The following is an 87,606-nucleotide window of genomic DNA, read 5'->3' as shown; positions in this document are numbered from 1 at the left end:
GCGGCGCGCTAACCAACTGCGCCACAGGGCCATATTTATTTTTCCTTTAAAAGGCGCTTCCCAAAAGAGGAAGCCGTACTCCCAACGGGATTCGAACCCGTGTTGCCGCCGTGAAAGGGCGGAGTCCTAGGCCCCTAGACGATGGGAGCGTGCCACGTTGTGCAGCGCTTAACACAATACGTGACAACTCCGTCCTAACAAAATCGCGCCCTGAACTGCTCCTTTGTAAGCGAAAACCAGTTGTCTTCCGCGCGCACATACCCAAGCTTCTCCCCCACGCGCAGCGACGCAGTATTCTCCGGGTACACAAGTCGACGCGCCTCCTGTCCCCCCAGTTGGTCAAAATAGACCCTCAGAAGGCATCTCGCAGCCGCAAACCCAATTCCTCGCCCCTGGTACCGACGCCCCAGCCACGAACCACTCACAGCCACTTTGCGCTCCCCCCACTCGCTCGCCCCGATACCAACAACTCCTACTGGTTGCTTATCGACGATCACCGCACACTCGAGCCTCCACTCCTCCGGCCCGCACGTCGTCCGCACCCCTCGCTGGTACTCAATGACGTTGCCCCGCACCGTCTCTGCGTCCCCCTTCGCCCACCCAAAGGCATACGACGGATACGGCTGCGGAAAGATCCCCTCCGCCGCCAACTCCGCCAACTCCCCCAAAAGCTCATCATCAATCCACGTCAACGTAACAATCCCCTCGGTGTGGATGATTCCTTTTTCCGGCCATCTACCATTCAACTGCATCGTCACAGCATATACCGCAATTTGGTCGGAGCCGAGTTGCCCACTACGATAGGTACCACGGTTATTCCGTGTGGGCCTCTAGCTCATCGGGTAGAGCAACGGACTTTTAATCCGTGGGTGGAGGGTTCGAGACCCTCGGGGCCTACCGATAGGAAACCGGAGTTCACGTGCTGCGAACTCCGGTTTTTCCATTTCTAACAGAAAAGTGCAGGTCAGACACGATTTCTTGTTTATCGTGTCTGACCTGCGTTTATGTGGCCCTTGTGGACGTTACTTCTTCATCGTCTTGGTCTCGAGGAAGCGCTCGTGGAAGCTGAGGGCGGTACTCAGATCGTGCGGTTCGTGGGCGGTCTTGCCACACTTGGACACGGCGCGATCGAAGTACTCTTCGAGCAGCGGACGGTAGTCCGGGTGCGCGATGGCGATCATCTTCTTGGCGCGCTGCTTCGGGGAGAGGCCGCGGAGATCGGCGTAGCCGTACTCGGTGATGACGACCATGGCATCGTGCTCGGTGTGGTCGACGTGGGAGCAGAACGGAACGATGGCGGAGATGTCGCCGCCCTTGGCCGTAGACGGGGAGATGAAGGTGGACAGGCCGGCGTTGCGGGTGAAGTCACCGGAACCCCCGATGCCGTTCATCATGCGGGAGCCACAGACGTTGGTGGAGTTAATGTGGCCGTAGATGTCGGCCTCGATCATGCCGTTGGAGGCGACGAGGGCGGTGCGGCGGATGACCTCAGGGTGGTTGGAGATCTGCTGCGGGCGCAGGACGATTTCCTTGGCGTACTTGCCTGCTTCCTTGTTCATCTTGGCGGCGTACTCAGGCGAGAGGGAGAAGGCCGTTGCGGAGGCAACGGTCATCTTGCCGGCGTCGATGAGGTCAATCATGCCGTCCTGGATGACCTCGGTGTAGGACTTGATGTTTTCAAACTTGGAGTCCAAAAGGCCTGCCATCACGGCGTTCGGGACGTTGCCCACGCCGGACTGCATGATGAACTTGTCGTAGGAGAGACGGCCAGCCTTCACCTCAGACTCGAGGAGGTCGAGGAAGTAGCCGGCGATCTTCTTGGAGGTCTCGTCGAGAGGCTTGAACGGGGCGTTACGATCCTCGTGGTTGGTCTCGACAACGGCGACCACCTTGTCGATGTCGATGTCGATGTAGGTGGTGCCAATGCGGTCACCCGGGTCCGTGATCGGAATGGCGATGCGGTTGGGGGCCATCGGCATGCGCCAGATGTCGGCCATGCCGTTGAGCTCCTCAGACTGCCACTCGTTGACCTCGATGATGATCCGGTCGGCGGAGTCGAGGTATTCCACGCTGTTACCCACGGACGAGGAGGGCACGATGTGCCCCTCGGAGTCGATCGAGCAGGCCTCGACGATGGCAACATCCAGGTTGCCGAAGAAGCCGGCCTGGATCTGCTGTGCAGAGTGGGACAGGTGAACGTCCACGTACTGCATCTCATCGTTGTTGATGGCCTTACGCATCGTCGGATCCGACTGGTACGGGGAGCGCAGGTTGAGGGCACCTGCCTCAGCCAGCACGCCGTCGCAATCCGGAGCGGTGGATGCGCCGGTGAAAAGGGAAATCTTGTACTCGTTGCCCTTCTCGCGCTCCGCCTTGGACTTCTCAGCGATGGCGGTCGGCATGGCCTTGGGGTATCCCGAGCCCGTGAAGCCAGAGACACCCACACGGTCACCGTTATGAATGAACTGGGTGGCCTCTTCAGCAGTCATCACTTTCGACTTCAAGACAGCATGGTGGATACGTTCTGACATTTTTCCTCCTCGGTGGTGAATCGGCCCATCCTCTTTGCAAAGGACGGGTTTCATTTTCTTAACCCCACAATAGTTGGAAACCTTCGCCTATGTCCTTACTTTTACCTTTTGAAGTGACCTTTAGCATCACGAAATCCCACACTCTCCCCATTTCTTGCGCTTTATCCCACGTCAATGCAACAATCTTCCCCGTGGCTGTCAGAATCGGAAACATCGAACTCACCTCCCCCGTCGTCCTCGCCCCCATGGCCGGCGTCACCAACGTTGCCTTCCGGCTCCTCTGCCGTGAGCAGGAGCTAGAGAAAGCGGGCAGCGTTTCGGGGCTGTACGTCTGTGAGATGGTCACCGCCCGCGCATTGGTGGAAAGAAACGAAAAGACCCTGCACATGGCCGCATTCTCCTCGGTGGAGGAGCCGCGTAGCCTGCAGCTGTACACAACGGACCCCGAGTACACCTACAAGGCGGCCAAGATGATCGCCGAAGAGAATCTGGCGGATCACGTGGACCTGAACTTTGGCTGCCCGGTGCCGAAGGTGACGCGCAAGGGGGGTGGCGCTGCCCTTCCCTATAAGCGGGAGTTATTTAAGCGTATTGTCGACGCCACCGTCCGCGGGGTGTCCGGAACGGATATCCCTGTGACCGTGAAGTTTCGTATCGGAATTGATGCGGATCACGAGACGATGCTCGATGCGGGTCGCATTGCGCAGGAGGAGGGTGCTGCGGCAGTGACGCTGCATGCCCGCACCGCTGCGGAGCGTTATTCGGGGCAGGCCCACTGGGAGCGCATCGCCGAGCTGAAGCAGGCTCTCGATGTCCCGGTGTTTGGCAATGGCGATGTTTTTTCCGCTGCTGACGGCCTGGCTATGTTTGAGCAGACGGGATGTGACGGTATTGAGATTGGTCGGGGCTGTCTCGGTCGCCCGTGGCTGTTTTCCGATCTTGCGTTGGCGCTGTCGGGGCGTCCCGTACCGCCTCCCCCGACGCTCGGGGAGGTGTGCACAATTCTCCGCCGCCACGCCGAGCTTTTGGCCATTCACCAGGGCGAGGATCACGCGTGCCGGGATATCCGCAAGCACGTCGGCTGGTATTTCCGTGGCTACCCCGTCGGTGGTGCCTTCCGCGCCTCCCTGTCCTCGGTGACGTCTCTCACGCTTCTCGACGCCCTCCTGGAACCGTTCCGGGACTCTCCCGCTCTCCCCAACGATGCCGACGGCCCCCGTGGCCGCCAGGGCTCGGCCAAGAAGGTTGCGCTTCCCGACGGATGGCTCGATGACACGGGCGATCTCCCCCTCGTTCACGACTCCTAGGTTTCGGAACAAACTTGCCGTGCGGAGTGAGTAAAACCGGGCTAAGGTATCGGTATGCGTACGGTGTATCGGCAACTTTTAGACACGTTCTCCCACGACCTCATCCTCTATTGCGACCTCGCGGATAAGGCTATGACCATGGCCTCTACAGCCCTGACCAAGGCCGAGCTGCAACCGGCAGAAGATGTGTTAGGCCTCAGCGACCACGCCGAGGAACTCCGGCAGCGGTGCGAGGATCGGGCCGTTGATCTCCTTGCGCTAGAAAACCCCATGGCTCGCGACCTGCGCCAGGTTGTCAGCTCGATTTACATCGTCCAGGACTTCGACCGGATGTTCAAGTTGTCCTGCCACATCGCGAAGCTCGCCCGCCGTCGCCACCCTAACCGAGCAGTTCCGGCCGATGTGCAGGGGTTTTTCGATGAGATGGCGCGGCTGTGTGCGCATATGCTCAGCGAGGTGCGCGACATTCTCGTGGTGCCGGACGAGGATAAGGCCATCACCATGGATGCCGAGGACGATGCCGTCGACGATATCAATGCACACCTCAATTCCCTCGTCACCAACCGAACGTGGGAGCACGGCACCAGGTCCGCCGTCGAGGTGGCGCTTCTGTCTCGCTACTACGAGCGCTACGCCGACCACTGCGTCAATGTGGCCACACAGGTGGTTTACCTGGTCACCGGCCTCCGCTCCGAGGAATACCTCGAGCGACGCAAGGAAGAGCAGGCCGAGGCGGAGGTTGCAGCCAAATTCCAAGAGCTCGAAAGACGCTTCCGGGGTTAAAACAGGAAAAGAGCCGTGACCTGGGGTCACGGCTCATTTTTTGGGCTTATCTTGGGTTAGCCGAAGCGACCGGAGATGTAATCCTCGGTCTCCTTCTCATCCGGGTTCTCGAAGATCTTCTTCGTCGGCCCGACTTCCACAAGGCGTCCCGGCTTGCCGGTTGCCTCGAGGGAGTAGAAAGCGGTCTGATCGGACACACGGGCTGCCTGCTGCATGTTGTGGGTCACGATCACGATGGTGAATTCTTCCTTCAGCTCGTGAATGAGATCCTCCACGGCGAGCGTCGAGATCGGGTCCAGAGCAGAGCACGGCTCGTCCATGAGGAGCACCTCGGGCTCGACGGCGATGGCGCGGGCGATGCACAGACGCTGCTGCTGACCACCAGAGAGGCCGCCACCCGGCTTATCCAGGCGGTCCTTGACCTCGTCCCACAGGTTCGCGCCACGAAGGGACTTCTCGGCGACTTCCTTCAGCTTCTTCTTGTTCTTCTCACCTGACAGCTTGAGGCCGGCCACGACGTTGTCCTCGATAGACATCGTCGGGAAGGGGTTAGCCTGCTGGAACACCATGCCGATGGTGTTACGCACGGCGACAGGATCGACCTTCGGGCCGTAGATATCCTCACCGTCGAGAAGCACCTCACCCTTGCAGTATGCACCGGGGGTGACCTCGTGCATGCGGTTGAGGGTGCGCAGCACCGTGGACTTACCGCAGCCGGAGGGCCCGATGAAAGCCGTCACCGAGCGCGGCGGAACGTGAAGGTTGACGTTTTGCACGGCGTGGAAATCGCCGTAGTAAATGTTGAGATCTTTCAGATCGAGTTGTTTAGCCATTTTCGGGATTTTCTTTTACTTCTTGACCGAGTAGCGGGCGGAGATGAAACGTGCCAGCAGGTACAGCACACCGATGAGGATGATCAGTGTGAGAGCTGCGCCCCACATGCGGTCCATCATCGGACCGGAGGAGCCGGACTTGTACATTTCCAGCATGAACAGAGGCAGTGAGGACTGGTTGCCATCGAAGGCGTTCCAGTTCACCGACGATGTCATACCCACCAAGATGAGCACCGGAGCAGACTCACCCATGACGCGGGCGATAGCCAGCATGACACCGGTGACGATGCCGGACAGAGCCGTCGGTAGCACGATCTTCGCGATGGTCTTCCACTTGGGAACACCGAGCGCGTACGACGCCTCGCGCAGCCCCTGCGGAACAACGCGGAGCATTTCTTCCGTGTTGCGGATGATCACCGGAACCATGAGGATGACCAGCGCCAGGGACACTGCCATACCGGAACGGTCGAACCCGAACAGGACGACCCAGAAAGAGTAGATGAACAGAGCGGCGACGATGGAGGGAACACCGGTCAGGATATCGACCATGAAGGTGGTAACCCGGCCAAGTCGTCCACCCTGGGAGTATTCCACAAGGTAGATGGCGGTAAAGATACCAATCGGGATGGACAGAGCGGACGTAATCGCCACCTGAACGAACGTACCGATGATAGCGTGCTTTGCACCGCCACCGGGGAGGATGGCCATGGCCTGCGACATGTCCTTCGTCCACCAATCTGCCTGCGTAATGACGGGAAAACCGTAGCGGAAGACGTCGAAAAGCACCCAAATAAGCGGGATCATGGCGAGCGCCATGGCGAGGGTGATGATCACCGTGGCCGCGTGGTTAGCAACCTTGCGACCACCCGAAATCGGGGTAAACGCCGAGGTTGCGGGAATTTTCTGCTGCGTAGCTGTGTTAGTCATGTCAGTCACTCCCACTTACTTCTTCTTGTTCACGATCGCGCGGGCCGCCGCGTTGACCACGAACGTGAGGAGGAACAGAATCAGACCAGCGGCGATGTACGCACCAGCCTTGATGTCATCGTTGAACTCCGGGGCGGCGTTGGCGATGGCCGTAGCAAACGTCGTGCCGCCGTCGAAAAGCGAACCGCGGAACGCCGAAGAGGGCGAGACAACAAGGTAGAGTGCCATCGTCTCACCGAGTGCACGGCCGAGACCGAGCATGGCGCCGGAGACGTAGCCGGAAAGTCCGAACGGAATAACCGTCATCTTCACCACTTCCCAGCGGGTCGCGCCGAGAGCCAGGGCGGCCTCGACGTGCCCCTTCGGGGTCTGGACGAAGACCTCTCGGGCCGTGGCGGCGATGACCGGGAGGATCATGATGGCCAGGACGATGCCACCGGTGAGCATGTTGCGAGAGGTGGCAAACGACGGGGAGTTTTCGTACACCTTGAACAGGAAAAAGTTCCCCAGGAAAGAATTAGCGATCTTTTCGTAGAGGGGGCCGATCGTCGGTCCGAGAACGGTGACGCCCCACAGACCGTAGACGATAGACGGAACGGCAGCCAGCAGATCCACGAGGAATCCAAGGGGCTTAACCAGTTTCTTCGGTGCGTAGTTGGAAAGGAAGATTGCGACACCCAAAGCCACAGGCATCGCCAGCACCAGGGCGACGAGCGAAATGAGAACCGTTGAGAAGAACAGGTTCGGAATACCGAAGTACATTGCCTCGGTGTCCGCCGTGTTCCAGTCGCCGGCGTAGGTGAAGAATCCACCCAGTCCCTCTGCGTTCCGCATGAGCGCGGGAATTGCGCGCCACAGGAGGAAGAGGCCGATGGCCGCAATAATCACGGTGATGGTTGCTGCCGAAACGGTGGAAAGTGTTTCAAAGACGCGGTCGCCGACTCGCTTAACGGAGCCACCCCGGGCTTGGATCTGAACATCCTTATTTTCGTCAGGGGTTGTCGCTGATTCAGCCGCAGCATTCTGTGTGTGGTTGTCCGTCCCCTGTGAGTCGGGCGTATATCGGGTTGCGACGCCGGTTGCGCCACCGCTACCCGGCGCGCCGCCGTCTACCAGCGGTTTATTGCTAACCATAGGCTTGTTCCTTCAGTAGTATGTACGAGGTTTTGGTTATTCAGTCCCACACACGTGTGGCCCCCAGAGCACCCGGGTTGAGAAATCCGAGCCTGAAGGGGCCGCAGTGTAACCGTGACTGGGAAGGAAAGTGCCACAGTGTGGCACCACCGTCACTTACTGGATGGCGTTCACAGCCTCTTCGAGAGCTGCCTTGTACTCACCATCGACCGGAACATAGCCGATCTTCTCCAGGTTCTCATCCTGATTGTTCAGAGCGACCGTGAGGAAGTCCTTCACGCGGGCGCTGGTCTCAGCGTCGTAACCGGCGGAGCAGACGATCTCGTAGGTGGTCAGAACCAGCGGGTATGCGCCCGCCTCGTTGATCTGGAAGAGGCTCTCAGCGTCGACAACGAGGTCGTGGCCCTCGCCGGCGAAGTCGATGTTAGCCAGAGCCTTGTTGACGGACTCCTTATTGAGCTCGACCGGGCCGTTGCCGAAGTCGATCTTGGCAATGCCGAGGTTCTCGTTCTTAGCGAAGCCGGACTCAACGTAGGTGATAGCACCGTCGGTCTTCTTTACCTCACCAACAACACCGGTGGAGGAGTTAGCGCCAGAGCCAACCTTGGACGGGAAGGCCTTACCGGTGGTGTCCCACTCGGCAGGAGCGGTGGCCTTGAGGAACTTCTGGAAGTTATCGGACGTGCCGGACTCCTCAGAACGGAAGATGACCTTGATGTCCTTGTCCGGGAGAGCGGTGCCGCCGTTGAGCTCGGCGATAGCCGGGTCATTCCAGTTGGTGATCTTGCCGTTGAAGATCTTGGCGATGACCTCAGGGGACAGCGTGACATCGTCAGCGCCCTGCAGGTTGTAGGCAACAGCAACCGGGCCGATAACGAGCGGCAGGTGCCATGCATCGTTGCCACCGCAACGCTCCTTGGCGGGCTCAATCTGGTCGTCCTTCAGCGGCGAGTCAGAGCCACCGAAATCAACCTGGCCAGCGATGAACTGCTTCTGGCCAGAGCCGGAGCCGGAAGCCGTGTAGTTCAGGTTTGCGCCATCAACAGCGTTGGCGTACTGCACCTTGAAGTACTCCATCGCGTTCTGCTGCGAGGATGCGCCCTCGCCGTTGAGGGTGCCGGACTGGCCGCTCAGGCCCTGGATGCTTTCCTTCGCATCCTGGGCTGCAGACGATGCGGCGGTGGAAACGTCAGATGCTGCATCCGATGCGGAATCAGACGAGCAACCGACGAGTCCGAGGGTGCCTACTGCTGCGACGCCGAACACGGCGAGGGAGCGCATAATAGTGCTTTTCACGGGTATAAACCTCCGGTAGTTTTAATTCATGCTGTAGCAACGATCGACGTGCTACTCGCACATCAACTCGCTTCGCGTGCAAACAATAACGGCTCGACATGTCCAACAATAAGAATTCAGGTGAACAGAAGGTTAATTCCGAAGTTTTCCCAAATTTTTTCCCAGCTCCAACGAAACTTCACACCCTTACCTGCACAATTTAGGTTTGGCTAAGTTTTTTCGTCGATGGCGCGCCACCGGCGACAGCACCACCCCCACCAGCTACCCCATCTGACGATGCCAGCGCCCCCAAACCGCCAGCATCGCAACCGTCGCCGGCCTATGAGTGTTCTACTTGTCGCCCGCTGGTACCTCATACACGACGTGACGCTCCTCTTCGGTGAAGCCAAGGGCGGAATACATTCCAACGGCGGCATCGTTATCCCCCTCCACGTACAGGATTATGCGCTTATCCTCGGCCATCGCGTTCAAACCGGCCGTCAACAGGGGTCGCCCCAAGCCACGCCCCCGGTACCCATCGCCGAGACCGATGACGTACACCTCCCCCACACCGTCAACCCGCTTCGTCCAATGGAACCCCGCCAGGTGGTCACCCTCGTAGAGGAAGAAGACTCCTGTCGGGTCGTACCACGATGTCGCCCGCGCCTCACGAAGCTTGTCGACGTTCCATCCCCCCTGCTCCGGATGCCACGAAAACGCCTCATTATTTACACGAACCCACTGCTCATCTTCGCATTCCTCGGCAGCGGTCACGATTCGAAAGCCCGCGGGAAGCGTGACTGGTTGCGGCTCGTAGTCACCCCTCCCCATCACCAAGAGGATTCGGGTCGCGACCAGGCCAAAGTGCTGAGAAAAGGCACGGGCTGCGGGGAGGTCCCCGTGTGCCCACACCGGAGGTTTGCCGGCCTCTTCAAATAACCGTGAGCCGAGACCTCTGCGTCGAAAAGCGGGATCAACGACGAGCTCCGCCGTCGAACCGTCGGTAGCGATAAGGGCGACTACCTGGCCGTTTTCCTCAATTTTGTGGTGGGTATGGCCCATGTTCTCCGTGAGACCGCGAACGAATTGCTCACTCAGCGGCTCCACGCCGTCAACTTCAAATGCACGCGAAAGGATATCCATACGCTACAAATATAGTGTGGCTAAGTTCGTCCCTGTTTTCATCGGAGCCGCCGTGGTGGCGGGTACTTTCCTCTTCGTGGATGGAGTCGTTGCCACCAACACCGAACGCAACGTCTCCGCAGAACTCCAACGCCTCGAAGGGCTCGACATCAAACCGGCGGTGACAATGAGTGGCACTCCGTTTATTGTTTCTGCCCTGGGTGGTTCTATTGATTCCATCCGCACAGAGATGATCGATGTGCAGGAGGAGGGCTTCGGACTCGTTAATAAGAAATCAGAAGCTTTCGATGTGGAGGTTCCGCCCGCCCAGATTTTGAGCGGAAACCTGCAGGATATGACGGCAAAGCGCTTGGTGTATACGGTGCGCCTCGACGGCGTCGCCCTCGGCGCCCAGCTCGGCATGACGGACCTGGATATCGCCAACCCGGATGACATTTCTCCCTCCGCTTCGCCGTCGGCGGAGGCGCTGTTGACTGGGACCCCGCCGGGTGCGTCGGAGAAGCAGCAGGAGTTGGTGAAGCTGCGGATTGTCGACGGCGTGGTTCGCTTTCAACCTGTTTCAGGCAATGATGCGTTTAGCTGGGAGATTAGTTCAGAAAAGCTGCCGTTGACGGGGAGAGCATCGCACGTGTTTTGTGGGGGTGGCTCTATTTATATTGAGTCGGAGTTGCGGGATGTGCGGTTCGACACGGAGGACTTTTCGACAGACCTGTAGACATTCACCCGCGCGCGTTCGCCCGCGTTCGCCCGCGCGTGTTGTGGAATGCCCATACGTGTAAGCTCGATGGGCATGAGTGAGTCTGCATCGTTGGATGGAAATGAAGCTATCGGCAGGGCTGCGGAGGCAGCGAAGTCGACGTCGACAAAGAATATCTTGGATACGGCTGATATCGCCGATCTGGATGCGACCCCGCACCCGGTTGACACAGCTAACCTCCGGGAGGGGCCCAATCTTCACGACGGCCTCCTCGCCCTCCTCCCCCTCGTGGGCGTCTGGCGCGGCGAGGGCCAGGCCGCCACAGATGAGGGCCAGTTCGCGTTCGGGCAGGAGCTTGTGATCGCCCACAACGGCGAGAACTACCTGAGCTACCATTCGCGCACGTGGAAGCTCGATTCTGAGGGTAAATACTCAGGTCCCGATACGAATGCGTATGGGTTCTGGCGGGTCAATGACAAGGATGAGATCGAGCTCATCAGCGTCCGCGCCGATGGCGTAGTGGAGATCTTCTACGGCGAGCCGTACAACGAGCGTTCGTGGTCGCTGCAGTCCGCCTCAACAATGGTGACGGAGACCGGCCCACAGGCACTCGGCCCGGGCAAGCGGATGTACGGTCTCATGCCGAACAATCACCTGGGCTGGGTGGATGAGCGAGCCGAGGAACAGCGGTCCGCGGAGCTCACCCGCGTCGTCGGCTAGCTAAACATCGCCTCAGCGAGCAGGCGGGCGATATCATCGGGGGTGTCGCGGCGGAGCTTGTGCCCATCGATAGACCGCACGGGCACTGCCCCCCGCACCGAGGAAACGAGCCACACGCCGTCGGCTTCTTTTAGCTTGTCGACGCTCAGTGCTTTCTCTTTGCACGCATAGCCCGCCTGGCTCAACGTCTCAAACACAGCCTGCTGCGTCGTCCCAGATAGCACGTCAGTTCCGCTGGGTGGGGTGCGGACCTTCTTCCCCTTAATGGAAATCACCGTACTCGTCGCCCCCTCGAGTATCCGGTCGCCATCAACCCAGATCACATCGTCCATCCCCTCCGCCTTCGCAGCCCGCAGCGCCGCCATCGTCGCCGAGTACCCGAGGGATTTCGCCCCCGAGGCAATCCACGGTGCCTTCTCCGGGTGCAGGGTGATCCCCTTCTCACACAGCTTCACCTTCACCCCTTTTTCCCGCAGCTTGGCGTTGCCCTCGGGCACATCCGTCACGGTCATCCACACCGAGGGGATGCCTGTCGACGCCCGGCCGCGGGTGAACGTCCACACGAGCTTGCCGTCAACCGGCTCCTCCCCGCACTGCTCAACCCACCCCTCAACGGCCTCCGCCGTCGCCTTCAGCACCAAGTCCCGCCCCAGCTCCGGCAGCTGCAGCTTCTTCGCCCCCGCAAGGAAGCGATCCACATGTCGCTCTACGTTGCACGCCCGCCCCTCGTGCACAAGAAGGGATTCGAAAATGCCGTCGGCACGCGTAAGCCCCAAATCATCCCAAAAAATATGGGGAAGCTGCGGGCTCTGCCTACGCGACGACCCACCGAACGGCTCAACAACAACGATCACTGGCGCATGTCCCATACATCCGATTATGCCACCACTACGATGGCGTACATGTCTACTTACGCTTCGCCACTGCTTTCCGCGCACGGCGCGCAACCCGCGCCCGCCGACCACCTCGCCCCGCACACCGCCGGCGTCCCCTGGCACTACGGCAACCCCTTCGGCGAGCAACGCGCCCCCCTCTCGCTTGTCGACCGCTCCAACCGCGTCATCCTCTCCGTCACCGGCGACGACCGCGAAGCCTTCCTCACCAACCTCCTCAGCAAAATCATCGCCCCTGGGGCCACCATGGCGCTCGATCTCGACGCCAACGGCCGCATCCAGCACGAAATGGACGTGGCCGTCACGGAGGACGAGGTGTTCCTCATCGTCTCCCCCCACGAAGCGGAAACACTGCGTGACTACCTGGTTGCCATGATTTTCTGGTCCAAGGTAGAGATCACCATTTCCCCGCTACAGCTCGTCACCGTCTTCGGCAAGCACACCCCGCTCGACGCCGCCTTCGCCCGCACGATCCCCGGCACCCCGCTGCGTACCGACTACGGTGTGCGCGATGTGGAGGCCGCAGCCGACGCAATTCTGCAACAAAACGGCCAGCTCGCGGGCCTGATGTCCTTTGAGGCCTACCGCATTGCCCGGGGCGAACCCGACCACCCCGTCGACTGCGACGAGAAGACCATCCCCCACGAGGTGGGCCTGTGGCTCGCCGAGGCCGTCGACCTGGACAAGGGCTGCTACCGCGGCCAGGAAACCGTCGCCAGGGTGGAGAACCTGGGTCGCGCACCCCGGGCGCTCGTCGTCACGCTTCTCGACGGCTCCGTCCCCCAGCTTCCCGCCCCCCAAACTCCCGTCACACTCGCAGGTCGCACGGTAGGAACGCTGGGTAGTGTGGTGCACCACCACGAACTCGGTCCCATCGCGCTGGCCACGATCAAGGCGAGCGCACTCCAACGCTCGGGCGAGTTTATGGCAGGGGACTGTGCGATGAGCGTCGACAAGCACAGCCTGCCGCGCCCATCATCGGGAGCCGGAAGAGACGCGATCAACCAGCTACGCGGGGACAAACCCCGAGCCTAGGGGGTAAATACAGCAATTTGCGCGCAAACCCGCTAAAGTGTACACAGGTATTTATATTTAGTAACTGCACGATAATGGGGCACCAAAAATACCCGGGTGTCTCTTGGAACTCCAAGGGGGTCAGGCCATGGGTCGCGGCCGTGCCAAGGCTAAGCAAACGAAAGTCGCACGTCGGCTGAAGTACAACTCACCGGAAATGGACTTGGAATCGCTCCAGCGCGAACTGTCAGGACAAATCGATGATAAGCGCCGTGAGGAGGAGGACGATCCATACGCTGCATGGATTGACTACGATCCCGACGAGGACAAATAACTAAACAAAAAAATGGGGAGCCCCACTTGCGAGGCTCCCCATTTTTCACGCCCTATTCCGCGTACTCACCCTCAAGCACAACGCGATCAGCACCGGCAGACTCCTCCACCGTGCCCAACTCCCACGCATCCACGTGGCGGGCGGCAAGTATCGCCAGGACGCGCTCCTTCTCCGCAGCAGGCACAACGGCGACCATGCCGACGCCCATGTTGAAAGTTTTCTCCATCTCGGAGCGCTCCACCTTCCCCACCGACTGGATATAGCGGAAGACCTGCGACGGCTTCCACGTTCCGCGAGACAGCCGGGCGATGAGACCGTCGGGGATGACGCGCGCCAGGTTGCCCGCCAGACCGCCACCGGTGACGTGACAGAAGGTGTGGATCTCGCACTCGTTAATGAGCTCCAGGCAGTCGAGGGCGTAGATGCGCGTCGGCTCGAGAAGTTCCTCACCGAGCGTGCGACCAAGCTCGTCGATGTGCGTATCGAGCGGCAGCTGAGCCTGCTCCAAGAGCACGTAGCGGGCCAGGGAGTACCCGTTGGAGTGCAGGCCAGAGGAGGCCATACCGATGACCACATCGCCCCCGCGGACACGCTGCGGCCCCAGCACCTCGTCCTCCTCCACGACACCGACGGCTGTTGCCGAGATGTCGTACTCGTCCTCCGGCATCACACCGGGGTGCTCCGCCGTCTCACCGCCGAGGAGGGCACACCCTGCTCGCACACAGCCCTCGGCAATGCCCTCCACAATCTGGGCGACATGCTCCGGCACAACCTTGCCGATAGCGATGTAATCCTGCAGGAACAGTGGCTCCGCACCGCACACCACCAAGTCATCCACGCACATGGCGACAAGGTCAATGCCGATCGTGTTGTGGATCCCCAGCTTCTGGGCAATCACCAGCTTCGTTCCCACACCGTCAGAACCTGCGGCAAGCAGCGGCTTCTTGTACTTCCCCAGCGCGAACAGACCGGCGAAACCACCCAGCCCCCCGCGCACCTCCGGCCGAGACGCCCTCTTGGCGTGCGGCGCGAACAGTTCCACAGCCTTATCCCCAGCCTCGATATCAACGCCGGCGGCGGCATACGTGTTGTCAGTCATGGTCATCCTTTGCAGAAAAATTAGTGGGCTGAATCGTAGTCACTGCCAACGAGCGGCAGTGGGTACGTACCGGCCTTCATCGCACGCACCAAATCGGCATTATTATTTCCTTCCGGCAGGCCAAGCGGGTAATCGCCATCAAAGCATGCGCAGCACATCGTGGTCGCATCCTGCTCCGTCGCCTCCACCATCGCGTCCACTGAAATGTAGGCCAGGGAATCCGCGCCGATGGCCTGGCACACGGCCTCCACCATCTGCTCCGGCCGCGATGAATCCACCGCATTAGCGATGAGCTCACCCGGCGACGCGAAATCGATGCCGTAGAAGCAGGGCCATTTCACCGGCGGGCTGGCGATGCGGACGTGGACTTCGGCGGCCCCCGCCTCACGGAGCATTCTAATGAGCGCACGCTGGGTGTTTCCCCGCACAATCGAATCGTCGACAACAACCAGACGCTTGCCCCGAATCTGATCCTTCAACGGGTTCAGCTTCAACCGGATACCCAACTGTCGCAGCATCTGCGTCGGTTGAATAAACGTCCGCCCCACATAGGCGTTTTTCACCAGGCCGGTCCCGTACGGTAGCCCCGAACCTTGCGCATAGCCGACGGCCGCCGGCGTTCCGGAATCCGGGACGGGAATGACAAGGTCACCGTCTGCTGGGGCTTCTTTTGCTAGTCGACGCCCAATTTCCACGCGTGTCGTATTAACCGACCGTCCCCGCAGGTCAGAGTCCGGACGCGCCAGGTACACGTACTCGAAGATGCAGCCCTTACGCTCCGGCTCCGCAAAACGCATCGACGACACACCGGAATCGTTGATCACCACCAACTCGCCCGGGTCGATCTCGCGCACAAACGACGCACCAACGATGTCCAAAGCACACGTCTCCGAAGAGACAACCCAGCCGCGATCCAGGCGGCCAAGGCACAGCGGACGCACGCCGTTGCGGTCGCGGGCGGCGTAGATGTTGTGGCCATCCGTAAACACCAAGCAGAATGCGCCCTCTAGCGTGGGTAATAAGTCCAAAGCGGACTGGAGGACGGTGGTGTCGGAGGTGGCACCGTCGGCAAGCAAAGCACAGGTGACCTCAGAGTCCGAGGGGTAACCGTCCGCAGGAACAACCCCCCTCTCGCGGGCCAGCTTCATGAGCTGCAAATGGTTAATCAGATTGCCGTTATGGGCAAGGGCAACATCCGTATCCGCCGGCGTTGTGCGGAAAATCGGCTGCGAATTCTCCCACTTCACACCCCCCGCCGTGGAGTAACGGGTATGGCCAATCGCCAAATGCCCCTGGAGAGCCTGCAAAGACTGTTCATCGAAAACCTGGCTGACCAGGCCCAAGTCTTTGAAAACGACGACCTGCTCACCATCCCCCACAGCAATACCGGCAGCTTCCTGGCCACGGTGCTGGAGGGCGAACAAACCATAGTACGTAATTTTTGCTACATCCTCGCCCGGAGCCCACACGCCGAAGACACCGCATTCGTCGTGGGCCTGATCGTCGAGAATTGGGTTATTCGATACCACGACCCCCAGAGTAGTAGCTACAAGGCCACCTCACCAAAGAGATAACCCAGTCCGTAGGTAATAGACATCGCCAACGCACCCCCCACAATGAGGCGCACAACCGACCGCGTCGCCGACCCCTCCGACAACGCCGCCGAAATCCCACCCGTCACCATGAGGGCAAGGACGGTGGACACAAGGGTGATGCCGCCGCGCCAGCCGGCTGGAGCAAGCACCACCGCCACCAAGGGGAATACGCTGCCAAGCAGGAACGATACTGCAGAACTGAATGCCGCAATCCAGGGGTTGGTGAGCTCCGTGGAATCAACATTGTGGTGCACCATGAGATGCGCGTGCAAAAGATCCCCCGCAGCAAGCTCATCCGCCGCCACGCGTGCGGTCTCCGGGTGGAGGCCACGCTTCTGCAACGTCGACACGATGTCCGCCTTCAGATCGTGCGGGGTCTCGCGGACTTCCTCCGCGTGTTGGGCGATCATGGCGCGCTCGGTGTCGCGCTGGGCGGACACGGACACATACTCACCGAGAGCCATAGACACGGCACCTGCGGTTACGGCTGCCATTCCGGCGGTGGCGATCTCACCGAGGGCAGCGCCGGTGGCGGCGACGCCCATGACGACGCCGGCTGTGGAGATGATGCCGTCGTTCGCGCCAAGCACCCCGGCGCGCAGCCAGTTCAGCTTGGCGGCAATTGATTGTTCTTCACCCATGGGCGCAACATTAACGCAGCTCACAGACTTTTTCACGCTAGGTTAAGCTAACCTAGCGCTGAATTGGGAGATGCATACCTACTTCAGCGGCCCGGTTGCCGGAGGCGGAAATCTCCCCCGTGGCGAGGCCGTCGGCAAAGGTTTGCAGGCCAAGGGCACACCGCAGCCACACCAGGGGGGACATCTCCACCACGTTGGGCGGTGTGCCCCGCGTGTGACGGGGTCCCTCGATGCACTGCACGGCGGCATATGGGGGCACCCGCAGTTCCACGGAGTGGCCGGGGGCACGGACACCGACCTCCCCTACCGAGAGCTTTACGGCCTCCTTGAGGAGTTTCCGCTCGGGTTTGGGGGTGGTGTCGGGGTGCTCGGCGTAGGAGCGGACCCGTTCGAGGGCGGCGCGTGCGTTGTCAAGGGATGACTCGGTCATTCCTTCAGTTTAGGTTCTCCCCCATTTTGAAATTGTTTCTCCTGTTCATCCCCGTTTTCGGCGTTAAGGATCCGGCGGGCGATGGCGTTGCCGGAGTAGTCGGTGGCAGGCAGCTGGTTGTATAGGGTTGCGCCGCCCTCCGGGGGAATCCAGCCAGCGTGGCCGTTGTCGTCACGGATGTGGCGGCCGTTTTTCACCTTGTCAGGATCGTCGTCGTTTTGCCGGTTGTGGTTCACACACGTGCCGATGATCTCGACTGCGTTCGTCTTGCCGCCGTCCTTGTAGGAAATGGTGTGGTGCATCTCGAAATGGGAGGCCAGTTGGGTGCATCCCGGGTGCGCGCAGAAGATCTGATCAATGGTGATCGCTTGGCGCAGCATCAGGGAGGCAAACCGGTCGTTTTCCAGCTCGTAGCACTCCCCGATATGGTTCGTGCCGTCGTAGATAACGACCCAGCCATATGGGGACAGCCGGGTTTGGGCTGCCTCCTTTCCGATGATGATCTCCCCGTCAGTTGTCGCATACTTGCCGTCGCCGATGTACTTCGTGCCGGGAATCGCCAGAATAAAGGCAGGCCCCAGCGTCCGCTCGAAGGAACCGGAAACATCGGGGAGACCGGACGACGGGGCGTCGATAAGCTGCTCCAAACCGGAACCCAACACCACCGACTCGTCCGCACCCGGCGGCGCCACGCTGAGCTGCTTCATGCGGGCGATGAACTTCTCCATGACCGGCGGTTTCAACCGCACGTGGGCGTGCTTCATGCCCTGCCCGTCGGCCACCTTCGACACCGTCACCGAGGAGCTTGTCGACGGCTGCCGCATCTCCTTCGCCAGTTGCGCCGCCCTCGCCTTCAGCTCCTGCCAGGTCACACCACCCGCAATCGACACCAACCGGGCGCGCAACCCCTCCCGCTCATCCTTCGCCACATTGTTCATTGCCTTAGAGATCAACACCAACTTCGCCACCGACAGCTTCTCCGCCTCGACCAGCACATCCGGGTCAGAAAACGTGCCCCAATTCTTTGACGCATGCATCCACTCCCGGACCATCTCCTCAGACAGCCCGTACAGGCGGGACCACTCGCGGGCCAAATCCGGATGAGTCTTGCGGGCCCGCCACACCTCACGGAGAAGTTCCGGGCCCTGAAATGCAGATACAATCTTGTTTATTCGCTTCATACCCCGGACGATAAAGTCGAAAAACCCCGCGCAACAGGCACACAACCAGAACTGTGGATAACTGTCAAAGATCAGAAAAATCGCCCCGAAAGTTATTCACAACCACCTACCGACACCTATCGACGACGCAACGCCACCCGCGCCACATCCCGCACATCCACATAACAATTCGTCACCGCAAGACCCACCGCCGGCAAGTCCGCCACCTCCCCATAACACAACCACCACTTCTCATGTGACGGCTGGAATTTACGCTTAAACGCAGCTAGAGAACGAAAACCGTACCAAGGCTCCAACAGGGCACCCAGCCGATCCAACAAACTATCCACCGCCGACGACTCCCCCGGTGCCGAATGCGCCAACGGGGCACCCGACAAACTAATCCAGGACAGGCCATCCGCATGGGCGCGGCGGGCGGTCTCGGCGATGAGGAACTCCACCACCGGGCGGAAACCCTCCGTATCCCGGCGCATGAGGTCCAAAACCCAGCCACCGGGAGCCGGCAGCCAACTGGTCACACCGTGGACCCGGCCCGCGTCGTCAAGCGCCACCATAAGCCGGACACGAGGATCGGCGAGGGTCTCCACCCCACCGAGGGTGAAACCCATCTCCGGCAGCGACTTCTCCGACACCCACTCCTCCGAGAGGGCGCGGATGCGCTGGTGGGTCAGCGGATCGAAATCGTCCCACCTCCCCCACACGGAGCGGATATGCTCCTTGACCGCGCGGTTTGTCGCAGTTCTGACATCCTGGAACTTCTTGCCTCGGAAAGATACGTCCGACACATCAATGATCGATTCCTCGGCAACCTGGACACGGGCGCCGGGGCGAGTTTCGGCGAAGGCAGTGGGCACCGAGTACCAGGCACATTTGAGGCCCTGGCTGCGACAATAGTCCTCAAACTCGTCGGCAAGCTGCGGCGGATTGGACGAAACCGGACTACCAACAGTCACCGCAACCAGATTGTGCACCTGGTACGCAACGTAGCCAGAATCCGTGAAAAAGAACTGATTACCCGGCCACAACGTCATATGCGACAAGTGATCGCCGAGGCCCGCATCCAAAAACGCCAGCGCACGGGCCCGATCATCATCACCTTCCCGACGCGGCGGACAGCGCAACACCCACCACAGGCCGACGGCGAAAATAATCCAAAACACCGAGGACGCAAGCACAAACCGCCACGACGGGGCCGTCCCCAAGATGATCTCGCGGAGCATCGGCGGGAGGAAGACGAGGGGGAGGGACGGCCAACCCCCCACCCCACCCGCAAGAAACCAGAGGAGACCAGCCACGATGGCGTCGAAAAGCACGATGCGAGCGAAGAGTAACTCACCACCCTTGACACGGAACAGGCGCGCGGTGGCGAAGAGGACGACGAGGCCGAGGATCCAGGGAACGGCAACCGACGTCACACTCACCGAGAAGAACCACGCCGGGTCCTGCGGCAATGCGTGGAAAAAGCTTGCCTCCATGACGACGATGGGGAGGGTAAACAGAAACGTGAGGACGGTACCCCACCACGCGAGGCGGCGGCCACGGAATAACCCGAAAACGAGGATGACCACGATGATTGCCGGCAAAACTGCCATGGCTGCGTTGTTGACGGACTCCTCGGAGACACAGCCCTCCACCGATTCGCACTGCGCGTACGCCTCGGCGAGATCTGCCAGCTTGCCAAGCCCCGACAGAAGCCCCGCAGAATACGGGCTGAGCGCTGCGATAAGTGGCCCCAATCCGATACCGGCAACCATGAGGGCGACGAGGACGCGCGCCTCCGAGAGCGAGCACGAGGGGCGAGAAAGGCGAAGTGGCCGATTCCAGAGCAGAATCCCCAGGCCAAGCCCAACAAACGTGGCAACGGCAACACACAGTTGAGTGAAGGTGCCGGAGTACAGGACAACCGTGATCACCGGGGCGACAATGAGCATGCGCACACGGCGGCGCCACAACACGGGAAAGCGGGCCGATCCCATCGCTGAGGCGCCGACGATCCACATGAGCGGGCTGAGGAGTTCCTGGCCACGCAGCTCCATGCCCCACGGGGTCAGCGGGTTCACGACAGCCCACGCGATGAAGGCACCCGCCACCCCACCCACCACCTGGATGAGCAAAATTACAGCGACATACCAGCTAGAGCCCACTTTCCTCTCCGTGTAGGTGGCGCCGGTCAACGCGAGAGCGGTGGCGACGATGCCGGCGGGGAGCGTCGCAAAGGTGAGGCCCGAGGTGAGGATGTCTGTGACGTTCATCGGGTCGCCCAGGCTCAGCGAGCTCAATGAATCCGTGCGCGAACAAACGGCAAACAGGATCCAACCCAGCGCGACGAGTGTCCAGGTGACCGGGGCACCGCTGGCTGCGTGGGCAAGGCTTGTGACAACGAAACGTACTCTACGCATGGTCGATGCCTCCGATTGTGGCGATGAAATCCAGGGAATCGATGAGGCCTTCCCGCCAGACGCGGAAATCGTGGCCCCCGGGCAGGACGGTGAGCGTAGCGTTCATGCCCGCTTGCTGTGCCAAGCCGTACAGCTCCTCGATGCCGGGGCGGTAGTCCCGGTCGTCTTCGCCGACGATGAAGCGGACGGGGATGCCGACGTATTTTCTGGTGTCGCCAAGCAGGTCACGGGGGTTATTCTCTCGGTAGGTTTGGGGGTCACCGCCGAAGTACTTATCGACGGTTTCTTGCTTCGTTCCTGCGAGAGGCTCGCGTTGGCCCGACATATCGATGTAGCCGCCGTAGGCGTCGGGAGCGGTCGTTGCGATCTGGAGGGCGCATGTGCCTCCGTAGCTGAGGCCGCCGAGGACCCAGTGGCTGCGGTCCTCATCCACCCGGAAGAATTGGGTGATGGCCTGGGGTAATTCGTCGGAAATGTAGTCGTGGGCCCAGCCGACGCAGAGGGGGTTACCAGTAAAGGAGCCGGTGGCGTCGACGGAGACGACGACGGGGGCCATGCCGGAATGGGCGGCCTGGAACTCGTCGAAAAGCTGTGGTGCCTGGCCCTCGTCCATCCACATGGAGGGTGAGCCGGGATTGCCGTGCATGAGGACGAGGACGGGCGGGCGTTTGCCTTCGAAATAGGCGGGTGGGAGGTAAACCTCGGCGGGGCGGCCACGGCCGAGGACGAGACTCGTGCGGACGCTCTGGCCGGGACGGACGCTGGCGAGGTCTCTGTAGGGGACGTAATCCACCCAGTTGGTGATCGCGCCAACGGTGGGGACCATTTGGAACTGGGTGTTGATGATGCCGATCGAGCCGACGACGGCGACGGCGACGAAGAGGGCGTGCACGGGGCGCCGGCAAGCAGAAAGGAGAAGCAGCAGAAGCCCGCCGCCAACGGCGAGCGCCGGGGGCGCGTGGAGAGCCCAAGCAACGGCAACGACAATCCCAATAATGAGAACGGATGCCATGGTCAGGCGGCACTTCTGCCGGGTGAGGAGGAAGAGAGCCGGCACGACGAGCGCAGCCCAAAAAAGGACCGACTGTGTGGGGCCGGTCAACTCTACTGACTCAAGCATGTAGTGAATATACGCACGGCTGCGGGCGGGAGGGAAGCGGGAAAGCGGGTTCCGGGCAAACTCGTGTGGAACTTGTGGCGTTACTCCCCATTACCCACAGGGTTTTGACACGTTTTTGTGGGTTGACGTGCACGGAGTGTGTGGGTTTTGGAGATTTTTCGGTGTCGACAAACTGTTGGACTGCTACCGAGGGGATACAACTAATGGATGATGCGCAGTGTCCGTCGGGCGCGGGCACGAGTCAAGGAGCATTATAGCGTCGGCAACAGTGACGGCCAGATTCTGCAACCTTCCCGCAGATAAGCGTGAGCACATCACGACTGCGGCGACAACGGAATTTGCGCGGCACGGCTACGAGCAGGCCAACACGAACCGAATTGCCAAGGAGGCCGATATTTCCGTCGGCGTACTTTTCAAGTATTTCCCCACAAAGGCGGACCTATTCCTCTACGTGGCGAGAAAGGGGCGGAGATCATCGAGACGAAGACTACCCCCGGTTTTGAAATCGGATGCGGGGTGCTGGAGATCGTCGGCAAGCTTGTGGATGTCATCGGAAATACGAGCGCAAGTGAGCGGGAAGCAGTCCAGACGTACCAAGCAATGACCGCGCTCGGCGATCGCGCCTTTGCCAAGGAAACTGCAGCTGAGCTGGAGCGATATACACTGAAACAGTACCTGGCAATGCTCGAGCGAGGGCAGGAATGCGGTGAGGTACGCACTGACATCCCCGCAGAGCTCCTCTCCTTATTTGTGGACAACCAGTTCATTTCGTTGCAGTACACGCTGGCGACGGCGTATCACGAGGAACGTCGCCACATGTACGTGGGAGAAATGCCCACTGAGCAGGTGCTGAGCGCGACTAAGCAGCTTCTGCGGGTGCCGCTGGCACCAACCAGCTAATTTTCGCACTCCTGTTCCCATAATTACCTCCGCTTCCACCCCCGCTGGACCAAAAGGCCGGTATACAGGGGCTACCCGACCGTAGAATGAGGGCTACAAAATACCCCACGCAAAGGAAGTGCCCCGTGATCAGCGAAGCTCTTAAAAAACTGGTAATTAAGGAAGACCTCACCTATGACGAGGCGTATGCCGTCATGGATGAGATCATGAGTGGGGAGTCCACCCCTACCCAGAACGCCGCCTACCTTGCAGCGCTGTCCACGAAGTCTTCCAATGCGGAGACCATCGACGAGATCATGGGCTCCGCCGAGGCTATGCGCAACCACGCAACGCAAGTGGAGCACCCCGGCATCGAGGTGCTGGAGATTGTCGGCACGGGTGGCGACAATGCCCATACCTTCAACATTTCCACCACCTCCGCGATGGTCGCCGCTGCCGGCGGCGTGACAGTGTGCAAGCACGGCAACGCCGCGGCGACGAGTAGGTCCGGCGCCTCCGACGTGTTGCAGGCCCTCGGCGTGAACATCCACCAGGACCCGGAGCTCGTCAACAAGCTTCTCAAGGAAGTCAACATCGCCTTCCTGTACGCCCAGCAGTACCACCAGTCCATGAAGCACGTTGCCGGCCTGCGCAAGGAGCTCGGCTTCCGCACCGTTTTCAACATCCTCGGACCCCTGACGAGCCCGGCCAAGCCCGAACGCTTCGTTCTCGGCGTGTACTCGGAGTACCTCGTTGAGCCACTGGCCAAGGTCCTCTCCCACCAGGGTGTACGCCGTGGCCTCGTCGTGTTCGGCCAGGACGTCATGGACGAGATTTCCGCGTCCGCCCCGTCGACAATCTGCGAAATCCGCGACGGCTACTTCCGCACCTCCGTGATCAAGCCCGAGGACTTCGGTCTTGAGCGCTGCGAGAAGAAGGATCTCGTCGGTGGCGATCCGCAGGAGAATGCCGAGATCACCCGCGATGTTCTTGCCGGTAAGGATCGCGGCCCCCACCGCACCGCTGTCCTCATGAACGCTGGTGCCGCCCTCTTCACGGGCGACAAGACCGAAACGCTTGCCGACGGCATCGCCCTCGCCGCTGAGCTCATCGATTCTGGCAAGGCCCTCCAGAAGCTAGAGGACTTTATCAAGGCCTCCAACGAGCTGGCATAGGAAAAACACGAAACCGGCGGTGACCTGCACGGTCACCGCCATTTTTATTCACCCTCCCGTTCAGCTATCGCAGCGCTCCCCCCTAACAGTTTCCTCACCGCCTTCTTTTAATCATTTAGCAGGTTATGGTTCGATATAGGAAGAGGATGAGCGAGGTTCAGCACAATGATCGATGGTGATACCACGGTCGGCTCACACCCCTCTGGACTTTGCTGAAGGTCCAAAAACTAAAAGGTCACGCACTGTGAAAACAAAACCATCACTGCCCGTTCTTGCTACCGCGACAGCAATTGCCCTATCCACCATGATGGCTCCCCAGGCAACGGCAGCAGCAACCGCCAGCGATTTCACCACAAGCTACGACATCGTTTCAGGTAACTGTACAGTCAATTACAGCAGGAATGCCCAGAGAAACATCATGTCGGGCTACAAGGACATGGGGCGCAAACTCGCTGATGTGCGCGGGATGTCAAACACAAAAAACCAAGAGTCTATTACAGCATTGGCTACAGGCTTCCAACTTGCTGCCGTTTCAGAACCAACCGTTTACAAGCCTGAGCAATACAACGCTCGCAACGCATTTGACGATGATCCCTTCTACATTCCCGGGGTCAGCTAGGAAGTGCAAATCGCGGTGAGGCAAACCGCTTTCCGCTCCTACCCGTACCAAAAAGCCCGCGAATTGGAGAACCAGGCTTTCGCGGAGTGCCGGAATGGCAAACTCGGGGTTATAATCCCGTCAGTCGTTGTCCCAATTGTTGCGGTGATTCTTGCAGCCCTCGCGTGGCCGGCGATCAAGCAGGCAGTCCCCGCCTTGCAGGGACTCCCCTTCTAGACCAGGCCCCCAAAACAAGAAATCCTCCCTTAGCGGTTTTCTCTATTTTAGAATCAAACCGGCAACGTACCACGGCAGCGCCAGGCCGACGAGCACCACGTACGTAATGATCGTCCCAAGTCCCACGGAGGTAGTGAGGGCGACAATGGGCAGGGCCGCCAACCCCAGGGCTGCAAGGAGGGTCCGCGGCAAGTCACGCATCGCATCCAATACCGCACCTTTGAGGCTGCACTTGGGATAAAACCGCACCGTGATGATGGTGAGGATAATAAGCCCCGACCAGATGCCCGACTCCAAAACGAGGGCCGCCATGGGACTGATGAGGCCCTCGCCCGCCCCACGGATGACGTAAATCTCGTAGATTCCTAGCACTGCGATGCAGGTAGAACCCACAAAGTAGCCCGTGGGGGGGAGGAAGGATGCACGAAATGCCTTCCAAAACGTGGCAAACGGCCGGGAACCCTCGTCGCGGGCGAGTTGCCGTGTGACGTAGGCCCCGGCCTTCGTCGCGGCTCCTGCGGTGATGATCGGGAGTGACGCAATCACCATGCAGAAATTGACGATGACCAGGTCCGCTGCGAGGGAAAACGCGGCGTAGAACCTGGAATCGGGTGAGAACATTTAGCCCTTCACCGCGCCGGCGGCGACACCTTCGATGATGTGCTTCTGCGTGGCGACGTAGAAGATGACGATGGGGATGATGGCGAGGACGAGCATGGCCATCATGGCGCCCATGTCGCGGTTACCATTGGAGCCCACGAAGGATTGCACCACCACGGGGATGGTCTTGTACTTGGTGGATAGGCCAATGACAAGGTAGGGCAGGAGGTAATCGTTCCATACCCACATGGCGTTCAAGATGGCCACGGTGACAGCCGTGGGCTTGAGCATGGGCAGCACCACGCGGAAGTAGTTTTCCAGGGGGCTGCAGCCGTCGATCATGGCGGCTTCCTCGATGTCGAGGGGGATGGATTTCACAAACCCTGCGAACATGAACACCGACAGGCCGGAGCCGAAGCCCAGGTAGAGCACGACGATCCCGATGGGATTGTTGAGGTGCAGCATGTCTGCGATCTTGACCGTGGGGAACATGACCATCTGGAAGGGGATAACCATGCTGAACACGAACAGGTAGTACAGCGCCGAGGTCCACCACGTTTTCACGCGGGTGATGTAGTAGGCGGTGAGGGCCGAGAAGAAGACGATTGCCGCCACCGAGAGGATGGTGATGACGAACGACCAGAGGATCGCCCACAGGAATCCCTCCTTCATGAGGCCGACGGCGTAGTTTTCCAGCCCGACCCACATCTCATCCAGCGGCAGTGCGAAGGGGCTGTCGGCAATGGCGAGCTTGTTCTTGAAGGAGTTGAGGATGATGAAGAAGATCGGCCCGAGGAACACGACGGTCAGGAAGACGAGGACCGTGTACAGGGCCACTTTTGCTCCTGTCCCGACCTTTGCTTCGTCGCTTTTCGACGGCTTGTTGGTCACTGTTTTCGTCGACATTACGCTTCAACCTCCCGGGAACGCGTGGCGCGGAGTTGGAACATGGCGATGACAACAACCACCACCACGAAGATTACGGCCTTGGCCTGGCCAACTCCCTCAGAACCGACGCGGTTGAACATCGTGTTCACGATGTTTAGCGCGACCATTTCTGTTTGACTTCGTGGCGCGCCGTTGGTGAGAGCCAAGTTCTGGTCGAACAGTTTGAACGTGTTGGACAGGGTGAGGAACAGGCAGATGGTGATCGACGGCATGACCATGGGGATGGTCACGTGCCGCAGGATTTCCCCGCGGCCGGCGCCGTCGATCTCTGCGGCCTCGATGAGCTCCGGTGGAACGTTTTGCAGCCCAGCGATGTAAATGATCATCATGTAGCCCACGAGCTGCCAGTTGATGAGCATGATGAGGCCCAGGTACCCGTACTTCCAATCGGCAACAATCGTGGTCCCGTACTTGGCCAGCACGGCATTGATCATCGATTGCCACGTGTAGCCGAGGACGATGCCGCCGATGAGGTTCGGCATGAAGAACACCGTGCGGAAGAAGTTCGTTCCCTTGAGCTTGCGGGTCAGCGTCCAGGCGATGGCGAACGCCGCAATGTTCACGGTGATGATGGAGACGATGACCACCAGCACGGTGAAGACGAACGAGTCAATGAACCCTTCGCGGGCGGTGAACGCCTGCTTGTAGTTGTCGATGCCAACAAACGTCGCGTCGGTGATCGTGGTGAAGTCCGCAAACGACAGGAAGAAGCCGATGACGAAGGGGACGAGGAACGCGATGAGGAACGCGAGCAGCGTGGGCAGAACAAAGATGGGGAAATACTTTTTCAGGCTAGTTTGCATGAGCGTGTGCCACCTTGACCGAAGTCCCCACCACGGGGGTGGGGACTACAGCGTCTAGTTACTTCTTCCAGTTTGCTTCTTTTTCGGCGGCCCAGTTTTCCTGGAACGCCTTGACCACTTCGTCCCACTCCAGGTTGCCGGCGGCGTACTGGGCTAGATCAGCGCCAAAGTCGTCCTTGAACTGCTGAGACGGCATGTATTGGAACGTCCAGGGGTACGTCTTCAGTGAGGAATCCTGGATCGCCTTAGCGACCTGCTTGCCCAGCGGGTCGTCCGGGGTGCCGAGATCCTTGAAGCCCTTGAACGGGGCGATGAAGCCGAGGTCATCGACAACATACTGCATGCCGTCGCCGGCGTAGAGCCAGTTAGCAAAGTCGATGGAGGCCTTCTGGTCTTCCTCGCTCGCCTTGGAGTTAACGGCAAGGTAGCTTTCCGTGCCCACGGAGATGCCGCGGCTTGATTCGTCGGGAAGCCCCATGTACATCGGGATGAACTTGATCTTGTCTTCCTTCACCACGTTGCCGTCAACATCGGAAATCTGGCTCCAGGCCCAGTTGCCGTTTTGCACCATGGCGGCCTTGCCGAGCGCGAAGTCGGCCATGGAGTCGCTCACGGCTTTGGATGGGGTGAGCGACGGGGCGACGGTGGAATCCTCGAGGTACAGGTCAAAGAGGTTCTTGAACTCCTTGTTGTACGTGAACTGCATGTTGTCCATGTCCGTCACGCCGGCATCCTTGAACTCCTGGTCCATCGGGGTGTTGAGGAGGTGCGTCTGGTAACGCCACTCCTCGCCGGAGGAGAGAGAGGCGGCCGCGAAGGCGCCATCGATGCCGAGGTCCGCCTTGCGGGCCTGCATATCGTCGGAAACCTCCTTCAGCTTGTCAAAGGAGTTGATCTCCTTCAGCGAGGTGGCCGTGGCGCCGGGGAGGGCGAAGTATTTATCAAAGATCTCCTCGTTGACGATGATGCCGTAGCCCTCGACGGCGAACGGAACGCCGATGATCTGGCCCTGGTCGTTTTTCAGCGGCGGGGTATCTTCGTTGAGCTGCTTGGCGAACTCCGCGTCCGAGAGATCCGCCATGTAGGACTCCCAGCGCAGCTGCCCGGCGGGCCCGTTGATCTGGAAGAGCGTGGGCGCATCCTTCTTGCCCACCTCCGCCTTCATCGTCTGCTCGTACGTGCCGGAGGCGGCGGTGACAACCTTGACCTCTACGCCGGTCTCCTCGGTGTACTTCTTGGCGATCTCCTGGTACGCCGCGTCCTGCTCAGGCTTGGCGTTCATGAAGTAAACGCTGGGGCCGTCCGCCGAGCTACTCGAGTCCGAGCACCCCGCCAAACCTGCGGCTGCGACTGCTGCAGCGGTCACCACTGCGGCGAAACGTGTCATCTTTTTCACGTTATAACCTTTCAGATTCTTGGTTGGTCTTTCAAACCTCTATCACAGCTAGCGTACAGGCGAAGTACCGTTAAAAAGGCAAATATCTGACCTTTAAGAGCCCGGTTTCGACCAAAAACGGCCCTACGGTGGGAAAAGACACACCTTTTTGGTACATGAGATTTAGGTTACATTCCCACTTTTAGGGGAGGTTCACCCCAGAAGCGTCTCCTCGTCGCGGTGCTCGGGAAGAATCGATTGGATATAGGACTCCGTCGCCTCCGCAAGCGACACGTCCCCACCCCGTTCCTCGGCCATGTACCACCGGTGTTCCATCACCTCGTGGAAGATCTGTGCGGGCTCCAGCTTCTTCGCCAGCTCCGGTGGGACCGAGCGAACGGTCGGGAGGAAGACGTCGAGAAGCCACGTGTGCGCAACCTGTTCGAGGGGGAGCTCGGGGAGCTCGAGCGCCCGGTAGGTATGGATCGAGTTGAGCATCCGCTGCGCCTGCTTTTCCTGAACATCGAGCCCGGTCAGGCGCATAAGTGCCCGGTTGTGGTGGCCGGAGTCCACCACCCGTGGGCGAATCGTCACCGTCTGACCCGAATCGTCCTTTTCCACCTTCAGCTCACCCACATCGAACCCCAGCTCATTGAGCCGGCGGATACGGTCGCTCACCCGCCACGTCTCGTCCGCAGCGATCGCCTCCTCTCCGGTCAGCTCGTCCCACAGCTGCCCGTAGCGCTGGGTTATTCGGCCACCGATGTCGATGGGATCCATCGACTCATCCATGAGGCCCCCGGCCTCGAGATCCATGAGCTCGCCGATGATGTTGACGCGCGCCACGTCGACATCGTACATCCTCCGTGTATCCGATAGGCACCCCGGCAGTTCCCCGGTCTCCGCGTCGACGAGGTAGCCACTGAAAGTGTCGGCATCGCGGCGGAACAGGGTGTTGGACAGGCTGACGTCGCCCCAATAAAACCCGACGAGGTGCAAGCGCACGAGCAGGACGGCGAGCGAATCAATGAGCTTCCCGGCCACCTCTGGTCGCAGTTTTTGAGAGAAAACTGCCCGGTAGGGAAGGGAAAACGATAAATGGTCGGTGACCAGACACGCGGTCAGTTCCTCCCCTTCCGTCGAGCGCCTACCCGTAATCACAGCCAGGGGTCGCACCGATGGCGCGCCGATCCGGTTGAGCTCCCGCAGCATGTGGTACTCGTGGTGGGCAACCTTCTCGCCAATCTCCTTCACGGCGATGACCCTCGTCCCCTCCCCATCGCCGAGTGTGACAAAACGCACTGTATGGCGGCTAATTCCTCTGGGTAGGGTGGTGATGACCCTCTCCGGCCACTGCTCCAACGGCAGCTCCCACGGCAGTTGCAACAGCGCCGGCGCCAGGGCAGTGCCGGAGATATCCATCCTCTCCGGCATCTCGACTACTCCTCGATCCGCTTCCCCGTCGTCGCGGAGAAGGCGTGCAGCATCCCCGGCCTGATCGTCAGCCGCACGGTGTCCCCGGGCTTCGGCGCCGTGTGGGGCGCGGTGCGCACGACAATATTGTTGCTTGTCGACGCATCGGGGTTGCTGTCGGTGCCACTGGACAGGTTTCCTCCGCCGACGAGTGTCCCGTACAGGTAGGAATCACTGCCGAGCTCCTCGACGAAGTCCACCTTCACGGGGATCTGCCCGTTCGGGTCCACGTCCAGGGCCTCCGGGCGGAAGCCGAGGACGACATCCGGGCCGTCGAGCGCCGCGACAACGGCGTCGGGAAGCTCCACCGTCGCCTCGCCGAGGCGAGCCGTGCGCCCCTCCACCCTAAACGTGCCGAGGTTCATCGCCGGGGAACCAATGAAGCCCGCGACGAACTCGTTTTGCGGGTGCTCATACAGGTCGCGGGGCGTGCCCACCTGCTGCAGCACACCCTTATTCAGCACGGCAATACGGTCACCCATGGTCAGCGCCTCCGTCTGATCGTGGGTCACATACAGCGTGGTCACGCCGAGTTCGCGCTGCATCGACGCGATCTGCGTACGGGTTTGCACACGCAGCTTCGCATCCAAGTTACTCAGTGGCTCATCCATGAGGAACACCTGCGGCTTGCGCACAATCGCACGCCCCATCGCCACACGCTGACGCTGGCCGCCGGACAGCGCCTTCGGCTTACGATCCAAAAACTCCGTCAGATCCAGCGTCCGCGCCGCGGCCTCCACGCGCTCGTTGATCTGCGCCTTATCCACACCGGCGATCTTCAGCGCGAAGCCCATGTTCTCCCGCACCGTCATGTGCGGGTACAGGGCGTAGTTCTGGAACACCATCGCAATATCGCGATCCTTCGGCGGCACATTCGTCACATCCCGGTCCCCGATGAACACCTGCCCGGAGTTGACATCCTCCAGGCCTGCAAGCATGCGCAGGGTTGTGGATTTGCCGCAGCCCGACGGGCCGACGAGGACGAGGAACTCCCCATCCGCGATGTCCAGATTGATGCTGTCCACGCTGGGGGTGGTGGCACCGGGGTAGATACGTGTCGCATTCACGAAGCGAACTTCAGCCATGACCTTACTGTTTCCTTTACTTTCATTGGCAGGTACGTGCCAAACGATCCGAGTGAAAGAGGAGGGGCCATAAGCGACCCCACTCAGTAACCCAGGCTAGCCCGACAGCCCGGTCATAACCACAAAACGCCGTGTGATGTTTCTTACAGCGGCAGCAGCGGATCAATCGCATCCGCCGCCTCATCGATATCATCGAAACGCCCGGCGAGCTCACCTTTTGTGTCCAGAATTGCGCACGGGGAGCCGTCGAGAAGCGAAAAGTGTGCATCCTCAGACGCCTTCACAGCGAAGAACCCCCGCGGGGTGAACTCCTCGATGAGTTCTTCAAACTCATCGTCCGAATAGACCATCACAACATGCTCTGCATACTGAGGGAACAGCATCATTACACCTCCACGTAGGTACTTGGCTTTGCCCCCAACTCTAGCGCCACCGCCACCGCCGCCGCGACATCTTTGGCCACCTTCGTCTTCACGAGGTTCCGCGCCGAGACACTCAGCCGGATCACGCCGCCCCGGCGCGCCGTCCTCTCGACGGAGCGGGTGATGGTGGAGCGCCACCAGCGGGAGGCGCCATACCCCTCCCCCACGGAGAGGTTTCGTGCCTGGACCAGGGTGTTTGTGTTCAGAATGTGGATGCCTTTGGTGGACAGTGCGCGGGTGAAGCCGAGCTCGGGGAGGACGGCGAGGGTGCCCTCCGAGAGGCGCCAGCGAGGTGGGGCGAAGATGGGCGTCGAAAAGCCGAGGCGCTCCATCTGGGCGACGGCACCGGTGAGGCGCAGGCGGGCCTCGTGGGCGCGGAGGGTGGCGAACTCCGCGCGGCGACCCTGGACGGCCTGGTCGAACCCGTTGAGAACAAAAGCGTCCCCAGCTGCGATTTTGCGCTCAAAAAAGCGCCGCGTGTCTGCGTCCTTGGCCAGGTGCCAGTTGCCGTCGATGTGCGGGGCGATGAGGAGGCTGACGGGAACACCCCACGCCTCCAGCTCGCGCATGAACTGCGCCGCCGGCGTGCGGGTCTCCGTGAAGACGGAGGAAATAGATACCAAAAGGGTTGCGCTCACGTTCCTCAGTATCACACCGATTGTTCCGGCGCGCAGCGCATGCGCTAGCGCGCACGTTATTTTGTGAGGCCCGTGATCTGATTGACAAGCCAGGCGGCGTCCTCACGGGAGCGTCGAATAGCGTCGTAGCGGCCCGACACCCCACCGTGACCTGCGACCATCTCCGTGCGCAACAGGAACTCACCCGCCGTAGCCACCTCCCGCAACTTCGCAATCCACTTCGCCGGCTCCACATACAACACACGCGTGTCATTCAAGGACGTCGTCGCCAAAATATTCGGGTACGGCTTCGCCTCAACATTCTCATACGGGGCGTAACTTGCCATGTAGTCGTACACATCTGCCTCGTGGTAGGGGTCGCCCCACTCATCCCACTCCGTCACCGTCAGTGGCAACTCCGGCTTCAACATCGACGTCAACGGATCCACAAACGGCACATCCGCACGAATCGCCTTAAACCGATCCCCGCCCATGTTCGCCACAGCGCCCATGAGGAGACCGCCGGCACTGCCCCCCGAAGCACCCAACATCGCGGGGGTGGTGTAGCCATGGTCAATCAGGTAATCCGCCACCGTGATGAAATCCTCAAACGTGTGCTTCTTGTTCAGGCCCTTGCCGTTGTCGTACCAGAGGCGGCCCATCTCGCCGCCGCCGCGAACATGCACCTCCACGAAGCGGATTCCCCGGTCTAGCAGGGACACTCGCGCAGAACTGAACGCCGGGCCGGAACTCACCTCGTACGCGCCGTAGCCCGTCATATGGGTCGGGTGCGGAACATCGGGGTCGAGATCGCGGCGCTGCACAATGGACACGGGAATCTTTTTGCCATCCGGGGTGGGCACCCACAGGCGACGCGATTCATACTGGCTGGGGTCGTACCCCCCACGCACCTTTTCCTGCTTGAGCAGGGTCTTCTCGTCAGTTTTCACGTCGACGGCGTAGATCGCCGGCGTGTTTGTGTACGTGGTGTAGTAGGCACGGAACACCGGTGCCTCCCACAGACTGCCACCGGAAATCGACGTGGAGGACAACTCCTCATCACCGATATGGAGAAGCTCCCAGTCTCCCTCGCCGCGCTTGACGTAGCTCTTCGCCAACCCATTTTCCATCCGGCCGAGAAGCAAAAAGTCACGGTAGGCTGCAGCCCCCGTGATCCGCGCCTCGTCCGAGTGGGCCATCAACTCCTCCCCCAGATCAAGAGGCTTGCCGACGGGCGACAGGCCACACGAGTAGTTCGGGCTCAGCTTGTTGTGGGTCACGATCCACATGTCCTCCCCACCGACAACGGCATGCGTCAGGTCGTAATCAACGCCCTCCTCCCGCTCCCGGATGAGACGAAACTCGCCCTCCGGATCGTCGGCAGGCAAGTAGTAATACTCACTCGTCACCTTCGACGAGCACCCGATGAGCAGATACTTATCCGACACACTCAAGCCGACGCCGACCCAGAACCTCTCATCCGGCTCATGGAACACACGCACATCCTCACTGCGCGGGGTCCCCACCCGGTGGCGCCACACGGAATCCGGCCGCCACGCATCATCCACCGTCTCGTAGAAGATGTACTCCTCCCCTACCCAGGTACACCCAGAGGAGATGTTTTCCAACACATCGTCGAGGTCCTCACCCGTGGACAAATCGCGGATGCGCAACGTGTAACGCTCGTTGCCCTCCACGTCGAGGGAGTAGGCGAGGTAGCGGCCTGAATCGGTCACCGCCGCCGCACCGAGAGAAAAGAACTCCTGACCTTCGGATTCCTTCTCCAAATCGAAGATAACCTGTTCTCCCGGAAGCGCGAAATCACGCTGCACCTGCGGAGGAATCCAGCCCTCGCCTGCGGGAACCCTGCAGATTCTGCCGTAGTTCTCCCCCTTTTCGATGCGGAAGAAGTACCAGTATCCCCGCCCCCTGCTCGGCAGCGACATATCCGTCTCGTGGATGCGGCTCAACACCTCGTCGTAAAGATTCTGGGAAAGGGTGCCCAGGTGGGCCATCGATTCCTCTGCGTGGGTGTTGGAGGCGTTTAAGAACTCCAGCGCCTTGTCCTTGTCCCGCATCCACTCGTAGTCGTCGACAAACTCGCGGCCGTGGAAGGAGCGGATAGTGGGAATTTTGGGGGCACGTGGTGCGGATGGCTTTGTCATGACCTCTTACTCTACACGGGGAGGAAAGAGCGCCTGAACAGGGGTTTTCCAAAATTTAGAAAAACCCCCTGGTCAGGAGGTAAATCCGTTTCCAGGGGGTGTGAGGTGCGGTTTTTAGGCGCAGTGGCCGATCCAGTCTTTGAACTTGGTGCCGGTGATGCGCTCGTAGGCTTCGATGTAGCGCTCGCGGGTCGCCTCGACAACGGAGCCGGGGAGGCTCGGCGGGTTGTCGCCGGAGGCGCGGTCCCAGCCGGAGTCGGGGCCGGTGAGCCAGTTGCGGAGGTACTGCTTGTCAAAGCTGGGCTGAACCTTGCCCTCGACGTAGGTGTCGGCGTCCCAGTAGCGGGAGGAATCGGGGGTGAGGACCTCGTCGGCAAGCGTGAGGGTCCCGTTCTCGTCGAGGCCGAACTCGAACTTCGTGTCGGCGACGATGACACCCTTGGCGATGGCAATCTCGGCACCCTGGGTGTAGAGGTCGAGGGTAGCGTCGCGGAGCTGGGTGGCAAGCTTCTCACCGAGCTTTTCGACGACCGCCTCGAAGCTGACGTTCTCGTCGTGCTCACCGTAGTCGGCCTTCGTGGCCGGGGTGAAGATGGGTTCCGGGAGACGCGACGCCTCCTTCAAGCCGTCGGGAAGCTCAATCCCACAAACCGAACCCTTTTCCTGATACTCAACTAGTGCCGAGCCCGTGAGGTAACCACGGGCGACGCACTCGAACGGCAACATGTTCAGCTTGTGGCACACCATCGCGCGGCCGAGGACCTCCTCGGGGATCCGCTCGTCATCGATCGGGCCCGCCAGATGATTGGGAAAATCGAGGTGCTCAAAAAAGTAGTTGCTCATCGCAGTGAGCACGCGACCCTTATCGGGAATCTCCGAATCAAGGATGTAGTCGTATGCCGAGATGCGGTCACTCGTAACAAGCAGGAGAGTCTCGTCATCTACCTCGTAGATTTCACGCACCTTACCTGCAGAAAAATGCTCATATGCGGATAGTTCTGGTCGCATGACCTATTACTCTAGACCCATCAAAACCAATTCGCCACGTAGCCACCCGCCCCATGAGTGATACCGCACGCCCCACACCACCCCGTGCGACTAACGGTCTACCCCACCCAGGCCCGCGCGGTAGCGTAAAAGACATGAAGCTCATCGCCCTCACGCTAGCGGCCACGCTCCCCATCAACTACACCGTCACCTTCACCCCCGACACGAACGAACCACTCGCCGGACAACCCCAAGCCTGGATGTGCACCATCACCCCAGAACCCCCCACCGGCAAAGAGTTCTTTACCGAACTACAGCGGGCCCGCACCGAGCTACGCACCAACCTCCTCCACCGCTACCACGACCACGCCGAGGACATCACCGCCCTCGACCACCGGATCGCCTACGCCAACAAGTTCGGCCAATCAGAAGCAGCCGATAAAATCCTCGACCACGACGTAGCGACCATGGCCCGCATCCTCACCGCCGACGGCTTCAAAGCCTCCGAACTGGACTTCCTTTTCTCGAGTATCCCCGCAGCTAGTACAGACATTCCTCTCGGTGTGGTGGAGGATACCGCCGTTGGCGCCACCTACACCCGGGAGGCGGCCGCACGGACATCGGCGGATGAGCTCGCCGCCGAGCTGGAAGCGGCGCTTTCCCAGGATTCTCTCCTCGTGCCGTCAGACGCGTCGGAACCGTTGCAGGAGGAAGCGAGGCGCGTCGACAAGCGAGTGCGGGAGGAAGCGGCGAGAGTGAGGTTTGATGCCCCCTCCTACCACGAAGCGCTTTTGGCGTGTGAGCAGGGCATTGACGCGAGAAATGGGACGAGTGCGGGGTCTTTTGTGAGGGAGCCTGCCGGTGCGGAGTTTCGGCCTGTCGAGATTTTTGGGATTGTTGTTGGGGCGCTTAGTCTCACGGGGCTCATCGGCTGGCTGTACACTATTGCAAAACACTTCGATGTGAGGAGGATCCTTCCATGAGACTGTCAGCATTAGCGGTGTGTGGTGTTGTTGCTGCATCTGCAATCACCGCACCGGCATCAGCAGCCACGACGGATGTCCTCGTCACCGTGGGTGAGGGTTCCCCTCTTGAAGGGGCGACCGCAGATGACGATTTCACGGGGCCGGCCCAGGTCTACCCGCAGCGAGCCCCGGAGGGGTCATCCACAGCGAATGGGTCTGTGGGGGATCTGCTGCGGCTTATTGGTCTACAGTTTTCCACCGCGACGCCGACGGAGACCGCAAAGTTGGTGACGTTTATCATGGGCCTCGTCACGCAGTTTGCCTTGGCTTTGGGGAAGTTTGCGGACGAGGAGAAGGCTCCCGCAGGCGCGTAGCCGCTAGGGGCTGTGTAACGGTTCTACCCCTTGACCTGCGTCACTACTTTTATTTTGGCGTGTTTTGGTCAGGGGTTCTTTTTTGCCTGCGACCTATGGGTGCCGAAAAGGCCGCGACCTGTGCTGGTCGCGGCCTGTTTCTTGTGGGTGTTAAAGGATGTCACCCGGGGTGTAGGAGGCAGCCTCCGGGTGCGCCTGGACAAGGGCGTTGACCTGGTCGACAACGCGGGCGATCTGGGAGCCGGCGGCCCCGATGAAGGCGTGCTTATCGGCAAGCGCGGTGTCGAGGGCGGCGCGGTCGAGGGGGAGGCGGGGATCGTCGGCAAGCCTCTGGATGAGGTCTTGCTCGCCGCCGTTTTCGCGCATGTTGAGGGCGACGGCGACGGCGTTTTCCTTGATTACCTCGTGGGCGGTTTCGCGGCCGACACCGGCGCGGACGGCGGCCATGAGGATCCTCGTGGTGGCGAGGAAGGGGAGGTAGCGTTCGAGTTCGCGGTTGATCATCGCGGGGAAGGCACCGAATTCCTTGAGGACGGTGAGGAGGGTCTCGAACTGGCCGTCGATGGCGAAGAAGGCATCCGGCAGCGCGACGCGGCGGACGACGGAGCAGAACACGTCGCCCTCGTTCCACTGTTGGCCGGCAAGGTCGGCGACCATGGTGTTGTAACCGCGGAGGATGACCTGGAAGCCGCAGACGCGCTCGCAGGAGCGGGCGTTCATCTTGTGGGGCATGGCGGAGGAGCCGACCTGGCCCTTCTTGAAGCCCTCGGTGACGGTTTCGTTGCCGGCCATGAGCCGGATGGTGTGAGCGAAGCTGGAGGGGCCTGCGCCGAGCTGCACGAGGGTGGAGACGACATCGAGGTCGAGGGAGCGGGGGTAGACCTGGCCGACGGAGTCGAGGACGCGGGAGATGCCGAGGTGGGTGGCGATGCGGGATTCGAGTTCGGCGAGCTTTGCCTCGTCGCCGCCCATGAGGTCGAGCATGTCCTGGGAGGTGCCCATGGGGCCCTTGATTCCGCGCAGGGGGTAGCGCTCGAGGAGGTTGTTGAGCTTTTCGACGGCCACGAGCATCTCATCGGCAGCCGATGCGAAGCGCTTGCCCAGGGTGGTGGCCTGTGCGGCAACGTTGTGGGAGCGACCGGCCATGACGAGCCCCTGGTACTCGGTGGCCTTCTCGGCCAGGCGGGCAAGGACGGTGATGGCCTTGTCCCGGATGAGCGTCATAGACTGGTGCATCTGCACCTGCTCAACATTTTCGGTGAGGTCACGAGACGTCATGCCCTTGTGAATGTGCTCGTAGCCGGCGAGCGCATTGAACTCCTCAATGCGGGCCTTCACGTCGTGGCGGGTGACCTTTTCGCGCTCGGCGATGGAGTCCAGATCCACCTCGTCCACGTGGGCCTCGTAGGCGGCGATGGCTTCCTCGGGGATGTCCACGCCGAGGTCCTTCTGGGCCTTCATGACGGCAATCCAGAGCTGACGCTCCATCTTGATCTTGGCTTCCGCACCCCACAGGTCCTTCATCTTCTGGGAGGCGTACCGGCTGGCTAACACATTTGGGATACTCACAGCGCTCATTATTGCACGCTCAGCTTTCCTTCGGCGGCCTTCCGGCCGATGTCCGTGCGATAGTGGCTTCCGCGCAGCTCAATGCGGGAAATCTGCTCGTACGCGGTGGCCCGGGCCTCCTCCAGGGTCTCCCCCAGCCCGACGACGGAGAGCACGCGGCCGCCGTTGGATACAAGCTGGCCGTCTACGACGGCGGTCCCGGCGTGCAGAGTCCCCTCAGCGCCGGTGATCGGGTCGCCCTTTATGGGGTGTTCGGGGTACCCCTCGGCGGCGAGCACGACGGTGACGGCGTAGCCCGGCTTCCAGGTAATCGGACCCATCTCGCTCAACCTGTTTTGTGCGGTGGCCAGGAGGTATTCGCTCAGATCCGAACCGAACAGGGCAAGCACGGACTGGGTTTCTGGGTCGCCGAAGCGGCAGTTGAATTCGACCACTGCGGGGCCCTTCTTGCCCCAGGCCAGGCCCGCGTACAGGAGGCCACTGTAGGGGTCGCCCTGCGCCACCATTTGCTTGGCGACGGGGCGGACAACGTCGTTGACGATACGGTCAACGTTGTCCTGACTCACCCACGGCAGCGGCGCGTAGGCACCCATCCCGCCCGTGTTGGGGCCTTCGTCATTATCCCCCACGCGCTTGTGATCCTGGGCGGGCAGTAGGGGGACAACGGTTTCGCCGTCGACAAGGCAGAACAGCGAAATTTCGGGGCCGTCGAGGAAGCTCTCCACGAGCACCGGGTTGCCGGCTGCGAGCACCTCGTGGGCGTGGGCTTTCGCAGCCTGCAGGTCCTCGGTGACGACGACGCCCTTGCCGGCGGCAAGCCCGTCATCTTTGACCACATAGGGTGCCTCGAAGTGGCTAAGCACCTCATCCACATCGCGTTCCTCGGTAATCTGCTCGGCGCGGGCAGTCGCCACCCCGGCCTTGGCCATGACATCCTTGGCAAAGGCCTTGGAGCCCTCGATGCGGGCGGCGGATTTGGAGGGGCCGAACACGTCGATGCCCTCGGCGCGGAGGATGTCGGCAAGCCCCTCAACGAGCGGAACCTCAGGGCCGACGACGACCAAATCTACGGAAAGATCCCTGCACAGACCCACAATCTGCTCGGTGGTGTGGATGTCCGGGTGGCACGTGGCCGCCGTCATGCCGGGGTTGCCGGGGGCAGCGTGGACATCGTTTCCGGCCCCGTTGCCGTGGGCCAGGGCGTTGACAAGGGCGTGTTCGCGGGCGCCCGATCCGATTACCAAAATACGCATGCGCCTAAGCGTACTAGGATTTAAACCATGAGCAGCATTTTCTCGAAGATTATCGCCGGTGAGATTCCCGGCCGTTTTGTGTACAGGGACGATACCGTCGTCGCGTTTTTGGACGTGGCACCGCAGCAAAAGGGGCACACGCTGGTGGTTCCCGTCGAAGAGGTGAACCGCTGGACGGATCTCGACCCGGCCACGTGGCAGCACCTGACGGAGGTGGCCCAGAAGGTGGGCAAAGCGGTCATCGAGGTGTTCGGCTCCGAGCGGGCCAGCTTCATCATTGCCGGCTTTGACGTGCCGCACACGCACATCCACGTGTTCCCCGCCAATGACATGGAGGGCTACAACCTGGGTCACAAGGTGGATGTCAGCGACGAGGAGCAGGACGAGATTGCGGAAAGGCTCGCCGAGTGCATAAAGCGTTTGTAAACGATACGGAATATGAGTTTGCCTGGCCCGCCGACACGGTGCTCCTGGAGGCGATGGAGGCGGCGGGAATTCCCGCCAACTACTCCTGCCGCCAGGGCGAGTGCGGATCGTGCCAGGTGTACATCGAGGGTGGGGCCTCGCACATGCGGCCCCACGATTACGAGCCCGGGGAGGGCGTCACGCTGGCGTGCCAGACGCTGCGCGATGATGAGGGGCCGTTCGAGGTGGAGAGCGTCTTTTAGGCGGACTCTTCGTCGATAAGCCGGGGGAGCCGAACCGTAAACGTCGAGCCCACGCCCTTTGTTGAGGTGACCGAGAGGGAGCCTCCGTGGGCCTCGACGAGCGACTTGGCGATGGACAGCCCCAGCCCCGAGCCGCCCGACTGGCGGGAGCGGGACTCGTCGGTGCGGTAGAAGCGATCAAAGATGTGCTCCAGATCCTCCGGGGCCATCCCCTGGCCGTTGTCGCGCACATCGATGATGACATCCGTGTCATCTGCCGTGGGCAGGACGGAAACGTCCTTCCCGCCGTGAACGAGGCCGTTGACCATGAGGTTGGTGAATACGCGGCGGATTTTCTCCTCGTCGGCCAGCACGTACAGGGGCTCAGATTCCCCGATGGTGATCTCACGGTCCGGGTATGCCACCCGCAGCGACGTGCCGAGCGACTCGATCACCTCCATGAGGTCAACCTTCTGCTTATCCAGCGGGTTGCCTTCCGCCCGGGTGAGGGCCAGCAGGTCCTCCACGAGCGTCGTCATGCGACCAGCCTCCTCTTGGATCTTCGACAAAACCCAATCGGCATCGTCTGTAGCGCCGGTCTTATACAGCTCAGCGAAGCCTTTCACACTGGTCAGCGGCGTGCGTAGCTCGTGCGAGGCGTCGCCGACGAACTGCCGCATCTCCTTTTCCTGACGGTGCGACTTCTGCAGTGAGTCCTGCAGCTGCTCGAGCATGGTGTTGATCGCGCACGCCAGTTTGCCCACCTCTGTGGTTTGTGGCCAGGCGGGGACACGGCGGTTCATGTCCCCGTCGGTGATCGCCTGCGCGACCGACTCCACGGTCCGCAATGGGCGCAATGCCCGGTAGATGACAAGAATCGCAATGAGCGCCACGAGGAGCAGAGAACTCAGGCCGATGCTCGCCTGAGTCTTGATGAGGTTTTTCACCGTCGACTGCTCTTCTTCCAGCGACTGGGCGACAACCGTCGTCGTCCCGCCGGTGCGCACGGCAAGCACCCGCCAATACGCGGACGAATTAGAACCTGCTGCCGGAACCACCGTGTACGGCTGCCCATTGGTAACGATCGTGGACAAATCCGGGGCGGAGTCGCGATCATTCATGACAACGAGATCCCCGTTCGGCATCTGCCGCTGCACGTAAAAGTTGGACGGCGGGCGGGTGTGTGCAAGCGGCTCCTCCGCCGGATACACATCCCACGCCCAGCCGTTGACGGCACCGATGAGGCGCTCATCCACGCGAGAATAGGTGAAGTCCCGCATGATTGCGGTGACCACGATTCCTGTCCCACCAATCGCAACGATGGCCAATGCCAGCACGAGGATCACCAACGACGCATTGAGGGAAATGCGCGATGTGGGATCCTTTGTTCTTGGAACGCGCATCGAGCGTTACTTGCGCGGCTGACGCAGAACGTAACCCACGCCACGCACTGTCTGAATGAGCTGCGGCTCCTGTGTATCAATCTTGCGACGCAGGTAGGAGATGTAACTTTCCACCACGTTGCCGTCGCCACCGAAATCGTAGTGCCACACGTTATCCAAAATCTTCGCCTTGGACACGACAACCTCCGCATTCAGCATGAGGTACCGCAACAGGTTGAACTCCGTGGGAGACAGGTCGACGATTGTCCCCGCCTTCGTCACCTCATGCGTCTCGTCGTTCAGGGTCAGATCCGCGTACGTCAGAACACCACTGGCTTCTTCGGTTTCCTCCGCCTTCCCACGACGCAGAATCACGCGCAGCCGCGTAATCACCTCTTCTAGGGAGAAGGGCTTCACCACGTAATCATCGGCACCGATGGTCAGGCCGTGGATCTTATCCTCCACCGCGTCTTTCGCCGTAAGGAAGAGCACCGGGCCATCGTGGCCGGTCTCCCGCAGCTTTGTAAGCAGCTCGAAGCCGTCCATCCCGGGCATCATGACATCGAGGATGAACGCATCCGGACGGGATTCCTCCGCGACCTTCAGTGCCTCCTCACCGCCGCTAGCAGTCACGACGTCGAATCCTTGGAAGCGCAAAGAAACCTGCAGTAGCTCGACAATGTTCGGCTCGTCGTCAACAACTAGAACTTTCGTTTGTGCATCAGTCATGAATACTATTGTTCCATCATTTTCTTTTACCCGCCTTAAAGGGTAATGGGTATTTCCTCCCCCACGGAGAGGAATTCGCCCGTGACCTGGCAATCAGCGTAAAAAACTGGCAGGCTTTCCTGGAACTGGAAGGAGTTAGGACGAGCCTGCGGTGAGATATGCGGGGAGGGAGGGATCGAGCGTCGACAAGCAAAAACGGCCGGCACCATGGGGCGCTGGCCGTTTGCAGTAAGCCTAGGTGGACCTAGGTGAGCTCCGTGAGGGAGGCGGGGATGTTACGGAGGTTGGACTTTGCGATGTCCAACATTTTGCCCACGCCACCGTCGAGAACCGTGGCAGCAGCCGCGCGACCGAAGCCGTAGAGCATGCTCATCGTGATGTCCGGCGGGATGGACAGGGCATTGGGATCGGTGACGATATCCACGAGCTGCGGCCCCGGGGAGTTGAGCGCGTGGGAGAGGCGGTCGCGGATCTCCTTCGGGTCGGTGATCCGCACCGAGGGGATGCCGACGGCGTTGCCGATCGCCGCGAAGTCCACCGGGGAGTGGTCGGTCTGGAACTCCTGCAGGCCAGCAACGAGCATCTCCAGCTTCACCATGCCCAGCGAGGAGTTGTTAAACACAACGATCTTCACGGGGATGTTGTGGAGCTTCACCGTAAGGAGCTCACCCAGCAGCATCCCAAGACCGCCGTCGCCACAGATGGCGATGGTCTGGCGGCCGGAGTAAGCGGCACCGATAGCGTGCGGCAGCGCGTTGGCCATCGTTCCATGGCGGAACGAGCCGAGGAGGCTGCGCTTGCCCGACTGGTTGGTGACGTAGCGGGCGGCCCACACATTGTTCATGCCCGTGTCGACGGTGAAAATGGCATCGTCGGCGGCGAGGTCATCGAGGATGTCGGCGGCGTACTCGGGGTGGATCGGCGTGTGCTCCTCCACACCGTCGGTGTAGGCCTCGACGATCTTCTCCAGCAGCTGGGCGTGCTTCTTCAGCATCTTGTCCAGGAAGTTGCGGTTTGTCTTCTCCTCAATGAGGGGCAGAACGGCGCGGATTGTTGCTCCCACATCGCCAACAACCGGGTGCGTGACGCGGGTGCGACGGCCGATGGCAGCCGCGTTGATGTCCACCTGGGCGACGTTCTTATCCGGCAGGAAGTCGCTGTAGGGAAAGTCGGTGCCCAGCATGATGAGGAGGTCCGCAGTGGTGCAGGCCTCGTGGCAGGAGCCGTACCCCAACAGACCACTCATGCCCACGTCGTAAGGGTTGTCGTGCTGGATAAACATCTTACCGCCGAGGGCATGTCCCACCGGGGACTTCACCTTGCCTGCCAGCTCAAGCACCTCATCGCGGGCGTTCATCACGCCGCGACCGCAGAACAGGGCGATGGTATCGGCCTTGCTAATAGCATCCGCCAGGTCCTTGACCTGGTCTGCCGGGGGCACAACCGTCGGCGCGCTTGTCGCGATCTCGGAGGCGATGATGCCGTCGTAGGACGTCTTCTCCATCGTCACATCACCGGGGACCACGAGGACGGACACGCCATGGCCACCGAGGGTGGACTGCAGCGCGTGGTGCAGGATGACGGCGCCCTGCTCGGCGGAGTTCGCCATCTCGCAGTAGCCGGAGCACTCCGCGAAGATCTGCTCGGGGTGCGTCTCCTGGAAGTAATGCGACCCGATCTGACGGGAGGGGATGTGGGATGCCAGGGCGAGAACCTTGGCACCGTTGCGGTGCGAATCGTACAAACCCTGGATGAGGTGGGTGTTGCCGGGGCCGCAGGAGGCAGCGCATACGCCAAGCTCGCCGGTAGCTAGCGAGTAGGACCCGGCGGCGAAGGCTGCGGCCTCCTCGTTGCGCACGTGGATCCACTCAATCTGCTTACTGCGACGCACGGCATCAACGATGGGGTTCAGCGAGTCCCCCACGAGGCCGAAAATACGGGTGACCCCGGTTTCCTCTAGTTTCTTGATAATTATGTCTGCGAGTGTATCCGCCATTAGTGACGTATCCCCTTTCTATCGTTTTCTCCCATGGTAGGCGTTTTCGTCACCGCATGCGCGGCAATGATCGGTATTCCACAGTGCTGCAGAATATCCGCCTTCACGGCGTACACCTGCTCGATGAGTTCAGGGGTGATGACCTCGCTGGGAACACCCTGCGCGAGGATCTCGCCGCAGTGCAAAACGATGAGTTCGTCGCACATGCGGCAAGCAAGGTTGATGTCGTGAATGGCGACAAGGGCAAGGCTGTTGTCCTCGTGCGCCTTCTTCCGCACCGTGTCCAGCACGAAAAGCTGGTGGTGGAGGTCGAGGGCGGAGGTCGGCTCGTCGAGAAGCATGAGCGCCGGTGTCCCCACCATCATCTGTGCCAAAGCGACGAGTTGTCGCTGACCACCGGACAGTTCTGACAGGTAGCGGTGGGCGTAGGCATCCATCCCCAGTCGGTGCATGACCTCCGCTGTGTGCTCGACGGGGTTGGCTACCGCTTCTCGACGGCTGGTAATCAGCACCGCTTCAAAGGCCCGCAAGGCTGCGGACTCGGGAAGGCCCTGGGGCACGTACCCGATCGCCTTGCGGCGAGCGCGGGGAGGAACCACCTGGGCGTCGACAAGCAAAGAAACCTCGCCCGAACGAACCGGATGCAGGCCAGCGACCGTCTGCATGAACGTCGATTTGCCCGACCCGTTCGGGCCGAGGACACCGACCACCCGGCCGCCGGTAAGCGGAGCAACCGTCACGCCGTCCAGCACGCGGTGGCGGCCATAGCCTGCGACCAGATCGCGAATCGCTAGCTCCACAGCGCACGCCTCCTCGTCAGCACAATACCCAGGAAGAACGGGACACCCAGAAGCGAGGTCACGATGCCGATCGGGATGGCCAGCCCCGGCTTCGCCATGAGGCTCACCGCGTGCGCACAGCACATGACGGCAGCCCCCGACGCCATCGACGCGGGGATGAAGTAGCGCTGGTCCTCCCCCACCAACATGCGGGCAATGTGCGGACCAACAAGCCCCACAAACCCGATGATGCCGGCAAACGCCACCGTCGTCGACGCCAAAAGCGACGACAACACCAACACGACAATCCGCAACCTCGACGTATTCACGCCCATCGACTGCGCCCGCGCATCCCCCAGGCGCAACGCCGTCAACTTCCACGACTGCGACGCGAGCAGCGGACACACCACAACAAGCACCACAGCCAACAGTCCATTGGCCACCCACGTCGCACGCGTCATCGACCCCAACGACCAGAACACAATCTGCGACAGTGCCTCCGCACTCGCCCGATACTGGATGAGCGCCAGCAATGCCTGGAAGAAGAACACCAGGCCGATGCCGAGCAGCACCATCGTCTCAGCGCGGGCGCCGCGGAGGATGGCGGCGATGACGATGACCGCTGTCGCCCCCACGGAGGAGATCCAGGCGATGACCGCGAGGTTTAGCTGAGGATTGGTGACCACCTGCCAGCCGAGGACGATCGCCGTCGCGCCGCCGAAGGCAGCGCCAGCGGAGATCCCCAGGGTGAACGGCTCGGCGAGGGGGTTACCCAGAATGGTCTGCATTTCCGCGCCGGCGAGCGACAGGGACACACCGATGAGGAGCGCCATGACGGCCATCGGCAGGCGGAGGTCCCACAGAACCGTATGCGTTTGCTCATCGAGGGAGGAGGGAACCATGATTCCGCCGATGACCTGCGAGGGGGTCAGAGAAATCGCACCCACCATGTTGCTCATGACGAACGCGGCGGCCGCGACAACGCACAGCCCCACGACGATCGCCACCCGGCGCGCTGTCAGGCGCCGGTGTTCGTGGACAAGATCGACCTCGCTCACGTCCTACTCACCTGCCGGAGTCGACGTAGAGAAGAACACGCCCTCGCCGGAGACCGGCGAGTACTTTTCCTGTGCCTTCATCCACTCCGCCGGGACATCAATATCCGAGTAGTCCTCCGGGTGCAGCCACGCGGCGATCTGCAGGAGCGCAAGGTAGTTGAATGGGGAGTTGTAGAACTGGTGCCACAGACCGTGCAGCTGGCCGTCCTTCACTGCGGACAACGTATCGAAGCCCTTCTGCCCTTTGGAAAGGTTATTCACGCTGACCTGGGCATCTTCATCAGAAATGCGGTAGCCGAGGGCCGCGTAGCCCACCGGGTTTCCTTCCTTATTACGCTTTGCCGACCACTCGCCACCGGTGGCGAAAATCTCATCCGGGTTATCGCTGATGACCTTCTCCGGGGTCATGGCACCGGATTCACCCTCGATGACAGCATCGCCAATGTTCTTACCGCCGGCGACGTTAACCAGCTGAGAAATGTTGGAATCGTTCCAGGTCTGGCAGCAATCGGACAGCCCCGCCGCACGCCACACGAACGCCGTCGGCTTGTCCTCGTCTTTCAACTTGGCGGAGCGGCCTTTCACCAGGTCCACCGTCTCCTGCCAATCCTTATTGAACGCGGCCGCTTCCTTCTCCTTGCCAAAGACCGTGCCGAAGATCTCTATCGAGCGCGTCGTGTTCTCCAGGGGTTTGGCGCGGAAATCCGTCACCGCGTAGGTCAGCCCCGCCTTGTCCATCGACTCGATGAGGCCGGTCTTCTCGCTGGCCTGGTATTCGTCAAGCGACAGCAGGATGATATCCGGCTTCAGGGACAGCAGGTTTTCCACCGTCACATCGCCCTTCATGAAACCGCCGACCTCCGGCAGATCCTTCACCTCGGGGTTCGTCTGCTCCAGCTGGGCCATGTAGTCCGGGACGTTGTCCTTCAGATCCGTGCCGATGCCGACGACCTTGTCCAGGGGGTTGGACTTGTCGAGGATGCCGGTGGCGAAGACGCTCCTCCCCTCACCGAGCAGAATGCGCTCGGGAGCTGCGGGAAGGGAAATATTTCGGCCGGTGATGTCGGTGAAGGTGAGGGCTGCGGCCTGGGTGGTGGAGGTGGACTGCTCGGAGGTGGTATCGGCAGTTTCAGTGCCGCAGGCGGTCAGGCCGCTGACGGCTAGCGCTGCGACGGCGACGAGGCCGACGAAGCGGCGTCGGGAGCGGGAAAAGGACATGCGTGTCTCCTTGGTGATACCTAATCGTTACGCCTTGAGCATAGCGCCTTAGGTAAGCCTAACCAATACAAAAATAAGGAAATGGAGAAAGGGCATACGTTTGCGCAGGCTATGCACGTGGCACATGATGGATTACACGGTGGCGACCGGAAGTGTTGCAGACCACAGTACGAGAAAGCGTCGACAAGCAAAAACCCCCGCACGAGGCGGGGGTGAGAGAGCTGGAGACGAGACTTGAACTCGCAACCTACGGTTTACAAGACCGTTGCGCTACCGATTGCGCCACTCCAGCGGACTGAGGTTGTATCGTACCAGTTGTGACTACTTTTAAAGAAGTCGACCCGCGTGTGACAGGCTGAACCCATGGGAAATATCCTGCGTACCCTCCGTTTACGGGCAAATACCAACGCCCGCATCGCGACGATCGATGCGGCCAAGGCAGCGCCACCACCGTCCCCGCTGCAACCCGTTGAGCTAACCAACGAGCACCAGGTGGCCGGCGTGCTCCTCATCGGTGCCCGCGTCGGCGAAATCCTCATCTCCGCAGGAACGGCCAACAGGGATGTGCAGGCACAGATGCGCAGCGTCATCAACGCCTACGGCCTGTATGACGTGCACATCGATGTCACCCTCAACACCATCCAGCTGTCCACACACATCGGCAACGAGGACGGCGATACCACGCCTGTCACCGTGCTGCGCGTCGTCCGCCGTGGCGCGATGGACTTTTCCAAGCTGGCGAAGTTGGACCGCCTCATCCGCTCAATCCGCGCCGGTGCCACCAATCCAACTACCGCCGATATGCAGCTGACGGACCTGTGGAACTCCAAGTCCCCGTACGGTGTCGGGCTTGAGCTTATCGGCTGGGGTGCCCTGGCTGGTGGCTTCGCCATGGTGCTCGGTGGCACGCCGGTGGTGGGAATCGTCGCCTTCATCACCGCCATGGTGATCATGGCTGTGTACAAGCTCATCGGAAAGGTGGGGCTGGGCGATTTCTTCTCGCTCATGGCCGGCGGCTTCATCTCCGTCATCCCCGCAGCCGGTGCGTTTTGGCTCGCCAGCGAATCCGGTTCGTCCATCAACCCGTCGCTCATTATTGCCTCCGGCATCGTCGTCTTGGTGGCAGGGTTGACGCTCGTGCAGTCGCTGGAAGATGCAATTATGGGCACACCGGTGACAGCCTCGGCGCGATTCTTTGAGGCGATGCTCAACACGGGTGCGATCATCGCCGGGGTTTCCCTCGGCGTGCAGTTATCCCTCGCCCTCGGCATCATGCTCCCGGCGATTGAGACGCAAACAGCCCCGGACTTCCAGCACGTGCCGGTGAAGATCGTCCTCGGCGGCATCGCCGCCGCCGGGTACTCGCTGGCGTGCTACTCGGAATGGACCTCCGTGTGGGTCTCCGGCTTAACGACGATGATTGGTTCCGCCGCCTACTATCTCCTCTTCCTCCCCATGGGTCTCGGTGGCATCTTCGGGGCTGGGCTCGCTGCGACGCTCATCGGTCTCATCGGTGGCCTCCTTGCCCGCAGGTTTTTGATCCCCCCGCTGATCATCGCCATCGCCGGTGTCACTCCCCTGCTGCCAGGCCTGCGCATTTACCGCTCCATTTACGCAATCATCCACGAGCAGCTCCTCGTCGGCATTTCCTCCATGGCCATCGCCTTGGCTACGGCGATCGCTCTGGCTGCCGGCATTGTGCTCGGCGAGTGGATGGCACGCCGGATCCGTCGCCCGAAGCCGTTCAAGCCCTATCAGAACATCATTCGCAGGCGGTATAGCTTTAAACGTAGTGGTCGGTAGCGTACAATGGCGCCGAAGAAGTAGTTATCTATCGGAGGTTTGATTTTCGTGGCTTTTAGGACGTCCCGGGATCGCGAAGCGGAAGCAGAAGCGCAGCAGCAGCTGGAGGAAGAGACCGCTACGGCTGCACGCAGGGTAGTAGCCTCGTACTCCGAGGACTACCACGATGCCGTCATGTTGTCATCCATGCTGGGGATCACCCCGGACGGCTTCGTCTATGCACAGTTCGCCGAGTCCGAGGGCATCGAGATGCCGACGACGGACGGTAAGAAGAAAAAGAAAACCACCAAGAAGTCGACAAAGAAGTCCAGCAAGAAGACGTCGAAAAAGACGACGAAGAAAACCACCAAGAAGACCGCGAAGAAGTCGACAAATAAGACAACAAAGAAAACGTCGAAAAAGACGACGAAGAAAACCACCAAGAAGTAGTGACCGGTAGCGCCTCCTTTCTCATCGCCGCGAATCGTCTCCCCGTGGAGCGACGCGGCGATTCTTGGCGTGTCAGCCCCGGTGGCCTCGTCACCGCACTGACCCCCATCCTCGCCGAGCACAGTGGCACATGGATCGGGTGGGCCGGCACCCCCGGCGACGCGCCCGAACCGTTCACCACTGACTCCGGGATCTCCCTCCACCCCGTCGCCCTCGACGAAGACGACTACCGCGGGTTCTACGAGGGATTTTCCAACGCCACCCTGTGGCCCCTGTACCACGACCTCATTGTGCAGCCCGTGTACAACGCGCAGTGGTGGGAACGCTTTCAACTTGTGAACAGGCGTTTTGCCCAAGAAATCGTCGCCCTCGCCGCTCCCGGCGCGACCGTGTGGGTGCAGGACTACCAACTCCACCTCGTCCCCGGAATGGTGAAGGAACTACGCCCCGACATCACCGTCGGCTTCTTCCTGCATATCCCTTTCCCCTCCCCTGACCTCTTCGCCCAGCTGCCGTGGCGTGAGGAGCTCATCCGCGGGCTTGCGCACGCCGACCTCGTCGGCTTTCACACGGCGCGGTCGGCACAGAACTTTGCGGAATGCGCGACGCGGTTTGCCGGAACGCCGCCGCGGACGGTGGCGTTGCCGATTTCCATCGACACCCCACGGATAGCTTCTGTGGCGCAAGCTGGGGATATCCGTGAGAAACTGGGCAGTCCGGAGACGTTTATCTTGGGCGTCGACAGGTTGGATTACACCAAGGGGATCCTGCCGCGCCTGCTTGCGCTGGAAACTTGCTTCGAGCGTGGCGAGCTCGACCCGCATACAACGACGATGCTGCAGATTGCCACGCCGTCCCGCGAGCGCGTTGAGCACTACGAGAAGACGCGCGCGGCGGTGGAGCGCCACGTTTCTCGGATAAACGGCCTGTACGGAGACCTTTTCCGCCCGGTGGTGCGGTATGTGCACCGCACTGTCGATGCCGCCGACCTGTACTCCCTCTACGCCGCCGCCGACATCATGCTCGTGACCCCGTTCAAAGATGGCATGAACCTGGTGGCCAAGGAGTACGTTGCCTGCCACGCGGACGGCTCCGGTGCCCTTGTCCTCAGCGAGTTTGCCGGTGCCGCCGAGGAGCTGACGCAGGCCTACATTTGTAATCCGTTTGATGTTGAGTCGATTGCCGATGCACTGGCCTCCGCCGCGCGCCGCGAGGGCGACCCGGTGGCGGCGATGCGGGCGATGTTCGCGCGCGTGTCTGAGTTCGATGTTCACCGGTGGGCGAATGATTTCTTGCAGGAATTGGGGCGAACACGATGAGACGGTTAGTGGCTGCTTTTCTCGCCGGGGCGCTGTCCCTGCCGGTGTCGGCGTGCGCGCCGCAGCGCAGTGACCACATGTGGCAGGTGTCGCAGGTGTATCTGAATTCCGCTGCGACCCCGACTCCCCCGGCACCGATGTACCTCGTGCTGGGCACAAGCTCGTTTGCTGGCGATACGGGCTGTGGCCCGATCAATGGCCGGTTGCGTACGGATGAGAAGGAGCACACGATTACGGTGGTGCGCGTGCGCACCCCTGATCGGTTGACGTGCGAGGGCGCGGCGGAGTTCTACCACGATGAATTCCTCCGCTTCTTTACCGGCACCCTGCATGAGGATCGCGACGGCGATGAGCTGACGTTGCGCAACGATGCGGGCGAATCTATTCACATGGTTTACTGAGTGTACTGATGTTTGTTATTTCTGATTTCGACGGAACGCTGGCGGAGTTCAGCACGGATCCGATGAACGTTCCTATCAACCACACGGCGATGCGCGCCCTCGACGAGCTCGCCGCGCTTCCTGGGGTTCGGGTCGCTATTTTGTCCGGGCGGTCTTTGGAACATCTCACTCAGCTTGTCGACGTTTCCGACGCGGTCATTCTGGCCGGCTCCCATGGGGCAGAGACGTTAGGCTTGGACACGGTTCCTAGCGCTGAACAGCAGGAACAGTTGAAAAAGCTGGACCAGGAGCTAGATAAGCTCCTCCACGGTGGTGCCTGGGTGGAGGTCAAGCCTTTTGGGCGCGTCCTCCACACGCGGGCAATGACCTCCGGTGCAGCAGAGCTTGAAGCCCAGGCGAAACGCATCCCCTTTGGCGGCAGGTTGCAGGAGGGCAAGGCCGTGGTGGAGTTCTCCGTCTCCAATGCGTCGAAAGGCGACTGGATCCGCGCGAACCGCAAGCCGGGTGAAAGCGTCATTTTCTTTGGCGACGACGTCACCGATGAGACGGGCTTCGCCGTACTGGCCGACGGCGATACGGGCATCAAAGTCGGCGCGGGCGAGACGAAGGCAACCGTCCGCCTCGCCGACGTAGAAGAAGTGGGCCACTACCTCACAGATCTCGTCGAATCCCTGCGGTCCGCCCAGGAATAAACTCCGTCGGCAACACGGCGTGGCGCGCAGGCGCGCCAGCAATCAGCGCATTGAGCATCTTCCCCACCTCCGCCCCCTTACGCTTGTTATGCTGGTCAACAGTTGTAATTCCCAGATTGACCGCCTCCTCCACCCCATCGAAACCGGTGACGGCCAGCCTGCCACCGGTGCACGCGTAGGCCCCAAGAGCAAGCGAATCTGTCGTACAACAAATCGCGTCACGGTCTGGGAAGAGTTCGAGCAGCTCGCGTGTGGCGCTGACCGCCGTGTGCTTGTTGTTGATGTAGCGCTCGATGATCGGAACATCGTAGATACCTGCAGCGTGGAACACATCTAGTGCCCCCTGCACTCGCGAGCGCTGCACGTGGTGGGTGGCGTTTTCCAGGCGGGAGGAACTGACAAGACCGTCGTGACGCTCCCGATCCAAGCGGATGCACACGATCCCCGGACGCGTGTGGCCCGCGTCCACGAGGGCCTGCGCCGCCGGCGCAATGGCGGCATGGTCATCGATCCCCACAAACGGCACGTTTTCCGGGCAATATGGCTGGTCACACACTACAACCGGTAGGTGGTGGCGGAGCACCTCGGCAAGGTACGGGTCGCGCTCCCCCACCGAATACACGGCGAACCCATCGACAGCGGTGCGCCCAATGAGTTCTGCAGGTGCCAGCGTCTCGCCGAAGGCTGGCACGAGGGTGAGTGCGTAGTTGGTGCCGTAGCTTGCCTCCGCCATGCCGGCGAGGAAGTCGACGGAGGCTTTGTCCTCGAAGGCGTAGGTGAGGTCGTCGGTGAACAGGACACCAATGTTGCCCGTCTTTTGTGTGCGAAGGCTGCGTGCGGTGGCGTTGGGGCCGCGGTAGCCGAGTTTTTTCGCTGCCGTGAGGATACGCCGCCTCGTCGCGGGGCTGAGCTGCGTGGGGTTGTTGTAGGCGTTGGATACGGTGGCAACAGATACGCCGACGTGGGCTGCGACCGTGGCCATGGTTACCCGTTTTGGCACGATTTCTCCTCACCCAAGTTGACAATGATTTTCAGAACCTTATCATAGCCAACATGAAACGTTTTTCAATAGCGTGCGCGTGCGCGCTCCTCGCTCTCACCGGCTGCTCCTCCACCAACGAGGCAGAAACAAGCCACGAGGAGGGCATCTCCCTCGTCGCCACCACCTCCGTCTGGGCGGATGTCGCAGCTGCAGTAGCCGGGGACGGCACACACGTCACCCCCATTATTAGCGGGAAAGACGTTGATCCGCATTCCTTCGAGCCCGTCGCCAGCGATATGGCTGCTCTCGAGCGCGCCGACATCATCGTCGCCAACGGTGGTGGCTACGATGCGTGGGCGTACGCAAACCTGGATGCGGACCAGAAAGCGAATGTTGTGTCGCCGCTCCCCCTCACCCCCCACGGAGAGGAAAGTGGCGCTCACCAGCACGGGGACGCTGAAAACGGGGAGGAGGAACACCACCACCATCACGAGCATGGCTCGGAGCACGTGTGGTACGACCCGCACGCCATCGAGCATGTCATGAACGACGTGGCTAAGAAGATCACCGAACTCGGCGGCACCGCGACCGTCGAGGAGGCAACTGCCAAGGCGGAGGCCCTGGAGAAGGACGTCGCGGAGCTTCCTGCTGGGACGGTCATGCAGACTGAACCGATTGCCGATTCCATCATCGAGGATTCCGACCTCACCGACATCACCCCGGCGGCGTTTAGGGATGCCACGCTGAAAGAGTCAGAGCCGTCGGCTGCAGCGCTCGACGAGTTCCTCACCACGCTCAGCTCCGGAAAGGCCGACGTGCTCATTTTCAACCCGTCGACAGCGACGGATACGAGCAAGCGGATCCGCGAGACTGCTGAAAGGTCACACGTTAAAATAGTGGAGATCGCCGAGGTTCCCCCGCAAGACACGAACTTCCTCGATTACTTTTCCAGCCGCCTCACCGCCCTGAAAGAAGCCCTCTCCTAACAGTGCATGTAGCCCTCACAAATGCTAGCGCCCACCCCCTGTGGCACGACCTCACACTCGAGGTCGCCGACGGTGAATTCATCACCGTCCTCGGCCCCAACGGGGTGGGTAAATCTACCCTTCTCCGGGTTCTCCTCGGCCAGCAGCGCCTCACCGGCGGCTCGTACACGTGCGACGCGCGGGTGGGATACATCCCCCAGCAGCAGATGTTCCCCCGAGACCTGCCGCTGCGCGGGGTGGACCTCGTGCGGCTGAGCACCCGCCGTGGAGAAACGAAGAAGTACCTCGACTACGTTGGCGCAATGAATCTCGCCACGCTGAAAGTGGGCACGATGAGCGGCGGACAGCAACAGCTCATCCGGCAGGCGCAGGCCTTCGCCCAGGAACCAGAGCTTGTGCTTGCCGACGAACCCCTCCTCTCCCTCGACTCGAAAGCCCAGCGTGCCACCGTCAACCGCCTGGTGGAACACCCCGCAGCCGTCATCATGGTCACCCACGCCATCGCACCCGTTATCGACCACACCGACCGCGTCCTGTACATCGGGCCGCACGGCCACGCCCTCGGCACGCCAGAGGACGTCCTCACCAGTGAGGTCCTCACCCGCCTCCACGGGCACGAGGTCACCGTCGCCACCATCGGAGGAAAGCTCGTCATCGCATGATTTCTCAAACAATTGACCTGCTCAGCGTAGGATTCGTGCAAACAGGTCTGATCGCCGCTGCCCTCCTCGGCCTCATGAGCGGCATCATCGCGCCGCTCATCGTCATGCGTGGCATGAGCTTCGCTGTCCACGGCACGAGCGAACTCGCCCTCATGGGTGCCTCCGCCGCCCTTCTCTTCGGCTTCAACGTCAACGCCGGTGCCGTCATCGGCTCCGTCATCGCCGCCATCCTCCTGGCGCTCTTCCAAGGCGGATCCCACCATGACAGCGTCGTCGGCGTGATCATGAGCTTCGGGCTCGGGCTTTCCGTGCTGTTCATTTACCTGTATCCGGGGAACTCGAAGGCAGCGATGTCTCTCCTCACCGGGCAGATTGTGGGCGTATCCAGCACGTCTGCGTGGATTTTGGGGCTAGTGGCGTTGGTCGTCATCGCGACGGTGGCGGTGTTTTTCCGGCAGCTGCTGTTCACGTCGGTAGACCCGGTCATGGCCGCGGCAACGGGGCTGAACCTGCGCGCCTACGCTGTGCTGTTTGCCGTCCTCGTCGGCTTGGCGGCAGCACAGTCGGTACAGATCGTGGGGGCTTTGCTTGTCATGGCGCTTTTGATCACTCCGGGGGCCGCCGCCTGCGCGGTGACGAGCAACCCGCGGGTAACGATCGCCCTGTCGACGGCGTTTGCGCTTGTCGCAGCCGTCGGCGGGTTTGTTCTGTCGCTCGCGCCAGGACTGCCCGTCAGCGTGTTCGTGACGACGATCAGTTTTGTTATTTACCTCGTCTGCAGGCTCGTGGGGTGGCAGCGGAAAAAGGCACTGCGCAAAACTGAGTGAGACTCTCCAGGTCGGGGGACTACCCCTTACTGCCTGCGTCGACGAGCGTTATCCCAGCGGAAGAAGAGGCCCGCCAGCTGCGCACTGCCGAATAGCAGAAGGCATAAGCCCTGCAACCGGGCAGGTACATCGGAGACATGCCCAAGAACCCCTCCGAGAAGGAGGAGCGCCATAACACCCACGAGCCCCAACACAACCTTCCATCCGGTGCGGTGACGATTGTCGCCCGGCCCGGACACCGCATAAAAACAATACGGGGTCAGCGCTAAGAGGATGATCCAGAGCATCGCTCAGCTCCTTTATTGCTCTTCTGCTACGGCTGCAGCCGCTTTGTTGCGCCTCTGGCGGGCGAACTCTGCCAACACCACACCAGCTGCCACGGAGGCGTTGAGGGACTCGACCCAACCCTCCATCGGGATGGTGACGATCGTGTCGCATGTCTCCTTCACCAGGCGGGACAGTCCCTTGCCCTCGGAGCCGACGACGATGACCACGGGGCCCGTGCCGTCGTAGGAGTCATGGGTGTGCTCACCGCCAGCATCGAGGCCGATCGCCTGGTAGCCGGCCTCTTGGAACTGCTTCAGGGCGCGCGTCATGTTGGTGACCTTGGCCACCGGCACGCGGGCTGCGGTTCCGGCGGAGCTGCGCCACGTCACGGCCGTGACGGAGGCGGAGCGACGCTCGGGGATGACAACACCGTCGGCACCGAAGGCCGCCACGGAGCGGATAACGGCGCCGAGGTTGCGGGGGTCGGTGATGTTGTCGAGGAAGACAACCATGCCGTCGTGGGTGATGAGGTCTTCGAGGTCCGCGTAGTGATACTCGGGGATTTGCAGGCCAATGCCCTGGTGGAGGCCGTTGCCCGTCATCTCGTCCAGCTTCTGCTTGGACACTTCGACGATCGGGATGGAACGGGAAGCGGCGATGTTCACGGCCTCGACAAGACGCTGGTCATTCTTCGTGCCGATGGCGACGAACATGGCGACGGCGGGCACCTTGGCGTGCAGGCACTCGATGACGGGGTTACGGCCGACGACGAGCTCATCGGACATATTTGGCTTGTAGTGGCGGCCGGAATCGGACCGCTTCTTCGCCTCGGCCGCCTTGTGGGCCTTGTGGTAGACGCGATCGACGGCCTTCGGGGTCGGCCCTTTGCCTTTTAGTCCACGCCGGCGCTGTCCGCCGGAGCCCTTAATCCTCTTAACCATTTACTACCTTCCACGTCGTGCCGTCGGCGCCGTCTTTCAGTTCGATGCCTGCTGCGGCGAGGGTGTCGCGCACAGCGTCGGCGGTGGCCCAGTCTTTTTCTTCGCGGGCCTTTTGGCGCTTTTGGATTTGAACCTCGACGAGCTTAGCCAATGCGTCGGAAGAATCCGAATTGGCGGATGCCCAGGTCTCCGACTGCGGGTCGACGCCGAGGATGGCCGTCATCGCGCGGACCTGGCTGGCAAGCTCTGCGGCCTTCTCTGGGTGGGCGTTGCCCTCGCGAACCGTGGTGTGGACGACGGCGAGGGCGGCGGGGACACCGAGGTCGTCGTCAAGCGCGTTGACGAACTGCTCGGGCAGCGTTCCCGGGGTGACCGGGCCCTGACTGTTGACGAAGTCCTCGATGCGGCGGTAGCCGACGGCGGCCTCGTGGAGGGCACCCTCGGAGTACTCGAGCATGGAACGGTAGTGTGCAGAGCCCAGGTAGTAGCGCAGCTCCACCGGGCGGACGAGCTCGACGACGTTGGGGACGGAGAGGACGTTGCCGAGCGACTTGGACATCTTCTCGCCGGACATCGTCACCCAGCCGTTGTGCATCCAGTAGCGGGCGAACTTGTCGCCGGCGGCGGTGGCCTGGGCGATCTCGTTTTCGTGGTGGGGGAACTTGAGGTCGAGGCCACCGCAGTGGATGTCGAACTCTGACCCGAGGTACTTAGTGGACATGGCCGTGCACTCGATGTGCCAGCCGGGGCGGCCGGGGCCCCACGGGGTGGGCCAGGAGGGTTCGCCGGGCTTGGCGGCCTTCCAGAGGGTGAAATCGCGCGGATCGCGCTTGCCGGTGCCCGCCGATTCGCCCTGGTCCAGCTCGTCGATGCGCTGGCCGGACAGCTCCCCGTAGCCCTCAATGGTGGCAGGGGTGGCGTAAACGTTGCCGTCGGCGGCGTAGCCGTGGCCGTTATCGATAATGCGCTGCATGTACTCGATAATCTCGGTGATGTGCCCCGTGGCGCGCGGCTCGATCGATGGGGGTGTGACACCGAGGATGCGATAGGCCTCGTTGAAGGCGCGCTCGTGCGTTGCCGCCCACTCCCACCAGGGGCGGCCGTTTTCTGCGGCTTTGGTGAGGATCTTGTCATCAATATTTGTGACGTTGCGGACAAACGCCGTGTCTAACCCCTTGGCCTCCAGCCAGTTCCGCAAGATATCGAAGGCAACACCGCTGCGGACGTGGCCGATGTGCGGGATCGATTGAACGGTGGCGCCACACAGGTACACAGATGCGTGCCCGGGGCGAACCGGGACAAAGTCCTGGAGCGTGCGTGTCTTGGAATCATAAATGCGGAAAGTCACGCACCACAGTCTAGTAGACGAGCGCAGTCGCTACCGCAGCTCTCCCCTCACCGGAGCCGGTAAAGCCCATGTGGTCCGTCGTCGTTGCGGAGATGGACACGGGGCAGCCGAGAATCTTCTCTATCGCGGCTTCCGCCTCCGCTCGGCGCGGCCCCATCTTTGGGGTTTGACCCACGAGCTGGCAGGCGACGTTACCGATGGTGACCCCCTCCTGCTCGAGCTTTGCTCGAGCAGCCTTGAGCAAAGCAGTACCAGAAATGCCTTTCGTTTCCGGGAGGTCCACACCGACGAACGAACCGAGGTCTCCTAGGTGGGATGCGGACAACAGGGCGTCGACAAGCGCATGGGCGACGAGATCCCCGTCGGAGTGGCCCTCACAGCCGTCGTCGGCGGGGAAGGATAGGCAGGCGATCATGCAGGGCTTGCCGGGTTCGATGCGGTGGGCGTCGAAGCCGATGCCGGTTCTAGGGAGTTTCTGTAGTTTCACTGGGGACCTCGAAAACTGTCTCCTCCGCCTCGCCGGCGATGTGCTCGGCGAGCAGGAGGTCGATGGGCGTGGTGATCTTGAAGGCCATCGGGTCGCCGGTGACAGTGGTCACTGTATGGCCGGCGTGCTCCATGATGGAGGCATCGTCGGTGGCGTCGAAGGGGTGGGCGAAGAATTCCTCGTTGGCGGCGCGGAGGGCAGCGAGGTTGAAGCCCTGCGGGGTCTGAACGGCGCGCAGCGTGGAACGATCCGGGGTGTCGATAACGGCGTGGTCCTTGACCACCTTGATCGTATCGGCGACCGGGATCGTCGGAATGACCGCCTCGTTACCCTCGAGGACGGCGCGGGCGACGCGAGCAATGAGCCCCGGCGGGGTGAGCGCACGGGCGGCATCGTGGATGAGGACGACGCCGTCGGCATCAGGTATGGCCTTGAGGCCTTGGGCGACGGAGTCGAAACGCTCGGCACCACCGTGCACAAACGTGATGTCGTGGCCGTCGAGGACACGACGCGCGTAGTCCTCCATCTCGGGGTGAATGATGACGAGGATCTCGTCGGCAACCTCGGCCGTCTCGATCGCCGCGACGGAGCGCTCGAGCAGCGTCCGTCCACGCAAGGAAACGTAGGCCTTGGGCAAGTCGGCTCCCAGCCGGGTGCCCTTTCCTGCGGCGGCGACCAGAGCGTAGATCCTCATCTCCATGCGTCGATGATTACTCGTCGTCGAAATCGATATCGTCGAGGTCGATGTCGGCCTCTTCTGGCTCCAGCTCGGAGGCGAGCTTGGGGGCGCGTGCCTCACGCTGACGGTTCAGCTCCTCGGTGAGGCGCGCCTCGAAATCGTCGGCAAGCTTATCGTCGACAGGACCAGCAAGCGCAAGCTCCCCGACGAGGATCTGACGAGCCTTGGCCAGCATGCGCTTCTCGCCAGCGGAAAGCCCACGATCCTGATCGCGGCGCCACAGGTCACGAACGACTTCGGCAACCTTGTTCACGTCGCCAGACGCCAGGCGCTCCTGGTTCGCCTTGTAGCGACGGGACCAGTTGCCGGCCTCTTCCACGTCCGTCTCACGCAGCATCCCGAAGACCTTCTCCAGGCCTTCCTTGCCAACGACATCGCGCACACCGACGTACTCGGCGTTAGCGACGGGGACGCGAACCACGAGGTCGGAGTGGAGAATCTTCAAGACCAGGAAATCTGTCATCTCCCCCTTGTGCTCACGCTGCTCCGTCTTTGCGACCTCAGCGGCACCGTGGTGCGGGTAGACAACAATATCCCCGACGTTGAATTCCATAGTCTCTCCTCGAACCTCTCCTTGAACGTCTCCGTGAACGTTCCGAACGTCCCCAGCATAGTACTGAATCTCACGGGGTTACGCCTACTCAGGCGATGTTCCGTAATGTGATGCCATGCTACGCCAACCGGGTCCCCCAGGTCACCTGGGTCACTCGTGTGGCTGACATCTACACCACTGACCTGTGCCACACCGTTCAGCCGGCACGGGTCCGTCGTGCGTTACCACATTTTACCAGATGACGCATTACACCCTTTTGTACTACGTTGTCACCTATTTGATTGCCCCCGTTCTCCCCTACCTGGTAGGTAATCAATGTGCAGAAAGATTAAGGTGAGTGAGTAGACGATTATAAAGAACTTCTCAGTTGGAGGAAACTTTAGTGAAGACCCGCTCCGCTCTCATTGTCGCAGTGCTTGGCGCTGCATCCCTCGGCCTCACCGCCTGTGGCGCAGGCCAGATCTCTCAAACCGCTGACCAGGTTGCAGCCGTCGACGGGGCTTCCGGCCAGACCGAGGACGCTGCCGTGTACGTCCGCGACGTGACGGTGCTGGTGAATGACTCCAACCAGGCTTCCCTGAAGTTCACCGCGATGAACGACGAGAAGAAGGCCGGCGAGGCTGTTGTTCTTCAGGGCGTGAAGGTGGAGAACACGCCCGTGAATGTTGCTGCTAACCCGCACATTGGCTCTGGCTGCTCGCTGGTTATCAACACGCCTCGCCAGAACGAGGTGCAGCCGTCTGCATCCCGCGATGCGATGTGCGCCGAGTACGGTATCGCCACCATCGCCGATCCGGGTGCGGTTCCCGGCCAGCAGCGCACCGTGACGTTTAGCTTCTCCAACGGCGACATCACCGTCAACGCTCCTGTTTCCAAGGAACTCTAACTTTTCGCCCCGGGCGAACCCAGCACCCCGCACGATCGTTCGCGGGGTGCTTTTGTGTGCGCCGACATACCAACACAGCGTGCTGCCCCGCGCTGTGACCACCACAGCGTGGCGCACCGCGCTGCTCTCTAGCTCCCCCGTCCAACCCTGTCCACCGGCGAATGTGCGGCCCAGCACGCAGGGCGGAACCAGTGATGTCACCGGCCTGCCCACCACCCTGCAACATGCACGGACACGCGACCCGGCCATCGGTTAGAGTGTGAAAAGAAGAAAGGGGATTCTACCTGTGGCGAAGAAGCAGAAAAGCGTGCATGTGTGCACGGAGTGCGGGTATTCAACACCGAAGTGGCTGGGGCGCTGCCCCGAGTGCGGCGCGTGGGGAACCCTCGAGGAGCAGGCCGTGGCTACGAGCCCGTCCGGCTCCCGCTCCGGGCAGGCGCGCACGATCCAGGCGCTCACCCCCACCTCGCCTGCGACCCCCATCACGAAGGTGAAGGGTGCAACCGCAAAGGCCGTCCCCACCGGCATCGGGGAGCTGGACCGCGTGCTGGGTGCCGGGATTGTCAAGGGGTCCGTTGTTCTCCTTGCCGGGGAACCGGGTGTGGGCAAGTCCACGCTGCTGCTGGAGGTCGCCAGCCGCTGGGCATCGCTTGGGCGCACCGCCCTGTACGTGACCGCCGAGGAGTCGGCGGGGCAGGTGCGGATGCGTGCGGAACGCACGGGCGCGCTGCACGACACGCTGTTCCTCGCCGCCGAGTCGAACCTCGATGTGGTTGCGGGGCATGTCAACCAGGTGAAGCCCTCGCTTGTGATCGTGGACTCCGTGCAGACGATGCATGCCCCGGGGGTGGAGGGCGTTGCCGGCGGTGTCGCCCAATCCCGCGCCGTCACGGCGCAGCTTACTGCGCTGGCAAAGACGACGGGCATCCCGCTGCTGCTTGTTGGCCATGTGACCAAGGACGGAAACGTCGCCGGCCCTCGCGTCCTCGAGCACCTCGTCGATGTTGTGCTCAACTTTGAGGGCGACACGAACTCCAACCTGCGAATGCTCCGTGGCATCAAGAACCGCTTCGGCGCCACCGACGAGGTTGGCTGCTTTGAGCAGCAATCCGACGGCATCAAGGAGGTTGAGGACCCCAGTGGCCTGTTCCTCTCCCACCGGGATGCCACCCCCGACGGCACCGCCGTTACCGTCGCCATGGACGGTGTGCGCCCCATGCTCGCTGAGGTACAGGCCCTCATGGTGGAGACACAGACCAAGAATCCCCGCCGCCAGGTCACCGGCCTCGACTATAACCGGGTGCCAATGGTGCTGGCTGTGCTGCAATCCCGCGCCGGCGTGAAAACCTCCGATAAGGATGCCTACGTGGCAACCGTCGGTGGCATGAAGATTAAGGAGCCCGCCACCGACCTCGCCGTCGCGCTGGCCACCGCCTCGGCGATGAAGAAGACGAGCCTGCCCGCCCGCCTCGTTGTCCTTGGGGAGGTGGGACTTGCCGGTGAGATCCGGCGCGTGCCCAACATCACCCGCAGGCTCCAGGAGGCCGCCCGCCTGGGTTACAAAATGGCGATCATTCCCGCAGGTGATAAGCCAAAAGTGGCGGGTATGGGGGTAAGGCAGGTCGCCACGCTCACCGAGGCCCTGAAAATCCTGCGCTAGGGTGGCAGCGTGAAGAAAATGCACCTGCCCGAGTACATGAAGAAGACGGAGGCCACCCTCGGCGATGCCCCGGAAGACGCGACAACGTACCTCTTCCATGAGGAGCACTTCGAGGGCTTCGCCGTTTTCAGTCCGCTTCCTGCCGACGAGATGCTGCCGACGGACATTGCCACGCTTATCCCGGCTGTCCAGGAACAATTGCCGGAAAATGCGGCGTTGTTATATGCCTCTCCGGGGTTCACGGCGAGTGACACGCGGTGCGTGGCTGTTATTGCGAAGGTGAAGAATGGGGAGACGGGTGGGACAGATTATATGGTTTCCATCCAACTCCACGGAGAGGAAATGCGCGAGATCCAGGCGTTATTCTCTGAAATTGGGGATATTGGCTACCGGGATAAGGCGGTGTTCGCGAATACGGGGTTTGATAATGAGACGCCGTGGACGGAGGATCCGTATACGGGTGAGACGGGTGGTTTCGCGTTGAGCCGTGGCGAGCAGATCCAGTATGACATGCTTTTCCCGGAGCATCCGCTGACGAAGGCGCGGGAGTTTATGTGGGTGGTGACGGGGTATTAAAAAGACGGTGCGTTGTGCCGCACCGTCCTTTTCTTGACTAGATGGCACTACATGGCGCCATCTAGTGACCTTGTCCTTAAAGCTTGTCCAACTCGTTAAAACTTGTCCTCAGAGCTTGTCCTTAAAACGTGTCCAACTCGTTGGACAACTAGCGGATATTGAACGTCACCGCGTCGGAGTGGTTGTCGCCGACGAGGGTGTGAAGGTAGTAGCTGCCCGGGGGAACCTGCTGGCGGTTGTCGCAGGCATTCGGGGCGGACCCGGCGCGGGACCAGACCGCCTGGTAATACTTGTCAGTGCCCTTGGCAAAGGTCTCCCTGCCGCGACCCTCGGAATCGTTGCAGTCAATATCGCTCCACACGCGCTCATTGGTGGCGAGGTTGTACACCTCAAAGGCGAGCGGGTGATCGTTGAGGTTGATCTCGCAGTCGGCACCCGTCGGGTTGTGGACGGTGGCGTAGAACGTGGGTCGCTGGTCGCCGGTGTAGTTCGGCTGGTCGGTGCTTGCCGTGACCTCCAGGTCCTTCAGCTCACACGTTTTCTTGTTGGCTGCGGCGTTGGTCGTGGTGGTGTGGCTTGTCGACGCTCCGGTGGTTCCCGTTGTCGTCTCCGTCACCGTCGTCGCCGTCGAGGTCTCCGTGGTGGTGGACGGCTGCGACGTCAGCGACGGCTCAGAGGTCTGGGACACGGTGGTTTCGGCGGCCGGGTCGGCCTGCTTATCCTTGCCACCGAGCAGGTTAAATAGCAGCAGAATGAGGGCAATGACGACGAGCACCACGACAATGGCGGCGACGCGTCGGCGGGTGTAGATAACGTCCGGCAGGGGCCTCTTGTTGCTCATAGCCACAAGCTTATGCCCCTACCGGCGATTATCTGCGGATAATGGGTTCCGCGTGTCTAAACCAGGCGTGTCACCCGGCCGCTGCCGAGCTCGTAGCGCGCGCCGACAACGGCGCAGTCCCCGGCATCTGCAGCCTCACGGATCTTCGGGCAGCGCGACAGGATCTGGCTGACGGTCTCCACCACGTGGCGTTCCTCGTAGTCCTTGGCGGTTGTCTTGCCCTCGTCGCGGGCGGCGAAGAGGCTCGGCGCGATGTCTTCCACCAACACGCGCTGGAAGCCGTCGGGAATGCCCCCACCTTCCAGCGCCTTCTTCGTCGCACCGACGGCGCCACAGGACTCGTGCCCGAGCACAACAACGATATCCACGCCGAGCCCCTCGACGGCAAACTCGAGGGAGGCAAGCACGCCCATGTCTACGACCTCGCCGGCGGTGCGGATGACGAAAATGTCGCCCAGCCCCTGGTCAAAGATGAGCTCCACCGGTACCCGCGAATCCGAACAGGCCAAAACGCACGCGAATGGCTTCTGGCCTTCCACGAGCTCCGCCCGCCGCGGCTCATCGCGGTGCGGTGCCGTGACCTTGGACTCAGCGAATCTAGTATTTCCCTCTTCCAGCGCATTCCACGCTTCATTTGGTGTCATACACACTATTGTTACAGTCAAGAGCGTGGAATTCGACTACTTACCCCTCATTTCGTGGTACCGGCGTTGCGGCCGGGATCTCCCCTGGCGTGAAGAAGGCACGAGTGCGTGGGCAGTCCTCGTCTCCGAGGTCATGAGCCAACAGACCCCCGTCTCCCGCGTCATCCCCGCCTGGCGGGAGTGGATGGACAAGTGGCCGACCCCTGCGGATCTCGCCGCTGCGGACACCTCCGACGTGCTGCGGGCCTGGGGCCGCCTCGGGTACCCGCGGCGCGCGCTGTGGCTCAAACAGGCAGCCGAGAAGATGAAGGGGACCGTACCCCGAAGCGTCGACAAGCTCCTGGAGCTACCGGGAATCGGGGACTATACGGCAAGGGCCGTGGCGGCGTTCGCGTTCGGTGCGCCCGTACCCGTGGTGGATGTGAACGTGAGGCGGGTGCACTACCGGCTGTTCGACGCCACCTACCTCACCCCACCCGCAAGAAAGGGGGACCTAGCACGGATTACGGCGCCAGAACCGGAGCTTTCCGTGGCACTCATGGAACTCGGGGCGCTCGTGTGCACGGCGACGAACCCCCAATGCGAATCCTGCCCGCTGGCCGACCAGTGCGCGTGGGTGGCGGCCGGCAAGCCGATGCCGACGGAAGCCGAACAAGAAGAGAAGAGGAAGCGGGTGCAGAAGTTCGCGGGCACCGACCGGCAGGTGCGTGGCAAGATCATGGCGCTGCTGCGGGATGCCGACGAGCCACTTGCCTCCATCGACCATGCGTGGCCCGATGCGGCGCAGCGCTCCCGGGCGCTTTACAGCCTGCTGGAGGATGGTCTGGCGGAGCAGCTTCCCGACGGCCGGTACTGCCTCCCCCGCTAAAACCCCACCCCTTCACCACGGATATGGGCAACCACCTCGGGGTTTACCGCAGAAACCGGGAGTTTTAGGCAGACAAAAGGCGGATGGCACGAAGCCACCCGCCTGTTATTTTTGCTATTTCTTCCAGCGACCCCGGTAGTGCATCCCTCCGGGGAGGTTGACGTAGAAGCCTCCGCGGGAGTTGAAGGTCACCGGCCCGATGCGCTTGGAAAAAGATGCTCCAGAGCCGGAGATGTTAATCCAGCTGTCCTTGCCAGTCTTTTTGCGCTGGCGGTAATTCAAACCCATGGCCCGTATTTTATCCTGTCACCTCCCAATCGGCTACACCCCCTGGCACGACATGAAACAGGGGGTGCGGGGTGGGGTGTGGCGCGCGCGGAAACTCCGGCGACCGCGTGGCGATCTTCTTGCCCAAGTGTTCCCACTCGTAGTCCAGTTGGCCGGATGTGACCGGGATCTGTGGCACGCCAGCGGCACCCTGCACCCCAATTTTCGAGGCATCGAAGTTGTAGCCCCGCGCCGTCGCTTCGGCCTGTATGCCAGCGAGGAAACAGCCGATCGAAGCCATCGGATCCGGCTGCTGCCGAAACCTCGTCAGCTGCGGGTGATTGCGGTAGCCCGTCGTCTTGCCTGCCAGCACCTTCTGGGCGAGCAGCGATTCCCGCCAGCAGGCAACAAGCCCTTGGCGGTCGAGGTGGCTGGCGTGGAGGGACCATAAACGCATACCCCCACCCTACCCGTAGGATTGCTGGCTCTACCAGGTAAGTTCCTGCAGTTTTTGCCTCGCCCACGCGAACCCGATGCGTTCCTGCTCGATGCGCAAGCAGGAACCCTCGGCACGCTCGCGGAGCAGGGCGAGTGTCGCCTGTTCGTCTGCGTGTAGCAGCTCTTCGGAGACGGCCGTTGTCTGCGTTTCCTCTACGGCAAAGGGGAGATGACTTAGCGTGGTGTCGAGATCCATGAGTACGGATCGCACCTGGGGCAGGCGGGAGCGCACGCGGGTGAGCATGGCAAACCCGGCTGTATCCAGGTCACTCCAATACCAAACCGGTACGTTTGCACCGATGAAGCCGATTCGTTCGGAAACCGAGAAGCCGCCACCGTATACAGCGAGGGTCTCTGGCAACTGCGGCAGTGCAATAAAGGTGGTGTAATTCTCCACAATCACAACCTGTGCAAAACCGACTGGTACACCAGAAAGTGCCGCGGCCTCGGCACTGACGTGATCGAGCCCGCCGATTACCGGCACCTCCGGATCGAGGCTCCGCAGCTCCACCATGACGGGCTTCGGTTTGAATACCGGTTCGCCGACTAACGCGCGCACGAGTCCTCCGTGGTTTTCCAACCATTTGGTATCCACCCCCATGATGGGAAGTTCACGCTGGTAGTAGGCTGACGCGTTGTGGGTGTGTAGCCAGCGGGTAACGGCGACGAATTGGTCGACAGTCACATCGCTCCACGTTTCCCACGCCGTGGCTTTGCGGGCCAGCACCTCGCGCACCGTAGTGCTGGGAATCTCCTCCCCTAAATCTGCGACCAGGAGCTCCAGCACCCTGACGAGGTGCTCCCACTGGTGTGTGGTGCCGGCTAGGCGTGCTGCCATCTCCGGTGAATCGATGACAAGGCGGGTGGGCACCGAGTACACGCCGTACACTCCCAGTCGCTTGTCCGCGTATTCCACCGGTGCCCAGTGACTCGCCCACTCCCCTTTCCACCGGCGGAATGCCTCTCCGCCGTCTTCGTCAACGTCGCGGGCTGTCGGTGGTTGGAGGTTTATTGCAAGTGGTGAAAAGTTACCAGCCAGCCAATCGGTGCTGTTATTCCGATAGAAGGTTGCTGCGCGTTTCTCTACATCCTTAGTCGTCCGCATACGTCTCAGCTTCCTCGATGGTGAGGGCAGCCGTCTGGGAGTGCTTCCGGTCCGGGCACTCCACCATAAGCACGCCGCCGATATAGTCCTCCACCGGTTGCAGGAGCTTTTCCGGTGTGGCGAGAATCATGTGGAAACCAAAGCGATCAAAGACCTCCATGGAGGTACGGGTGAATTCCGCGTCGGCGCGGTCGAAGGCTTCGTCAAGAATAATCGTGCCGTAGTGGGGATAGACATCCTCGCCGACGACCACGCGGGATTTCCTCGCTTTCGCCGGCGGTTCCCCCATACCCGTGAGCCGGAAACGGAGTGCCGCCGCCAAGCAGAAACTGGAAAGCTTCTGCGCCTGTCCACCGGAGAGTCCCTCGGCGGAGTCGTATACGGCACCGCGATTGCCGTCGGCATCCACCTCGACTCCGTAAAACGCAACGTGCCAGCGCGTATCTAGGCGAAGTTTACGCTGCCTGGCGGTTGTCGTATCGCTTTCTACGAGATCCTCGATGACCGCAGATAACCGCTCGAAGCGCTGTTCTGCAGCACCTTCGTCATTTTCAAGAGTGCCGTCGACTGCCGCAGCGAGTTTGCGGGCAAAGTCCCTCGCTTCCGCAGGTTGGGACTCACGGACTTCAATCTGCAGTGTGCGACCGGGGTAGAAATCCACAAGGGTCAGCGACTCGTTCAGCCGGTCGATTTCTTTCCGGATGGAGCTCGCCGCCGTGGCGATCTCTCGACGTAACCGTCCCAGATGGGTGTTCGTCTGGTCAAAAAGAAGCTCCCGGAAATTGGACTCAAACCGGGGAAGATCGTCATCCTCCAACCGTTGCAGCTCTGCGAGAAAATCACCCAGCGCCTCAACTTCCGGGGTGAGATCACCCTGACGCTCAGGCCAGGCATCAAGATAACGGTTCATTGCAAGCTTGATCGAGTTGTGGAGGTTGGAGCACTGCCCCTCTGCGGCGGACTTGTCTACCCGTATTTTCCTCTCCACCTCAATCGTTGCGGCATCGATATTGGACGCGTTGATGGCACGAGCGTACGCCTTCATCCGACCGGCGATCCGTCTTTCGACCTCCGGTGGAAGTGGCTCGGCACCCGCGAGCTGACTTGTCAGCCGCTCGATTGTAGCCGTTGCCTCCGATACGCGGTCCCGGGCAACACCGATCCGCTGTTGCAGGCTGGCCTTCTCTGTCTCCTGGAGGTTCGTCAAACCAAGCGCGGTCCGCAGCTCTGCTTGTAGTCCGGCTAGTCGATCGTTGTTGTCTACCAGGGCATCGAGGTCTTTTTGCGCCTCGTCCAGCAAGTTTTGGGCTCCAGAAACGTCGATTTGCGCAAATTTTTCTGTCTCCAGCGCCCGCCTGGCGCTGACGATGCGGGCCGCATCGGCTTTTGCCTTGGATTCGAACTGTTTTTGTTCCTCCGCCACGGCGTTCAGTTCGTTTTTCCGCTGGCGCTGTTGGGCGGTGAGCACGTCGATGCGGGCATCTGAGTTTTCGAACAGTACCCACCGGGAACGGTCGTCGATACGGGAGCGATCATCTTTGACGTGGCGGCTACCGTCGCGAAGCTGCCCGGCTTTGGTGACTGCGCGCCGGTGGGAGCGAAACTCCTCGATCGATTCCGAGCGAACGTGATCAAAGCGGGTGGATAGCTGGTGCTGGATCCAGCCTTCATAGCGTCCATGTTCAACGACGATGGTGGCGGCTAGGCTCTGCGCGGAAATAGCTTGCGGCCGCAGGGATGCCAGCTTCGCATCAATGTCCTGGTAGGTGAGCTTTGTGCCGAGATGCGTGGCGTCCACAGCGGCTGCGACCTGGGGATAAAACTCGTCGGGGACGAGGAGCATCCTGGCAAACCCTCCCATGACCCGTTCGGCTGCGGGCTGCCACTGCGCAAAAGCTGGGGCGATATGAATGAGGTCAGCGACAAACGGCAAGGATCCTCGGGCAATTCCTGTGATCTCGCAGATGCGTTCTCGGGCGCGAAGAAGCCGAGGATCCATGTTGGACCGGAACTTCTCCGCCATTCTGATATCTTTTTCCCCCTGGTCGATTGCCTGTTTGAGGGTACTGAGGCGGGAGTAGATATCGGTGCGGGTGTCCCCGTAGGTCTGTTGCCTTGCTTCAATGTCCGCAATCTCTTCTTCCAGCTGTACGCGGAGGTTAATGAAGTCTTCTTGGCTGGCGGGTTGGAACGGAGTCAGTTCCGACAGAACGGTAAAGAACTTCTTCGCTTCATTTTCGACGCGAGCGCACTCGTCGCGGAGCTTGTCACGGCGGTGTTCTGCGGCCGTAATTCCGTCGTCTTTTTCTCCCCTGATCGCGACGTGGAGGTTCGTCACCCTCTCGGCCAGCTCCGCCGCTTTTTCCTGCACGGTTTCGAGGCTTGCCTGGGCATCGTCGAGTTCCCCCTGGTTCGTACGCAGATCCGACCGGGCGAAGCCGAGCCGCTGGGTGTTGGCGTATACGGGGACGGCATCCAGATCCATCGTGTAGTCACGAATCGTTTTCGTGAGCTCCGCGTGTTTATCTGCGCTGTCTCGGATGGGGCGGAGCTTGTTTATCTGGTTGCGGGCTGTCACCACCGTTGCATGCGCCGTCTTTAGCTCCGTGAAGTTCTCGGCAGCATCGTCAGCGATCTTGAATGTCGCGGGCTCCGGCAGCATGAAGTCCCGCATGAGCTGGTTCAAATCGCCCAGGGTCTTTGCGGATTGTGTGCGTTGCAACAGCTCGATGGCCTTTTCATCCGCGATCCCCAAGCGTTTGCGCAACGCTGCAGAAAAGGGTGACAGGTTGCGATTGATGGCGATGAGGTCCGGGAACTGTTTCTTGGCATCGGCTTGCCCGGCGCTGTGTTTGCCAAGCTCCTCGCAGTCGACGAGACTCACCTTGCCGGGGAGAAGCAGAAAGAGGTTTTTCACCTCCGACTGCGTCGTCGTATTGGCGGTCAGGCACATGATGCGAAGTGCAGTGATCTCCCCGCCGTCGTCGTCACTGAAGTGGAGACCTACCCCACTCCACATCGGTCCGGGGCGCAGGAAGGATCGGGTAACATCATCAAGATCCGCGTCGTGTTCCTTTTGCCACGCACCACGGCAGTAGGTGACCAGATCTCGGCCGGATTTCTTCCCGGATTCGGTTGCTGCGGCGTTAAAACGGTGACGTCCGGGGGAACCCAGGATGGTCGAAACCGCGTCGATAAGCGTGGACTTGCCCGACCCAGAGGGGCCGAAGATGAGGAACCCGGCGCGCGCGACGTCGACCGTGTGGAGACCGTTGAATGTACCCCAGTTGTACACCTGCAGGGTGGTGAGGCGGTACTGGCCTGGGGCGATGGTGCTAGTCATGGGAATCCTCCAGAAGGTGGGTAAAGCTTGCGGTCACGGCCTTAATCTCGTCGCTGGAAAATGCCACGCGCAGGACGTGGGACACTTCCCAGCGCCCGGGTGTTGATGTCTCAGTGACAACTCTCGCCTTTGCTAGGGAGTTCCATGCCGTGTCGAAATGCTTCTCCTGCTTCGTGTGGTCGGTTCCCTGCGCCGTCTGGTAGGGGGCGGTGGCTTCGAAGACCTCCTGTTTTTCCACAATCGTGCGCTCATTTGGGTTCGATTTTGCCAGCTGCCGGCGCAGGTGCAGGATGATGACCGTCTCTACGAAGGTCAACGGCTTTGCGCGCAGGAGCGTGCGGGCACCGTCGACCTCTGTATCCCATACCTTGGTGTAGGCGACTCCCGCCGTTTCATCGACGACGAGGGTCAGGAAGAGGTTATCGAGCTGCTGCGAAAGCAGCGCGCGTGACTCGACGATCACGCGGAAGTCTTCTCGGTCTGCTGGGGTTGTAGTGGTGATAAACGGCCCCTTGATCAGCTTGACGAGAGCTTTTCGCTGGCTGAGGGTGAGCGTTCCTGTGTCTGTTTCCGTCAGGTGAATCTGCTCATCCATGGCTACCTCCAAAGATCCGCGAGTGATATGTCTCCGGCACACATTCGGTGAAAACGCACCGATTTACGCGTGCTTGTCTCTTCTTCCCGGTTGCCGATGTCCACCGAAGGAGTTCGCTGCCATCGGCGCGCTGCCCATGACGGGCACCCAGCTTGATTAAACCCACGACGCTGGCGAGCCCCTGCGTGGCGGGGAATTCGGTCAGCACATCAGCGATCGTGGCCTGGCCTCGGCGTGTGACAAGCGCGTTGATGTTGCCAGACAACTCCTGCCAGTCGATTTCTGTTTCTCGGATGCGCCGCTGCAGCGCCACGAGGTCAATGGTTCCGGCTTCCGCTTCAACAAGGTCACTTTCGATGCGGTAATCGGAAGGATCGTAGAGGTTCCAGGAGGCAATGGATTGCGGTTGCCGGGTGGTCAGCTCGAGCTCCACACCGATCTTTGTGTTGGAGGCGATTCCCGCCTTCCCAACTCTCATTGCGATCCGTCCTGCCTCGTTGATGGAGGTGATGAGCGCTTGCTGGGATTCTGCTTCGCGTGACTGCACAAACCTACGCAGCGACCGGGAAAGCCCCGTCATGGAGTCATGTACCTGGCCGGAGGATTCGTCGAGGATGCGCATGAGACTGCGCAGTTCGTCGCGTTCTTCAACGGAGAGTTTTTGCGTAAATGGGCGTTCCATGATGGAATCGATGACCGCGTCGATCCGTGCGGAGCGTTCGTTATTGAGAAACACCTCGTAGAACCCTCTAAAGGCCCGCCCAGCTTCGGATTCCTGGATGAGATCAACTCCTCGGAAGACGTTGTCTAGCACTTCTCCGGCGTTGAGCGTCGATTCCACGATTGATTCGCGCAGGCTGCTGTCTACTTTTTCCACATCCGTGCGCATGCGCGCAAAGTCTGTGGGCAGCACCCGCGCGAGTGACAGCACCTCGCGGGCTTTTTCCACGGCCCGGTCGTCGTCGACGACGCTGATACCCCGTTCACGGATAGTGTCGATCCGTTCTTGGAGCTGATCACGCTGTGCTTCCAGCCGGGTGATTGCCGCCTGCTCATCCGGGTCGGTGTCTGCCGCCAGATCGCTGAGCCCCGTGTATACGGTTCCTAGCCGGGAGCCTGTGACCACACGCTGTGGTTCAACGATTTCTGCGATGTAGTCGAGTGCAACGTGCGCGTCGGAGGACAGCTCGTAGAACTCCTCAGTTTCTCCCTGCGGGCTTCGTCGCACGAGGTAGCCAGCCTTCACCCAGTCCCCCACGTACGCCACCGCAGACTTAGGTAACTCCAGTCCTGTGGACTCGCGAATGTCGACAAGCAGCGGGTCTACGGCAAGGAATAGTTCCGTTCCTGCCAACGTACGGTTGTCTCCCCGGAAGACCTCGGCAAGCACCGCCAGAATAACCGGCGCGTTTGTGGCCGCGAGCAGCGACCATGCAGGTGATTCTTCCCGCACCCGCACCAGCCTCAGCGCGTCTGCCACAGCCAATATCCGACTCATGCCTTACAACTTAGCAAGGCCATGCCACATCCACCGCGAACAAGTTAGAACAACCGTACGAGGTGCGAGAATACCCTCTAGGATACTATCTTGGCGTGGCGTGTCAGAAGCTCTGAGAGAATGAACTGTTCCCTTTCATCGTGTTCTAAACCGTCCAGTGCGAAGCCGTAACATTGCGCCACTGCGCTGTCGAGTTCGGAATGCGCTGCGAAGAGCTCCGGGTACATCCATTCATCATCCGGGTCGTACATATCCGCAAGCGTTACGTCTTTGTAATTCCCACGCGCGTTCAGAACCCGCTGTGCCGCCTCCTCCACGTCTTTTCGTTGTTCATCTGTAGCCTCGGGGAAGACAAAGTTGTTGTAGACAACTCCTGCAGAGTAGCGGTAATCGCTTTTCAGCCGCCCCGCAACTGCTCTCATCCACACGTTATGAATCTCAGAATGAAGAACCCCAAGGAGGAACAACGACGCGTTCGGGATAAGGAATACCAAATCCGATGCGAAGGTATCAGGCTCAATCATCCCCAGAGGAATGTACCTCCTCCGTTCCGATGAGACTTTGGGAACCACAATTGATTTTCCATCCGGCATATTTTCAACGTGGAACCGTTGAGGTTTACCTGCGAGTCTGACAGTCTGTGTACTCGAACTCTGCAATCTAAAGTCATGCACTGCCTTGACTCGTTCCGCGATAAGTGGGTGAGCCTTTAACTCAGCAGGGGACATATCCCCTGTCCACAGAACCCATCTGTGATATCCGTGAAGGAATTCTTTGGAGCCAATCCACGGATGGAAGTATTGCCTGGCCTCTGGATCGCGGGAGAGGAACTCACGGAACTGATCATCAGTGAAAAGGTAATTGCCACCGTCGATCGGCTTATTTCCAATTCCCATTCTCGGCACATCACAGATGGGCGTGCTGCGATCCACGAGATCAAGACCGCTAGCCAAAACCAAGATGACTACCTACACCGCTTCACCAAACTAGAAGCCGAATACCAGCAAACCCTAGCCGACAGGCAGCAAACCCACGAGCAGATCAGAACCAAAGACGCCCGTCGAGCCACAATCATCGCCGTCTACCGACAGCTAGCCGACCAGCCGATCAAACACTTTCAGCCGTCCCAGTGGACCGCACTCATCGACCACGCCGTGGTTGATGAGGGTGAGATCCGGTTCGTATTCAGAACCGGCGCAGAAATTATTGTCGAACTATGACTTGAGCATGGTCGAATTTGTCCAAGGCCAGATGCCTAAAAATTTAGAATTCTTGACCTGCCACAATCTTTCGGCTCAACCATAGGGAAGCTGCGGTGAACGCGAGTGTCACTGCTAGAAGTATTCCTGCACTAGCCAGCGGCGGCCAGGTAAGTGCTTTTGCGATCCAGTCGTAGATGATTTGCTTGTTAGAGCCGATGAATGATGAGCCAGCGAAAACAACAATAAACACTGCGACGAAGAAAAGCTTGGCTTTTTCTGGGCCATATTTGTAAAACAACGGTAGCTGAATAATGACCAAAAGTAACGTTACTGCAAAAGCGAAACTAGCTACCAAAACAGTGTCTTTCCAAGGCATCTCGGCCATGAGGAAGGCGAGGGCTCCTGTGATCGTGAATGCTACCGCACCAAGTATGAGCGTAATCAGGTAGTTGAGATTAACGAGTTCGCTTCTGGCAGTAGGACCAGCCAGGATCGTTCGGTTCACCTTGGACTCACTGTCACGAGCAAAGGTGCCTGTGAAGTGCAGCATTCCGATCATCCCGAAAAGGAAAGGGAAAATAATCAACTCGTTAGCGTAAACACCAAGGCCTGTCATTGCGGCCGTTATCACGCCTAGGACGATCAGATAGGTTCGATTCGCAATAAGGTCTTTATAGAATGCGGCTCTCATTGGTCTTCTCCTTTAATCGCATAAACCATGATGTCTTCAATCGTGGGTCTACCAGCTTGCACACCAGTAGGAACTGCCCCGGTACGGACGATTACTTCTTGACCAAAATCATGACGGCGACGCCCTAATACTTGCGTGGAATCAAGCTGGTTAGCCTGCTCGTTGGTTAGCGCGACTATTCGCCAAGCCTCTAAGAGTTCGTCTTTTTGCTCCATTAACTTCAACTTGCCGTTGTGGATGAAAGCAATGTAGTCAGCTGCTTTTTCAATATCGGAGACGATGTGGGAAGAAAACAGGATAGAGTGGCTCGGATCTTCGATGAATTCGAGCATAATGTCGAGTACCTCATCGCGGATCACCGGATCTAAACCACTGGTTGCTTCATCAAAAATCAGCAAATCTGCCGCATGGGACAGCGCCATCGCTAACCCGAGTTTCATACGCATGCCGCGAGAGAGCTGATCAACTCGCTTGTCAGAAGCAAGTTGGAAGCGCTGCCGGTAACTGGCGAAGACTTGTGAATCCCAATTCTTGTAAAGGCGCTTGCCAAACTCGCAAGCGTTCTTAACAGTGAAATTGGCTGGCAGGCTGATGTCGTCGAAAACCACCCCCACCCGCTCACGCGCTTCTGGATGACCCGGGCCAGCGGGCTGATCGAGCAGACGAATCGTGCCCGCATCAGGGCGTGCTAGGCCAAGGATGAGTCGTAGTGTCGTGGATTTACCCGCACCATTTTCACCCACGAAGCCCACGATTGAGCCCTGAGGAACTTGAAGATTAAGCGGACCGAGCGTGAAGCCTGGATAGTTTTTCACCAGACCGCTGATTTCAATACTATTCATCACTTACTCCTAACAGGTCAATAAGTTCTTTCAACTCGGCAATAGATAGGCCAGCGGCTGGAGCTGCCGCGAGGGCAGATTTCAAATGGTCTTCGACCTTTTTGCGCTGTTCTTCCTTGAGTAACTCGGTGTTCTTGGAAGCAACGAAACTACCCCGCCCCTGCACAGAATCAATAAAACCCTCAAGTTCTAGTTCGTCGTAGGCACGCTTGGTAGTAATAACCGACACGCGAAGCTGGGACGCCAAACGCCTAATCGACGGCAGCTTCTCACCAGGAACAACCTGGTCGTTAATGATCGCAGCCTTGAGTTGATCCTTAATCTGGGCATAAATCGGGTCAGGACTTGCGTTGCTGACAACAATATCCATAAACACCTCCTAGTGTTCATAGTGTACATGAACAGTTGGCTGATTTGGGCGAGACGCCCAAACTCTAGGAAAACGCTTAAACGAGACCGCTGCGGCACTCAGTAGTGCTAGGTCAAGCCATAAAACCATGCTTGATTAGGAGAAACGCTGCAAACGCTAACGCAAAACGCGATACCCGCTAACGCAGCCTATTTTCCACACCCCCTCGGAGCGCACTCGCTAACGCAACCCACTACTTATCAAATACGGAGTCCAGTTGGACCCTTTTACCGGCACCGGCACGTTCATGGTGCGCTTGCAGCAGTCGGGGATCATCACACCTGAAGATATGGTCTGCAAGTACGCCAGCGAGTTACATGCCACGGAGCTCATGCTGCTTGCCTACTATGTGGCCCCGAGTTGGCTCATTTTAGTGCACCCTTGGTGGGTGGAGGATGTTGTTGACGAGGGTGTGGATGTTGTCGGGTAGGGGTACGGTGGCGTGGATGGTTTGTCCGTTGACTTCTAGTTCGAAGCTTCGGTAGCGCCGTAGCGTTCGCACCAGTTTCTTAAGCGACATGCCGGAGTACTCCACCATTTCGTGAGCGACAGCGAGTGCTGCGGTGACGATGGTGATGTGGGCGTTGATGGAGTCCTCGGTGCGGTGGTAGATGGGGCGGGCTTTCAGATCAGATTTCTTCATGCGAAACGACCGCTCCACGTTAATCAACCTGCGATAATACGTAATCACATCCTCGGCAGGCATCGTCACCAGGTCTGTTTCATACCCTTTGATACCAGCAAGATCGGTGTGCTTCTTGGCAAGGGCGTAGTTGACTTTCTTGTTCGGGGCTTTCAGATCCACATACTTATTACGCTTAATACTTGTTTCGCCTGCGACTGCCCGTTTAGCTTTATCAACCTGCTCGTTAATACCCCTGAGTGTTCGTCTGGCTCGATCACGCGAGTAGTGGTAGAACGTCACTGAATCCGGGGCACCGCTTTTGCGCCCATCGGTAAACGATGGTTGGCGCCACACCTGCCCGTGCTCATAGTCTGTACCGGGATTATCCTTCTTCCATTCGGCGATCACTTCGGGAAGGTTCGGGGTTTTCACCGACAAGAGATAGTGCAACCCACTATCCACAATGGCTTTCTTATTCCCTGCAGAAAACATGCCCGCATCAGCAACAACCGTGACACCACTAAGCCTGTAGGCCTCCTGCATCCGCCGAATCATCGGCAACATCGTGTGTGTTTTAAGCTTTGTTTCCCCCAAACGCCCCCACCGTTAAGGGGAAACCCGTGGAGTCGGTTAAAAGCCCCACCAGGATTTGTGGCTCCACACGGCGTTCTTTGGAAAACCCTGGTTTGCGCAGATCATCGGGCGTATCGGTTTCGAAATGCAAGGTGGTGACATCGTATAAAAGAAACGATCCCGGCCCGATACCAGCATGAGTTGCTAGTGCCTCGGTAATAATCTCCCTGAAACCATCGGTGGCATACTCCGGAAGTTTTCTGGCTCTTCCGGTTTAACCAGGACTGTAACGCCTGTGAGGACCGTCCTTTGACCACATCCAACAACCGCGCCGGCTTGTTGGTCATGTCCACAATCACAGTGACAAACCCATCACCATGGGCTTTTAAGGTTATGCGACCACTTATGCTCATCAACCCCAATGACACGCACCCCAGTCAGATGGTCAGGGTCGTGATAGATCAACTCATGTGCTTGATCTAAGGCCAGCTGGCAACACAAATCCCACCCGATACGCAGCGCTTTCGCCACCGCACGCACCGACATCCGGTCAATCGCTAAACGCTGCAATATCCAGCGGGTCACCCGTCTTGTGGTTTTCTCACCATCAAAAGCACAGTCCAAACCAGCTTGGAAAATCCTACGCGAACACGCCTGATTAACACACAGGTACCGTGGCAGGCGCACCCTAAGCCTCGTTGGGAAACCCACCACCGGCAGGTCCACACGCTCACGGACCACATGATCACGTTTTACACCCGGTTGCGTGCATGCCGGGCACTGGTTGATGGGATCAACAGCCACCGCATCAATAATGGTCACATCCCCACCATCAGCGGCTCCAGTGATCATCAACCCCAACTCAGCGGTGCGGCAAATGGTGTCAGCGATCAGGTTTCCACTAGGCTTCACGATAAGGGTCCTTGCTTGGTCAGATTTTGGATTCGACACCTAATATCTCTACCAAGCAAGGACCCCCACATCTAGTGCCACGCCCAACACACCCCAACCACACCCACGCACTCTAAAACCGGAAGAGCCAGTTTTCTTTTGATTGTTGTATATCCCGCTGATGTCACACCTACGTCTGCCAGTGTTTCAATCGATTCCAGTTTGGAACCTGGATGGATAAACCGGGCGCGCACCACATCCCGAAACACCGTATCCCCACCACAGGCCGCATCAAGACCGATCCGATCGAAACACGCATCAATGCAGTCCAACAGGATTCCTGCCCGTTCCGCTGTGACAGGAACAGGATTATTCTCGCTTCCCACACCCGCATCCTCAGATGCGACTACCCCTAGATCCAGTGACATGTGGTCCCCATCGATAATCCGCTGCGCCTGCGCCTTCAAAAGGGCATACTCGCGGTCAGTGTGGGCGGAACCAACGTGGGTAATGTTTTTTGACCCATGTCTTTTGTAATGAACCACCTGCACGGCACGCGCCCCGGACCCGGTTTTTACCGTGCGGATATACGGACTCACAAAATCAGACTACCGACTACCCCCACAAAATACCCGCTTGAGTAGCACCCTTTTTAACCCAACAACAACCAAACCCCCAGGCCCACGTGTCAAGGGTGGTCCTCATCACCCACACGTGAGCCAAGTCGGGACTCCAGATGCAGTTAGCAACTGACTTATTATTCGTTTACCAGCACGAATACCCAAATTCTCGATAGGCGCGAAACCTGATTTCAATCCAGCCAGGTAACATGAGCGTAGCCACACGGCCTTTCATTGAGGTTTTGTTTAAACGTGGGTTATCCGCCTACGAGATTACTTGCCGTGTGGCCCGAAGAAAACTTTTTTTCTACTTTGTTTAAACCTGTGCCGATCCTAACTCTGCTGTGCTAAAGTTTGTCTAGAGCCAGCAACCGCTGGTTTCAAGCCTCGAGTAGTCAGTTCTCACTATATAAAAAGCAATTGCACGAAGCATTGAGAACCGTACATACTTTCGAACGAAAGGATTCGTCATGGAATCTACCTTGACTTTCTCCGACCTGCTCAATGCATGCGCCCAGGGTGGCCCTTCAGTAATGACATCTGTCACCGAGCTCTCCGCTGCAGCAGGAACCCACGCCTCCATCACCCCGGCAAAATTCGTCGAAGGCAAATCTTCCGTCTTCTCATTCGAAACTCGTTATATCGATGGTGAACCGGTGGAAACGGTAATGATCGACAGCATCCCTTCCTCCGCAAACCGGGGCGAATCAGCGATCGTACGGGATATCATGGCTGGCAATAAGGTGCTTGTTCGCATCCCACGCATCGAGCTTGCCTACGGAAATCGGGTGTTTTCCGATATGGATCTGTCTCACCGCTACACCGACGGGCACATCCGCGCTGGCAAATACGAGGATAAACCAGTGACGGATGCCCAGTGGTACAAAAACCTTCGTGATGGTAGCAACCGGAATTACAAGGCCCTGCTCAACACTGCACCAATCGCTCTCGTGTGCGGCGTCTGGGATTCAACCCCCCGCTCAAACCAGACACGTATTCGTCGTGCAGTCACAGGAGAGACAATCGGCGTACTCGCAGATCAGACAAGGCCCGGAGCGGAGCAACAGGGCCCTCGCAGCGGGGCTCGAGTTGATCCGGTTGGCGCTTCCGTCATGTTGGATCCAGGCGACTTTGAGGAGATCGTCGCAAACCAGAAGGCTGCACTTTCTGCAAAGAAGGTAAAGGAGTTCCAGGACGCTATCAAGAAGCTCAAGACGGGACAAAAGATTAGCGGTTCCAAGGTTGGCGTCGGTGCGCTTCCTCCGACACTTGATCCACTCGGTGGCGTATCCTGCTCTCGGGTCATTAGGTCATGGGTGGTCAGTTTCACGGCACTCCGGCAACTGAATTTCGGCGAAACTGCTGACGAAACCATCGCTGGTCGAGCTCTAGTGGCTGCTTTGGCAATCGCATTAGTTGCGCGAGCAGAACGGGAGCTCTATTACCGCTCGAACTGCGATCTCGTTGAGGTCGCAGCTCCCGAGGTCAAACTCGATCTTCGCTACGGAAACTTCAAAAACCTCGAACCGCTCAGCGTTGAGGGTGCCGATAGGTTGCTCTCGGAGGCTATCGACCACGCAGAGAAGCTCGGCGTTGCTGACTGGCACGGACAGGTCAAGAAAGTGGAAGGAAATCCTGCAATTTATAGCAATGCCGTGGCCGATTCCGAAGACAACGAAAGCAACTAAACCATGTCGACATTGACGTTAATTGCGTCGTTTCCCCTCGGCACTTATTACGGCCATCGAAGCGATGGCTCAGTGGAGGCCTTTCCCACCCCAGCACGTCTTCATGCTGCTTTGCTCAGCGCAGCGGCACTGGGGCCACATTCCGAGACAGGGAAACTTTCCGACGCAGCTTTGCAGGCCTTATGGTGGCTAGAAAAGCATCCTCCAACTGGACTATTCCAGCCCAACACAGTCGATCTCGACCCCAGTGGAGAAAGACGCAGCTATCGGGATGTGGGAACATTCGCAAAAGATACCAAAACGAAAGTCGTGCGCAAAAAGATCGAGGAGCGTCCAATTTCCGATGGCGTAGCCATATCCGCACCTTTTGGATTCGTCTGGAATGACGTTCCAGACGACATTCGAAAGACTCTAATCGCCATCGCAGAAGACATACCTTACCTTGGGGAAAGCCACAGTGTCGCAATAGTCACCGCTGGCGAGGTAAAGCCGAATCTGTTACTCTCACCCACCGCAAACTGTTTCACCCCGGAAGCGCACGCTCGACAGGTTCCAACTGAAGGCCGGACAGATACACTCATTGAGGCTTACAACGAGCAATACGGAAAAAGATCTGTCCCGAAATCCCAATACAAGTTCAAGCAATCGCAGGCGCCTCTCAGTGAGATTCCGACTCAGAGCTGTACTACGGAGGCATGGTACGAACCGGCGCAGCTACCGACTTCCACCGATTCGCCGTGGTCAATCGCATATCTTTTCTCTTTAAATGCCACTATTGAAAAGCGAGACAGAGTGACCCTGTGTACACGGATGCACAAGGCGCTCATATCCCTCTTGAGTTTTGGTGCAGCCCCAATTATTACTGGCAAGTACAACCAAGAGGTTCGTCAGCCTGCCAACCGCCTAGCGATCCAGTATCTGACTCCCCAACTCTCGCAGCTCCTAGGTCTGCGGGGTCCACATTTGGCACTGTTTGTACCCACGGGGACTTCACCGTCTGACCTTGCACAAATCCGCAAGTCAGTCGAAATCTCACAAATCTGGTCTAAAAGGATCGGGAGAATCGATGTTTCCTTCACCGGCTCGACACGGTCTGCGTCCTATTTCTGGCCAGCTCCGAAGCCTGGTTGCCTTAGAATATGGGAAACTGAAATGCCGATTATCCCTGAGACACGGATAGTTAAAAGGGGCACGAGAACGTGGACGCTCGGCGACTCGGCGTTACTTTCTGCAGGCTTTGTTTGGCGAGATAGGTTCTCCACCGAAGGCTCCCGCCAGGCCCGCTACCGCTTGCTGCATGACCAAGTAGAGCAGCAAGGAATGCAGGTGCTAGCTACCCATCCTGTAACACGCAACGCTAGAAATTACGCTCATCACACACACGCAAGCGTTCCTGTGCAGCCATATCACGCAGTGATCGATCTAGGTGCACTCTCAAATACCCAAGCGGCAGTCATGCTTGGGCAGTCACGCCACCTAGGTTCCGGGCTATTAAAGCCCATAGACGTTAATCCTGCATCTCTCGAATCAATTGGAGAACTATTAGGAGGTGTCAAATGACCATTCGGACAGGATTATCCCTCGAAGACTTTGATGAGTTTTTCTCCACTCTAAATGATGGCCATCTTCCATATAGCTGGCAGCGCCAACTGCTAGAGCGCCTTGTGGAAACCGGTAACTGGCCCGAGCAGATTTCCGCGCCTACAGGTGCAGGAAAATCATCGGTGGTCGACATCCATGTTTTCGCTAACGCACTCCACGCGGATGGCCTGGCACCGCGCTTGCCTCGCAGGTTACACGCAGTAGTAAACCGCCGCGGTCTCGTGGACAATCAATATGGCCGAGGCGCTCGCATTCAGCAAGCCCTTGAAGCAAGTCTGAAGGATCAGAACGCACCAGAAGTGCTCCAAAAAGTCGCCCTAGCACTAGCGCAACTTGGAGTTGGCAAAAGCACAAAACCGTTGAACGTGTCAGTCCTGCGTGGTGGCTTGTCAACACAGGACTTACCTGTTAACGATTTATCCGTCTGCACAGTGATTGCATCAACGCCCGATATGTGGGGCTCGAGGGCACTCTTCCAGGGGTACGGTGCTACGTACTATGCGCGCTCTCGCGAAGCAACCCTTATGACCAGCGACTCTGTTCTCGTTCTGGATGAAGCGCAATTGAATAAGCAATTGCTCAAGACCGCCCGTCGAATTCGAGAAATTCAGCTCGGAGGAGTTCAGATCGGCGTACCTGCGCTTCAGGTTGTTGAAACGACGGCAACTCCATCAACAGAAGCAGACCCGTCCTCTGCAATCACCGTCACACCAGAAAATCTTGAAACAGGTCGCGACGATACTCTTAGACAACGACTTTACGCGACTAAGCAGATTCATCACGAAATGCTTCCGAAATGGAATGGGAGAAAGAGCAATAGCTCGATAATTAACACCGCGGTTGACAGCATTCAGTCCTGGCTATCATCCCCAACACAAACGGGAACCCTTGGGTGCATTGTCAATCACGTTGACACAGCCCTCAAAATATCAAGCACCCTCCGGAAAGCGAAAGTACGGGTAGAGGTTCTGGTTGGTCCTATGCGACCGTATGACCTCCAAAGACTCACCTCTACATACCCTGGTCTGCTTTCGCCGCACGGGAATGATGAAATCGATGTCATTGTCGCCACCCAGACACTAGAAGTCGGAGTAGACGTAGACTTCCAACATCTGGTGACAGAGTTGGCACCAGCTACATCACTTCAACAACGAATCGGACGACTCAACCGATTGGGGAAGTATGATGCTTCGGAACTCATAGTGCTTGAGCCCACGGACGAAACCGCAATTAGAAATGATTCTCCTCCCTACACTCGTGAGGACTTACTTGATGGATTGCGGTGGATCCGCAAATTCGAGGAGGGGACTGACGTGAATCCGGCGCGACTGCTAAAGCAACCCGCACCTCCAACGCGACCCAGTCGACTGTTACACCAGAGACTCGAATTCCGCGAAGTAGAGCTTTTGGCAAAGAGCTCCGAACACAGAGAATCTCCATTTGAGTTAGATTTGTGGCTCCACGATTCCTTGGACACCGAGACTCCAGTTGCTGGAATCGCAGTACGCTACGGATTGCCTGAGATGCAGGAGGCTGCCGTGGAACTCCTCAATCAGGTACCACCTCGAGCTTTTGAAGTTTTCCCAGCGACAATCTCTATTGTCCACAGGCACGCCACGTATCTGACGCAGCTAAATGGCAAGCATCCAGTTGAAATTCCGCTGTTTATTTACCACGCTGGAGAAGTCAGCATATACACCGACGAGACAAGGGTTTGCCCAGGAGATGTCCTAATAGTGGGCAAGAAGTTGCCACTGACAACTGAGGGCGTAGTGGTGGAGACGATTGAGGATAAGAAAGCTCCAGACCAGGTGTCCTTGGATGACACGAGAATTTTTGTTTACGGTCAATCTAATGCGATTCCCGATGAACTTTTCCGTGAGGCTCAAGAGCTTACGCCCGAAGACTTCATGTCCGAGTGGATAGAGCACTTTCCGGATGACTACGACAAGAGTGTTGAGATTTCAGCAGCGTCCGTGGAAGATCACAGAGGAAGTTTTGCAGCTTGGATACTTGTGCGTGAAAAAACCGTTTTGCAAAAGAACCCGGAAACGATCCAGGAATGGACTAACGCTGGCCCACCCACAATCGAACAGCACCAGTTAGCAGTAGCACAACGCGTTAAAGAACTATGCGCTCGACTGGGAGTGGATACTGAGTATTCCGATCGCATTACTACCGCATGTCTACTTCACGACGAGGGTAAGCGCGATTCCAGGTTCCAACACATGCTTGGCAACTCCCGACCTGACGTTGCCCTAGCGAAAAGCAAAAAACGCAGTAAACAAGAGGTTTCGCGATCACGCGCAGGCAGTGGTTTGCCAACGGGGTGGAGGCACGAACAGTTTTCAGCGGTCATTGCGGAGGATATGCGCAGTGCCGGCGACACTCGAATTGACGAACTTGTGGTGCACATCATTGGTACGAGCCATGGCCGTGGCCGTGATCTCTTCCCTCAAATTGGTGAACAGGTCGTCACCGGTTCTTCAACCGCGGATCGCCTCTTTTCCGAGGGACAGTGGGAAAGCCAAGTTCGTCATCTAACTCGTGAACTCGGTGCCTACACACTCGCATTATGTGAGTCCCTGGAACGCGCCGCTGACGGACAGATTTCAGGAGAAGGACGATGAAGCAAAAAATTACTGTGGCCGGCGATATTACCTCTGGGCTTGCGCATTTCGCGCTAGCAGGGCTTAGCCTCCTCGCGAGATCGCTCACCAATTCGAGGATTGTGACGTACTGGAATCAAGATCCCAGCCCAAGAGGAGTCCTTGAAGTAGATGATGTCCATCCAGAGCAGCTTGCGGAGCAAATTCGAATATTGTCGACACGATGGGCTACAGGGTGGACCTCCGTAAGAGTTAAGTACGCTGAAGGAACCTTTTCCCCTATCAGCCCCAGATTTAAAGCCATCGATCCCCAGAAGCATCCAGACGACTGGATAGAGCATCAAGTAGCTAGAACAAATATTCTGGATGAGCTGTATAAGCAAGATGACATGCTTGCACTACAGCTGATTCAAGGACTTGGCGAGGCTGCATACTGGCGTTTCGACGGCAAAGATCCTCGCCCCGATCATGGAGCTTCTCGGTGGGAAATGAAGACGCGAAATCGCGGAGAAGAGTTTGTCTCTCAGAAACTATTTAAATACGTGGAAGAGTTAGCAGAGTGGTCTCCTGACAAGATTTTGTCTGGTATCAAGGGTGAAAACGCGACGGATCCTTTCGGCAAGGAGGATTCCCGCACTCCTTCGGGCTTCACACCACCGGGAGAGACTGACCTGGCTCTAGCTTTCACCGCTCTCCTTGGAATCGGACAATTCCCTCTGACCTTGCGAATCGACAAAATGTCAGTGACTCCCGGCGCCTATCCGAACTCAGATTTGCATCCGAAGGTCGCGGTGCTCCCTGTTTCAACCGTACCCATTACACCGGAGAGATTCGAAAGTATCGCGCTTTCTAAGGATTGGGCTATCATCACCCAGGTTTTGGGCTCAAGGATATTGAATAGAAAGTGTGATGCGTCCGGCTTAGAAGAAACTTCTACGAGGCTGAAACAGTACGGAATTCCTGGCGCCGCAGTTTTCCGAATTCACCGTGGCGGGAGTTCTACGGCACCCGAAAGATACTTCGAAAAGGGAAAGATCCATTTATTATGATCGCGGACGAGGATTTTCTCCCGCTTAGCCTGGTGCTGCATTCTGTGTTTTGTGAGCGTCGAGCTTGGCTGGAAGCTAATGGTGAATCCATATTCACCTACCAAATGGAAGCTGGTACAAAAGCGCACCACGCCGTGGACACACCTTCCAACACTCGCTCCCACCGAGCAACTTCTCTTTCACTGCGTTGCGAGTCTCTGGGGATTGTAGGAAAAGCAGATGTTGTCGAGTTTTATGATGAAAATCAAGTGGGCATTGTGGAGCACAAAGCAACTCCAGTACGTAGAAAGGCCGTAGTGACGCCGGCAAACCGGTTACAACTTGCGCTCCAACGTGTATGTCTGACTGACATGGGCTTCGATGTAATCGAGCAAGCAATCTACTTCACTGATCATCGGCGCAAAATCCGAATCGATCTCGACGACGCCGACATACGAGATGCTCAGCAAGCAGTATCTAGAACCCGCGCAATCGTTGACAATGAAAGTGCACCCCCTCCATTACTCAATGATGAAAGGTGTGCTCGCTGTTCTCATTACTCGGTTTGCCTTCCTGATGAGCACCATGGCGGGCAAGTACGGCGACGATTGAATGCTTCTGACCCTGACAGCCAGATTCTCCATCTCACCGTACAAGGATCACGCGCGAGTATTCGGAACGGCAGAGTAATAGTGGAAAAGGCCGGTGAACGGCTCGCTGACGCGCCTCTTGAGCGTGTTCAAGGGGTAGTTATACACGGTAATGTGGACATCTCGAGTGCTTTGCACAGAAATTTCCTGTGGCACAACGTTCCGGTGGTGTGGTGCTCGACTACTGGTCGGGTCTACGGCTATTCGTGCCCTACCGATGGGCCAAACGCTGCCGCCCGAGTACAGCAACATGTATTAAGCAGTCGTGGGTGCTTACCGATTGCTCGCGGAATGGTGAACGCGAAGATAATGAACCAAGCAACTCTGCTCCGCCGCAATGGTGATTCAGATCGCACAGTTCAGTTACTAATCGATGCCGGCACATGTTCTCTCGAAGCCAAAGATAACCGCCAATTATTTGGCATCGAAGGGGATGCAGCGGCCCTCTACTTTTCAACTTTCTCGACGATGCTCAACAAGGCCCAGATCGACCAATTAGGGTGGACCTGGACTGGCAGGCACGGACGAGGCGCTTCGGACCCAATCAACATTCTCTTGAACTACAGTTACGGACTTCTCCGCGCTGAAGTAATACGCGCACTACTGTCCTGTGGATTAGATCCACATGCTGGATTTTTGCACAGCAGTGGTAGGAACAAGCCTGCTTTAGCCCTTGATCTCATGGAGGGATTTCGAGCTCCGGTGCCTGACTCTGTTGTAATATCTCTCATTAATCGACGAGAAATCAAAGATACCGATTTCACGCATATCCATGGAGTAGCTCGTCTGCGGGATACCGGCAGAAAGAAAATCATCAGAGCATTCGAACGCCGAATTCAAACCAGCATCAAGCACCCCCTCTTCGGCTACGACGCTACGTGGCGACGCGTCATAGAGATCCAAGCGCGTATGATACTCGGAGTTATTGACGGGACACAGCCTTCCTATGAAGGAGTGAAAATTCGGTGAGAGAAGACGCACGACGCACGTTGATTTGTTATGACATTATCAGCGACAGGCGAAGGACTAGGACTGCCAATCTTCTGTCTGAGTATGGCGACCGGGTGCAGTACAGTGTGTTCGTAGTCGACATGTCTCCAGCACGCTTACTTCAGCTCAAGGATCGACTCAGCTCGATCATTGATAATGAGGAAGATTCCATCCTCTTTTGTGATCTCGGTCGTGTTGCTAAGCTTTCCGAACACAAATTCGGCTATCTCAGCCGTTCTCGGGAGGTGACAGACAATGATGTCTTGATCCTCTAACGGCTATCGCCAGATTCACCTCGATTTCCGAGCGCGCCGGTATCACGCAAAACCCGGGTCGCGCTCGTTGCAGCAAAATCTCTGTTCAAACCCGAAAATTCAATAGTGAAGGATGAAGATTAAGTCTCCGAATGCTATCGTCTAACCTAGCGCTCGTTTTGTGTTACAAAAACCCTGTTTATCGCCCTGCTTTTGCAGTGGCTGTCGCTGCTCTTTCGGGAGCAGCCTTTCATTGAGGGATTTACCTATGCCATATCGAAAATAATCCGGTTACGTCGCTGCTCTTTCGGGAGCAGCCTTTCAT

General features: G+C 59.5%; 87 protein-coding genes, 3 tRNA genes and 1 pseudogene. 34 read left to right on the top strand and 57 right to left on the bottom strand.

The window, feature by feature from the left end; genetic code table 11:
* Positions 1-76 precede the first annotated feature (76 nt).
* Both HMPREF3044_RS11370 and HMPREF3044_RS11365 read right to left on the bottom strand, forming a co-directional pair.
* A tRNA-Glu gene (locus HMPREF3044_RS11370) sits at positions 77-149 on the bottom strand.
* A 45-nt stretch (positions 150-194) separates the two neighbouring features.
* On the bottom strand, positions 195-752 hold the full coding sequence (locus HMPREF3044_RS11365) for a GNAT family N-acetyltransferase (protein WP_005388841.1): 558 nt from the start codon (positions 750-752) through the stop codon (positions 195-197).
* A 72-nt stretch (positions 753-824) separates the two neighbouring features.
* Between HMPREF3044_RS11365 and HMPREF3044_RS11360 the strand changes: the two genes are divergently transcribed.
* Positions 825-897 (top strand) — tRNA-Lys (locus HMPREF3044_RS11360).
* A gap of 125 nt (positions 898-1,022) precedes the next feature.
* Here HMPREF3044_RS11360 and HMPREF3044_RS11355 read toward each other — a convergent pair.
* Positions 1,023-2,531, bottom strand: coding sequence for an acetyl-CoA hydrolase/transferase family protein (locus HMPREF3044_RS11355; RefSeq protein ID WP_005388839.1), 1,509 nt, complete (start codon positions 2,529-2,531; stop codon positions 1,023-1,025).
* 191 nt (positions 2,532-2,722) lie between these two features.
* Between HMPREF3044_RS11355 and dusB the strand changes: the two genes are divergently transcribed.
* Together dusB and phoU are read left to right on the top strand one after the other, a co-directional pair.
* Positions 2,723-3,838, top strand: coding sequence for a tRNA dihydrouridine synthase DusB (dusB, locus tag HMPREF3044_RS11350; RefSeq protein WP_070741800.1), 1,116 nt, complete (start codon positions 2,723-2,725; stop codon positions 3,836-3,838).
* 54 nt (positions 3,839-3,892) lie between these two features.
* Positions 3,893-4,621: a phosphate signaling complex protein PhoU gene (gene phoU, locus HMPREF3044_RS11345; RefSeq protein WP_005393791.1), complete on the top strand. Its 729-nt coding sequence runs from the start codon at positions 3,893-3,895 to the stop codon at positions 4,619-4,621.
* Between the two features lie 56 nt (positions 4,622-4,677).
* Here phoU and pstB read toward each other — a convergent pair whose 3' ends face one another.
* The 5 genes from pstB to mshD all read right to left on the bottom strand — a co-directional run bounded on the left by pstB (position 4,678) and on the right by mshD (position 9,933).
* Entirely contained in the window at positions 4,678-5,454 is a 777-nt protein-coding gene (gene pstB / locus HMPREF3044_RS11340) for a phosphate ABC transporter ATP-binding protein PstB (protein WP_005388835.1), read from the bottom strand.
* A gap of 15 nt (positions 5,455-5,469) precedes the next feature.
* Positions 5,470-6,381: a phosphate ABC transporter permease PstA gene (gene pstA / locus HMPREF3044_RS11335; RefSeq protein WP_070741851.1), complete on the bottom strand. Its 912-nt coding sequence runs from the start codon at positions 6,379-6,381 to the stop codon at positions 5,470-5,472.
* Between the two features lie 15 nt (positions 6,382-6,396).
* The gene (gene pstC, locus HMPREF3044_RS11330) at positions 6,397-7,515 is read right to left on the bottom strand and encodes a phosphate ABC transporter permease subunit PstC (protein WP_070741797.1); all 1,119 of its coding nucleotides are present in this window, start codon (positions 7,513-7,515) and stop codon (positions 6,397-6,399) included.
* Between the two features lie 156 nt (positions 7,516-7,671).
* Complete coding sequence (gene pstS / locus HMPREF3044_RS11325; RefSeq protein WP_246821062.1) at positions 7,672-8,811, bottom strand: phosphate ABC transporter substrate-binding protein PstS; 1,140 nt, start codon at positions 8,809-8,811, stop codon at positions 7,672-7,674.
* 330 nt (positions 8,812-9,141) lie between these two features.
* Positions 9,142-9,933, bottom strand: coding sequence for a mycothiol synthase (gene mshD / locus HMPREF3044_RS11320; protein WP_070741790.1), 792 nt, complete (start codon positions 9,931-9,933; stop codon positions 9,142-9,144).
* Positions 9,934-9,949: 16 nt separating this feature from the next.
* Between mshD and HMPREF3044_RS11315 the strand changes: the two genes are divergently transcribed.
* Positions 9,950-10,648: an LmeA family phospholipid-binding protein gene (locus tag HMPREF3044_RS11315; RefSeq protein ID WP_070741786.1), complete on the top strand. Its 699-nt coding sequence runs from the start codon at positions 9,950-9,952 to the stop codon at positions 10,646-10,648.
* 48 nt (positions 10,649-10,696) lie between these two features.
* Positions 10,697-11,350, top strand: coding sequence for a heme-binding beta-barrel domain-containing protein (locus tag HMPREF3044_RS11310; RefSeq protein WP_276542635.1), 654 nt, complete (start codon positions 10,697-10,699; stop codon positions 11,348-11,350).
* On the opposite strand, the gene HMPREF3044_RS11305 is transcribed toward HMPREF3044_RS11310, so the two are convergent.
* Complete coding sequence (locus HMPREF3044_RS11305; RefSeq protein WP_083318162.1) at positions 11,347-12,219, bottom strand: aminodeoxychorismate lyase; 873 nt, start codon at positions 12,217-12,219, stop codon at positions 11,347-11,349. The two genes, HMPREF3044_RS11310 and HMPREF3044_RS11305, sit on opposite strands and share 4 nt — an antisense overlap.
* A gap of 33 nt (positions 12,220-12,252) precedes the next feature.
* On the opposite strand from HMPREF3044_RS11305, the gene HMPREF3044_RS11300 reads away from it, so the two are divergent.
* Together HMPREF3044_RS11300 and HMPREF3044_RS11295 are read left to right on the top strand one after the other, a co-directional pair.
* On the top strand, positions 12,253-13,278 hold the full coding sequence (locus HMPREF3044_RS11300) for a CAF17-like 4Fe-4S cluster assembly/insertion protein YgfZ (RefSeq protein WP_239170960.1): 1,026 nt from the start codon (positions 12,253-12,255) through the stop codon (positions 13,276-13,278).
* Between the two features lie 127 nt (positions 13,279-13,405).
* On the top strand, positions 13,406-13,591 hold the full coding sequence (locus tag HMPREF3044_RS11295) for a DUF3073 domain-containing protein (protein WP_196793910.1): 186 nt from the start codon (positions 13,406-13,408) through the stop codon (positions 13,589-13,591).
* A gap of 52 nt (positions 13,592-13,643) precedes the next feature.
* On the opposite strand, the gene purM is transcribed toward HMPREF3044_RS11295, so the two are convergent.
* From purM to HMPREF3044_RS11260, 7 genes are all read right to left on the bottom strand, one after another.
* Entirely contained in the window at positions 13,644-14,696 is a 1,053-nt protein-coding gene (gene purM / locus HMPREF3044_RS11290) for a phosphoribosylformylglycinamidine cyclo-ligase (RefSeq protein ID WP_005388818.1), read from the bottom strand.
* A 14-nt stretch (positions 14,697-14,710) separates the two neighbouring features.
* Complete coding sequence (gene purF / locus HMPREF3044_RS11285; protein ID WP_070741779.1) at positions 14,711-16,219, bottom strand: amidophosphoribosyltransferase; 1,509 nt, start codon at positions 16,217-16,219, stop codon at positions 14,711-14,713.
* Positions 16,220-16,236: 17 nt separating this feature from the next.
* Complete coding sequence (locus tag HMPREF3044_RS11280; RefSeq protein ID WP_005388816.1) at positions 16,237-16,926, bottom strand: VIT1/CCC1 transporter family protein; 690 nt, start codon at positions 16,924-16,926, stop codon at positions 16,237-16,239.
* 52 nt (positions 16,927-16,978) lie between these two features.
* Complete coding sequence (locus HMPREF3044_RS11275) at positions 16,979-17,356, bottom strand: sterol carrier family protein (protein ID WP_005393782.1); 378 nt, start codon at positions 17,354-17,356, stop codon at positions 16,979-16,981.
* Positions 17,353-18,537, bottom strand: a complete 1,185-nt coding sequence (locus HMPREF3044_RS11270; RefSeq protein WP_070741775.1) for an HNH endonuclease signature motif containing protein — start codon at positions 18,535-18,537, stop codon at positions 17,353-17,355. Before HMPREF3044_RS11270 ends, HMPREF3044_RS11275 begins: the two co-directional genes overlap by 4 nt.
* Before the next feature lie 116 nt (positions 18,538-18,653).
* A complete protein-coding gene (locus HMPREF3044_RS11265; protein ID WP_070741772.1) occupies positions 18,654-20,936 on the bottom strand; it encodes a bifunctional lysylphosphatidylglycerol flippase/synthetase MprF in 2,283 nt (760 codons plus the stop codon).
* The gene (locus HMPREF3044_RS11260; protein WP_070741769.1) at positions 20,929-22,056 is read right to left on the bottom strand and encodes an alpha/beta hydrolase; all 1,128 of its coding nucleotides are present in this window, start codon (positions 22,054-22,056) and stop codon (positions 20,929-20,931) included. Before HMPREF3044_RS11260 ends, HMPREF3044_RS11265 begins: the two co-directional genes overlap by 8 nt.
* A 217-nt stretch (positions 22,057-22,273) precedes the next feature.
* On the opposite strand from HMPREF3044_RS11260, the gene HMPREF3044_RS13490 reads away from it, so the two are divergent.
* The 4 genes from HMPREF3044_RS13490 (at position 22,274) to HMPREF3044_RS13480 (ending at position 24,729) form a co-directional block, all read left to right on the top strand.
* Positions 22,274-22,660, top strand: coding sequence for a TetR/AcrR family transcriptional regulator (locus tag HMPREF3044_RS13490; protein ID WP_371326123.1), 387 nt, complete (start codon positions 22,274-22,276; stop codon positions 22,658-22,660).
* Positions 22,573-22,956 (top strand): hypothetical protein, encoded by a 384-nt coding sequence (locus HMPREF3044_RS13485; protein ID WP_070741766.1) that lies wholly within the window; start codon positions 22,573-22,575, stop codon positions 22,954-22,956. Before HMPREF3044_RS13490 ends, HMPREF3044_RS13485 begins: the two co-directional genes overlap by 88 nt.
* A gap of 125 nt (positions 22,957-23,081) precedes the next feature.
* Positions 23,082-24,110 carry an anthranilate phosphoribosyltransferase gene (trpD, locus tag HMPREF3044_RS11250; protein WP_070741763.1) on the top strand — a complete coding sequence of 343 codons (1,029 nt, stop codon included), beginning with the start codon at positions 23,082-23,084 and terminating at the stop codon, positions 24,108-24,110.
* A 244-nt stretch (positions 24,111-24,354) separates the two neighbouring features.
* Complete coding sequence (locus HMPREF3044_RS13480) at positions 24,355-24,729, top strand: hypothetical protein (RefSeq protein ID WP_246821058.1); 375 nt, start codon at positions 24,355-24,357, stop codon at positions 24,727-24,729.
* 258 nt (positions 24,730-24,987) lie between these two features.
* On the opposite strand, the gene HMPREF3044_RS11240 is transcribed toward HMPREF3044_RS13480, so the two are convergent.
* The 10 genes from HMPREF3044_RS11240 to HMPREF3044_RS11195 all read right to left on the bottom strand — a co-directional run bounded on the left by HMPREF3044_RS11240 (position 24,988) and on the right by HMPREF3044_RS11195 (position 35,441).
* A complete protein-coding gene (locus tag HMPREF3044_RS11240; RefSeq protein ID WP_070741760.1) occupies positions 24,988-25,566 on the bottom strand; it encodes a MusI family membrane protein in 579 nt (192 codons plus the stop codon).
* Positions 25,567-26,451, bottom strand: coding sequence for a carbohydrate ABC transporter permease (locus HMPREF3044_RS11235; RefSeq protein ID WP_070741757.1), 885 nt, complete (start codon positions 26,449-26,451; stop codon positions 25,567-25,569).
* Positions 26,451-27,296 (bottom strand): carbohydrate ABC transporter permease, encoded by an 846-nt coding sequence (locus HMPREF3044_RS11230; protein ID WP_005388804.1) that lies wholly within the window; start codon positions 27,294-27,296, stop codon positions 26,451-26,453. The genes HMPREF3044_RS11235 and HMPREF3044_RS11230 overlap by 1 nt, the downstream gene beginning before the upstream one ends.
* 58 nt (positions 27,297-27,354) lie before the next feature.
* Positions 27,355-28,692, bottom strand: a complete 1,338-nt coding sequence (locus HMPREF3044_RS11225; RefSeq protein WP_210400557.1) for an ABC transporter substrate-binding protein — start codon at positions 28,690-28,692, stop codon at positions 27,355-27,357.
* A gap of 192 nt (positions 28,693-28,884) precedes the next feature.
* A complete protein-coding gene (locus tag HMPREF3044_RS11220) occupies positions 28,885-30,105 on the bottom strand; it encodes a DUF4032 domain-containing protein (RefSeq protein WP_070741754.1) in 1,221 nt (406 codons plus the stop codon).
* 5 nt (positions 30,106-30,110) lie between these two features.
* The gene (locus HMPREF3044_RS11215) at positions 30,111-31,229 is read right to left on the bottom strand and encodes an ABC transporter ATP-binding protein (protein ID WP_070741753.1); all 1,119 of its coding nucleotides are present in this window, start codon (positions 31,227-31,229) and stop codon (positions 30,111-30,113) included.
* 143 nt (positions 31,230-31,372) lie between these two features.
* Entirely contained in the window at positions 31,373-31,615 is a 243-nt protein-coding gene (locus HMPREF3044_RS11210; protein ID WP_005393757.1) for a hypothetical protein, read from the bottom strand.
* On the bottom strand, positions 31,615-32,289 hold the full coding sequence (locus HMPREF3044_RS11205) for a DUF2334 domain-containing protein (protein WP_070741752.1): 675 nt from the start codon (positions 32,287-32,289) through the stop codon (positions 31,615-31,617). The genes HMPREF3044_RS11210 and HMPREF3044_RS11205 overlap by 1 nt, the downstream gene beginning before the upstream one ends.
* Before the next feature lie 56 nt (positions 32,290-32,345).
* Positions 32,346-34,433: a S9 family peptidase gene (locus HMPREF3044_RS11200; protein WP_070741749.1), complete on the bottom strand. Its 2,088-nt coding sequence runs from the start codon at positions 34,431-34,433 to the stop codon at positions 32,346-32,348.
* 114 nt (positions 34,434-34,547) lie between these two features.
* A complete protein-coding gene (locus HMPREF3044_RS11195) occupies positions 34,548-35,441 on the bottom strand; it encodes a phosphoribosylaminoimidazolesuccinocarboxamide synthase (RefSeq protein WP_005393750.1) in 894 nt (297 codons plus the stop codon).
* A 134-nt stretch (positions 35,442-35,575) separates the two neighbouring features.
* Between HMPREF3044_RS11195 and HMPREF3044_RS11190 the strand changes: the two genes are divergently transcribed.
* Both HMPREF3044_RS11190 and HMPREF3044_RS11185 read left to right on the top strand, forming a co-directional pair.
* Complete coding sequence (locus HMPREF3044_RS11190; RefSeq protein WP_070741745.1) at positions 35,576-36,403, top strand: hypothetical protein; 828 nt, start codon at positions 35,576-35,578, stop codon at positions 36,401-36,403.
* Positions 36,400-36,759: a hypothetical protein gene (locus tag HMPREF3044_RS11185; RefSeq protein WP_070741742.1), complete on the top strand. Its 360-nt coding sequence runs from the start codon at positions 36,400-36,402 to the stop codon at positions 36,757-36,759. The genes HMPREF3044_RS11190 and HMPREF3044_RS11185 overlap by 4 nt, the downstream gene beginning before the upstream one ends.
* A gap of 150 nt (positions 36,760-36,909) precedes the next feature.
* Here HMPREF3044_RS11185 and purB read toward each other — a convergent pair whose 3' ends face one another.
* Complete coding sequence (gene purB, locus HMPREF3044_RS11180) at positions 36,910-38,337, bottom strand: adenylosuccinate lyase (protein ID WP_070741739.1); 1,428 nt, start codon at positions 38,335-38,337, stop codon at positions 36,910-36,912.
* On the bottom strand, positions 38,337-39,581 hold the full coding sequence (gene purD, locus HMPREF3044_RS11175; RefSeq protein ID WP_005393734.1) for a phosphoribosylamine--glycine ligase: 1,245 nt from the start codon (positions 39,579-39,581) through the stop codon (positions 38,337-38,339). The genes purB and purD overlap by 1 nt, the downstream gene beginning before the upstream one ends.
* Before the next feature lie 27 nt (positions 39,582-39,608).
* On the opposite strand from purD, the gene HMPREF3044_RS11170 reads away from it, so the two are divergent.
* Both HMPREF3044_RS11170 and HMPREF3044_RS11165 read left to right on the top strand, forming a co-directional pair.
* Positions 39,609-40,007, top strand: a complete 399-nt coding sequence (locus HMPREF3044_RS11170) for an HIT family protein (RefSeq protein ID WP_070741736.1) — start codon at positions 39,609-39,611, stop codon at positions 40,005-40,007.
* Positions 39,989-40,249 carry a 2Fe-2S iron-sulfur cluster-binding protein gene (locus HMPREF3044_RS11165; protein WP_005393731.1) on the top strand — a complete coding sequence of 87 codons (261 nt, stop codon included), beginning with the start codon at positions 39,989-39,991 and terminating at the stop codon, positions 40,247-40,249. The genes HMPREF3044_RS11170 and HMPREF3044_RS11165 overlap by 19 nt, the downstream gene beginning before the upstream one ends.
* Here HMPREF3044_RS11165 and HMPREF3044_RS11160 read toward each other — a convergent pair.
* From HMPREF3044_RS11160 to HMPREF3044_RS11130, 7 genes are all read right to left on the bottom strand, one after another.
* Entirely contained in the window at positions 40,246-41,631 is a 1,386-nt protein-coding gene (locus tag HMPREF3044_RS11160) for a sensor histidine kinase (protein ID WP_070741734.1), read from the bottom strand. The two genes, HMPREF3044_RS11165 and HMPREF3044_RS11160, sit on opposite strands and share 4 nt — an antisense overlap.
* Positions 41,632-41,637: 6 nt before the next feature.
* Positions 41,638-42,339 carry a response regulator transcription factor gene (locus tag HMPREF3044_RS11155; protein ID WP_005388772.1) on the bottom strand — a complete coding sequence of 234 codons (702 nt, stop codon included), beginning with the start codon at positions 42,337-42,339 and terminating at the stop codon, positions 41,638-41,640.
* A gap of 244 nt (positions 42,340-42,583) precedes the next feature.
* Positions 42,584-44,335, bottom strand: a complete 1,752-nt coding sequence (locus tag HMPREF3044_RS11150; protein ID WP_070741731.1) for a pyruvate dehydrogenase — start codon at positions 44,333-44,335, stop codon at positions 42,584-42,586.
* On the bottom strand, positions 44,335-45,135 hold the full coding sequence (locus HMPREF3044_RS11145) for an ABC transporter ATP-binding protein (protein WP_070741728.1): 801 nt from the start codon (positions 45,133-45,135) through the stop codon (positions 44,335-44,337). Before HMPREF3044_RS11145 ends, HMPREF3044_RS11150 begins: the two co-directional genes overlap by 1 nt.
* Complete coding sequence (locus HMPREF3044_RS11140; RefSeq protein ID WP_070741725.1) at positions 45,126-46,172, bottom strand: FecCD family ABC transporter permease; 1,047 nt, start codon at positions 46,170-46,172, stop codon at positions 45,126-45,128. Before HMPREF3044_RS11140 ends, HMPREF3044_RS11145 begins: the two co-directional genes overlap by 10 nt.
* Before the next feature lie 3 nt (positions 46,173-46,175).
* Positions 46,176-47,390, bottom strand: a complete 1,215-nt coding sequence (locus HMPREF3044_RS11135; protein WP_070741722.1) for an ABC transporter substrate-binding protein — start codon at positions 47,388-47,390, stop codon at positions 46,176-46,178.
* Between the two features lie 219 nt (positions 47,391-47,609).
* Positions 47,610-47,682: transfer RNA gene (locus HMPREF3044_RS11130), tRNA-Thr, on the bottom strand.
* Positions 47,683-47,753: 71 nt separating this feature from the next.
* On the opposite strand from HMPREF3044_RS11130, the gene HMPREF3044_RS11125 reads away from it, so the two are divergent.
* The 5 genes from HMPREF3044_RS11125 to otsB are packed head-to-tail and all read left to right on the top strand — an operon-like array spanning position 47,754 to position 52,034.
* On the top strand, positions 47,754-49,193 hold the full coding sequence (locus HMPREF3044_RS11125; RefSeq protein ID WP_070741719.1) for a threonine/serine exporter ThrE: 1,440 nt from the start codon (positions 47,754-47,756) through the stop codon (positions 49,191-49,193).
* Between the two features lie 39 nt (positions 49,194-49,232).
* Positions 49,233-49,622, top strand: coding sequence for a histone (locus HMPREF3044_RS11120; RefSeq protein WP_210400556.1), 390 nt, complete (start codon positions 49,233-49,235; stop codon positions 49,620-49,622).
* Positions 49,622-50,941 (top strand): alpha,alpha-trehalose-phosphate synthase (UDP-forming), encoded by a 1,320-nt coding sequence (locus HMPREF3044_RS11115; protein WP_070741716.1) that lies wholly within the window; start codon positions 49,622-49,624, stop codon positions 50,939-50,941. The genes HMPREF3044_RS11120 and HMPREF3044_RS11115 overlap by 1 nt, the downstream gene beginning before the upstream one ends.
* 8 nt (positions 50,942-50,949) lie before the next feature.
* Positions 50,950-51,342 (top strand): META domain-containing protein, encoded by a 393-nt coding sequence (locus HMPREF3044_RS11110; RefSeq protein WP_246821057.1) that lies wholly within the window; start codon positions 50,950-50,952, stop codon positions 51,340-51,342.
* Positions 51,343-51,350: 8 nt separating this feature from the next.
* On the top strand, positions 51,351-52,034 hold the full coding sequence (gene otsB, locus HMPREF3044_RS11105; protein ID WP_070741710.1) for a trehalose-phosphatase: 684 nt from the start codon (positions 51,351-51,353) through the stop codon (positions 52,032-52,034).
* Here the strand turns inward: otsB and HMPREF3044_RS11100 are convergent.
* A complete protein-coding gene (locus HMPREF3044_RS11100) occupies positions 51,994-53,016 on the bottom strand; it encodes a LacI family DNA-binding transcriptional regulator (RefSeq protein ID WP_070741707.1) in 1,023 nt (340 codons plus the stop codon). The genes otsB and HMPREF3044_RS11100 overlap by 41 nt on opposite strands.
* A 71-nt stretch (positions 53,017-53,087) precedes the next feature.
* Between HMPREF3044_RS11100 and HMPREF3044_RS11095 the strand changes: the two genes are divergently transcribed.
* The 3 genes from HMPREF3044_RS11095 to HMPREF3044_RS11085 are packed head-to-tail and all read left to right on the top strand — an operon-like array spanning position 53,088 to position 55,491.
* A complete protein-coding gene (locus HMPREF3044_RS11095; protein WP_246821055.1) occupies positions 53,088-54,002 on the top strand; it encodes a metal ABC transporter solute-binding protein, Zn/Mn family in 915 nt (304 codons plus the stop codon).
* 2 nt (positions 54,003-54,004) lie between these two features.
* Positions 54,005-54,664, top strand: a complete 660-nt coding sequence (locus tag HMPREF3044_RS11090; protein WP_070741703.1) for a metal ABC transporter ATP-binding protein — start codon at positions 54,005-54,007, stop codon at positions 54,662-54,664.
* Positions 54,661-55,491, top strand: a complete 831-nt coding sequence (locus HMPREF3044_RS11085) for a metal ABC transporter permease (RefSeq protein WP_005393706.1) — start codon at positions 54,661-54,663, stop codon at positions 55,489-55,491. The genes HMPREF3044_RS11090 and HMPREF3044_RS11085 overlap by 4 nt, the downstream gene beginning before the upstream one ends.
* 26 nt (positions 55,492-55,517) lie before the next feature.
* Here HMPREF3044_RS11085 and HMPREF3044_RS11080 read toward each other — a convergent pair whose 3' ends face one another.
* Genes HMPREF3044_RS11080 through HMPREF3044_RS11055 form a run of 6 tightly spaced genes read right to left on the bottom strand, consistent with a single transcriptional unit; the run spans position 55,518 to position 59,826 of the window.
* A complete protein-coding gene (locus tag HMPREF3044_RS11080) occupies positions 55,518-55,778 on the bottom strand; it encodes a hypothetical protein (RefSeq protein WP_005388743.1) in 261 nt (86 codons plus the stop codon).
* A gap of 12 nt (positions 55,779-55,790) precedes the next feature.
* Positions 55,791-56,699 carry a 23S rRNA (guanosine(2251)-2'-O)-methyltransferase RlmB gene (rlmB, locus tag HMPREF3044_RS11075; RefSeq protein WP_005388742.1) on the bottom strand — a complete coding sequence of 303 codons (909 nt, stop codon included), beginning with the start codon at positions 56,697-56,699 and terminating at the stop codon, positions 55,791-55,793.
* Positions 56,692-58,047, bottom strand: coding sequence for a cysteine--tRNA ligase (gene cysS, locus HMPREF3044_RS11070; RefSeq protein ID WP_070741700.1), 1,356 nt, complete (start codon positions 58,045-58,047; stop codon positions 56,692-56,694). Before cysS ends, rlmB begins: the two co-directional genes overlap by 8 nt.
* A 10-nt stretch (positions 58,048-58,057) precedes the next feature.
* Positions 58,058-58,534, bottom strand: a complete 477-nt coding sequence (gene ispF / locus HMPREF3044_RS11065; protein WP_081446673.1) for a 2-C-methyl-D-erythritol 2,4-cyclodiphosphate synthase — start codon at positions 58,532-58,534, stop codon at positions 58,058-58,060.
* A complete protein-coding gene (ispD, locus tag HMPREF3044_RS11060; RefSeq protein WP_005388738.1) occupies positions 58,512-59,234 on the bottom strand; it encodes a 2-C-methyl-D-erythritol 4-phosphate cytidylyltransferase in 723 nt (240 codons plus the stop codon). Before ispD ends, ispF begins: the two co-directional genes overlap by 23 nt.
* A gap of 10 nt (positions 59,235-59,244) precedes the next feature.
* Entirely contained in the window at positions 59,245-59,826 is a 582-nt protein-coding gene (locus HMPREF3044_RS11055) for a CarD family transcriptional regulator (RefSeq protein WP_005388737.1), read from the bottom strand.
* 382 nt (positions 59,827-60,208) lie between these two features.
* On the opposite strand from HMPREF3044_RS11055, the gene HMPREF3044_RS11050 reads away from it, so the two are divergent.
* From HMPREF3044_RS11050 to HMPREF3044_RS11040, 3 genes are all read left to right on the top strand, one after another.
* Positions 60,209-60,712 (top strand): hypothetical protein, encoded by a 504-nt coding sequence (locus HMPREF3044_RS11050; RefSeq protein WP_231286002.1) that lies wholly within the window; start codon positions 60,209-60,211, stop codon positions 60,710-60,712.
* 286 nt (positions 60,713-60,998) lie between these two features.
* Positions 60,999-62,372 carry a DNA repair protein RadA gene (gene radA, locus HMPREF3044_RS11045; protein ID WP_070741696.1) on the top strand — a complete coding sequence of 458 codons (1,374 nt, stop codon included), beginning with the start codon at positions 60,999-61,001 and terminating at the stop codon, positions 62,370-62,372.
* An 18-nt stretch (positions 62,373-62,390) separates the two neighbouring features.
* Positions 62,391-62,948, top strand: a complete 558-nt coding sequence (locus tag HMPREF3044_RS11040) for a hypothetical protein (protein WP_070741693.1) — start codon at positions 62,391-62,393, stop codon at positions 62,946-62,948.
* A gap of 148 nt (positions 62,949-63,096) precedes the next feature.
* On the opposite strand, the gene HMPREF3044_RS11035 is transcribed toward HMPREF3044_RS11040, so the two are convergent.
* Together HMPREF3044_RS11035 and HMPREF3044_RS11030 are read right to left on the bottom strand one after the other, a co-directional pair.
* On the bottom strand, positions 63,097-63,789 hold the full coding sequence (locus tag HMPREF3044_RS11035; RefSeq protein WP_005388733.1) for a hypothetical protein: 693 nt from the start codon (positions 63,787-63,789) through the stop codon (positions 63,097-63,099).
* A 56-nt stretch (positions 63,790-63,845) separates the two neighbouring features.
* Entirely contained in the window at positions 63,846-64,433 is a 588-nt protein-coding gene (locus HMPREF3044_RS11030; protein ID WP_070741690.1) for a carbonic anhydrase, read from the bottom strand.
* A gap of 25 nt (positions 64,434-64,458) precedes the next feature.
* Here HMPREF3044_RS11030 and HMPREF3044_RS11025 point away from each other — a divergent pair, with 25 nt between their 5' ends.
* Positions 64,459-65,301, top strand: a complete 843-nt coding sequence (locus HMPREF3044_RS11025; protein WP_070741687.1) for an HhH-GPD family protein — start codon at positions 64,459-64,461, stop codon at positions 65,299-65,301.
* Between the two features lie 114 nt (positions 65,302-65,415).
* On the opposite strand, the gene HMPREF3044_RS12765 is transcribed toward HMPREF3044_RS11025, so the two are convergent.
* The 7 genes from HMPREF3044_RS12765 to HMPREF3044_RS13695 all read right to left on the bottom strand — a co-directional run bounded on the left by HMPREF3044_RS12765 (position 65,416) and on the right by HMPREF3044_RS13695 (position 73,503).
* A complete protein-coding gene (locus HMPREF3044_RS12765) occupies positions 65,416-65,589 on the bottom strand; it encodes a DUF4236 domain-containing protein (RefSeq protein WP_005388727.1) in 174 nt (57 codons plus the stop codon).
* Between the two features lie 10 nt (positions 65,590-65,599).
* Positions 65,600-66,025, bottom strand: a complete 426-nt coding sequence (locus HMPREF3044_RS11020; RefSeq protein WP_070741684.1) for a pyrimidine dimer DNA glycosylase/endonuclease V — start codon at positions 66,023-66,025, stop codon at positions 65,600-65,602.
* A gap of 30 nt (positions 66,026-66,055) precedes the next feature.
* Entirely contained in the window at positions 66,056-67,171 is a 1,116-nt protein-coding gene (locus HMPREF3044_RS11015) for a DUF3322 domain-containing protein (protein WP_070741681.1), read from the bottom strand.
* Positions 67,158-70,514: an ATP-binding protein gene (locus HMPREF3044_RS11010; RefSeq protein ID WP_070741678.1), complete on the bottom strand. Its 3,357-nt coding sequence runs from the start codon at positions 70,512-70,514 to the stop codon at positions 67,158-67,160. Before HMPREF3044_RS11010 ends, HMPREF3044_RS11015 begins: the two co-directional genes overlap by 14 nt.
* Positions 70,507-71,109 (bottom strand): DUF4194 domain-containing protein, encoded by a 603-nt coding sequence (locus tag HMPREF3044_RS11005; RefSeq protein WP_070741675.1) that lies wholly within the window; start codon positions 71,107-71,109, stop codon positions 70,507-70,509. The genes HMPREF3044_RS11010 and HMPREF3044_RS11005 overlap by 8 nt, the downstream gene beginning before the upstream one ends.
* A complete protein-coding gene (locus tag HMPREF3044_RS11000) occupies positions 71,102-72,607 on the bottom strand; it encodes a DUF3375 domain-containing protein (RefSeq protein ID WP_246821053.1) in 1,506 nt (501 codons plus the stop codon). The genes HMPREF3044_RS11005 and HMPREF3044_RS11000 overlap by 8 nt, the downstream gene beginning before the upstream one ends.
* 77 nt (positions 72,608-72,684) lie before the next feature.
* Complete coding sequence (locus HMPREF3044_RS13695) at positions 72,685-73,503, bottom strand: type IIL restriction-modification enzyme MmeI (protein WP_371326125.1); 819 nt, start codon at positions 73,501-73,503, stop codon at positions 72,685-72,687.
* Here HMPREF3044_RS13695 and HMPREF3044_RS13270 point away from each other — a divergent pair.
* On the top strand, positions 73,399-73,827 hold the full coding sequence (locus HMPREF3044_RS13270) for a hypothetical protein (protein ID WP_050762596.1): 429 nt from the start codon (positions 73,399-73,401) through the stop codon (positions 73,825-73,827). The two genes, HMPREF3044_RS13695 and HMPREF3044_RS13270, sit on opposite strands and share 105 nt — an antisense overlap.
* A gap of 43 nt (positions 73,828-73,870) precedes the next feature.
* On the opposite strand, the gene HMPREF3044_RS10985 is transcribed toward HMPREF3044_RS13270, so the two are convergent.
* The 6 genes and pseudogenes from HMPREF3044_RS10985 to HMPREF3044_RS12750 form a co-directional block, all read right to left on the bottom strand.
* Positions 73,871-74,500: an ABC-2 transporter permease gene (locus HMPREF3044_RS10985; RefSeq protein WP_070741666.1), complete on the bottom strand. Its 630-nt coding sequence runs from the start codon at positions 74,498-74,500 to the stop codon at positions 73,871-73,873.
* Positions 74,497-75,342, bottom strand: coding sequence for an ABC transporter ATP-binding protein (locus tag HMPREF3044_RS10980; RefSeq protein WP_005388711.1), 846 nt, complete (start codon positions 75,340-75,342; stop codon positions 74,497-74,499). Before HMPREF3044_RS10980 ends, HMPREF3044_RS10985 begins: the two co-directional genes overlap by 4 nt.
* On the bottom strand, positions 75,335-75,712 hold the full coding sequence (locus HMPREF3044_RS10975) for a GntR family transcriptional regulator (RefSeq protein WP_070741663.1): 378 nt from the start codon (positions 75,710-75,712) through the stop codon (positions 75,335-75,337). Before HMPREF3044_RS10975 ends, HMPREF3044_RS10980 begins: the two co-directional genes overlap by 8 nt.
* A gap of 409 nt (positions 75,713-76,121) precedes the next feature.
* Entirely contained in the window at positions 76,122-76,931 is an 810-nt protein-coding gene (locus HMPREF3044_RS10970; protein ID WP_246821051.1) for an IS1634 family transposase, read from the bottom strand.
* 275 nt (positions 76,932-77,206) lie between these two features.
* A pseudogene (locus HMPREF3044_RS10965) lies at positions 77,207-77,861 on the bottom strand (transposase); the annotation flags it as partial.
* 71 nt (positions 77,862-77,932) lie between these two features.
* Complete coding sequence (locus tag HMPREF3044_RS12750) at positions 77,933-78,439, bottom strand: hypothetical protein (protein WP_141759691.1); 507 nt, start codon at positions 78,437-78,439, stop codon at positions 77,933-77,935.
* Positions 78,440-78,930: 491 nt separating this feature from the next.
* On the opposite strand from HMPREF3044_RS12750, the gene cas7u reads away from it, so the two are divergent.
* From cas7u to cas2, 6 genes are read left to right on the top strand one after another with little or no spacing between them, the layout of a single operon-like run.
* Positions 78,931-80,148: a type I-G CRISPR-associated RAMP protein Csb1/Cas7g gene (cas7u, locus tag HMPREF3044_RS10955; protein ID WP_070741653.1), complete on the top strand. Its 1,218-nt coding sequence runs from the start codon at positions 78,931-78,933 to the stop codon at positions 80,146-80,148.
* Positions 80,149-80,151: 3 nt separating this feature from the next.
* Positions 80,152-81,708, top strand: coding sequence for a type I-G CRISPR-associated protein Csb2 (csb2, locus tag HMPREF3044_RS10950; protein ID WP_083318160.1), 1,557 nt, complete (start codon positions 80,152-80,154; stop codon positions 81,706-81,708).
* A complete protein-coding gene (gene cas3u / locus HMPREF3044_RS10945; RefSeq protein WP_070741650.1) occupies positions 81,705-84,380 on the top strand; it encodes a type I-G CRISPR-associated helicase/endonuclease Cas3g in 2,676 nt (891 codons plus the stop codon). Before csb2 ends, cas3u begins: the two co-directional genes overlap by 4 nt.
* Entirely contained in the window at positions 84,377-85,408 is a 1,032-nt protein-coding gene (locus HMPREF3044_RS10940; protein WP_070741647.1) for a hypothetical protein, read from the top strand. Before cas3u ends, HMPREF3044_RS10940 begins: the two co-directional genes overlap by 4 nt.
* Complete coding sequence (locus HMPREF3044_RS10935; RefSeq protein ID WP_070741644.1) at positions 85,405-87,006, top strand: CRISPR-associated endonuclease Cas4/Cas1; 1,602 nt, start codon at positions 85,405-85,407, stop codon at positions 87,004-87,006. The genes HMPREF3044_RS10940 and HMPREF3044_RS10935 overlap by 4 nt, the downstream gene beginning before the upstream one ends.
* Positions 87,003-87,302: a CRISPR-associated endonuclease Cas2 gene (gene cas2 / locus HMPREF3044_RS10930; protein ID WP_070741641.1), complete on the top strand. Its 300-nt coding sequence runs from the start codon at positions 87,003-87,005 to the stop codon at positions 87,300-87,302. The genes HMPREF3044_RS10935 and cas2 overlap by 4 nt, the downstream gene beginning before the upstream one ends.
* The last annotated feature ends 304 nt before the right edge of the window (positions 87,303-87,606 follow it).

This window comes from Corynebacterium sp. HMSC073D01, from assembly GCF_001815555.1.
GTDB lineage: Bacteria > Actinomycetota > Actinomycetes > Mycobacteriales > Mycobacteriaceae > Corynebacterium > Corynebacterium glucuronolyticum.
Note: the sequence above shows the minus strand (reverse complement) of the source record. Positions and strands in the feature narration are given on the sequence as shown.

Excerpts from the sequence above, each read along its gene's own strand:
- HMPREF3044_RS11365 (WP_005388841.1), bottom strand. The coding sequence starts at position 752 with ATGCAGTTGAATGGTAGATGGCCGGAAAAAGGAATCATCCACACCGAG.
- HMPREF3044_RS11355 (WP_005388839.1), bottom strand. The coding sequence starts at position 2,531 with ATGTCAGAACGTATCCACCATGCTGTCTTGAAGTCGAAAGTGATGACT.
- phoU (WP_005393791.1), top strand. The coding sequence starts at position 3,893 with ATGCGTACGGTGTATCGGCAACTTTTAGACACGTTCTCCCACGACCTC.
- pstB (WP_005388835.1), bottom strand. The coding sequence starts at position 5,454 with ATGGCTAAACAACTCGATCTGAAAGATCTCAACATTTACTACGGCGAT.
- pstA (WP_070741851.1), bottom strand. The coding sequence starts at position 6,381 with ATGACTAACACAGCTACGCAGCAGAAAATTCCCGCAACCTCGGCGTTT.
- pstC (WP_070741797.1), bottom strand. The coding sequence starts at position 7,515 with ATGGTTAGCAATAAACCGCTGGTAGACGGCGGCGCGCCGGGTAGCGGT.
- mshD (WP_070741790.1), bottom strand. The coding sequence starts at position 9,933 with ATGGATATCCTTTCGCGTGCATTTGAAGTTGACGGCGTGGAGCCGCTG.
- HMPREF3044_RS11310 (WP_276542635.1), top strand. The coding sequence starts at position 10,697 with ATGCCCATACGTGTAAGCTCGATGGGCATGAGTGAGTCTGCATCGTTG.
- HMPREF3044_RS11305 (WP_083318162.1), bottom strand. The coding sequence starts at position 12,219 with ATGGGACATGCGCCAGTGATCGTTGTTGTTGAGCCGTTCGGTGGGTCG.
- HMPREF3044_RS11300 (WP_239170960.1), top strand. The coding sequence starts at position 12,253 with ATGTCTACTTACGCTTCGCCACTGCTTTCCGCGCACGGCGCGCAACCC.
- HMPREF3044_RS11295 (WP_196793910.1), top strand. The coding sequence starts at position 13,406 with ATGGGTCGCGGCCGTGCCAAGGCTAAGCAAACGAAAGTCGCACGTCGG.
- purM (WP_005388818.1), bottom strand. The coding sequence starts at position 14,696 with ATGACCATGACTGACAACACGTATGCCGCCGCCGGCGTTGATATCGAG.
- HMPREF3044_RS11280 (WP_005388816.1), bottom strand. The coding sequence starts at position 16,926 with ATGGGTGAAGAACAATCAATTGCCGCCAAGCTGAACTGGCTGCGCGCC.
- HMPREF3044_RS11275 (WP_005393782.1), bottom strand. The coding sequence starts at position 17,356 with ATGACCGAGTCATCCCTTGACAACGCACGCGCCGCCCTCGAACGGGTC.
- HMPREF3044_RS11270 (WP_070741775.1), bottom strand. The coding sequence starts at position 18,537 with ATGAAGCGAATAAACAAGATTGTATCTGCATTTCAGGGCCCGGAACTT.
- HMPREF3044_RS11265 (WP_070741772.1), bottom strand. The coding sequence starts at position 20,936 with ATGCGTAGAGTACGTTTCGTTGTCACAAGCCTTGCCCACGCAGCCAGC.
- HMPREF3044_RS11260 (WP_070741769.1), bottom strand. The coding sequence starts at position 22,056 with ATGCTTGAGTCAGTAGAGTTGACCGGCCCCACACAGTCGGTCCTTTTT.
- HMPREF3044_RS11240 (WP_070741760.1), bottom strand. The coding sequence starts at position 25,566 with ATGTTCTCACCCGATTCCAGGTTCTACGCCGCGTTTTCCCTCGCAGCG.
- HMPREF3044_RS11235 (WP_070741757.1), bottom strand. The coding sequence starts at position 26,451 with ATGTCGACGAAAACAGTGACCAACAAGCCGTCGAAAAGCGACGAAGCA.
- HMPREF3044_RS11230 (WP_005388804.1), bottom strand. The coding sequence starts at position 27,296 with ATGCAAACTAGCCTGAAAAAGTATTTCCCCATCTTTGTTCTGCCCACG.
- HMPREF3044_RS11220 (WP_070741754.1), bottom strand. The coding sequence starts at position 30,105 with ATGCCGGAGAGGATGGATATCTCCGGCACTGCCCTGGCGCCGGCGCTG.
- HMPREF3044_RS11215 (WP_070741753.1), bottom strand. The coding sequence starts at position 31,229 with ATGGCTGAAGTTCGCTTCGTGAATGCGACACGTATCTACCCCGGTGCC.
- HMPREF3044_RS11210 (WP_005393757.1), bottom strand. The coding sequence starts at position 31,615 with ATGATGCTGTTCCCTCAGTATGCAGAGCATGTTGTGATGGTCTATTCG.
- HMPREF3044_RS11200 (WP_070741749.1), bottom strand. The coding sequence starts at position 34,433 with ATGACAAAGCCATCCGCACCACGTGCCCCCAAAATTCCCACTATCCGC.
- HMPREF3044_RS11195 (WP_005393750.1), bottom strand. The coding sequence starts at position 35,441 with ATGCGACCAGAACTATCCGCATATGAGCATTTTTCTGCAGGTAAGGTG.
- HMPREF3044_RS11190 (WP_070741745.1), top strand. The coding sequence starts at position 35,576 with ATGAAGCTCATCGCCCTCACGCTAGCGGCCACGCTCCCCATCAACTAC.
- HMPREF3044_RS11185 (WP_070741742.1), top strand. The coding sequence starts at position 36,400 with ATGAGACTGTCAGCATTAGCGGTGTGTGGTGTTGTTGCTGCATCTGCA.
- purB (WP_070741739.1), bottom strand. The coding sequence starts at position 38,337 with ATGAGCGCTGTGAGTATCCCAAATGTGTTAGCCAGCCGGTACGCCTCC.
- purD (WP_005393734.1), bottom strand. The coding sequence starts at position 39,581 with ATGCGTATTTTGGTAATCGGATCGGGCGCCCGCGAACACGCCCTTGTC.
- HMPREF3044_RS11170 (WP_070741736.1), top strand. The coding sequence starts at position 39,609 with ATGAGCAGCATTTTCTCGAAGATTATCGCCGGTGAGATTCCCGGCCGT.
- HMPREF3044_RS11160 (WP_070741734.1), bottom strand. The coding sequence starts at position 41,631 with ATGCGCGTTCCAAGAACAAAGGATCCCACATCGCGCATTTCCCTCAAT.
- HMPREF3044_RS11155 (WP_005388772.1), bottom strand. The coding sequence starts at position 42,339 with ATGACTGATGCACAAACGAAAGTTCTAGTTGTTGACGACGAGCCGAAC.
- HMPREF3044_RS11150 (WP_070741731.1), bottom strand. The coding sequence starts at position 44,335 with ATGGCGGATACACTCGCAGACATAATTATCAAGAAACTAGAGGAAACC.
- HMPREF3044_RS11135 (WP_070741722.1), bottom strand. The coding sequence starts at position 47,390 with ATGTCCTTTTCCCGCTCCCGACGCCGCTTCGTCGGCCTCGTCGCCGTC.
- HMPREF3044_RS11125 (WP_070741719.1), top strand. The coding sequence starts at position 47,754 with ATGGGAAATATCCTGCGTACCCTCCGTTTACGGGCAAATACCAACGCC.
- otsB (WP_070741710.1), top strand. The coding sequence starts at position 51,351 with ATGTTTGTTATTTCTGATTTCGACGGAACGCTGGCGGAGTTCAGCACG.
- HMPREF3044_RS11100 (WP_070741707.1), bottom strand. The coding sequence starts at position 53,016 with ATGGCCACGGTCGCAGCCCACGTCGGCGTATCTGTTGCCACCGTATCC.
- HMPREF3044_RS11095 (WP_246821055.1), top strand. The coding sequence starts at position 53,088 with ATGAAACGTTTTTCAATAGCGTGCGCGTGCGCGCTCCTCGCTCTCACC.
- HMPREF3044_RS11085 (WP_005393706.1), top strand. The coding sequence starts at position 54,661 with ATGATTTCTCAAACAATTGACCTGCTCAGCGTAGGATTCGTGCAAACA.
- HMPREF3044_RS11080 (WP_005388743.1), bottom strand. The coding sequence starts at position 55,778 with ATGCTCTGGATCATCCTCTTAGCGCTGACCCCGTATTGTTTTTATGCG.
- rlmB (WP_005388742.1), bottom strand. The coding sequence starts at position 56,699 with ATGGTTAAGAGGATTAAGGGCTCCGGCGGACAGCGCCGGCGTGGACTA.
- ispD (WP_005388738.1), bottom strand. The coding sequence starts at position 59,234 with ATGGAGATGAGGATCTACGCTCTGGTCGCCGCCGCAGGAAAGGGCACC.
- HMPREF3044_RS11055 (WP_005388737.1), bottom strand. The coding sequence starts at position 59,826 with ATGGAATTCAACGTCGGGGATATTGTTGTCTACCCGCACCACGGTGCC.
- HMPREF3044_RS11040 (WP_070741693.1), top strand. The coding sequence starts at position 62,391 with ATGCACCTGCCCGAGTACATGAAGAAGACGGAGGCCACCCTCGGCGAT.
- HMPREF3044_RS11035 (WP_005388733.1), bottom strand. The coding sequence starts at position 63,789 with ATGAGCAACAAGAGGCCCCTGCCGGACGTTATCTACACCCGCCGACGC.
- HMPREF3044_RS11030 (WP_070741690.1), bottom strand. The coding sequence starts at position 64,433 with ATGACACCAAATGAAGCGTGGAATGCGCTGGAAGAGGGAAATACTAGA.
- HMPREF3044_RS12765 (WP_005388727.1), bottom strand. The coding sequence starts at position 65,589 with ATGGGTTTGAATTACCGCCAGCGCAAAAAGACTGGCAAGGACAGCTGG.
- HMPREF3044_RS11020 (WP_070741684.1), bottom strand. The coding sequence starts at position 66,025 with ATGCGTTTATGGTCCCTCCACGCCAGCCACCTCGACCGCCAAGGGCTT.
- HMPREF3044_RS11015 (WP_070741681.1), bottom strand. The coding sequence starts at position 67,171 with ATGCGGACGACTAAGGATGTAGAGAAACGCGCAGCAACCTTCTATCGG.
- HMPREF3044_RS11010 (WP_070741678.1), bottom strand. The coding sequence starts at position 70,514 with ATGACTAGCACCATCGCCCCAGGCCAGTACCGCCTCACCACCCTGCAG.
- HMPREF3044_RS11005 (WP_070741675.1), bottom strand. The coding sequence starts at position 71,109 with ATGGATGAGCAGATTCACCTGACGGAAACAGACACAGGAACGCTCACC.
- HMPREF3044_RS11000 (WP_246821053.1), bottom strand. The coding sequence starts at position 72,607 with ATGAGTCGGATATTGGCTGTGGCAGACGCGCTGAGGCTGGTGCGGGTG.
- HMPREF3044_RS13270 (WP_050762596.1), top strand. The coding sequence starts at position 73,399 with ATGGAAGTATTGCCTGGCCTCTGGATCGCGGGAGAGGAACTCACGGAA.
- HMPREF3044_RS13695 (WP_371326125.1), bottom strand. The coding sequence starts at position 73,503 with ATGGGAATTGGAAATAAGCCGATCGACGGTGGCAATTACCTTTTCACT.
- HMPREF3044_RS10985 (WP_070741666.1), bottom strand. The coding sequence starts at position 74,500 with ATGAGAGCCGCATTCTATAAAGACCTTATTGCGAATCGAACCTATCTG.
- HMPREF3044_RS10980 (WP_005388711.1), bottom strand. The coding sequence starts at position 75,342 with ATGAATAGTATTGAAATCAGCGGTCTGGTGAAAAACTATCCAGGCTTC.
- HMPREF3044_RS10975 (WP_070741663.1), bottom strand. The coding sequence starts at position 75,712 with ATGGATATTGTTGTCAGCAACGCAAGTCCTGACCCGATTTATGCCCAG.
- HMPREF3044_RS10970 (WP_246821051.1), bottom strand. The coding sequence starts at position 76,931 with ATGATTCGGCGGATGCAGGAGGCCTACAGGCTTAGTGGTGTCACGGTT.
- cas7u (WP_070741653.1), top strand. The coding sequence starts at position 78,931 with ATGGAATCTACCTTGACTTTCTCCGACCTGCTCAATGCATGCGCCCAG.
- csb2 (WP_083318160.1), top strand. The coding sequence starts at position 80,152 with ATGTCGACATTGACGTTAATTGCGTCGTTTCCCCTCGGCACTTATTAC.
- cas3u (WP_070741650.1), top strand. The coding sequence starts at position 81,705 with ATGACCATTCGGACAGGATTATCCCTCGAAGACTTTGATGAGTTTTTC.
- HMPREF3044_RS10940 (WP_070741647.1), top strand. The coding sequence starts at position 84,377 with ATGAAGCAAAAAATTACTGTGGCCGGCGATATTACCTCTGGGCTTGCG.
- HMPREF3044_RS10935 (WP_070741644.1), top strand. The coding sequence starts at position 85,405 with ATGATCGCGGACGAGGATTTTCTCCCGCTTAGCCTGGTGCTGCATTCT.